The organism is Sphaerisporangium sp. NBC_01403, assembly GCF_045040145.1.
GTDB classification, from domain to species: Bacteria; Actinomycetota; Actinomycetes; order Streptosporangiales; family Streptosporangiaceae; genus Sphaerisporangium; species Sphaerisporangium viridialbum.
Genome location: NZ_CP109534.1, coordinates 8,174,676 through 8,290,018, shown reverse-complemented (window position 1 = coordinate 8,290,018; position 115,343 = coordinate 8,174,676). Strand labels below are relative to the sequence as shown.

101 protein-coding genes and 1 pseudogene (1 of these 102 only partly in view) are annotated in these 115,343 nt (G+C 70.3%); 46 read left to right on the top strand and 56 right to left on the bottom strand.

Annotated features, from left to right (window positions below):
* The 18 genes from OG589_RS37385 to OG589_RS37300 all read right to left on the bottom strand — a co-directional run.
* On the bottom strand, nt 1–553 hold the 5' portion of the coding sequence (locus OG589_RS37385; protein WP_405143120.1) for an SDR family NAD(P)-dependent oxidoreductase. Its footprint begins 200 nt before the window's first position; 553 of the gene's 753 nt are visible here — the first part of the coding sequence; the start codon lies at nt 551–553; its stop codon lies off the left edge, out of view.
* Complete coding sequence (locus OG589_RS37380; RefSeq protein ID WP_405143118.1) at nt 550–1,311, bottom strand: SDR family NAD(P)-dependent oxidoreductase; 762 nt, start codon at nt 1,309–1,311, stop codon at nt 550–552. The genes OG589_RS37385 and OG589_RS37380 overlap by 4 nt, the downstream gene beginning before the upstream one ends.
* Complete coding sequence (locus OG589_RS37375; RefSeq protein WP_405143116.1) at nt 1,308–2,195, bottom strand: SMP-30/gluconolactonase/LRE family protein; 888 nt, start codon at nt 2,193–2,195, stop codon at nt 1,308–1,310. The genes OG589_RS37380 and OG589_RS37375 overlap by 4 nt, the downstream gene beginning before the upstream one ends.
* Nucleotides 2,192–3,667: a UxaA family hydrolase gene (locus OG589_RS37370; RefSeq protein WP_405143115.1), complete on the bottom strand. Its 1,476-nt coding sequence runs from the start codon at nt 3,665–3,667 to the stop codon at nt 2,192–2,194. Before OG589_RS37370 ends, OG589_RS37375 begins: the two co-directional genes overlap by 4 nt.
* Before the next feature lie 490 nt (nt 3,668–4,157).
* Nucleotides 4,158–5,654: a ricin-type beta-trefoil lectin domain protein gene (locus tag OG589_RS37365; RefSeq protein WP_405143113.1), complete on the bottom strand. Its 1,497-nt coding sequence runs from the start codon at nt 5,652–5,654 to the stop codon at nt 4,158–4,160.
* A gap of 157 nt (nt 5,655–5,811) precedes the next feature.
* Entirely contained in the window at nt 5,812–6,813 is a 1,002-nt protein-coding gene (locus OG589_RS37360; protein ID WP_405143112.1) for an ABC transporter permease, read from the bottom strand.
* Nucleotides 6,814–6,841: 28 nt separating this feature from the next.
* Complete coding sequence (locus tag OG589_RS37355; protein WP_405143110.1) at nt 6,842–7,717, bottom strand: sugar ABC transporter substrate-binding protein; 876 nt, start codon at nt 7,715–7,717, stop codon at nt 6,842–6,844.
* Between the two features lie 158 nt (nt 7,718–7,875).
* Nucleotides 7,876–8,820: an ABC transporter permease gene (locus OG589_RS37350; protein ID WP_405143108.1), complete on the bottom strand. Its 945-nt coding sequence runs from the start codon at nt 8,818–8,820 to the stop codon at nt 7,876–7,878.
* Between the two features lie 59 nt (nt 8,821–8,879).
* Complete coding sequence (locus OG589_RS37345) at nt 8,880–10,373, bottom strand: sugar ABC transporter ATP-binding protein (protein ID WP_405143106.1); 1,494 nt, start codon at nt 10,371–10,373, stop codon at nt 8,880–8,882.
* Nucleotides 10,374–10,715: 342 nt separating this feature from the next.
* Nucleotides 10,716–12,878: a hypothetical protein gene (locus OG589_RS37340; protein WP_405143104.1), complete on the bottom strand. Its 2,163-nt coding sequence runs from the start codon at nt 12,876–12,878 to the stop codon at nt 10,716–10,718.
* Nucleotides 12,875–14,872, bottom strand: a complete 1,998-nt coding sequence (locus OG589_RS37335; protein ID WP_405143102.1) for a TIM-barrel domain-containing protein — start codon at nt 14,870–14,872, stop codon at nt 12,875–12,877. The genes OG589_RS37340 and OG589_RS37335 overlap by 4 nt, the downstream gene beginning before the upstream one ends.
* 15 nt (nt 14,873–14,887) lie before the next feature.
* A complete protein-coding gene (locus OG589_RS37330; RefSeq protein ID WP_405143100.1) occupies nt 14,888–15,703 on the bottom strand; it encodes a carbohydrate ABC transporter permease in 816 nt (271 codons plus the stop codon).
* On the bottom strand, nt 15,700–16,638 hold the full coding sequence (locus tag OG589_RS37325; RefSeq protein WP_405143099.1) for a carbohydrate ABC transporter permease: 939 nt from the start codon (nt 16,636–16,638) through the stop codon (nt 15,700–15,702). Before OG589_RS37325 ends, OG589_RS37330 begins: the two co-directional genes overlap by 4 nt.
* A 27-nt stretch (nt 16,639–16,665) precedes the next feature.
* Nucleotides 16,666–17,901: an ABC transporter substrate-binding protein gene (locus OG589_RS37320; RefSeq protein WP_405143097.1), complete on the bottom strand. Its 1,236-nt coding sequence runs from the start codon at nt 17,899–17,901 to the stop codon at nt 16,666–16,668.
* A 67-nt stretch (nt 17,902–17,968) separates the two neighbouring features.
* A complete protein-coding gene (locus OG589_RS37315; RefSeq protein ID WP_405143095.1) occupies nt 17,969–18,967 on the bottom strand; it encodes a LacI family DNA-binding transcriptional regulator in 999 nt (332 codons plus the stop codon).
* Nucleotide 18,968: 1 nt separating this feature from the next.
* Nucleotides 18,969–19,154 (bottom strand): hypothetical protein, encoded by a 186-nt coding sequence (locus OG589_RS37310; RefSeq protein WP_405143093.1) that lies wholly within the window; start codon nt 19,152–19,154, stop codon nt 18,969–18,971.
* Nucleotides 19,151–19,516: a hypothetical protein gene (locus OG589_RS37305; RefSeq protein WP_405143092.1), complete on the bottom strand. Its 366-nt coding sequence runs from the start codon at nt 19,514–19,516 to the stop codon at nt 19,151–19,153. Before OG589_RS37305 ends, OG589_RS37310 begins: the two co-directional genes overlap by 4 nt.
* Before the next feature lie 348 nt (nt 19,517–19,864).
* The gene (locus tag OG589_RS37300) at nt 19,865–20,371 is read right to left on the bottom strand and encodes a carboxymuconolactone decarboxylase family protein (RefSeq protein ID WP_405143090.1); all 507 of its coding nucleotides are present in this window, start codon (nt 20,369–20,371) and stop codon (nt 19,865–19,867) included.
* On the opposite strand from OG589_RS37300, the gene sigJ reads away from it, so the two are divergent.
* The 4 genes from sigJ (at nt 20,358) to OG589_RS37280 (ending at nt 25,413) form a co-directional block, all read left to right on the top strand.
* On the top strand, nt 20,358–21,527 hold the full coding sequence (gene sigJ, locus OG589_RS37295; RefSeq protein ID WP_405152205.1) for an RNA polymerase sigma factor SigJ: 1,170 nt from the start codon (nt 20,358–20,360) through the stop codon (nt 21,525–21,527). The two genes, OG589_RS37300 and sigJ, sit on opposite strands and share 14 nt — an antisense overlap.
* 232 nt (nt 21,528–21,759) lie before the next feature.
* Nucleotides 21,760–22,176 carry a nitroreductase family deazaflavin-dependent oxidoreductase gene (locus tag OG589_RS37290; RefSeq protein ID WP_405143089.1) on the top strand — a complete coding sequence of 139 codons (417 nt, stop codon included), beginning with the start codon at nt 21,760–21,762 and terminating at the stop codon, nt 22,174–22,176.
* Between the two features lie 499 nt (nt 22,177–22,675).
* Nucleotides 22,676–24,229, top strand: a complete 1,554-nt coding sequence (locus OG589_RS37285; RefSeq protein ID WP_405143087.1) for a glycosyl hydrolase family 18 protein — start codon at nt 22,676–22,678, stop codon at nt 24,227–24,229.
* A 374-nt stretch (nt 24,230–24,603) separates the two neighbouring features.
* Complete coding sequence (locus OG589_RS37280) at nt 24,604–25,413, top strand: IclR family transcriptional regulator C-terminal domain-containing protein (RefSeq protein WP_405143085.1); 810 nt, start codon at nt 24,604–24,606, stop codon at nt 25,411–25,413.
* A gap of 47 nt (nt 25,414–25,460) precedes the next feature.
* On the opposite strand, the gene OG589_RS37275 is transcribed toward OG589_RS37280, so the two are convergent.
* The 4 genes from OG589_RS37275 to OG589_RS37260 are packed head-to-tail and all read right to left on the bottom strand — an operon-like array spanning nt 25,461 to nt 28,709.
* Nucleotides 25,461–25,823, bottom strand: a complete 363-nt coding sequence (locus OG589_RS37275; protein WP_405143083.1) for a hypothetical protein — start codon at nt 25,821–25,823, stop codon at nt 25,461–25,463.
* On the bottom strand, nt 25,820–26,683 hold the full coding sequence (locus OG589_RS37270; RefSeq protein WP_405143081.1) for an extradiol ring-cleavage dioxygenase: 864 nt from the start codon (nt 26,681–26,683) through the stop codon (nt 25,820–25,822). The genes OG589_RS37275 and OG589_RS37270 overlap by 4 nt, the downstream gene beginning before the upstream one ends.
* Before the next feature lie 27 nt (nt 26,684–26,710).
* Nucleotides 26,711–27,532: a citryl-CoA lyase gene (locus tag OG589_RS37265; protein WP_405143079.1), complete on the bottom strand. Its 822-nt coding sequence runs from the start codon at nt 27,530–27,532 to the stop codon at nt 26,711–26,713.
* Nucleotides 27,525–28,709, bottom strand: a complete 1,185-nt coding sequence (locus tag OG589_RS37260; RefSeq protein ID WP_405143077.1) for a CaiB/BaiF CoA transferase family protein — start codon at nt 28,707–28,709, stop codon at nt 27,525–27,527. The genes OG589_RS37265 and OG589_RS37260 overlap by 8 nt, the downstream gene beginning before the upstream one ends.
* Before the next feature lie 211 nt (nt 28,710–28,920).
* On the opposite strand from OG589_RS37260, the gene OG589_RS37255 reads away from it, so the two are divergent.
* Entirely contained in the window at nt 28,921–30,381 is a 1,461-nt protein-coding gene (locus OG589_RS37255) for an amidohydrolase family protein (protein ID WP_405143075.1), read from the top strand.
* Between the two features lie 140 nt (nt 30,382–30,521).
* On the opposite strand, the gene OG589_RS37250 is transcribed toward OG589_RS37255, so the two are convergent.
* The gene (locus tag OG589_RS37250) at nt 30,522–31,082 is read right to left on the bottom strand and encodes a dihydrofolate reductase family protein (protein WP_405143074.1); all 561 of its coding nucleotides are present in this window, start codon (nt 31,080–31,082) and stop codon (nt 30,522–30,524) included.
* A 24-nt stretch (nt 31,083–31,106) separates the two neighbouring features.
* Nucleotides 31,107–31,694, bottom strand: coding sequence for an NADPH-dependent FMN reductase (locus OG589_RS37245; RefSeq protein ID WP_405143073.1), 588 nt, complete (start codon nt 31,692–31,694; stop codon nt 31,107–31,109).
* Between the two features lie 136 nt (nt 31,695–31,830).
* Here OG589_RS37245 and OG589_RS37240 point away from each other — a divergent pair, with 136 nt between their 5' ends.
* Entirely contained in the window at nt 31,831–35,274 is a 3,444-nt protein-coding gene (locus OG589_RS37240) for a BTAD domain-containing putative transcriptional regulator (RefSeq protein ID WP_405152204.1), read from the top strand.
* Between the two features lie 62 nt (nt 35,275–35,336).
* On the opposite strand, the gene OG589_RS37235 is transcribed toward OG589_RS37240, so the two are convergent.
* The 5 genes from OG589_RS37235 to OG589_RS37215 all read right to left on the bottom strand — a co-directional run bounded on the left by OG589_RS37235 (nt 35,337) and on the right by OG589_RS37215 (nt 42,608).
* A complete protein-coding gene (locus OG589_RS37235) occupies nt 35,337–36,827 on the bottom strand; it encodes a DUF4407 domain-containing protein (RefSeq protein ID WP_405143071.1) in 1,491 nt (496 codons plus the stop codon).
* Nucleotides 36,824–38,503 (bottom strand): hypothetical protein, encoded by a 1,680-nt coding sequence (locus tag OG589_RS37230; protein ID WP_405143069.1) that lies wholly within the window; start codon nt 38,501–38,503, stop codon nt 36,824–36,826. The genes OG589_RS37235 and OG589_RS37230 overlap by 4 nt, the downstream gene beginning before the upstream one ends.
* Before the next feature lie 12 nt (nt 38,504–38,515).
* Nucleotides 38,516–40,957, bottom strand: a complete 2,442-nt coding sequence (locus tag OG589_RS37225; RefSeq protein WP_405143067.1) for a hypothetical protein — start codon at nt 40,955–40,957, stop codon at nt 38,516–38,518.
* The gene (locus OG589_RS37220) at nt 40,947–41,708 is read right to left on the bottom strand and encodes a hypothetical protein (RefSeq protein WP_405143066.1); all 762 of its coding nucleotides are present in this window, start codon (nt 41,706–41,708) and stop codon (nt 40,947–40,949) included. Before OG589_RS37220 ends, OG589_RS37225 begins: the two co-directional genes overlap by 11 nt.
* A 231-nt stretch (nt 41,709–41,939) precedes the next feature.
* Entirely contained in the window at nt 41,940–42,608 is a 669-nt protein-coding gene (locus tag OG589_RS37215; RefSeq protein WP_405143064.1) for a Crp/Fnr family transcriptional regulator, read from the bottom strand.
* A gap of 376 nt (nt 42,609–42,984) precedes the next feature.
* Here OG589_RS37215 and OG589_RS37210 point away from each other — a divergent pair, with 376 nt between their 5' ends.
* The gene (locus OG589_RS37210) at nt 42,985–43,239 is read left to right on the top strand and encodes a hypothetical protein (RefSeq protein WP_358547332.1); all 255 of its coding nucleotides are present in this window, start codon (nt 42,985–42,987) and stop codon (nt 43,237–43,239) included.
* A gap of 93 nt (nt 43,240–43,332) precedes the next feature.
* On the opposite strand, the gene OG589_RS37205 is transcribed toward OG589_RS37210, so the two are convergent.
* The 7 genes from OG589_RS37205 to OG589_RS37175 form a co-directional block, all read right to left on the bottom strand.
* Entirely contained in the window at nt 43,333–45,897 is a 2,565-nt protein-coding gene (locus tag OG589_RS37205; RefSeq protein WP_405143063.1) for a DUF4118 domain-containing protein, read from the bottom strand.
* A gap of 5 nt (nt 45,898–45,902) precedes the next feature.
* A complete protein-coding gene (locus OG589_RS37200) occupies nt 45,903–46,781 on the bottom strand; it encodes a potassium-transporting ATPase subunit C (RefSeq protein ID WP_405143061.1) in 879 nt (292 codons plus the stop codon).
* Nucleotides 46,782–48,929 (bottom strand): potassium-transporting ATPase subunit KdpB, encoded by a 2,148-nt coding sequence (gene kdpB, locus OG589_RS37195; RefSeq protein WP_405143059.1) that lies wholly within the window; start codon nt 48,927–48,929, stop codon nt 46,782–46,784. It abuts the gene before it with no gap.
* A complete protein-coding gene (kdpA, locus tag OG589_RS37190) occupies nt 48,929–50,590 on the bottom strand; it encodes a potassium-transporting ATPase subunit KdpA (RefSeq protein ID WP_405143057.1) in 1,662 nt (553 codons plus the stop codon). Before kdpA ends, kdpB begins: the two co-directional genes overlap by 1 nt.
* Nucleotides 50,590–50,679, bottom strand: coding sequence for a K(+)-transporting ATPase subunit F (kdpF, locus tag OG589_RS37185; protein ID WP_114029906.1), 90 nt, complete (start codon nt 50,677–50,679; stop codon nt 50,590–50,592). The genes kdpA and kdpF overlap by 1 nt, the downstream gene beginning before the upstream one ends.
* Before the next feature lie 398 nt (nt 50,680–51,077).
* Nucleotides 51,078–51,701 (bottom strand): copper resistance protein CopC, encoded by a 624-nt coding sequence (locus OG589_RS37180; protein WP_405143056.1) that lies wholly within the window; start codon nt 51,699–51,701, stop codon nt 51,078–51,080.
* Nucleotides 51,702–51,804: 103 nt separating this feature from the next.
* Nucleotides 51,805–52,401 (bottom strand): MFS transporter, encoded by a 597-nt coding sequence (locus tag OG589_RS37175; protein WP_405143054.1) that lies wholly within the window; start codon nt 52,399–52,401, stop codon nt 51,805–51,807.
* A 287-nt stretch (nt 52,402–52,688) separates the two neighbouring features.
* On the opposite strand from OG589_RS37175, the gene tuf reads away from it, so the two are divergent.
* From tuf to OG589_RS37155, 4 genes are all read left to right on the top strand, one after another.
* Complete coding sequence (gene tuf, locus OG589_RS37170) at nt 52,689–53,861, top strand: elongation factor Tu (RefSeq protein ID WP_405143053.1); 1,173 nt, start codon at nt 52,689–52,691, stop codon at nt 53,859–53,861.
* Between the two features lie 197 nt (nt 53,862–54,058).
* Nucleotides 54,059–54,556: a GNAT family N-acetyltransferase gene (locus OG589_RS37165; RefSeq protein ID WP_405143051.1), complete on the top strand. Its 498-nt coding sequence runs from the start codon at nt 54,059–54,061 to the stop codon at nt 54,554–54,556.
* A gap of 432 nt (nt 54,557–54,988) precedes the next feature.
* Nucleotides 54,989–56,623 carry a cellulase family glycosylhydrolase gene (locus OG589_RS37160; protein ID WP_405143050.1) on the top strand — a complete coding sequence of 545 codons (1,635 nt, stop codon included), beginning with the start codon at nt 54,989–54,991 and terminating at the stop codon, nt 56,621–56,623.
* A gap of 168 nt (nt 56,624–56,791) precedes the next feature.
* Nucleotides 56,792–56,998 (top strand): hypothetical protein, encoded by a 207-nt coding sequence (locus OG589_RS37155; RefSeq protein ID WP_405143048.1) that lies wholly within the window; start codon nt 56,792–56,794, stop codon nt 56,996–56,998.
* 81 nt (nt 56,999–57,079) lie between these two features.
* Here OG589_RS37155 and OG589_RS37150 read toward each other — a convergent pair whose 3' ends face one another.
* A complete protein-coding gene (locus tag OG589_RS37150) occupies nt 57,080–57,610 on the bottom strand; it encodes a hypothetical protein (RefSeq protein ID WP_405143047.1) in 531 nt (176 codons plus the stop codon).
* Nucleotides 57,611–57,691: 81 nt separating this feature from the next.
* On the bottom strand, nt 57,692–58,297 hold the full coding sequence (locus OG589_RS37145) for a hypothetical protein (protein WP_405143045.1): 606 nt from the start codon (nt 58,295–58,297) through the stop codon (nt 57,692–57,694).
* Nucleotides 58,298–58,566: 269 nt separating this feature from the next.
* Here OG589_RS37145 and OG589_RS37140 point away from each other — a divergent pair, with 269 nt between their 5' ends.
* From OG589_RS37140 to OG589_RS37120, 5 genes are all read left to right on the top strand, one after another.
* Complete coding sequence (locus OG589_RS37140) at nt 58,567–60,120, top strand: M28 family metallopeptidase (RefSeq protein ID WP_405143043.1); 1,554 nt, start codon at nt 58,567–58,569, stop codon at nt 60,118–60,120.
* A gap of 144 nt (nt 60,121–60,264) precedes the next feature.
* Nucleotides 60,265–60,495, top strand: a complete 231-nt coding sequence (locus tag OG589_RS37135) for a DUF2277 domain-containing protein (RefSeq protein WP_405143041.1) — start codon at nt 60,265–60,267, stop codon at nt 60,493–60,495.
* Nucleotides 60,496–61,087: 592 nt separating this feature from the next.
* Nucleotides 61,088–62,146: a PP2C family protein-serine/threonine phosphatase gene (locus tag OG589_RS37130; protein ID WP_405143039.1), complete on the top strand. Its 1,059-nt coding sequence runs from the start codon at nt 61,088–61,090 to the stop codon at nt 62,144–62,146.
* Nucleotides 62,147–62,257: 111 nt separating this feature from the next.
* Nucleotides 62,258–62,470, top strand: coding sequence for an NAD-dependent epimerase/dehydratase family protein (locus OG589_RS37125; RefSeq protein ID WP_405143037.1), 213 nt, complete (start codon nt 62,258–62,260; stop codon nt 62,468–62,470).
* 41 nt (nt 62,471–62,511) lie between these two features.
* Nucleotides 62,512–62,739, top strand: a complete 228-nt coding sequence (locus tag OG589_RS37120) for a hypothetical protein (RefSeq protein ID WP_405143035.1) — start codon at nt 62,512–62,514, stop codon at nt 62,737–62,739.
* Nucleotides 62,740–62,797: 58 nt separating this feature from the next.
* Here OG589_RS37120 and OG589_RS37115 read toward each other — a convergent pair whose 3' ends face one another.
* The 3 genes from OG589_RS37115 to OG589_RS37105 form a co-directional block, all read right to left on the bottom strand.
* Nucleotides 62,798–64,090: an ArsB/NhaD family transporter gene (locus tag OG589_RS37115; RefSeq protein ID WP_405143033.1), complete on the bottom strand. Its 1,293-nt coding sequence runs from the start codon at nt 64,088–64,090 to the stop codon at nt 62,798–62,800.
* Nucleotides 64,087–64,530, bottom strand: coding sequence for a CBS domain-containing protein (locus OG589_RS37110; RefSeq protein ID WP_405143031.1), 444 nt, complete (start codon nt 64,528–64,530; stop codon nt 64,087–64,089). The genes OG589_RS37115 and OG589_RS37110 overlap by 4 nt, the downstream gene beginning before the upstream one ends.
* A 141-nt stretch (nt 64,531–64,671) precedes the next feature.
* Nucleotides 64,672–64,803, bottom strand: coding sequence for a hypothetical protein (locus OG589_RS37105; protein WP_405143030.1), 132 nt, complete (start codon nt 64,801–64,803; stop codon nt 64,672–64,674).
* Nucleotides 64,804–64,813: 10 nt separating this feature from the next.
* Between OG589_RS37105 and OG589_RS37100 the strand changes: the two genes are divergently transcribed.
* Nucleotides 64,814–65,167 carry a hypothetical protein gene (locus OG589_RS37100; protein ID WP_405143029.1) on the top strand — a complete coding sequence of 118 codons (354 nt, stop codon included), beginning with the start codon at nt 64,814–64,816 and terminating at the stop codon, nt 65,165–65,167.
* Entirely contained in the window at nt 65,164–65,574 is a 411-nt protein-coding gene (locus OG589_RS37095; RefSeq protein ID WP_405143028.1) for a hypothetical protein, read from the top strand. The genes OG589_RS37100 and OG589_RS37095 overlap by 4 nt, the downstream gene beginning before the upstream one ends.
* Nucleotides 65,575–65,605: 31 nt before the next feature.
* Here OG589_RS37095 and OG589_RS37090 read toward each other — a convergent pair whose 3' ends face one another.
* The 5 genes from OG589_RS37090 to OG589_RS37070 all read right to left on the bottom strand — a co-directional run bounded on the left by OG589_RS37090 (nt 65,606) and on the right by OG589_RS37070 (nt 70,658).
* The gene (locus tag OG589_RS37090) at nt 65,606–66,802 is read right to left on the bottom strand and encodes a site-2 protease family protein (protein ID WP_405143026.1); all 1,197 of its coding nucleotides are present in this window, start codon (nt 66,800–66,802) and stop codon (nt 65,606–65,608) included.
* Nucleotides 66,799–67,698: a universal stress protein gene (locus OG589_RS37085; RefSeq protein ID WP_405143025.1), complete on the bottom strand. Its 900-nt coding sequence runs from the start codon at nt 67,696–67,698 to the stop codon at nt 66,799–66,801. Before OG589_RS37085 ends, OG589_RS37090 begins: the two co-directional genes overlap by 4 nt.
* A 13-nt stretch (nt 67,699–67,711) precedes the next feature.
* Nucleotides 67,712–68,317, bottom strand: coding sequence for a hypothetical protein (locus OG589_RS37080; RefSeq protein WP_405143024.1), 606 nt, complete (start codon nt 68,315–68,317; stop codon nt 67,712–67,714).
* A gap of 329 nt (nt 68,318–68,646) precedes the next feature.
* Nucleotides 68,647–70,197, bottom strand: coding sequence for a phenylacetate--CoA ligase family protein (locus OG589_RS37075; protein ID WP_405143023.1), 1,551 nt, complete (start codon nt 70,195–70,197; stop codon nt 68,647–68,649).
* Nucleotides 70,198–70,274: 77 nt separating this feature from the next.
* Nucleotides 70,275–70,658, bottom strand: coding sequence for a hypothetical protein (locus OG589_RS37070; protein ID WP_405143022.1), 384 nt, complete (start codon nt 70,656–70,658; stop codon nt 70,275–70,277).
* A gap of 352 nt (nt 70,659–71,010) precedes the next feature.
* On the opposite strand from OG589_RS37070, the gene OG589_RS37065 reads away from it, so the two are divergent.
* A complete protein-coding gene (locus OG589_RS37065; protein ID WP_405143021.1) occupies nt 71,011–71,856 on the top strand; it encodes a hypothetical protein in 846 nt (281 codons plus the stop codon).
* 249 nt (nt 71,857–72,105) lie between these two features.
* Here OG589_RS37065 and OG589_RS37060 read toward each other — a convergent pair whose 3' ends face one another.
* From OG589_RS37060 to OG589_RS37050, 3 genes are all read right to left on the bottom strand, one after another.
* On the bottom strand, nt 72,106–73,353 hold the full coding sequence (locus OG589_RS37060) for an APC family permease (protein ID WP_405143020.1): 1,248 nt from the start codon (nt 73,351–73,353) through the stop codon (nt 72,106–72,108).
* Entirely contained in the window at nt 73,350–73,985 is a 636-nt protein-coding gene (locus OG589_RS37055; protein WP_405143018.1) for a DedA family protein, read from the bottom strand. Before OG589_RS37055 ends, OG589_RS37060 begins: the two co-directional genes overlap by 4 nt.
* A gap of 143 nt (nt 73,986–74,128) precedes the next feature.
* Entirely contained in the window at nt 74,129–75,994 is a 1,866-nt protein-coding gene (locus OG589_RS37050; RefSeq protein ID WP_405143016.1) for a cytochrome c oxidase assembly protein, read from the bottom strand.
* 321 nt (nt 75,995–76,315) lie between these two features.
* Here OG589_RS37050 and OG589_RS37045 point away from each other — a divergent pair, with 321 nt between their 5' ends.
* Complete coding sequence (locus OG589_RS37045) at nt 76,316–76,510, top strand: CsbD family protein (RefSeq protein ID WP_405143015.1); 195 nt, start codon at nt 76,316–76,318, stop codon at nt 76,508–76,510.
* A gap of 154 nt (nt 76,511–76,664) precedes the next feature.
* Here OG589_RS37045 and OG589_RS37040 read toward each other — a convergent pair whose 3' ends face one another.
* The 3 genes from OG589_RS37040 to OG589_RS37030 all read right to left on the bottom strand — a co-directional run bounded on the left by OG589_RS37040 (nt 76,665) and on the right by OG589_RS37030 (nt 79,772).
* Nucleotides 76,665–77,294, bottom strand: a complete 630-nt coding sequence (locus OG589_RS37040) for a hypothetical protein (protein ID WP_405143013.1) — start codon at nt 77,292–77,294, stop codon at nt 76,665–76,667.
* 530 nt (nt 77,295–77,824) lie between these two features.
* Entirely contained in the window at nt 77,825–78,277 is a 453-nt protein-coding gene (locus OG589_RS37035; RefSeq protein ID WP_405143011.1) for a VOC family protein, read from the bottom strand.
* Nucleotides 78,278–78,584: 307 nt separating this feature from the next.
* The gene (locus OG589_RS37030) at nt 78,585–79,772 is read right to left on the bottom strand and encodes a PucR family transcriptional regulator (protein WP_405143010.1); all 1,188 of its coding nucleotides are present in this window, start codon (nt 79,770–79,772) and stop codon (nt 78,585–78,587) included.
* Between the two features lie 171 nt (nt 79,773–79,943).
* On the opposite strand from OG589_RS37030, the gene OG589_RS37025 reads away from it, so the two are divergent.
* Nucleotides 79,944–80,336 (top strand): TIGR03618 family F420-dependent PPOX class oxidoreductase, encoded by a 393-nt coding sequence (locus OG589_RS37025; protein ID WP_405143009.1) that lies wholly within the window; start codon nt 79,944–79,946, stop codon nt 80,334–80,336.
* 75 nt (nt 80,337–80,411) lie between these two features.
* Here OG589_RS37025 and OG589_RS37020 read toward each other — a convergent pair whose 3' ends face one another.
* A complete protein-coding gene (locus OG589_RS37020) occupies nt 80,412–82,670 on the bottom strand; it encodes a heavy metal translocating P-type ATPase (RefSeq protein WP_405143007.1) in 2,259 nt (752 codons plus the stop codon).
* A 271-nt stretch (nt 82,671–82,941) separates the two neighbouring features.
* Here OG589_RS37020 and OG589_RS37015 point away from each other — a divergent pair, with 271 nt between their 5' ends.
* The 6 genes from OG589_RS37015 (at nt 82,942) to gndA (ending at nt 90,713) form a co-directional block, all read left to right on the top strand.
* A complete protein-coding gene (locus OG589_RS37015) occupies nt 82,942–84,276 on the top strand; it encodes a hemolysin family protein (RefSeq protein ID WP_405143005.1) in 1,335 nt (444 codons plus the stop codon).
* A 37-nt stretch (nt 84,277–84,313) separates the two neighbouring features.
* Nucleotides 84,314–85,336 (top strand): hemolysin family protein, encoded by a 1,023-nt coding sequence (locus OG589_RS37010; RefSeq protein ID WP_405143004.1) that lies wholly within the window; start codon nt 84,314–84,316, stop codon nt 85,334–85,336.
* A gap of 104 nt (nt 85,337–85,440) precedes the next feature.
* Nucleotides 85,441–86,712: an acyltransferase family protein gene (locus tag OG589_RS37005; protein WP_405143002.1), complete on the top strand. Its 1,272-nt coding sequence runs from the start codon at nt 85,441–85,443 to the stop codon at nt 86,710–86,712.
* 171 nt (nt 86,713–86,883) lie between these two features.
* Nucleotides 86,884–88,320 carry an LCP family protein gene (locus tag OG589_RS37000; RefSeq protein ID WP_405143001.1) on the top strand — a complete coding sequence of 479 codons (1,437 nt, stop codon included), beginning with the start codon at nt 86,884–86,886 and terminating at the stop codon, nt 88,318–88,320.
* A gap of 155 nt (nt 88,321–88,475) precedes the next feature.
* On the top strand, nt 88,476–89,144 hold the full coding sequence (locus tag OG589_RS36995; protein ID WP_405143000.1) for an HAD family hydrolase: 669 nt from the start codon (nt 88,476–88,478) through the stop codon (nt 89,142–89,144).
* Nucleotides 89,145–89,279: 135 nt separating this feature from the next.
* Nucleotides 89,280–90,713 (top strand): NADP-dependent phosphogluconate dehydrogenase, encoded by a 1,434-nt coding sequence (gene gndA, locus OG589_RS36990; protein ID WP_405142998.1) that lies wholly within the window; start codon nt 89,280–89,282, stop codon nt 90,711–90,713.
* A gap of 38 nt (nt 90,714–90,751) precedes the next feature.
* On the opposite strand, the gene OG589_RS36985 is transcribed toward gndA, so the two are convergent.
* Nucleotides 90,752–90,946 carry a hypothetical protein gene (locus OG589_RS36985; RefSeq protein ID WP_405142996.1) on the bottom strand — a complete coding sequence of 65 codons (195 nt, stop codon included), beginning with the start codon at nt 90,944–90,946 and terminating at the stop codon, nt 90,752–90,754.
* Nucleotides 90,947–91,218: 272 nt separating this feature from the next.
* On the opposite strand from OG589_RS36985, the pseudogene OG589_RS36980 reads away from it, so the two are divergent.
* The 16 genes and pseudogenes from OG589_RS36980 to OG589_RS36905 form a co-directional block, all read left to right on the top strand.
* Nucleotides 91,219–91,371 (top strand): annotated as a pseudogene (locus tag OG589_RS36980) (helix-turn-helix domain-containing protein); the annotation flags it as partial.
* An 84-nt stretch (nt 91,372–91,455) separates the two neighbouring features.
* Complete coding sequence (locus tag OG589_RS36975) at nt 91,456–92,454, top strand: hypothetical protein (protein ID WP_405152260.1); 999 nt, start codon at nt 91,456–91,458, stop codon at nt 92,452–92,454.
* Nucleotides 92,455–92,637: 183 nt separating this feature from the next.
* The gene (locus tag OG589_RS36970; RefSeq protein WP_405142995.1) at nt 92,638–93,474 is read left to right on the top strand and encodes an undecaprenyl-diphosphate phosphatase; all 837 of its coding nucleotides are present in this window, start codon (nt 92,638–92,640) and stop codon (nt 93,472–93,474) included.
* 160 nt (nt 93,475–93,634) lie between these two features.
* Nucleotides 93,635–94,594 carry a 3-oxoacyl-ACP synthase III family protein gene (locus OG589_RS36965; protein ID WP_405142994.1) on the top strand — a complete coding sequence of 320 codons (960 nt, stop codon included), beginning with the start codon at nt 93,635–93,637 and terminating at the stop codon, nt 94,592–94,594.
* 11 nt (nt 94,595–94,605) lie between these two features.
* Entirely contained in the window at nt 94,606–95,355 is a 750-nt protein-coding gene (locus OG589_RS36960) for a glycosyltransferase (RefSeq protein ID WP_405142993.1), read from the top strand.
* Nucleotides 95,352–96,644: a cytochrome P450 gene (locus tag OG589_RS36955; RefSeq protein ID WP_405142991.1), complete on the top strand. Its 1,293-nt coding sequence runs from the start codon at nt 95,352–95,354 to the stop codon at nt 96,642–96,644. The genes OG589_RS36960 and OG589_RS36955 overlap by 4 nt, the downstream gene beginning before the upstream one ends.
* Nucleotides 96,637–98,205, top strand: coding sequence for an AMP-binding protein (locus tag OG589_RS36950; RefSeq protein ID WP_405142990.1), 1,569 nt, complete (start codon nt 96,637–96,639; stop codon nt 98,203–98,205). Before OG589_RS36955 ends, OG589_RS36950 begins: the two co-directional genes overlap by 8 nt.
* Nucleotides 98,206–98,260: 55 nt before the next feature.
* The gene (locus OG589_RS36945) at nt 98,261–99,229 is read left to right on the top strand and encodes an NAD-dependent epimerase/dehydratase family protein (protein ID WP_405142988.1); all 969 of its coding nucleotides are present in this window, start codon (nt 98,261–98,263) and stop codon (nt 99,227–99,229) included.
* A gap of 191 nt (nt 99,230–99,420) precedes the next feature.
* Nucleotides 99,421–100,596 carry a cytochrome P450 gene (locus OG589_RS36940; protein WP_405142987.1) on the top strand — a complete coding sequence of 392 codons (1,176 nt, stop codon included), beginning with the start codon at nt 99,421–99,423 and terminating at the stop codon, nt 100,594–100,596.
* A 163-nt stretch (nt 100,597–100,759) separates the two neighbouring features.
* Nucleotides 100,760–103,072: a glycosyl hydrolase family 95 catalytic domain-containing protein gene (locus tag OG589_RS36935; protein WP_405142986.1), complete on the top strand. Its 2,313-nt coding sequence runs from the start codon at nt 100,760–100,762 to the stop codon at nt 103,070–103,072.
* A 177-nt stretch (nt 103,073–103,249) separates the two neighbouring features.
* Nucleotides 103,250–104,311, top strand: coding sequence for an ABC transporter substrate-binding protein (locus tag OG589_RS36930; protein WP_405142984.1), 1,062 nt, complete (start codon nt 103,250–103,252; stop codon nt 104,309–104,311).
* A 76-nt stretch (nt 104,312–104,387) separates the two neighbouring features.
* Entirely contained in the window at nt 104,388–105,224 is an 837-nt protein-coding gene (locus OG589_RS36925) for an ABC transporter ATP-binding protein (RefSeq protein WP_405142983.1), read from the top strand.
* Nucleotides 105,225–105,233: 9 nt separating this feature from the next.
* Entirely contained in the window at nt 105,234–106,091 is an 858-nt protein-coding gene (locus OG589_RS36920) for an ABC transporter permease (protein WP_405142982.1), read from the top strand.
* Complete coding sequence (locus OG589_RS36915; RefSeq protein WP_405142981.1) at nt 106,091–106,486, top strand: RrF2 family transcriptional regulator; 396 nt, start codon at nt 106,091–106,093, stop codon at nt 106,484–106,486. Before OG589_RS36920 ends, OG589_RS36915 begins: the two co-directional genes overlap by 1 nt.
* A gap of 122 nt (nt 106,487–106,608) precedes the next feature.
* On the top strand, nt 106,609–108,114 hold the full coding sequence (locus OG589_RS36910; protein ID WP_405142980.1) for a serine/threonine-protein kinase: 1,506 nt from the start codon (nt 106,609–106,611) through the stop codon (nt 108,112–108,114).
* Nucleotides 108,115–108,245: 131 nt separating this feature from the next.
* Nucleotides 108,246–109,055 (top strand): hypothetical protein, encoded by an 810-nt coding sequence (locus tag OG589_RS36905; protein ID WP_405142978.1) that lies wholly within the window; start codon nt 108,246–108,248, stop codon nt 109,053–109,055.
* A gap of 194 nt (nt 109,056–109,249) precedes the next feature.
* Here the strand turns inward: OG589_RS36905 and OG589_RS36900 are convergent, their stop codons facing one another.
* Nucleotides 109,250–111,184 (bottom strand): amino acid transporter, encoded by a 1,935-nt coding sequence (locus OG589_RS36900; protein ID WP_405142977.1) that lies wholly within the window; start codon nt 111,182–111,184, stop codon nt 109,250–109,252.
* A 207-nt stretch (nt 111,185–111,391) separates the two neighbouring features.
* Here OG589_RS36900 and OG589_RS36895 point away from each other — a divergent pair, with 207 nt between their 5' ends.
* Both OG589_RS36895 and OG589_RS36890 read left to right on the top strand, forming a co-directional pair.
* Nucleotides 111,392–112,348, top strand: coding sequence for an ATP-binding protein (locus OG589_RS36895; RefSeq protein ID WP_405142975.1), 957 nt, complete (start codon nt 111,392–111,394; stop codon nt 112,346–112,348).
* A gap of 100 nt (nt 112,349–112,448) precedes the next feature.
* Complete coding sequence (locus OG589_RS36890; RefSeq protein WP_405142974.1) at nt 112,449–112,835, top strand: SCO5389 family protein; 387 nt, start codon at nt 112,449–112,451, stop codon at nt 112,833–112,835.
* Nucleotides 112,836–112,901: 66 nt separating this feature from the next.
* Here OG589_RS36890 and OG589_RS36885 read toward each other — a convergent pair whose 3' ends face one another.
* Nucleotides 112,902–113,849 (bottom strand): LysR family transcriptional regulator, encoded by a 948-nt coding sequence (locus OG589_RS36885; protein WP_405142973.1) that lies wholly within the window; start codon nt 113,847–113,849, stop codon nt 112,902–112,904.
* 98 nt (nt 113,850–113,947) lie between these two features.
* Here OG589_RS36885 and OG589_RS36880 point away from each other — a divergent pair, with 98 nt between their 5' ends.
* Nucleotides 113,948–115,222, top strand: coding sequence for a pyridoxal phosphate-dependent aminotransferase (locus tag OG589_RS36880; protein ID WP_405142972.1), 1,275 nt, complete (start codon nt 113,948–113,950; stop codon nt 115,220–115,222).
* Nucleotides 115,223–115,343 lie beyond the last annotated feature (121 nt).

The window sequence follows — 115,343 nt, the reverse complement described above, 5'->3', positions numbered from 1 at the left end:
CCACGGTTCCGGGGCAGATTGCCACGCAGCGGATTCCTTCGCGTGCGTGGTCGACAGCGACCGCTCGGGTGAGGCCGACCAGCCCGGCTTTGGACGCGCAGTACGCCGCCCGGCGAGCCAGCCCGACCTGACCGCCCACGGAGGCGATGTTGATGATCACGCCGCTGCCGCGGTCGAGCATCAACGGCAGGGTCGCCCGGATGGTGAGGAACGGTCCAGTGAGGTTCACCGCCATGACGCGGTTCCAATCCGCGTCACTCGTCTCCAGGACGGTCGCGGCCAGGCCGATCCCGGCCACGTTCACCAGCACTTCCGGGGCGCCGACTGTGACAGCGATCTCCCGGGTCACCGACCCCACGGCCAGCGGGTCGCACAGGTCGACGGTGAAGGGGTGCGCCAGGCCACCGGTCTGCTGGATCAGTGTGGCCGTCTCGACGAGACCGGTGACGTCGAGATCCATCATCGCGACCTCGTAGCCCTCGCGGGCCAGGCGTCGAGCGGTGGCGCGGCCGATACCGGAAGCCGCGCCCGTCACCACGGCGACGGTGCTCATGAGTACGCCGATCCGGGCAGCGAACCGTCCATGGCGTATCCGCCGTCGACGTCCAAGCAAGCGCCTGTGGTGTAGCACGCCTCTTCGGACGCGAGGTAGGCGATGGCGGAGGCCACCCACTCGGGCGGCGCGATCTTCCCCAGCGGGATCTTCGCCGTCAGAGAGCTGACGATCTCGGGGGTGTAAATGGGCTCGCTCATGTTGGTCCGGGTGGCGCCCGGGCGTACGCAGTTCACGGTGATGCCGAAGGGAGCCAACTCCGATGCCATCGTGCGGGTCATCGCCTCGAGCCCGCCCTTGGTCGCCGTGTAGGGCGCGGCGTTCGGCTCGGATACCACGGCGTGGACTGAGGAGACGTTGACGATGCGGCCGGGCGTGCCGTGATCGACCATGATGCCGGCGACGGCCTGGCTCAGGAAGAAGACCCCTGTCAGGTTCACCGCGATGACGCGATCCCAATCGGCCCGTGAGACCTGAAGGAAGGGTGCGATATGCAGGATTCCGGCGACGTTGGCCAGCACGTCGACCTGCTGGAACTCCCCGCGCAGGTACTCCTCCAGCGACCGCGCCGCATCCAGGTCCGCGACGTCCAGGTCGAGCAGGCGAAGGTGCCCCTCTACGTGGTCCGGCCACGGCCTGGTGTGCTTCAGGTCGACCGCTACCACCGTGGCTCCCTCGCGCAGAAGCCGAACCGCCGTCGCCCGGCCGATACCGGAGTCGGCGCCGGTGACGACGGCGACCTTCTCGCTGAATCTCATGCGATGACCTCTCGTGAAAGGCGGAAGGGGGTCGACGGCCGTCCCGGGGTGTCGACGTCGCGCCGCAGTACCGCCCCTGCCAGCGGCCACGTGTCCAACTGGGAGGAGGTGAGGCCAATGGACGCCGAGGTGATGTACATCGTCTGGAGCTGAGGTCCGCCGAAAGCGATGCTCGTCGGACGGATGACCGGAACCCGCACCTGCTCGGCCACGACGCCATCGGGGGTGAAGCGGGTCACGTGGGCTCCGTCCCAGAAGGCGCACCAGACGTCACCCGCGGCGTCGACCCGAAGCCCATCGGGGATACCGGGGAGCGACGAGGTGTCCGCGAAGACCTGACGAGCCGTCGCCTCCCCTGACTCGACGTCGAAGGCGTACCGGTAGATCACGTCGTCGCGGGAGTCGACGAAGTACATCCGCCGCCCGTCCGGCGACCAGTCGATGCCGTTGGAGCAGTAGAAGCCCTCATCGACGACGGTGTAGGCGCCGTCGCCGTCCAACCGGTAGAGCCGACCCTCGGGCCGCGTCTCGCCGTCCTCCAGCGAACCGGTCCAGAACCGCCCGGCAGGGTCGACCGACCCGTCGTTGAACCGGCAGGCCGGGCGGTCCGCCTCGGGGTCGGCCAGGAACGTACGGTCGCCGGTACGGACGTCCAGGAGATGCCAGCCGGTGCGCATACCGGCGACGAGCACGTGCGGATCATCCGTGAGGCCGAGGCAACCGACCTGGGCCCGAACATCGATCCGGGCAGGACGCTCGGCGTCGGCGGTCTGGGTGAAAACGGTTCCCGCGACAATGTCCACCCAGTACAGGGTGTCGATCCGCGCGTCCCACAGCGGTCCCTCACCCAGCGTGGCCCGGCCGTCCCAGAAAACTGACGTCATACTACGGCTCCCATCCGCCACGGCACGATCTCCTCGGTGCCGAACCCGAGCGCCTCGGACTTGCTCGGCGTACCCGATGCCATGTCCACCAGGGCCTCGAACAGCAGGATTCCATAGCGGATCTGGTCTTCCCGCGACATCGCCGGGCCCGCGTCGAAGTCCATGTCGGCGCGCATGTGCTCGTACAGCCGGGTCGTCGTGCTGATCTTGAGACAGGGAGTCGGGCGCGACCCGAAGACCGACCCTCGGCCGGTCGTGAACGCCAGCAGGTTGGCCCCGCCGGCGACCATGCCGGTCGCCGAGACCGGGTCATATCCGGGGGTGTCCATGAAGGTCAGCCCCGCGGCGGTCACCGGGTCGGCGTACGCGACGACATCGTTGAGCGGGCTCGTACCGCCCTTCAGGACCGCACCCAGCGACTTCTCCCAGATCGTCGTGATGCCACCGTCCCGGTTGCCCTTGGACGGGTTGTTGTCCAGCTCCGCGTCATTGCTCGCCGTATAGGCCTGCCACCAGGCGATCAGTTCGTCGATCCGGTGGGCGACCGCCGGCGCGGCGGCCCGCTTGCGCAGCATGTGCTCCGCACCGTAGATCTCGGGAGTCTCGCCGAGGATGACCCGACCACCAGCGGCTACCAGCAGATCAGCCGCCACGCCCAGTGTCGGATTGGCCGTCAGACCCGAGTAGGCGTCGCTGCCGCCGCACTGCAACCCCAGTACCAGCTCGTCGACCGGAATGGGCTCACGCCGCAGGCCGGCGAGCTGCGACGCCATCGCCGCGATGGAGTCCAGGGCGGCGTTGACGGTGGCGGCCGTACCGCCCAGCTCCTGGATGGTGAGGGTCTCGACGGCCAGGCTGTCGCCGAAGATGTTCTCCGGCTGGTTGATCTCGCAGCCCAGACTGACCATCACCACTCCGGCGATGTTCGCGTGCCCGGCGTACCCGCGCAGGGTGCGGCGCAGGATGTCATCGCCGGGGGTGCCCTCGGCCATACCGCAGCCCAGTTCGTGGGTGAGAGCGATGACCCCGTCCAGACCAGGCACCCTGACCTGGGCGTTCGCGGCCTGTGCGACCATCCGGGCCACCGTCGAGGAGCAGTTCACCGTCGGAAGCACGGCAAGGTAGTTACGGGTCGCGGCCCGGCCGTCGGGTCTGCGGTAGCCGAGGAAATGGCCGCGCGTCGGGACGGCCGGCGGAGACCACAGCGATGGCTTGGAGGAGACCGTCGCGAGGCCGAGGCTCTGCGGCCCGACCCCGAGGTTGTGCATGTGAACGTGGGCGCCGGGCAGGATGTCCCGCAGCGCGATGCCGATGACCTCGCCGTACTTGCGAACGGCCGCACCCTTGGCGACGGCGCGCACGGCAACCTTGTGGCCCGCCGGGATGTCATCGATCGCGGCGACGACACCATCGACCACCTGCACGAGCGTCCCGCGGCTGAGGTGCTCACGGACAAGCCCTACGTCATCCACGCCCTCCAGCGGAACCAAAGGGACGGCGATATCGGCCGACATCGGTGCGGTCATCCAAGATCCAGCCAATGCGCGAACATGCCAAACCAGTAATCCTGAAATCGTTCAAGTCCAGATTCAGAGGCTGTCACGCAAGTCACCCTAGATCCCGGGGCAACGCCAGATGAAGCGCGAGTAACAGAACGACGCCATCCGTCCCACGAATAGCCGCAGGCCAGAGCCGGAATCCGAATGACGCCATTCGGATAACGGTCTCCGTGATCCGAATACCTGCGGTTAGCGTGTCGAAACAATCCAAGCATTCAAGGCCCCCGACGCCCGCGGGTGTCGCCCTCGGCAGCCCGGGCCGGCCCTACCTACGCGCCGGCGACGTGGTCGAGCTGGAGATCGACCACCTGGGACGCCAACGCCAGAATCTCCGGGCCACACCTTGAACCTGAGGGGGCCGGTCGCGGGTCTTCATTCCGAGACCGGCCTTCGTGCGTCCCCGTCAGAGGGTCTGCCATTTCTGGTTGTTGCCGTTCCCGCATGACCACAGTTGGACGTTCTGGGCGCTGTACAGGTCGGCGTCCAGGCAGAGCTTGGAGTCGACTCCGCGGATCGTCCCATCGGAGAAGAAGAGCCACTTCTGGTTGGCGTTGCCCAAGCAATCATGGATGACGACACGGGTGCCGTTGGTCTTGCCGAAACCGAAGGAATCCAGGCATTTCGTGCCGTTGTAGACGGTGATCGTTCCGTTGGACTGCCTGGTCCATCGCTGGTTGTCGCCGTTCCAGCAGTCCCAGACCTGGAGCTGGACATCGTTGTTGTGTGAGATGCCGGGTATGTCGAGGCACTTGTTGTAGAAGACGTTTCGCAGCTGGCTCGTGCCCGAGCCGGACCCGCCCCAGGCGTACTGGAGGCGGTCGACGGCCGTGGGGTTCGGCGTCCACAGCGGCAGGTTGTTGGTGCCGCCGTAGAACCCGCTGTAGAGCCTCAGGATGTTCAGCGAGTCGTGGTCCGGGCTCGTGGTCCTGCCGCCGATGCCGTGGCACCAGATCCCACCCAGGTGGTAGTCGTGGATGACGTCGGTGATGGCGCGCAGGAACGCGACCTCCTTGGGGGTCGTGCCGCTGGGCGTGGCGTTGTAGTTGATGCCGTTGTCGGCGTCCGCGCCGAACTCCTCTATGACGGTGCGTGCGGAGCAGTTGCCCATATAGGTCTTGATGTCGTTGACCCACTGGTCATAGGTCCTCGAGCCATAAGGAAAGGCATAGCGGTGCATCCCGAGGTAGGTGCCGGTGAAGCGGGAGTCGTTGCACAGCGGCCTCAGGTCGGTGCCCCAGCCGCCGCCGTCGGCTTGGGCGCCCTCGATGAACATCCGGTTCCTGGGAAAGCCGGCCGAACTCACGCGGGCTATCCATTTGGCGGCGAAGTCCAGCCACTGGGGGGTGGTGAATCCGATGGGCTCGTTTATCGGGTCGAAATAGACCAGGGTGTTGTTCAGGTACCTGGCGGTGAGGGTGTCCCACATCTGGTTCCAGGTGGGCAGGTAGCTGTCGACGACCTTGTTGCTACCGTCTTCCACCCAGTAGCACAGGATGACCTTGAAGCCCCTGGCCGTCGCGGCGTCGATGACGCCGTTGTAGGTGTTCCAGGCTGTGGTGGCGGGGTTGATCGGCAGCCGGACGGTGTTGGCGCCCAGGTCGCTCTGGAACGCGGCGAACATGGCGTCGGCCTTGCTCCTGGCGGCGTTGTAGTCGTCGTTCGCGGACAGCCCCTGCAGGACGAGCCGGTCAAAGGTGAAGTTGTCGCCAAGGCGGGACCAGTGCACGCCGTGGAACTGGCTGGGGTCGAGGCCGGGGTCCGCGGCGGCCGGTGATACGCCGGACACGGCCGTGAGCGGTGCCATGACCAGTGTGATCAGTGCGGCCAGCACCCAGGCCAGCGTGCGGCGGCTGAGGCGGGTTCGGGCAGGTGCGGGCGGGATGGGATGGGGGCGCGGCATGGATTTCCTTTCCGCTTGGCGCGCCGATAATGGCGGACGGAGTTCGATTGCCAGGAGCGCGCCGTAACCAGTTGGAAATGAACGTATCGACGCTTCCCAGAGGCGTCGATAGCGTCTTTCGGAACTCGCCGATCTGTGCCGCGAATGCTATTGGGCTTCAGGGTCCGCGCCTCAGCCAGCGTTGGAGTCCATCGGCGGACGCGGCGATGAAGATGATGACGCCGGTGACGATTTGCTGGTCGAAAGAGGCCAGACCGAGCAGGCTCATACCGTTGGAGAGAAATCCGAGGAAGAGCACGCCGATGCCGGTACGCAGCAGGCTGCCCCGTCCGCCGGTCAAGCTGGTGCCGCCCAGGACGACGGCGCCCACGATGTTCAGCAGCAGCGGGCTACCCATGCTCGCGCCTGCTCCGGCGAGCCCGGAAGTCAAAACGATGCCGGCGATCGCCGAGAACAGACCCGCGACGGCGTAGACGCTCGCCTTGGTACGGGTGACGCTGACGCCGCTGACGCGAGCGACCTCGACATTTGCTCCGACGTGCAGGACACGCCTTCCCCACGCGGTGCGAGTCAGGACGAGTTGCGCGATGGCGTACAGCACGACAGCCAGCCACACAGAATACGGAACCCCACCAGGCCCATCGATACTCAAGCTGATGAACCCGGAGGGGACCGGGGCGATCGTCTTGCCATGGCTGAGGAGCGTGGTGCCGCCGCTCACGACATAGAGCGCGGCAAGGGTCACAGCGAACGGGACGACAGGCATCCTCGCGACGACGGCTCCGACCACAAGACCGATCGCGGTTCCGGTGAGCAGTCCTGCCGCGACACCTGCGGGGACGTTACCGGTGCTGGTGATGATCCAGGCGCCCGCGACCCCGCCGGCGCCGATCACGCTTCCGGTGGACAGGTCGATGCCGCCGGTCAGGATGACGAAGGTCGCGCCGATCGCCGCGATCGCGACCACGGCGGACTGGCTGAACACGTTGGTGATGTTCGAAGGCGTCAGCAACCCATCGGTGAGCAGGCTCAGCACCGCGATGAGGACGACCAGCGCGGGCAGCATCGAAAGATCGGCGAACCACCCAGGACGCCGGGCCGGATCGCGCAGCCACGACGTCCGCTTCGTGGAGTAAGTCGTATGCACGGTGGAGGACACCTCGGCGGTGCCCTCCCCGCGGACGGATTCAGGCGACACAGCCCCACACCTGCGGGCTGGTCGTGGCGAAGCCGGCCTGGTTGAGGGTCAGACCCTTCGTCTGGACGGTGCTGGGGTCGACGGCCTTCCCGCCCAGTGCGGTGGTGATCGCCGAGATGGCCTGCTGCCCGAAGTCGTCGACGGGGGTGGCGATGTCGGCGTCGAGGGTCTTGGCCCGCATAGCCTTGCATCCGTTCTGGTCACCGTCGATGGTCACCAGGAACACGTGCTTGGGATCTCCGATCGGGGCCAACCGGTTGGCCGAAGTCAGCGCGGACTGCACCGACGGCAGCAGGAAGTCCGAGGGAACGAAGATCGCGTTGATGTCGGGGTTCTTCTGGAGCGCGTTGGACGTCCCGTCCAGGGCCTGGGCCGGATCCCAGTTGGTGGGGACCTGGCTGACGACGGTGACGTCCGGGTTGCCCTTGAGAGCGGCGTTGAATCCGTCCCTGCGGCCGATCGCGTTCTGGTCGGTGAGCGCGCCCACCAGCTCCAGCACCTTCAACGGTTTGGTCTTGGCCGCATTGGCGAACTCGGTCGCCGAAAGCCGGCCGTCGGCCGAGGGGTCGCCGGTGATCTGGAACGTGACGTTCTGCTGGTCGGCGACCTCCCGGTCGATGGCGATGAACGGAACGTTCCTGGCCCTGGCCAGGCTGATGGAGGAGGCGATCTGCTGACCGTCCTGGGCGATCACGATCACCGCGCTGACCTTGCGCGTCTGGATCAGGTCCTGGATCTGCGAGGACTGCTTCTGCGGGTCCTTGTCGGCGACGTCGAAGATGACGTCGTATCCGGCCGTCTTGGCCGCCTTCTCGATCGCCGTCTTCTCTGCCTGGCGAATCGCGTTGAGCAGATCGAAGCTCACACCGATCGTAACCTTCTTGCCGGACGTGCCCGATCCGGACTGCTTCGAGTTCGAACCGCAAGCGGCGAGTACGAGACACGACGCCGTGAGCGCTGCCATGGATCGAATGATCGGGGAGGCTTTCATGGGGGGTTACCTTTCATTTCATGACGCACGATTCATGCGGTCGTCATCGTCTGGCCCCCGCCGGACGATGAACGGCCGGGCAGCCGCTGGGTCCGAGCCAGGTTCCGCCACCGCGTTCCGGCGGCGATGACCGCGGTGAGAAGGACGCCGCCACGGACGATGTCGAAGACATAGGGCGAGGCTCCGGAGAAGACCAGCCCCGTCTGCGCGGTGGTGAGGACGAGAGCACCGAGGACGGTGCCGGTGATGCTTCCCCGCCCCCCGAACAGGCTGGTGCCGCCGAGGACCACTGCCGTGATCACCGTCAGCTCGTAGCCGTCACCGATGGAAGGCTGGACGGCGCCCAGACGTGCGGTCTGAGTGAGTGAAGCGACAGCGGCCAGCAGGCCCGCGAGCGCGTACGCACCGACCGTCACCGCCCTGACGGGGAGCCCCGCGTTGAGGGCGGCAGCGCGGTTGGACCCCACCGCCTGGGTGTATCTGCCGAACACGGTCCGGCTGAACACCATGCCCCCGACGAGGGCCGTCGCCGCGGCGAGCAGAACCGGAGCGGGGACGCCGAGGAGGCTCCCTGTGCCGATACCCCGCAGGTGCGCGGGAAGATCGATGTTCTGCTGGCCGGTGATATGACCGCCGGCCCCTCGAAAGACCTGCATCGAGGCGAGGGTCACGATCAGGGCGGGGACCCGGGTCATCGCGACCGCGACCCCGTTGAGCAGGCCCATGAGCAGTCCCGCCGTAGCGATGGCGAGGAACACCGCACCGGTCGGCGCTGAGATGAGCGCCTGGCTGGACTCGATCGCGGCTGCCAGGAACAGCATCGAGCCGACGGACAGGTCGATTCCCGCAGTCATGATCACGAATGTCGCGCCGACCGCGGCGATGATCAGCGGGCTTGCCTGGATGGCGATATTGCGAAGGTTCGCCGTCGTGCCGAATCCGCTATAAAGACCGGCAAGAGTGAGGAGCAGCACCATCCACACCGGCAGAAGTGGCTGCCGTCGCAGAGCAAGAACAGACCATTTGCCAGCAGATTTCATCGGGCACCCCCAGTGGCGAGCCGGATGACGGCCTCCTGGGTCGCCTGCGACCGGTCGAGAATGCCGGCCAACCGGCCATCGTGCATGACACCGACGCGATGACTCAGCCCGAGAACTTCCTCCATCTCGGAGCTGATGAGCAGGATCGCCGAGCCGGCGTGCGCGAATTCGACCAGAAGCCGGTAGATCTCAGCCTTGGCCCCCACGTCGATACCGCGTGTCGGCTCGTCCAGAATGATCAGTTGGGGTTGTCTGCTCAGCCACTTGGCGAGGACCACCTTCTGCTGATTGCCGCCGCTCAGCGAGCCGCCGCCCGCGTCCAATCCGCCGCGCGCCGTCAGGCCCACGGTCGTCGCGAGTTCTCGGGTGAGCTGGCGTTCAGCCGTATTGTCGAGCCATCCGAACGGCCGCAAACGGCAGACCGAGTCGAGGTCGACGATGGAGAGGCTTTCGCGGATCGGCCGCTCGAGAAACAGTCCCTCGTGCCGCCGGTCCTCGGTGACGAATGCGATTCCGGCACCGACGGACGCGCGAACGTCTCCGCGCCGCAGCGGCCGTCCGGCCACCTCGATCTGCCCGGCTCCGCCTGCGAGTCCGAAGATCGCCCGGGCGACCTCGGTACGGCCCGAGCCCATCAGCCCGGCCAGGCCGAAGATCTCGCCCTGGGCGATGTCGAACGAGATCCCTTCGACCCGGGAGTCGTCGCTCAGGTCACGTACGGACAACGCGATCGCCGACCGCGGTTCCGGAAGCTCCGGGTATCCCTGGGCGAGTTCGCGTCCCACCATGAGCGACTCGAGGGTGGCGCGGTCGAGCTCGCGGGTCGGCCGGTCGGCCACGAGCCGCCCATCGCGCATGACCACGACTCGCTGACTGAGTCTGAAGATCTCCTCGAGATAATGGGTGATGTAGAGGACCGCCACTCCGTCGCTGCTCAGTTGCTCGACGATCCGCATGATCAGCTCACGTTCGGCGAGATTGAGCGAGGCGGTCGGCTCGTCGAACACGATGGCGCGGGGTTCGGCCGCCAGGGCCTTGGCGATCTCTACCAGCTGACGCTGCCCGGCGGAGAGTTCACGCACGACAGCGTCCGGACCGAAACCGGCACCGACTCGCTGAAGGATGGGGGCGGCGGCGCGCCGCAGGGCCGCGGGCCGGACCGTCATCGCTCGGGAGGACCTGAGATGGCCGATGAAAATGTTCTCGGCGACCGTCAGGTCGGGAAACAGGCTGGTCTCCTGGTGCACCGTGGCCACGCCCGAGTGCCTCGCGCCGCCCGCTCCCGCATGGGCGATCTCGCCGCCGAAACTGACGTGCCCGGAGTCGGGCCGCAGAGTTCCGCCGATGATGTTCTTGATGGTGGACTTGCCGGCACCGTTCTCCCCGGCCAAAGCCACGACCTCGCCACTCGAGACCGCGAACGAGACGTCATTCACCGCGACGACACCGCCGAACGACTTCGACAGCCTGCTCACCGTGATCGCGGCCACCGGACTCACCACGCTTGGTTCACAGCCGTGGGCATGAGGTCCTCCCATAAGTCCGGAACGCCATTCACATGGCAATGAGGCGTGCAACGTCCCCGAGCGATGTATCCGCCTGCGGGAATGCTGTAGAACGCTAAGGCCCGAGGTCCAAGCTGTGAAGCGCATGTTTCGGCAGGCAACGATCCGGTAATCGAATCAGCCGATCCCCCCGGCCCGCGCCGCCCGCGACGGCCGCGTTGGGATCGACCAGACGCCCGCCGAGCCGGCCGACCCCCGCCGAGCCGGCCGACCCAGGCCGTACGGCGCCTCTCCGGGTCCGGATGCCCGGAGAGGCGCCGCCGCACGTCAGCCCGTCGTGATGTCCACGCTGTCGAGCGCGGCGTTGAACCCGCTGCTGCTCGGGTTGCGGTTCCCGGTCACCCGTACACGCATGGTGTGGGCGCCGTTCGCGAGGACGGGGCTCGTCCACACGACGCCCGAGGCGTTGCGCGTGGAGCTGTAGTCGTCGACGAGCGTCTCCTGGCCGCCGTCCACGGAGACCGCGATGATCTGCTGGTCCACGTCCCGTACGGCATGCAGGGCGACGCGGGTGCCAGTGAAGGCCAGGGTGGCCGTCGAGCCCGCGGTGTAGCTCCAGTTGGCCGTCCCCGCGTACATGTCGGGCACGCCCGTGGCCAGCCCCCAGCCGCTGCTGTAGGAGAACTGGTTGGTGCCCGTGCCGGTCACGTTGGCGTCCACCGTCACGGTGGTGGGCCCCGGCGAGGAGGTGACGTCGGCCCGGTCGATCGCGATGTTGACGCCCGTGCCGGCGGGGTTGCGCTGGCCGGTGTTGACGATCGTGAGGGTGTGGGGTCCGGCCGGCAGGGTGGCGCTGGTCCAGACGACTCCCGAGGCGTTGCGGGCGGGGGCGTAATTGTCCACGGTCTGGGGCGAGCCCCCGTCCACGGACACCGTCATCCTGCCCTGGTCCACGTCGCGCACGGCGCGCAGCGCCACCTGCGTCCCGGTGAAGCGGAAGGTCGCGGTGGCCCCGGCGACGTGGCTCCAGTTGGCCGTCCCGGCGTACATGTCGGCGAGGCCGGTGGTGAGCCCCCAGTTCGCGTCGTACTGGAACTGGTTGGCGCCGGTGCCCGTGGTGTTTCCGTCCACGACGACGGTTCCGCCGCCGGAGCCGCCCGGCGTGAGCGTGATGGTGTAGGCGTCGGTGCCGGACAGGTAGGAGACGGGGACGGTGAGTGAGCCGCCCGAGACGGTGACGTCCTGGTCGGAGACCACGAGCGGCCCCGACAGCGGGCTCTGGTGCGGGATGCGCTCGACGTGGACGTGCACGGCGCCGTTGTTCACCAGCCACGGCGTGGAGGACAGGCCGGTTACGCTGACCGTCGTCGTGCCGGTCTGGCCGGAGTTGTTGCCCAGCAGGGCGACAGCCCTGTTCTGGCTCTGGTCCACGGCCGCGGCCACGGCGACGCCGTCGCCGTTCGTGGTCGAGACGAGGGAGCCGGTCAGCTGGGCGTAGGCGCGGTAGACCCACCACTGCCCGGTGGGCTGCTGGTCGCTCGTCAGGGCGCCGGACAGTATGCCGGCGACGCAGCAGTCGGACCAGATGGCGTGGGCCGCCGCGGACACCGAGGAGGCGGCCAGCCGGTCGAGGTACCAGGCCAGGTAGCCCGGGTTCTGCTGCTGCGGGAACAGGTACTCGTCGATCGTGAACGGCATCGCCGGGATCGAGCGCGCGGATAGCAGCCCGGTCGCGTCGTTCGCGTCTGCCACGGGGTCGCCGCTGAAGTGCCAGTTCAGGACGTTCGGCAGGGTTCCGTCCGCCTTGGTGCGGGTGAGCCAGTCGCCGATCCAGGTGCGGTTGTACCCGCCGAAGGACGGGCCGACGATCACGGCGGACGGGTCGAGGCGGCGGATCTCGTTCACCGCCGTGTTCCACATCTGGAAGTACTGCGGGCTGTTCACGCCGCGCGGCCAGAAGCCGGTGCCCTCCGGCTCGTTCCAGATGTCGTAGCGCACGCGGACGCCGGAGGCGCGGACGTCGGTCACGAGCCGGTTGACGAACGTCCGCCAGTTCGAGCAGTCGCCGTTGTCGCAGGGGTAGACGGTGGTCGAGGGCTGCTCGGTGTCAGCGCCCCACACGTCCGAGACGAGCAGGTGGTACGTCGCGCCGTACGCGGCGGCGGTGACCCTGCGGGCCTGGTCGAGCGCGGAGTTGAGCCGCACCCGGTACCCGTTGCCCGCCGTGTAGCCGTCGCCGATCCAGCCGTGCCCCGCGATCCGGGCGCCTCCCCCGCGGAACAGCGTCGGGCGCAGGGGCTGCAGCAGGCTGTCGGCGGGACCCGACCCGTTCTGGTTGAGGCCGTAGAGGAACCCCGCGCCGGCGCGGGTGGGCGCCTTGCCGCGCTCGGCCAGGTTGATCGTGACTGAGGCCGCCTGGGCGGGGACGGCCGTCAGCAGCGCGGCGGCCAGGGCGAGGGCCATGAGTAAGGCGAGTCGTAAGCGGTTCATCGCAGATCCTCCAGAGACAGGGGGGTGTCGGCGTCGTCTCGGACGAACAGGGGGATGCGGTCGAGCGGGGCCTCGACCGTGATCCGGGCGCCGCCCTTGTGGCGGGTCCCGGTGTCGGTGTGGGTCCAGGTGGCGCCGTCGGGCAGGTACACCTCGCGCACCCGCTCGCCGCGCCCGAGGACCGGCGCGACCAGCAGGTCGCCGCCGAACATGAACTGGTCGTCGACGTCCCAGGCCGCTTCGTCGCCGGGGAACTCCAGCAGCAGCGGGCGCATCAGCGGGAGCCCGGTCCGCTCGCCGTCCCGCAACTGGGCGTGCAGGTACGGCCGCAGGAGCTCGCGGCGTCGCATGGCGAAGGTCATCGCCTGGTAGGCCTCGTCGCCGAAGGACCAGACCTCGTTCGGCCCGCCCGAGACGCCGACGAAGCTGCGCGTCTCGCGCGGATCCCGGTGGCCGTGCAGGCGGAACAGCGGGCAGAACGCGCCGTACTGGAACCACCGGACGACCAGCTCCCGGTACGCCGGGTCGTCCGGGTCGCCGCCCTGGAACCCGCCGATGTCGGCGGTCCACCAGGGGATGCCGCTCATCGCGACGTTCAGGCCCGCCCTGACCGTGCCCGCGAGCGCCTCGAACGTGGCGGGGATGTCGCCCGACCACAGGGCCGCGCCGAAGCGCTGCGAACCCGCCCAGGCGGACCTCACCAGCGAGAGGACCTGGGTCTCGCCCTGGGCGCGCATGTGCTCGTAGATGCCGCGGGTGTGCTCGCGCGGGTAAAGGTTGGCGACCTCGGCGCCCGGCCCGGCGGCGTAGGAGTGCCGCTCTGGATGGCGCATCTCCGGCTCGCAGGCGTCCAGCCACCATGCCCGCACGCCGATGTCGTAGTAGTTCTCGCGCAGCCGTTCCCACAGCCAGGCGCGGGCCCGCTCGCTGGTCGCGTCGTAGAAGGCGACGGCGACATCCGAGCCCGAGCCGGCGTCCGGCCACTCCCCGTGGACGGCCGGCCCGTCGCCGGCGTCAACGAGCAGCCCGGCGTCGCGCATCGGGCCGTAATTTGCCGACAGCGGGCTGACCGACGGCCACACGGACACCGCCGTCTCGACGCCCATTCCGCGGAGTTCCTCGACCATCGCGCGCGGGTCGGGCCAGTGCTCCCGGTCGAAGTCCCAGTCGCCGAGGTGCCGCCAGTGCAGGTAGTCGACCACGATGACGGACAGGGGCAGCCCGCGCCGGGCGTACTCCCGGGCCACACCGAGCAGCTCGTCCTGGGTGGCGTAGCGCAGCTTGCTCTGCCAGAAGCCGGAGGCCCAGGACGGGAGGCGCGGGGCGTGCCCCGTGGCGTCCGCGTAGTTCGACAGGATCCGCGCCGGGGTCTCGCCGGTGGTCAGCCAGTAGTCCAGCTGCCTGGCCCGGTCGGCGACCCAGCGGGTGCCGTTGGCTGCCAGCTCGACCCGGCCGACCGCCGGGTTGTTCCACAGCAGGCCGTACCCGCGGCTGGAGACGGCGAAGGGGATGCTCACCTCGCCGTTGCGCTGGTGGAGTTCGAGCACCATGCCCTTCTGGTCGAACCGGCCGTGGCCGTGCTGGCCCAGGCCGTAGACCCGCTCGCCGTCGTAGGCCGCGAAGCGCTGCTCGACGCGGTACTGCCCGCCGCCGAGTGCCTCGTAGTGCCGCGCCCCCGGCCACCAGAAGTGCGCGGGCTCCTCGCGGATCAGCTCCTGCCCCGTGTCGGTGCGGCTCGCCGTGAGGAGTCCGTCCCGGCTCGTGACGGTGACCCGCAGCAGGCCGTTGGTGAGCGTGGCGGAGTCCGCGCCGATGTGGATCTCGGCCTCCCGCGGGGCGGGCTCGGGTTCCAGCGCCCCCGGCAGGTCGTCCAGCAGGCGGTGGACGCCGGCGCGCACGCGCACGCTGTCGGGCCCCCACGGCTGGACCGTCAGCAGGTGATGCTCATGCCTCCATGTCAGCCGGTCGCCGGAACGGGTGAAGGGAAGGGACAACGATTTCTCCAGTCTTCATTCTTTGACGGCGCTGTCGGCGACGCCCGCGGCGACGTAGCGCTGCGCCACCACCATCAGCACCGCCGCCGGGACGGACGCGATGACCCCCGTGGCCATCACGCTGTTCCAGTCCGTCATGTGGGCGCCGATGAACCGGTAGATCCCGACGGTCACGGGCGCGGAGTCGTCGCGGGTGGTCAGGGTGACCGCGAACAGGAAGTCGGCCCAGGCGAACAGGAACGAGAACAGGCCCGCGGCGATCATCGCGTTCCTGCTGACCGGCAGGATCACCGCGACGAGCGTGCGCAGCCGGGACGCGCCGTCGATCGCGGCGGCCTCGCAGATCTGGCTGGGGATGGACCGCATGAACGCCTGCAGGATGAGGATCGCGAACGGCACGCAGAGCGTGGAGTCGGCGAGGACCAGCGCGACCGGCGAGTTGATCAGGCCGAGCGCGTCGGCCGCGATGTAGAGCGCGTTGGCCATGACGATGCCCGGGATCATCTGCGCGACGAGCAGCGCGAACTGCAGCGCCCGCCCGCCGGGCGCGCGCAGCTGCGCCAGCCCGTACGCCGCCGGGACGGCGAGCACGAGCGTGAGGGCCACCGTGCCCAGCGAGACGGCGAGGCTGGTGACGAGGTGCCCGCCCTGACTGGCCAGGGCGTTCCGGTAGCCGTCGAGCGTGCCGTGCAGGGGCAGCCAGGTCGGCTCGTCGCCGATCAGCTCGGTGGACGGCAGGAGCGACGCGTTGACCATCCAGTACAGCGGGAACAGCATCACCGCGAGGATCAGCAGCGCCGCCGCGGTGGTCGCCAGACTCCGGGCCCTCACCGCGCTCCCCGCCCTTCGGGGTCGCGGGTGGCCCTCAGGTAGACGAACGCGAAGACGACGGCGAGGAGGATGAGTACGTTCCCCACGGCCGCCCCCCGCCCGAACGTCAGCCGCTGGAACGACAGGTCGTAGGAGAAGGTCGTCAGCGTCTGCGAGGAGTCGGCGGGCCCGCCCTGCGTGAGCACCATGATCAGGTCGAAGACCTTCAGCGTGTAGATCAGGCCGAGCGTCAGCACCACCACGCTGACCGGGCGCAGCAGTGGCAGCGTGATGCGGGTGAAGCGCTGCCACGCGCCCGCCCCGTCGAGCCCGGCCGCCTCGTACAGCTGCGCCGGGATCGCCTGCAGGCCGCCGTACAGGATCACCATGTTGAACGGGATGCCGACCCAGATGTTGACGAGGGTGACGGACAACAGGGCCAGGTCGGTGCTGGCCAGCCAGGGGATCGGGTGGCCGAGGGTCTGGTTGAGCACGCCGGAGTCGGTCTCCAGGATCCACCTCCAGGCCGTGCCCGACACCACGAGCGGGAGCAGCCACGGCACGAGCAGCAGCGACCGCAGCACCCCGTTCAGCGGGAAGCGCCGGTGGAAGAAGACCGCCAGGGCCAGGCCGAGGGAGAACTGCAGGGCCAGCGAGCCCGCCGTGAACAGCACCGTGTTCAGCACGGTCCTGCCGAAGGCGGGGTCGTGCCAGACCGCGCGGTAGTTGTCCCACCCGACGAAGGGGGCGACCCCGGTGTAGAACGACTTGACGGTGTAGTCCTGGAACCCCATCCGCAGATTGCTGACCAGCGGATACACGTAGAACAGGAGCGCGTACAGGCAGGTCGGGGCGATGAACGCGAACGCCGCCCACCGCCGCGCGCCTGTCCTGGGGCGCCGGCGCGACCGCGCCCCGGCGGAGGCGGCGGGAGCTGCCGCGCTAGCGGAGACCATGGCAGGCATAGGAGGAGTCCCCGTTCCCTACTTGACCGCGGCCTGCGCCGCGCTCAGCGCCTCCTGCGGCGACTTGCCTCCGGCCAGGCACTGCTGGATCGCGTTGAACAGCGCCTCGCTGACCCGCGGGTAGTCCGTCCCCAGCTCGGCGGTGCGGGCCAGCGCGGTGGCCACCTCCTCGGCGAACGGCGCGAGCTGCGGGTCGCGCGCGGCGAGCTGGCCGGCCGCGGCGCGGTTGCTCGGGATGTAGCCGGCGGCGGTCGACCACTCCAGGCTCTTGTCCTGGCTGAGCAGGCACTTCAGCACCGCGACGGCCTTCTTCTCCCGCTCGGGGGTGCTGCGGCCGACCGTCCACACCTCGCCGCCCAGCGGCGTCACCGGCTTGGCGGACGGCGAGGGGATGGGGATCGGGACGATGCCGAACTCGAGGTCCTTCTTCTGGTTCAGCGTCGGCAGCTGCCACGGGCCGTTCACCATCATCGCCGCGTTCCCGGCCATGAACTGGTCGTTGATGTCGGCCTGGGTCCAGGTGACCACCGACTTGGAGGCCGACCCGGAGTCGACCAGGTCCTTCCACAGCGTCAGCGCCTGGACCGCCTGCGGGGAGTCGAGCTGCTTGAGGCTAGCCCCCGCCGTCCAGAAAAAGGGCTCGAACTGGAAGCTGCCCTCCTCGGTGCCGACCGCCGAAAACGCGATGCCGTACCGCTTGCCCTTGGTCAGCTTCCCGGCGGCCTCCGTCAGCCCGTCCCAGGTCTTCGGTGGTTGCAGGCCCGCCTCGCCGAACAGCTTCTTGTTGTAGTAGAGGGCCAGGCCGTTCACTCCGGGGGCGATGCCGTACGTCTGGCCCTGGTACTGCCCCGCGTTCACGATCGAGGGGAACAGCCCCTCGGTGCTCAGCCCGGCCTCCGACAGGCGCACCAGGCCGCCGGTCGCGGCGAGCTGGGCCAGGTCCGGGTTGTCGATCAGGGCCAGGTCGGGGAGCGACCGCGAGGACGCCTGCTGGAGCAGCTTGGGGATGAACTGGGTCCGCGGCACCTGCTGGTGCTCAATCTTCACCCCGGTCTCCCGGCCGCACGCCGCGAGGATCTCCGGCAGCTTGGTGTTCTGCGGCGCGGCCTCGTAGTAGTCGATCTCCGTCAATGTGCCGGTGTCCGCGGCGGGCGCGGCGCCGCCGCCACAGCCGCCGATCGCGAGGGCGGCGGCGACGGTGGCGCCGGCGGCCAGCGCCCTGCGTCCGGTACGGGGGAGTGCTGTGTATGGCATGGTCAGGGCCTTTCGAACTGATTCGATTATGGCTGCGGGCAGCCCAGGAGAGGGGCGGCGCGCAGGGTCAGGCTCGCGTGCGCCTATAGGTGCGGGTGCTTTCGCGTACGTTCAGCTCTGGTGCGAGCATGGTGACCGGCGGCTGTGGTTCGCCGCGGATCAGACCGGCCAGGCGTTGCACGGCCGTGTGGGCCAGGTCCTCGACGGGCAGCGCCAGCGAGGTCACGGGGTGGGCCAGGCGCCCCACCTCGTCGTCGGAGCAGATCGCGACGAGGGAGACGTCCCGCGGCACCCGCCGGCCCATCCGGGCGAGCCGGTCGACCACCAGCGGCAGCCCCCACTCGTTGTAGACGATCAGGCCGCTCGTGTCCGGGTTCGCGGCGAAGAGCGCGGTGAGCGCGGCGTCCACCCCATCAGGCGAGGGCTCGCACGGCTGCCAGACGGCGGTCGCGCCCCGGCTCTCGATCGCCTCCACCGCCCCGTCGCGGGCGTGCGCCGCGTAGGCGCCCCCGCGGGCGTACGTCTCGGGCGGCTGCCCGAGGAAGCCCAGGTTCGTGTGCCCGAGGTCGAGCAGGTGCTCGGCACAGAGCCGGCCGGACAGCGTGAAGTCGAAGTCCACGAGGGGCAGCCCCGCCGCGTCGTCGGGCGTGCCCACCAGGACGGCCGGGCACTTCAGCGAGCCCAGCAACTCCACCCGCGGGTCGCGCTGCTGGACCTCCATCAGCATCACCCCGTCCACCAGCGCGCTGGCGACCGCGTCGCGGATCGCCTTCTCGCCGTTGTCGTCGGTGATCATCAGCAGCTTCAGCCCGGCGTCCTGCGCGGCGGACAGAACGGCCCACACGTACGGCATCTGCACCTGGTTGTGCGGTCCGTGGACCAGCGGCAGCGCCATCGCGATCACGCCCGACCTGCGGGTCCTGATCGACTGGGCGCCCGCGTGCGGCCGGAAGTTGAGCTCTCGGATGCTGCGCTCGACACGTTTGGTCGTCTCGGGGGAGATCGACCGGTTGCCGCTGAGCACGTAGGAGACGGTGCTGCGCGAGACCCCCGCGTGCTTCGCCACGTCAGCGATCGTTGCCGCCATGATCGGCCTCTCGGATCGAACTGATTCGATTGCGGCAACGTAACACCAGGATGACATCGCCACAAGACCCGAATGAGGGCCGGCCGGAACGGCCGGCGGCCGGGTCGGCATCGCCGCCCACCCGGATGCCGAACAGGCCCAGAGCCTGACGTCGGGTCACCGTCATGCAGCGGCGGCCACGTGAGTGCGGCGGCCGGCCCAGACCCGGCTAAGTTGAAGGACGCTCATGCCGAACATCAACGCGCCCAATGGGACGTGCACGGTCTTCACGTGCGCGATGCCGAGCGCTATCTGCGCCAGGGTGAGCCCGAAGAATCCGGCCGCGTACAGGATGGCCCTGGGCGAGCCGCCGCCCGGCCGCCACACCAAGATCGCGGTGACCAGGTGCAACAGCGCCGCGGCGAACACCCCGTACGCCGAAACGCTGTGCAATGCCCGTCCGTCGGGCGAGGACAACAACAGTCCGGCGGTGATCGGCGCGGCGAAGAGGGCCAAGGTTTGCAGGGCGATCGCGACACGCAAGAACATGGGTGCCTCCTTGACTGCTGCGGGACGGGTGAAGACGGCGACGATCTGGTGCCTCAGTAGTCCGACGACACAACCGCCGGGAATGTGAGGCGACGCGCCAACCTCACGGTTCGGTGGCCACGGCCACCGCCTCTCCTCGCTCCGTGCCGATACCGAGTGAAGATGAGACGGTGGCCGCCACATGCCATAGCGACACACCGTAGCTTTCGGGACATAATCCGCTACGCGCGGATACGTCACCATCGGCATGGCATACGCCCAAGATTTTGGTTAAAGAGCAAGCTCAGGAGCTGGCCGTGCTCAGCGCGTGAGACGCGGTTGCCGTCCTCATCCTGAGCCTGTTGGGCGTTACTTGCTGTAATTCTTCCCGGGGGCCTTACCGGGGATCGGCTTGCCGATGAGAGCGACGGGGATGAAGAAGCAGATCTGGCTGATCGCCAGGGTGAGCGTCCAGAGCGCCTTGTCGTCGTAGTGGGCGGATGCCTTGGCATACAGCTCGTCGGGGACGCGCTCCCCGGACGGGTTCGGGGTGAGGACGGCCTCCACGAGCTCCAGTGCGACCCGTTCGGCGTCGGTGAAGTAGGGGGCGTCCTGCCATGACGCCACGGCGGTGATGCGCTCCTCTGTTTCCCCGGCCTTGCGGAGGTCGCCGGTTTGTCGGACGGTGTGGTACGTGCTGCCGACGATCTGCCCGGCGCGGAGCTGCACCATGCTGATAGTGGTCTGCGGAATCGAACCGTTCCGGGTGGCCTTGAACATGGCTCCGGAGATTGCTGCCATCTCGGGGAAGAACTGGGTGGGGTCGGGCAGACGCGACTGGAGGTCGTCCTGCTTGGTCATCGTGGGGATGGACATTGCGAGGTCTTCCCTTCTGAATCTCAGCGCTGTTTCGACGGCGATCCGCATGCCGGCCGGGGTCGCCGAGCTTTCCTGCGTGCTGGATGGTGTCTCAGTAGTCCGACGACACAACGGCTGGGAATGTGAGGCGACGCGCCAACCTCACAGTTCGGTGCGATGTCTCGTCGAACTGGTGAGGGCAGCTGCGACCAAGGGAGTCGTCGACACCATGACCACCCGATCCGAGCCAGAACACGGCCGGCCCGATCCGGGCCTGAGCGCGATCATGAGCGAGCGGCGTCAGCTGATCAATCTGGCGTACCGGCTCCTCGGCTCGCTGGCCGACGCCGAGGATGTCGTACAAGAGACCTACGCCCGCTGGTACGCCATGTCCCGGCAACAGCAGGAAGCCATCGAATCCCCCGGCGCCTGGCTGACGAAGGTCGCCAGTCGCGTCTGCCTCGACCTGCTCGGCTCGGCACGGGCCCGGCGGGAGCGCTACGTGGGCGAATGGATCCCCGAGCCGCTGCCCGATCATGCCGAGTGGATCAGCGGGCGGCCGGGCGGCACCACGGTCGACCCGGCCGACCGGGTCACCCTCGACGAGTCGGTCAGCATGGCCTTCCTCGTCGTGCTCGAATCGATGACCCCGGCCGAGCGCGTCGCGTTCATCCTGCACGATGTCTTCTGCCACTCCTTCGCCGAAGTGGCCGAGATCGTCGGCCGTACCCCGGCGGCATGCCGCCAGCTGGCCTCCTCGGCCCGCCGTCGCATCCGCGCGTCGCGGGCTCCCACGGCTCCGGCAGCCCAGCAGGCCGGCATCGTCAGGGACTTCAAGCAGGCATGGGAAGCCAAGGACATCGACGCCCTCATCGGCCTCCTCGACCCCGACGCCACGGGGATCGCCGACGGCGGCGGCCTCGTCAGCGCCGTGCTCCGCCCCATCGAAGGTGGCGAGCAGGTCGCGCGCTACGCCCTCGATATCGTCGGCAGGGTACCCAACCTGACGATCCTGGAGCGTAGGGTCAACGGTCAGCCCGGTCTGGTGGCTCAGCAAGATGGCGTCACCGTGGTGGTGATGGCGTTCGACGTCGCAGGCGACCGGATCAAGCACATCTGGGCGGTACGCAACCCCGAGAAGCTCCGGCCGTGGACGGTGGGGCCACAGCACTAACGTGACAAGCTCGCGGGGCAGGGCGTGGGGATCGGAGGAGTTATCCACAGTATCCACAGAGTCGTACACAGGTTCGAATGATCTCCACATGTTGGCCTTGTGGGCCACGGTCGCGATCGACGGCCGGCGCTCTGGACTTGACCGTGGCGACCTGATCGCCGATAGCGTGAGCGAGAGTGCGCATGATCAAGTGCCGGGAGGATCGTTGACAACACCAGAGCCCGATGAAGTCGTGGACAGCCCCACAGGCTGGGTGGCCAAGCACATCAAGCGCTACGTCGAGTCCGACGGCCAGGACGGGCACAGCTACAACGGGTACGACTCGCTCCTGCTCACGACGAGGGGAAGGAAGTCGGGAAAGCTGCGCCGTACAGCGTTGATCTATGGGCGCGACGGCGACGACTACCTGATCGTGGCCTCGAACGGTGGCGCCGACGACCACCCCGCCTGGTACCTCAACCTGCTCGAGTGCCCTGAAGTCAGCGTGCAGGTCGGCTCGGAGAAGTTCGCCGCACAAGTCCGCACCGCCAACGACGAGGAGAAGCCTCGGCTGTGGGAGTTGATGGTGTCGGTCTTTCCCATGTACGCCGGCTACCAGAAGAAGACCGCCAGGGTGATCCCCGTCATCATCATCCAGCGAGAGAAATAACCGGAGGTCGTGCGCTTCGTCGCCCGGGTCGACCACCGGAGCCGTAATGGCCGGTGCGGGTTGATCCTTTCGTCACCGCAACGTGCGGCCGAGTTGCCGCCCGCGAGCGTTCGCCGACCTGGCGGGTAGAAGCGGGTAGAAGGGGAGGGACGCGGATCCGCGCCCCTCCCCTTCGCTTCTGGGACCGATGCTCCGCGCGCCGGGTGGATGTCCTGTTTGGGCCTTGTACGGCATTGAAGTCGGGGCTACGATCACGTCAACTCTTAGGAAACTTTCCTATAAGAACTGTGAGGTTCCACAGACGCGACTCATCCGCCCCTAACGAACCCAGTCGCCCACTCCTAACGTCCTGCCCGCCGAGGCCGCCAGGACGGCATTCCGACCGCGACCCTCGTCAAGGCTCCGGGTGGAGTCGGCGTTCCGGGGCAGCCGCACCCTCCGCCCGCCGTCGATGCCCGGTGACCCCCCACACCCGGGCGATAGAAGGGTTGTACCCCCCATGAAACGAACCCCCCGCCTGTTGGTGCTGGCAGTCTCGTTATTGCTGGCGGTCATAGGCGTCCTTGTCACGCAGACGTCGGCTCAGGCCGCCAACCTCCTCGCGAATCCGGGCTTCGAGACCGGATCCCTCTCGCCCTGGACCTGCACCGGTGGGCTGGGTTCGGTGGTCGGCTCCCCGGTCCACTCCGGCACGAAGGCACTCGCCGGCGCGGCGAGTGCCTCCGACAACGCCCAGTGCACCCAGTCGATGACCGTCAAGCCGAGCACCGCCTACACCTTGACCGCGTGGGTGCGCGGCAACTACGTCTACCTCGGCGTGAACGGCGGCGGGTCCACCTGGACCTCATCAGCGACGTACACGCAGCTCTCTGTCTCCTTCACCACCGCGGCCGGCCAGACCACCGCCGTGGTCTACCTGCACGGGTGGTACGGGCAGGGCACCTATTACGCCGATGACGTCAGCTTCGACGGGCCCGGAGCCCCCCCGTCGAGCACTCCCACACCCACGCCCACTGTCACCCCGACTCCCACGCCCACCCCCACTCCCACTCCGACTGTGACGCCTACACCGACGCCCACTCCTACGCCCACGGGTGGCACGTGCGCGGTGAAGTCGAGGCCGACGGGCAAGGTCCTTCAGGGCTACTGGGAGAACTGGGACGGCGCGTCGAACGGTGTGCACCCGCCGCTCGGCTGGATTCCGATCACCGACTCCCGCATCAAGGCCCACGGCTACAACGTGATCAACGCGGCGTTCCCGGTCATCCGCTCTGACGGAACCGTCCTGTGGGAAGACGGCATGGACTCCACCGTCAAGGTCGCCACCCCGGCCGAGATGTGCCAGGCCAAGGCCGCCGGCATGACGATCCTGATGTCCATCGGCGGAGCGACCGCCGGAATCGACCTGAGCTCCAGCACCGTCGCCGACCGCTTCGTCGCCACCGTCGTGCCGATCCTCAAGCGGTACAACTTCGATGGCATCGACATCGACATCGAGACCGGCCTCAGCGGCAGCGGCAACATCAACCAGCTCTCCGCCTCCCAGGCCAATCTCATCCGCATCATCGACGGCGTGCTCGCCCAGATGCCGTCCAACTTCGGCCTGACCATGGCACCCGAGACGGCGTACGTCACCGGGGGCAGCGTCACCTACGGCTCGATCTGGGGGGCGTACCTGCCGATCATCAAGAAGTACGCCGACAACGGCCGCCTCTGGTGGCTGAACATGCAGTACTACAACGGAAGCATGTACGGCTGCTCCGGTGACTCCTACTCCGCGGGCACTGTTCAGGGGTTCACCGCCCAGACCACCTGCTTGAACAACGGCCTGGTCATCCAGGGCACGACGATCAAGGTCCCCTATGACAAGCAGGTCCCCGGTCTGCCCGCCCAGAGCGGAGCCGGAGGCGGCTACATGGCGCCCTCCCTGGTGTCCCAGAGCTGGAACAGCTTCAGCGGGAGCCTCAAGGGTCTGATGACCTGGTCCATCAACTGGGATGGATCGAAGAACTGGACCTTCGGCGACAACGTCAAGGCACTGCAAGGCCGCTAGTGGCCGACCCGAATGCCGCTCCCGGACGGTCGGGAGCGGCATTCGACGCCTTCGCTCGCATGCTCGGGTGAACTCGGCGGAGGAGTTATCCACAGTATCCACAGACTCGTACACAGGTTCGAATCCGATCTCCACAGGTGTGGACACAGCCGGTGGAGGGCCCCGCAGGCCCGGAGTGCCGTTCAACGGCCGACTGTCCGCTTGGCGATCGAAGAAGGGCCGCCACCAGTGTTTTACAGCCACCACTCGGCTTGGAAACCTCTGCGTCATGCCATGCCACGTGGACAGATGGACTGGTTGACAAATATGTCATACACTCAAGCGGTCTGTCCGGATGCCGGACGTTTCTAGAGCAGACTGCGAGGAGTCGGCGAATGCCGCGGGACGGCGTCGGGCCGGATTTCATCGAAGCGCTGGCCCGAGGGCTGGAGGTCATCACCGCCTTCCAACCACATCGGCCGGTGATGTCGCTGACCCAGGTGGCCACGGAGACCGGGCTGGCACGGCCGACCGCCCGGCGTATCCTGCTCACCCTTCAGGAGCTGGGCTACGTGCGCTCGCGCGAGGGCGGGTTCGCGCTGACCCCCCGGGTGCTCGACCTGGGCGTGGCGTACGTGCGCTCGATGGGGCTGTGGGACATCGCCCGCCCGCACCTGGAAAGGCTCGTGTCCCGTACCGGCGAGTCGTGCTCGATCGCCCAGCTCGACGGCTCCGACATCGTGTACGTGGCCCGGGTGGCGCTGCCCAAGATCGTGGGCCTGGCCGTGCAGATCGGTACGCGGTTCCCCGCGCAGGCGACCTCGCTGGGCAAGGTCTGCCTGGCCGCGCTGTCCCCCGAGGAGCTGGACCGCGTGCTGGCCGAGCCGTCCCGCTCCGGCATCGAACCTCGGCGGCGGCTCGGCCGCGAGGAGCGCGACGCCGAGCTCCGCGAGGTCCGCGCTCGCGGCTGGGCGCTGACCGACGAGCAGCTCGCGCCCGGCATCCGCTCGGTCGCCGCGCCGCTGCGCGACGGATCCGGCCAGGTCATCGCCGGGATCAACGTCAACAGCCATGCCGCGGAGACCTCACTGGAACGGTTGCTGGAGGAGCATCTTCCGCCGCTGCTGCAGACCGCCGGCGAGATCAGCGCCGACTTCGCCCGGCTGGAGACGGTGCCCCACGTGACCCGGACGGCCGCGTCCTGACCGTCCGTCCGGGCTGATTCGCCGGCCGGGAGCTTCCGCGCACGGGCTCAGGTGGCGATGTCGGGGTACGGAAGCGCGAAGTGCCCGAGCCGCTGGGCGTACTCGCGCTGGAAACCGAGGGGCTCGTCGTAGTCGCGTTCGAACATCGCGATGAACAGGGTCAGGGTGAGGAACGGATGCGCCCCGAGCTCGAACAGCCCGGGGTAGTCGTGCTCGGCGAGGGCGGCGCGTTCGGTGTCGTCGAAGCGCAGCCAGGTGCTCGACTCGCCGCCGACGCAGTTGAGGATGCGGTTGGCCTGCTCGGCCTCCCACCACGCCACGGTGCCCCGAGGGTCGTCTCGGTACCGCTCGACCAGCTCGGGGTCGCGGTCCACGGTGAACAGAAACTTGTTCAGCAGGTACTTGCTCACTGGCCGGCTCCGTTCGGATACCAGGTGAAATATGCCTCCATCGTGTGGAAGAGGTCGTAGGTGTCGACGTAGTCGGCCTTCATCCCCTCCCCCGCGACGCCCATCATCAGCATGAAGTCCATGAACCCGTGGGTGGCGTTGCCGGGAGCGTGCAGGCTGTCCAGCGTCACCTCCGACAGGCAGCCCTCGATGTCGCCGGTTGAGATCCACTCCACGGCGCGCCTGTCGAACTCCGGGTCCGGTCCGTGCGGGCCGAACTGCCGGGGCCCGCCCAGCTCCAGCGACAGGTGACCGGTGCCGATGACGGCGACCCTCTTGTCCGACGGCCAGGACTCCACCAGTTCCCTGATCGTCTTCCCAAGTTGGACGAAGCGCTTGGGCCGCGGCAGCGGCGGGGCGAAGATGTTGGTGTAGACGGGCACGATGGGCAGGTCGTTCTGCGGGCGCAGGGTGATGATCGGGCACGTGATCGAGTGGTCGATCCGCAGCTCGTTGGAGAACGCCAGGTCGAACCCCGCGTCCAGCCCCTCGCGCAGCACGTGGGCCGACAGGTCCTCCTGGCCGGTGAGCAGCATGCGCGGCAACCCGAACTCGCGTTCCTCGTTGTAGAAGTTCGCGTCGTAGAACGGGGCCTTGCCGACGAGGAACTGCGGCATGTTGTCCAGCCACAGCTGGTGGAAGTGGTCCGAGCCGACCATCACCAGCACATCGGGACGTGCCCTGGTCAGCGTCTCGCGGAACGCCTCGACCTTGCGCACCCACTCGTCGGCGAACTCCGGGCGGTCGGCACCGGTCGAGGTGCTCGCACGGTAGTAGAAGGGGTGGTGGGTGGAAGCGATCACCGCGACCAGTTCGGCCATCGGGTCTCCTTGTCTGGACAGGCGAGGTCAGGGACGGTCTTCGGGTGTGTACGGCTCGGGCTCGACGGACCGGTTGTTCAGGTCCACCGAGAGGAAGATGTCGTTGCCTACCGGGTTGCGCAGTTCCTCGGCGAGCTGCCCGATCAGCCCGGCGGTCCGGGCGAGCAGGGCGAATCCGCGCAGCAGTTCCAGCGGCAGGCCGAGGTCGGCCAGCGCCGCGCCGCACACCCCGGCCCCGTTGAGCGGGAGCGTCCGGCCGAGCACCTGGGGATGCACCCTGCCGATGGCGGCGAACAGCGACAGGTGCGGCCCGAACAGCCCCTCCTCGGTGGCGATCTCCATCAACCGGGGGGTTCGCGGGTCGCCCTGCTTGTGCACATGGTGGCCGAGCCCGGGGACGAACCGCTTCGCCGCACGCCGCGCCCGTACGGTCTCCAGGGCGAGTGCGTCCCAGCCGTCCTCGTCGGCAGGCAGGCCGTCCACCGAGGTCAGCACGTCGTGCAGGAAGCGGCCGGTGTCCTCTGTGACGCCGAGGAACCTGGATCCGCCGCCCAGCAGGCCCGCCGCGAGCGCGCCCTGTACCGAGTCGGGGGCCGACAGGTAGGTGAGGCGGGTGACGATCGCGGTCGGGGTGAAGCCGTGATCGGCCAGCGCCGCGAGCACGGCCTCGAACACCCGCACCTCGCCGCGTCCGGGTCGCCGCTGGGTCGCCAGCCAGAACGCCAGCTCGCCGAACCCGACCTCACCCATGACGTCCTTGGCCAGGTCGTGGCCGAGCAGGGTGATCTTTTCGAGGCTGGACGCGCCGAGCGCCGTCGGGTACTCGGGCCGGTCGACGCGCTCAGCCACGGTCGTCCTCCTCCGCGAGCCACTCGCGCAGCGCGGAGCCGTGCTCGTCCAGTTCGGGCGGCGGCAGCCGGTAGCCGGCCGGGGTCCGCGAGAACCTGATCGGGTGCCGTGTCGTCGGCACCGTACGGTCGCCCTCGCCGACCTGCACGATCGGGTCCAGGCCGAAGCGCTCGGCCATGGCGAACCCGCCGTCGACGGTGTTGATCGGGCCGCTGGGCACACCGGCCTCCACCAGCAGCTCGAACCACTCGACCGCGCCGCGCTTCGCGAGTTGTTCCACCAGGATGGGACGCAGCTCCTCGCGGTGCTCGGTGCGGCCGGCGTTGCGGGCGAACCGCGGGTCGTCGGCGACCTCGGGGATGCCCAGCACCTCGCACAGCCTGCGGAACTGGCCGTCGTTGGCGGCGGTGACGATCAGGTCGTTGTCCGCGGTCGGCAGCGGCTCGTAGGGGAACACGCTGGGATGCGCGTTGCCCATCCGGAAGGGCACCACCCCACCTGCGACGTAGGCGGAGCTGTGGTTGGCCAGCCCGGTCAGCGCCGACGACAGCAGGTTCACCTCGACGTGCTGCCCCTGACCGGTCGCGTCCCGATGGCGCAGCGCGGCCAGGATGCCGATCACGGCGTGGTTGCCGGCCATCACGTCGAACACCGAGATCCCTGCCCGGTACGGCGGCCCCTCCGGGTCCCCGGTCAGGCTCATCAGGCCTGAGATGGCCTGCACCATCAGGTCGTATCCGGGTACGTTCCTGCCCTCCTCCGACCCGAAGCCACTGATCGAGCCGTAGACCACGCCCGGGTTGGACGCGCTGACGCTGTCGTAGTCGAGGCCGTACTTGGCGAGCCCGCCGGGCCTGAAGTTCTCCACCACCACGTCCGCCCGGCGCGCCAGCTCCCGAGCCAGCCCGGCGTCGGTCTCGTCCCGGAGGTTCAGCGCGATCGAGCGCTTGCCGCGGTTGACGCCCAGGTAGTAGGTCGACACCTCGCCGCGCACCGGGGGCGTCCACGACCGGGTGTCATCGCCCTGCGGGCCCTCGACCTTCACGACCTCCGCGCCCAGGTCGGCCATCAGCATCGTGGCGTACGGCCCGGCCAGCACGCGGGAGAAGTCCGCTACCAGCACCCCCGACAGCGGCCCGCCGGTGCCCTCGCGCGGCGGTGCGACGCTCACTGACATCCAACTCCCTCGATCGTCCGCCTAATGGACAGATGTCCGTCACTACGGATTCTGGCAGATCGACGATGCGCGTCAAGTGAGAGGCAGTGCGGAAAGGATCGGTTGACAGCGGAAGCGGCGGCAGCGACAGTACGGAGAACGTGTTGCCCGAAAAGCGGACATACGTCCGGACAGGTGGTCCGGGGTCCGCGCGTGGTGAGGAGTCCTGGTGATGAGCGAACGGTCCCGGTTCGAGCCCGGCCGGCCAGTGGTGCTGCGCGGCGGCACGGTGCTGCCGATGGACGACTTGCGCACGGTGCTCACCGGCACCGACGTCCTGGTCGTCGGCGACCGGATCGCGGCCGTCGGGCCCGGCCTCCCCGTGCCGGAGGGCACCGCCGAGATCGACGCGACCGACGGCATCGTGATGCCCGGGATGATCGACACCCACCGGCACATGTGGCAGACGGCCATGCGCGGCTACGGTGCCGACTGGACCCTGACGCAGTACTTCGTCTGGTACTACCTGGAGCACGGCAAGCTCTTCCGCCCCGAGGACGTCCACGCCGGCAACATGCTGGCCGCCATCGAGGCCATCGACGCGGGCGTCACGACCGTCGTCGACTGGTCGCACGGCCTGCAGACGGTCGACCACGCCGACGCCGCCGTCGACGCGCTGCGGTCGGTGCCCGGCCGGTTCGTGCTGGCGTACGGCAACATCCAGCAGGCGCCCGCCGAATGGACCGCCGCGCCCGAGTTCCGGGACTTCGTCCGGCGGCGGATCACCGGGGACGACATGCTCGGCTTCCAGATCGCCTTCGACGTCACCGGCGACCCGGCCTTCCCGGAGAAGCCCGCCTTCGAGGTCGCCCGTGAGCTCGGCGTCCCGGTCACCACGCACGCCGGGGTGTGGGGTGCCACCGGTGACGACGGCATCCGGCTGATGTACGACCACGGCTTCATGACGCCCGAGACGGTGTACGTGCACGCCGCCTCGCTGTCGGCGGACTCCTACCACCGCATCGCCGCCACCGGCGGCTCCGTCTCGGTCTCCACGGAAAGCGAGCAGAGCGCCGGTCAGGGCTACCCGCCCACCTGGGCCATCCGCGCGCACGGCATCCCGGTGTCGCTGTCGATGGACACCAGCGTCTGGTGGAGCGGCGACCTGTTCTCGGCCATGCGCACCACGCTCGGCGCCGACCGCTCCCGCGAGCACCTGGAGGCCCACGGCAAGGGCGAGACCGTCACGCACTGCCGTCTGCGCGCCGACCAGGTCGTCGACTGGGCCACCCGCGGCGGCGCGCGCGCCATCGGCCGCGACGGCGACCTCGGCACCCTGGAAGCGGGCCGGAAGGCCGACGTCGTCCTCGTCAAGAACGAGCACTCACCCGTGTCGTTCCCGCTGCTCAACCCCTACGGCCACATCGCCTTCCAGGCGCAGCGGGGCGACGTGCACACCGTGCTGGTCAACGGCCGCGTCGTCAAGCACGAGCACCGCCTGCTCGGCATCGACCTCGCCGCCGCCCGCCGCGAGGTCGAGCAGACCGTCGAACACCTGCGGACGACGATGGGAGAAGAGGCATGGCGCCAGGGAATGAACCCTGACGTCCCCGAGACCACCATCCTCGACAACCCCTACACCTACACCGACTACCACAGCGACTCCACCCACGCCTGCCGGGAATCCGTGTAGCGGATCGACCTGGAGGTCGCCGATCGCCGGGTTGGCGGTCGGGCGGCGGCGGTCAGGGGTGAGAGGTCTTCGGGCCGGTGTGAAGGGCTTCCGACCGCCCGCTCACGACCGGCTCCTCGCGACGGATACATCTTGACGATTCACATCGCCCCGATGACGTTGGCCGGCCGGTAGGTGAGCAGGACGACGCCCGGGCTGAAGATCGTGCTGTCCGTGAGCTCCAGGGTCGCCGCGACGCCCTCGCGGAACAGGCGCTGCCCCTCGCCCTTGATGACCGGGTAGATCCAGATCCGGTACTCGTCGAGGAGACCGTGCTCCATGAGGGTGTCGGTGAGCCGCCCGCAGCCCCAGATCAGGATGTTCTTTCCGGGCTGCCGCTTGAGCCTGCCGACCTCGGTGACCAGGTCGTCGCCGTGGATGATGGTCGAGTTGTTCCACTCGTCGGCCTTCTCCAGCGTCGAGGAGACCACGTACTTGGCGATGCTGTTCACGTGGTCGGCGTAGGGGTTGCCCGCCATGGCCGGCCAGGCCTGCGCCATGCCCTCGTAGGTGACGCGTCCCAGCAGGATCGCGTCACCGCTGAGGGCGAGGTTCAGGGCGTACGACTGGGCCTCCGCGTCGGAATAGCTCATGGACCACAGGTGGGGGTTGTCCTGGAAGCCGTCGAGCGTGGCGTAGGTCGACGCGATGATCTTTCTCATTGTTCTCTCCATGTCGGTGAGGGCTCAGATGGTGTGGGGGCACTTGGCCCGGGCGTCGCGCAGCGCGAGGGCCCACCAGGAAAGCTGGTCCAGGGTGGTCCTGACCGCCGTGTTGCAGTCGGCGGTCGCCTTGGGCCAGGTGCCGTCCGCGGCGAACAGGTCCCAGTAGCGCGGGAGGCTGATGGCGTCGCGGATGGTCACGGCGTTCAGTTCGGTGAAGACCTGGCGCAGCTGTTCGATGGCGTGCAGGCCGCCGGACTCCCTGCCGTAGGCCACGAAGGCGACGGGCTTGGCCCGCCACTCCTCGTAGTACCAGTCGATGGCGGTCTTGAGCGGGGCGGGAAAGCTCCGGTTGTACTCGGGGGTGACCACGGCGAAGGCGTCGGCGGCGTCCAGCCTCGGCGCCAGGGCCCGCACCTTCGCGGGGACGGGCTCGTCCTGGTCGGTGAGGGTCTGCGGCAGGTCGGCCTCGGCGAGGTCGATCAGGTCGACGTCCAGCTCCGGGCGCCTGCGGGCCTTGGCGGCGAACCAGCCGGCCACGGTGGGTCCGAACCGGCCGTTACGGGTGCTCCCGATGATGACCGCCAGACGCAGCGGGTCATTCTCCGACATTTCCTACCTCCTCGGCGCTCGTCCCCGGCTCGATGTGACCACTCTGCCGAAGGGCCTTTACGACTTGTTTCTCGTCGCCTTACGGCCCCGCGCAGGGCCTCGGTAAATGTCGGAGGACCCGGTTATCGTGGCCGTCATGCGTTTCGGGGTGCTGGGGCCGCTGGCCGTGTGGACGAGCGACGGCGTGCCGGTCGCGGTCCCCGGGCTGAAGGTCCGCGCCCTGCTGGCCGACCTCCTGGTCCACGAGGGGCGCCCGGTGCCCGCCGACCGCCTCGTCGACGACCTCTGGGGGGACCACCCGCCGGGCAACCCCTCGGGCGCGCTGTCGGCCAAGGTGTCGCAGCTGCGCCGGGTGCTGGAGGACGCCGAGCCGGGCGGCCGCGAGCTGCTCGTGCACCAGCCCGCGGGTTACCTGCTGAGAGCCGACACCGACGCCGACAGGTTCAGTTCCCTGATCGCGCGGGCGAGCCGGGCCGGCGACCCCCGGGCCACGGCGGCGCTGCTGTCCGAGGCGCTGGCCGCCTGGCGGGGGCCCGCGTTCGCCGACTTCGCCGACGAGCCGTTCACCCGGGCGGCCGTCGCCCGCCTTGAGCAGCAGCGGCTGACCGCGCACGAAGACCGGGCAGAGGCGCTGCTGGCACTGGGTGAGCACGTCCCGCTGGCCGGTGAGCTCGGTGACCTGCTGGCCGAGCACCCGCTCCGGGAGCGGCTTCGCGCCACCCACATGCGCGCGCTCTACCGGGCCGGACGGCAGAGCGAGGCGCTCGAGAGTTACGAGGAGCTGCGCACGCTGCTGGCCGACGAGCTGGGGCTGGATCCGAGCGCCGGCCTCGTCGCCCTGCACCGCGCCATCCTGACCCATGATCCCTCGCTGGCCGCGCCGGACGCACCGGACTTATCGGCGGCCCGGCCCGCCACGAACCTGCCCGCGCCGCTCACCGGCCTGATCGGCCGGGACGACGCGGTGGCCGAGATCGGCGCCCGGCTGGAGACCGAGCGCCTGGTGACGCTCACCGGCCCCGGCGGGGTCGGCAAGACACGCCTGGCCGTCGAGACGGCGAGGCGGCTGACCGGCCCGTTCCCCGACGGGGTGTGGCTGGTCGAGCTGGCCGCGCTCGACCGGCCCGCCGACCATGACGCGATGTCCCGGCTGGCGGAAGCCGTCATGGCGGTGCTGGACATCCGCGACGCCACCGGTCCCGCTGAGCCGGCCGGGCCGATGTCCGCCGTGCACCGCCTCACCGAGGCGCTGCGCCCCCGGCGGCTGCTGCTGGTGCTGGACAACTGCGAGCACGTGGTCGAGCCGGTGGCCGAGCTGGCGGAGGCGCTGCTGCGCACCGCGCCTGGGCTGCGCATCCTTGCGACCAGCCAGGAACCGCTGGCCCTGGCCGGCGAGGTCGTCTGGAGCGTCCCGCCACTGGAGGTGCCCGACCGGGCCGCCGACCTCACCGACCTCACCGTCCTCGAACGGACCGGCTCGGTACGGCTGTTCGTCACGCGCGCGTCCGCGGCGGCCAGGGGCTTCGCCCTCGACGCGGACACCGCTCCGGCGGTCGCCGTGCTGTGCCGGCGGCTGGACGGCATCCCGCTGGCCCTGGAGCTGGCGGCGACCCGGGTACGGGCGCTGGGCGTGCACGGCCTCGTCGATCGCCTGGACGACCGGTTCCGGCTGCTCGCCACCGGGCACCGGGGCGCGCCGCCGCGCCAGCGCACCCTGATGGCGATGATCGACTGGAGCTGGGAGCTGCTGAGCGACTCCGAACGCGTCGTGCTGCGAAGGCTCGCCGTGCACGTCGACGGCTGCACCCTTCCGGCCGCCGAGGTCGTCTGCGCGGAGGACGGCCTGGACGTGGTCGACCTGCTTACCCGCCTGGTGGACCGATCCCTGGTCGTCATGGTGGACGGCGGCGGGGCGCCGCGCTACCGGCTGCTGGAGTCGGTCGCGGCCTACTGCGCCGGGCAGCTCCAGCAGGCGGGCGAGCTTGAGGAGGTGCGGCGGCGGCACCGCGGGTACTACATCGGTCTCGCCGAGCAGGCCGAGCCGCACCTGTACGGGTCAGGCCAGCGGGGGTGGCTGCGGCGGCTCGATGCCGAGGCCGCCAACCTGCGCGCCGCGCTCAACGCCGCGGTCCGGGATGAGGACGCTGATGGCGCACTGCGCCTGGTCAACGCGATGGCCTGGTACTGGTTCCTGCGCGGCAGGCTGACCGAGGCCCGCCGCTCGCTCGCCACGGCCCTGTCCGTCCCCGACGCCACCCCCGACGGCGCTGAAGCCGCAGCGCCGACCGTCCCTGGCGAGGTGTCCTTCAGCGCTGGGGCCGCGGCAGCGGCCATCCCCGGCGAGGTGTCCTTCAGCGCTGAAGCCCCGGCAGCGGCCGTCCCCGGCGAGGTGTTCGTCGGCGCCCAGGTCACGGGCGGCGCCGAAGGCGTGCGGCCGTCCGCGCTTCGTGGCAAGGCTCTGGCCTGGGACGTCGGCATCGGGCTTCTCCACGGTCACGTCGCCGGCAGGGACGAGCGCCGCCGGGCGGCCCTGCGGATGTTCGAGGGCACCGACGACCCCGGCGGGCGCGCGAGAGCCGAGTGGTTCCTGGCCTACGCCGGCATCGGCATCGGCGACCTCGCCGTCGCCGAGCATCTGGTGAGCCGGGCCCTGCCGACGTTCCAGGAGCTGGGCGACCGGTGGGGGACGGCGGCGGTCCTCGCCACCCGGGGCAAGCTCGCGCACGTACGCGGTGACCTGGCCGCGCTCGGACGCGACAGCGAGCGCAGCGCCGAGCTGTTCGGCGAGCTCGGCGACCGCTGGGGCCAGCTGGAGGCCACCGGCTGGCTCGGCGCGCTGGCCGAGATGACCGGCGATCTCGAACGGGCCCACCGGCTGCATCTGGACGGGCAGCACATGGCCGAGGAGCTCGGGCTGTGGACGGAGGTCGCCGGGCGGCTCTCCTGGCTCGGCTGGATCGCGCTGCAGCGCGGCGACTACACCGGCGCGAGAGAGCTCTGCGAGCGGGCGCTGCGGCTGACCGTCGAGCAGGGCCACCAGGACGGGCAGATCTTCGCCATGATGGGGCTGTCCTTCGCTGCCCGCAGGGACGGCGACCTCGACCTCGCCGAGACCCACCTGCGCGACGTGCTCGGCCGGACGTCCGGGAAGCACGCGGAGGAGGCGCCGCCGCCGCACCTGCCCAGCATCCTGACGGAGCTGGGCTTCGTCGCCGAGCAGCGCGGCGACGCGGCGGAGGCGCTCGCCCTGCATCTGGAGTCCCTCGGCCACGTGGCGAAGTTCGGCACCGACTGGGGCATGCCGATCGCGCTGGACGGCCTCGCCGGAGCCCTCTCCCTCGCCGGGGACCACGACCGCGCCGCCCGGCTCCTGGGCGCGGCGGCCTCGGCCCGCGCGTCCAGTTCCGTGTCCGCGGCTCCCGCCGAGCGCGGCGACATCGAACGCGTCACCGCCCGGGTCCGTCTCGCGCTGGGCGACGACCGCTTCGCCGCCGAGTTCGACCGAGGCGGCGCGCTCACACCCACCGAGGTGAAGGCACTGACGCACGCGGCCGCGACCCGCGCTGCCGGGGTCTCCTGACTTTGTCCATGTGAAGGACGAGGCCGGCGATGGGCGGCACTCGCCGCCTGCCGGCGCCGCGGTCATGCGGTCGACTTGCGGCGCAGCTCGGCGGCCAGGGCGTCGATCCTCTCGTTGAGCTCGGCCTCCTGCCGGGAGCGGTCGGCCTCATCCTGCGCCTCGACCTTCTCTATGCCCTGGCGCTCGAACCGCTCCGACTGCTTGAGCCCGATGCGCTTGACGGCCATGTCGCGTTGCTTGTTGAGCTCGTCCTCGGCCTCGTACAGGTCCTCGTTGGTGCTCATCTGGCGGTCGACCATCGTGTCGTACGTGCTGCTACCCGCGAGCTTCTTGGTCAGGATGGGAAGGCAGTCGACGATGACGAGCAGCAGCCGGACCAGCCACTGGGCGACGAGCACGAACGCGCTCTCGGCGGAGAGGCGGCCGAGCGCCTTGTCCTCCTCGAGAATGCCGATCTTCCCCTCGGTGGGCGGGAGCTTCGCCTTGATCGCCTCGTCGACCTGGGTGTCGTAGGCCTGCTCGGCGTCCTTCTGCTGGCTCGTCAGCGTGTCGATCTTCGTCTGGAGGCGTGCGAAGTCGGCCTGGTACTGGTCGGTCTTGCTGTCCGCGCGGATCTGCCGGGCGACCTTCCGATCGTGCTTGCAGTTGAGTCCTACGCCGACGCGACCGCTAAGGCCGGCCCCGGTCTTCCCGGCGCACTCGCGGGCTGCCAGGTCCTCGGCGGCGGCGAGCTTCTTGGCGGCCGCGTCGAGCTGCTTTCTTATCTTCGCCTGCTGGTCCTCGGTCTGCTTCAGCGCTACGGCCTGAGCGGCGGGGGAGCTCGCCACGGTGAGCAGGAGGTTGCCCGCGGCGCATCGGGACGCGGTGGCGTCGTCGAGCCGCCGGTAGGGGACGGGGTTGCACGCCCGCAGGGCGGACTCCTTGCCGAGCCGCTCCTGGACGCGGTCGGCGGCCACCTGCCGGTGGATCGCCGGTTCGAAGACCTTCAGCAGCAGCGGCTCGGCGATGACCAGCCCGATGACCACCGACAGCATCAGCCGCACGACGAAGATCCAGGCGGAGGCGCCGTGGCGCGTACCGTGCGTGCTGGATATGAGCCAGGTGTCGATGGAGACGATGACCCAGCCCCAGAGGGCGGCGATCATGATCAGGACCCCCAGCGGGGCGTCCACGAACTTCTCCAGCGCCACCAGCATGGACAGCGCGGCCAGGAGTCCGGCGTTGAGGAGGATCGCGCCCAGCCGCGTGTAGCGGGGGCGCTCCTCCGGGGCCCAGTCGAGGATGGTCTCGGAGACGCCCGTCAGCGAGCGCAGCCACCGTCCAGGTCCACGGGCCGGTCGGGCGGGACGATGCGGCCTGCTAGCAGCGCCGGAGCGGCCGTAAGCGGACTGCCCACGATCGGCCTGCCGAGCGCCACCTCGTGGATCCTCGCCGGCCTGCATGTGGCCTTCGGGCGGCTGTCCCGGTGGGAACCCGTTGGCGGCGGCGGGTTCCCTGCCCGGGGGATCGGACGTATGGAAGGCAGGCGGCGGCTGCCCCGTTCCTACGGTCATCCTGGCAGCCCTTCTTCCCTGAAGGCGGACTCATCGGTCGCCTGCGGGATGTCGTCAACGGCGCCCTCGCTCGTGTCGTCGGCCTCTTCGGCCTGGGTCAGGGCGGGTGGGACCTCCCCGCCGCCCACCACCGCCCCCACGGCGCCGGTGTCGACGGCGATGCTGCCGATGAGCTCTCTGGGGTTGAGGGAGATCTCGTCCAGGTGGCCGTGCTTGGCGATCTCCTTGAGCATGTCGAGGCGAACGCCCAGCAGGTGCAGCCGGTCCTCCCTGTCGCGGAGCTCGCGGCCGACGGCGTGCTCGTAGTCCCGGTCCTGCCGCGCGTGCTCCCTTTCCCGGTCCGCGGCGGCGAGCTCGTACTGGTGCTTCAGCCCCGCCTGCAAGGTGTCGTACTCGCGCTGGAGGCGTTCCCGCTCCATCTCGCGTTCCCCGTCCTCCAGGTCCCAGAGCCGCCGCAGCTGGGCCTTCTCGGCGTCGGAGCGCTCACGGAGGATCTCGCGCTGAAAGTCCCGGTCGCCGTCCTCGATCCTGTGCATCCGCTCCACCTCCATCCGCTCCACCGCGCGCTGGGCGTCCTCCAGCGCGTACCTCCGGTTCCTCTCCTCTTGCTCGACCAGGTATCTGCGCTCACGGTCCGACAGACCCGTCTCGTACTCCCGCTCCTGGCTGGCGTGGTTCCACTGCCGGTCCTGGTCCTGGAGCGCCCAGCTCCGATCGCGTAGCTCCCTTTCCTCGGCCGCCTTGCGATCGCGCTGTTCCTGGACACGAGCGGCAATGTCGGTGCTGGTCAGTTCCCCCTTCTGGCCCGCGATCATCGCCGCCTTGATCGGATCGTCACCGATCGCCTGATAGATCTTGGCCATCTGCGTGGTGGCGAAGTCGTCGGAGGCGGCGGTCATGTCGTTCCGGATGACCTGCTGCTGGCGCTGGAAGAACAGCCGCATCTCGTCCATCTTCAGCTCGTGCTTCTTACGCTCCACGTCCAGGCGGCGCTCGGTCTCCTCCATCTCTATGGCGTGCCGCGCCTTGAGAGCGGCCAGCTCGTGGGTGAGATCCGCGAGGCCCGACTCGACGACGTGGTCGGCCTCCTGGACGGTCAGCCGCTTCTGGAGGGCGACCAGTTCCTCTGGGGTCAGCACCTCGACGCTGGCGAGCGCCGCGGATATGCCCGGGATGAGCGGCGGCTTGAGCTGGACGTAGGCCTCGATCTGGGTCTGGACGTTGAGGCGGACCGTGTTGATCTCCGCGACCCGATGGTTCAGGCCGAGCTGGAAGAGCCGATGGTGGCTGCGCACGTAGCCCAGCAGTGCGCGCCCGGCGTCCCCCTGGCCGTCCCGCACCACCACGACGGGGTCGGTGACCGTGCACAAGAAGGTGACCCGGACGGTGAACTCTTTGGCGTCGGCCGACGGTATGGCGAGCTCGATCCAGACCTCGTGGTTGCGCGACATGTCCACCACGGCGACGTACGTCGCGCGTACCACCAGGTCGTCGTCGTCCTGGCGGCGGCCGTGGTCGACGGTGTACTTGCCGTCGGCCAGGAAGACCCGCACCTGGTCGCCCTTGACCCTCGGCACCTCTCCCTCGGCCCGGCGGGGCCTGCGCAGGCTCCACTTCCCGCTCCGGTCCGTGCGGCCGAGAGACTTCTCCTCTGTGATCGGGTAGGGCATCGTCATCGCGATCCTCCGTTACAACGCCCTGGCCGCGCGGTCGAGAGCGGCCAGGAGCACCTTCGTCAGGGCTGCGGAGCGCGCCGGTCGCTTGCGCGAGTGCTCCATGAGAGTGATGAAGTCGGCCTTCAGCGGCCCGTACTCGTGCTCGGGCAGTGCGGCGCCCAGCGCGTCGCCGAGCATCCGCGCGTCGTGCTCGGCGTTCACCCCGCTGAGCCGGCCGAGCGTGTTGAGAGCGTCCAGGAGCGCCTTCAGCGCCGCGCGCCGGCACGGACGGTGTCGCAGTACGGCCGCCCACAGCTCGGCGACCGCGGAGAGCCGCTCGGGGTGCTCCCTGACGAACTCGATGATCGCCAGGTTTCCAGTGCGGGCGCTCCGGGTCCGCAGGGTCCCCAGGATCGCGATCAGCGTCAACTGGTAGTGGCGCCTGGTGCGCCCGATGGCACTGACGTTCTTGAGCTGGGTGCGCAGGTGCTGGACGACGTGGCTGGCGTCGGCGTCGTTGGCGACCAGGGTGGCGAACAGGCTGCCGAACGCGGCCGCGGCCTCCTCGCTCAGCGCATTGTCCTGGACGACGAGCTGCCAGAGCCGCCGGGCCGCGGGGGTCGGGAAGCGGACCCCGAGCTCGCCCGCGAAGGCGGTGATCGCGGTCAGCCGCTGGGCGGCGGTCCCCTGGCCCGCCCACCACTCGGCGGTGCGCAGCGCGACGGGCACCAGTGCTTCGTCCAGGCACATGAACCAGAGCACGTAGACGGCGGTGCACTGTCCCTCCCAGTCGCACTCCCCCCGCGACCACGGTTCCAGGTAGGAGAACTCGATCTCCTCGTACGTCGTGTACGACAGCAGCGCCAGGCCAGCCGCGATGTTGAGCTGAAATTCCTCGTGCTTGATGAGCTTGCTCAGCCAGTCCTGCACGGCGTCCCAGAGTGCGCTGCGGAACCTCTCCGACAGCTCCTCCAGGACGTAGCGACGGTAGGCGTCCTCCTTGAAGGCCAGCACGCGCCTCGACGTCGCGCCGTCGCTGACGCGCACGAAACGGATCAGTCCATCGGGGCGGTGTCGTTCGGCGCGCTCCTGTGGCATGGCCGCCCCCGCGTCCGCCACGCCCTTCGGCGGCACGGCTGTGGAGACCGTCGCGGACGCCGCCTCCTGGGGCGCCGGCGGGGCGGGTTCCGGCTCGGGCCAGGTCATCTCCAGCGACTCCGACAGCATGTCCATGCAGGTCTCGAAGCCGCGCTCGACGACGCCCGCCACGAAGGCCAGCGCGGTGACCTCGAGCACCTGCCGCCGTGAGGGCCCCCGGTCGAACCACTCGCGCACCTGCCTGCGCCCTGCCTGGTCCAGGACCTCGTTGACCGCCTCCTCGGCCGATCTGCCGTCGATGATGCGTTCGGCCATCAGGACGAGGTCGGCCATGACGAACTCCTCCGGCATGGCGGCCACGACGGCGGCGACCGTCTCCTCGGGCGTCTCGTCGCCGAGGTGCGCGCGTAGGACCTCGGCGACGGGGGGACGCACCCATGCCACGTGGCGCACCGAGTCCGGCGGTCGGCTCGGCGTGTTGGGGGTGGTGACGACCAGGTAGGCGCCGGCCTCGCGTACCTTCTCGCTGACGGCCAGCCAGGTGTGGTCGGCGTCGGGCCAACCCTGGTCGGTGTCCCATCCCGGCGTCTCACGCCCCCGCCGCGTTCCCGCCCTCCGTTCGCTGGTGCGGTCGAACACCGCATATCCGTAACCGCTCTCGTAGCCGCGCTCCGCGAGCTCCTTGAGGGTGGCTGAAGGAGGCAGCGACACGATCACGCCCTCACCGTCGCCGAGGACGGTGCGCAGCAGCACGATTGCGCCGGTCCGTTTGCCGATGCCCGTTTCACCGGTCACCACCACGATGCGGTCCGACCGCAGGCTCTCCAGAGCCTCGTCGTACGGCCTCACGGGCGGGGCGTAGCGATCGACGGCTCCGCTGACCACCGCACCGCCGAGCCGGCCGGTCGTGGGCGCCGGCTCGCCTCCGGCGAGCGCGTCTCCGAAGCCGAAGACGCTCCTGGCCGCGTCCACCGAGCCGAGGAACATGTTGTAGACGGCCTTCTTGTACTCCGGCGTGGAAGGCTGCTCGGGTTTCGCCTCGGACTTCCTGGCCTCCTGGTTGATGGCTTCGTCGGCGTCGCCCGCCCGGCCGTCCGCGCGCGCTCCTCCGGACGCCCGCTCATCCGCGGCCGGCTTGGCCGCGGGAGGCTTGGCCGCGGGAGGCGAGGGCTCCTCTGAGGACCGCCTGGGGGAGGCGGACCCGGCCGAGCGTTCCGGTCCGGCCTGATCAGTAGAAAGGCCCGTACTTTCCGCGGGGCCACGCGTCTCCGCCCGTGCCGGCTCCAGGAGTGGGGTTTCGGCCGCCCGCTGGTCGCTTTGGGGCGGCCCGGGAACATCCGGAGTGGATTGGGGGGATATGCCAGCTTCAGCAGTCATCGTTCGGCCCGTGCTCAGAGAACCCAAAGACGGAACCCGGCATATGGATCGTGTCAGCAGAAACAATGTTCAAAACGGACTTACCCGCTGCGGATGGCCGTCGCGATCGCTCCTCGGGTTTCGGAGGCGACGCCGGGATATACGATGATTTTTCGGGCTTGACCTCATGTCCGGGTATGTAGATGTATGCCATCTCATCGAAGCGCTTGGCTGGAAGGTCAACCCGCACCTCGCGGAACTGCCCGGGTCGCAACCCTCCCAATTCCGAAAGCACGGCCTTGCGGTAGACGGACTCGGAAACGATCAGAGCGAGGTTCGCGTCGGCGGCACCGGCCAGCGCCTCGCGCACCGGGCCCGAGCCCAGCAGCCGGCTGAGCGTTATCAGGGCTTGGCCGGCGCGGCCGAGCGCGCCCCGGGCCACGGTGTCGACATGCATCGCCAGCCGTAGCCGCATCCTCATCTCGGGTGAGTGGTCCGCGTTGTGGTCGGCGAGGAGCAGCTCCACCTGGTCGACGAACCGCCGCACAATGGCGATCAGGTCGACGCCGTCGGGCAGCACGGCCAGCTCGCCGTCCCCGCCTGGCTCACATTCCCAGAGCCCCCGGTCCAGTCCGGCCGCTTCGGCCGCCTGGCTCAGGAGCCGGTCGAGCGCGCGCTGGATGCTGAGTTGCCGCCGGACATTGCGGTCGCTGTACTTCTCGACGTCGACGCCGAGCACGAATCGCTCGCACAAGGGAGGGGGCTCGAGCATGACAGCTCCATTGCCAGACTTTCGGACAGGGTTCGCAAGGGTATCCGGGCTTTTGGGGGGAAATCTCAAAGAACGCAAAACCAATCAGACCAAGCCATAGTGATCACGTTCAGAAATGACACGTAGGCAGCCCGCCCGGGGCGGCCTGCCATCGTTTAGCGATCTCAGTCTCTAGCCGAACCGATGAGCCTTGTGTTGAAAAGTGCGCATTGGCCAGAGGTAACCAGATTGTTATTCAGAAGCCAGCTTGCGAAGCCGGGTGAGGTCATTGATCACAATGCGCCCCCGATACGTACTGATTACCCCTTCTGCCCGGAGTTCGGCCAATTTGCCGGATATCGAGGCCCGCGACAGGCCGATGGCCTGGCCGAGCTCGGTCTGGTCGAGGCCGATGTCGAGAGCCCGGTCGGCCGCCCCCTCTGCGGCGTCGGGTGGCGCCGACGGCACGGCCAGCCTCATCAGCGCCCGTATCACACGCTCGCCGGCCGACAGCGTGGCCAGCTCTAGACGGACCTCTTCACTCTCCCTGACGCGGCGCACTGCGAATCTGATCAGATCGGCTTCCAGGCCCAGTGATCGGATATGCCTGACAAATGGGTCGATGGCCACCGACCGTGCCTCGCAGGTGTCGATCGCGGTCACCGTCGCCGACCGGCTGGCTCCGTCCAGGAGTGCGATCTCGCCCAGGACCTGACCGGGGCCCCTTATCGCCAGGAGGATGGCGTTGCCCGCGGAGTCGACCAGCGACACCTTCACACGCCCGCCGGTCAGCAGGAGAACGCGGTCGGCCGTCTCCCCCTGCCGCAGCAGGGTCTCGCCGGGATGGTAGACCTCGGCGGTCCCCAGGCGCGCGAGCCGGGTCCAGACATCGGGCCCGACGACCGCGGCGAAACCCTCCATAGCCCAATCTTGTGGGGCCGGGGTACTGCCCGCAACGCGTTCCGCCGGACCCGGAACACGATCGAGACCGGTGCCGGCCGGGTGTATCCGAGCCCGCGCTCCTCTCGATCTCCGTGCGCTTCCCAACAGCCGACGGTGAGGGTGGGACACGCAGCGCTCGACGAATCGAACGCGGTTCCGCCGACGTGCGTGGCGTGTATGACACCAGGTCGGAGGCCCTCGGGAGAGGGTGGCAGGGCGACTCGCCGCGGCCGGCGGCGGCGGGGGGCTTGTACCAACCTGGAGTCACACGCTGCAAAATCAGGGTGGAAGGGCCCGCGCCAGACGTACCCGACGCCTGGCCGGCCTCGCTGCCGGGCCGGACAGGAGATGGGTGATGAGCGGCATGCCGCACTGGAGGCTGGACCCGCTGGTCGACCGCGATGCCCACCAGTTGCAGGAGTACGACGACCTGACCGCCATCGAGCGGCTGGCGCCCTTCTCGTTCGGGGCGTGCTCGTGCGGCGAGTGGACCACGCCCAACATGACCATCGACGACGTCCTGGCGGCCTTCGACGCGCACATGCGGCAGGTGCAGGTGGCCGCACGCGCGAGCCGGCCCTGGCGCGACCGTGACGACCCGGCCCGGTGACGAGACGGCACCTCGCATCGTGTCGACACGCGACTGATGGGGACCGCCGGCCCGGCCCGGTCTCCCTCAGCCCGTGCCCCTCGGTGGCGCCCGTCACGGCAGGATGAGGGCGGGGTCCTCGGCAGGCACCGGCGACGCGATCGGCAGGGTGATGATCATGGTGAGGCCTCCGCCGGGGGTCTCCTCGGGGACGAGCGTGCCGCCCATCGCCTCGGCCAGCCCTCGGGAGAGCGCGAGGCCGAGGCCGACGCCGGTGTGGTTGTCCCGGTCGCCCAGACGCTGGAAGGGCATGAAGACGCGGTCGTGCGCCTCGGGCGGTATGCCGGGGCCACGGTCGATGACGCGGATCTCGACCTGGCCGCCGTGCGAGCTGGCGGTGACGAGCACCTTTGCCCCGGCCGGGCTGTGGCGGACGGCGTTGGTCATCACGTTGACCAGGATGCGCTCCAGCAGCGCCGGGTCGGCGACGATATCCGGGAGGCCGGCCGACAGCTCGCCCTCCACGCGGTCCGCGAGCGGCCCGAGGTCGTCGATCGAGCGAGGGACGACCTCCTCGACCGCGACCGGCTGCGAGGCCAGACCCAGCACGCCCGCCTGGAGGCGGCTCATGTCGAGGAGGTTGGCCACCAGCCGGTCCAGCTTGGCCAGCGACTCGTCGGCGGTGGCGAGCAGCTCGTGCCGGTCCTCCTCGCTCCACCGCACCTCGGTGCTCCGCAGGCTCTCGACGGCGGCCTTGGCCGAGGCCAGCGGGGTCCGCAGGTCATGGCTGACCGCGGCGAGCAGCGCCGTGCGCATCCTGTCGGCCTCGGCCAGCGGTCTGGCCTGCTCGGCCTCCTCCCGCAACCGCTGCTGGCGCAGCGCGATGGCGGCCTCGGCGGCGAACGCCTCCAGCACCCGGCGGTCGGAGGCGTCCAGCAGGCGTCCCCGCACCGCCAGCACCAGGTCGTCGTCGATGGACACGTCGGAGTCGGCGGCGCCCGGAGCCGTGCAGGGCGCGCCGCCGGAGGTGGCCACGATGCGCCACGCCTCGGGCTCGGAGTGGTCGTCGGGGCTCGGCTCCGCGGCCCGTTCGAGCAGCGTCACCGAGGACAGGCCGAAGATCTCCCGCAGCCGCGCCAGCAGCGAGGGCAGCGCCGCGTCCCCGCGCAGCACGTGCCCCGCCAGGGTGGACAGCACCTCCGCGTCCGCCCCGGCGCGGGACGCTTCGCGGGTCCTGCGGGCGGCGAGGTCCACCACGGCGCTCACCATGACGGCCACCAGCACGTAGACGCCGAGGGCGAGCAGGTTCTCCGGATCGGAGATGGTGAACCGGCCCACGGGCGGGGTGAAGAAGTAGTTGAGCAGCAGCGATCCCGCCACGGCGGCTGTGACGGCGGGCCACATGCCGCCCACGAGGGCCACGCCCACCACCATCAGCAGGAAGAGCAGGATCTCGCTGGGCAGCGACAGCGCGTCCCCGAAGGGCACCAGCGCGGCGGTGATGATGGGAAGCAGCAGCAGCGCCATCGCCCAGCCCGCGAACCGCCGCCTGCGGGTGAGCGCGGCGCGCGACCTGACGCGCCGGGCGCGCCCGCTCACCTCGGCATGGGTGATCATGTGGACGTCGATGGACCCGGAGAGCATGGTGGTGGTGACGCCCACACCCCGGGAGAACAGCTGCGCGATCCTGCCGCGACGTGAGGCGCCGAGTACGAGCTGCGTCGCGTTCACTCCCCGCGCGAAGTCCAGCAGAGCGTTCGGCACGTCGTCGCCGACGACCTGGTGGTAGGTGCCGCCGAGGCTCTCGACCAGCGTGCGCTGGCGCGTCAGGTTCGCCGGGTCGGTCCCGGTGAGGCCGTCCGAGCGGGTCACGTGGACGGCGAGCAGGTCGGCGCCCTTGGTCCTGGCGGCGATCCTGGCCGCGCGCCGCACCAGCGTGTCTCCCTCTGAGCCGCCGGTCAGCGCCACCACCACGCGCTCGCGGGCCTCCCACGTGCCGGCGATGCCGTGGTCGGCCCGGTAGCGGTCGAGTTGCTCGTCCACCTTTCCCGCGACCCAGAGCAGGGCCAGCTCGCGCAGGGCCGTCAGGTTGCCGACACGGAAGTAGTTCGAGAGGGCGGCGTCGATCCTCTCCGGCGGATAGATGTTCCCGTGGGCCATCCGGCGGCGCAGCGCCTCCGGGGCCATGTCGACGACCTCCACCTGGTCGGCCCTGCGCACGACCTCGTCGGGTACGGTCTCGCGCTGCGGGACCCCGGTGATCTGGTGGACGACGTCGTTGAGCGACTCCAGGTGCTGGATGTTGACGGTGGAGACGACGTCGATCCCGGCGTCCAGGATCTCCTCGATGTCCTGCCAGCGCTTGGCGTTCTTCGAGCCGGGCACGTTGGTGTGCGCGAGCTCGTCGATCAGCGCGAGCCTGGGCCTTCGCGCGATGACGGCGCCCGCGTCGAGCTCGGTGAAGGCCGTCCCCCGGTAGACCATGGTCTTCCGGGGGACGAGTTCCAGGTCGTCGACCTGCGCGGCCGTACGGGGCCTGCCGTGGGTCTCGACGAACCCGACCACCACGTCGGTCCCCCGGGCCACGCGCCTGTGCCCCTCGCAGAGCATCGCGAAGGTCTTGCCGACCCCGGGCGCCGCCCCCAGGTAGATCCTCAGCCGGCCGCGCGCTCCGCCCATCGCCGCTATCCCTTGAGCCGGTCGAGTGCCAGGTTCAGCCGCAGGACGTTCACCCCGGGTTCGCCCATGAATCCGAGGCTGCGACCCGTGGTGTACTCGTCGATCAGCTTCCCGACCTGGGCCGGCGTGAGCCCGCGTTCCCTGGCGACCCGGTTGGCCTGCAGGTGGGCGTAGGCGACCGAGATGTCCGGGTCGAGGCCGGAGCCGCTGGCGGTGACCGCGTCAGGAGGCACGACGGCCTTCGCCGAGCCCCGCACCGCGACCGTACGGCCGCTCGCGTAGTCCTCGCCGGGCCTGCCGCACTCGACCTTCACACCCCTGTACTCGGCGACGAAGGGTGCCGAGGGGCAGGCCTGGTTGACGCTGACGGCGCGGGTGGGCGTGCCGACGGCCGGGAAGACCTTCAGCACCGCGCCCACCCCGTCGGGCGTGCAGTACGGCCGCGCGCCGCTGACGCCCTCGAGCTCGCCGATGGCCTTGCTCCTGGCGCAGACCTGGGTGAGCAGGCTCTGCCTGCCGGTGTCGGGAGCGCCCTCCGCGTCCTTGGCCCCGGGCACCGCGAGGGTGTCCACGATGTCCTCGGGGCCGAGGTTGCTGGCGGCGGTGGACGTCATGTCGTACCCGTCACCGGCCGCCGAGGGACGGCTCTGGAAGTACTTCCTCACCGGGTTGCCTGAGCCGTCGGTGAAGCTCTGGCCGACGAGGGAGCTGCCCGTGTCCCTGCCGTCCTTTCGCACGAGCGAGCCGTTGGCGCTGTCGTTGAACACGGCCTGGGCGATGCCGGTGACCAGGAGGGGATAGATCGCCCCGGTCACCAGGGTGAGCACGAGCAGCGCGCGCAGCGCGGCCACGTGCTGGCGGATCCAGCTTGGCAGGCGTTCCATTTATGACATCCCCGGAAGGAACTGGACGACGAGGTCGATGATCTTGATTCCGACGAACGGGACGACGATGCCGCCGAGGCCGTAGACGTAGAGGTTGCGGTTGAGCAGCTTGGAGGCGCTCGAAGGGCGGTACCTGACGCCGCGCAGCGCCAGCGGGATCAGCGCGACGATGATGATGGCGTTGAAGATGACCGCCGACAGGATCGCGGACTGCGGGCTGGCCAGGCGCATGACGTTGAGCGCGCCGAGGCCGGGATACACGGCCGCGAAGATCGCCGGGATGATCGCGAAGTACTTGGCGATGTCGTTCGCGATCGAGAAGGTCGTCAGCGCCCCCCGCGTGATCAGGAGCTGCTTGCCGATCTCGACGATCTCGATCAGCTTGGTGGGGTTGGAGTCGAGATCGACCATGTTCCCGGCCTCCTTGGCGGCCGAGGTGCCGGTGTTCATCGCCACTCCGACGTCGGCCTGGGCGAGCGCGGGAGCGTCGTTGGTGCCGTCGCCGGTCATGGCGACCAGGCGCCCGCCCTGCTGCTCCCTGCGGATCAGGGCCAGCTTGTCCTCGGGGGTCGCCTCGGCGAGGAAGTCGTCGACCCCCGCCTCCGCGGCGATGGCCTTGGCCGTCAGCGGGTTGTCTCCGGTGATCATCACGGTACGGATGCCCATCTTGCGCATCTCGTCGAACCGCTCCCGCATGCCCTGCTTGACGACGTCCTTGAGGTGGATGACCCCCAGCACGCGCGCCCTGCCCCGGAGCACCTCGCCGACCACCAGCGGCGTCCCGCCCGAGGCGGAGATGCCGTCCACCAGGTCGCCGACCTCGGCGGTCGGGTGGCCGCCTTGGTCGCGCACCCACTTCATGACCGCCGTGGCGGCCCCCTTGCGCACCTGGCGGCCGTCCACGTTGACGCCCGACATGCGGGTCTGGGCGGTGAACGGGATCCACTCGGCGTGGGCCAGCTCCCCCGGCTTGCGCTCCCGCAGGCCGTACGCCTGCTTCGCGTAGACCACGATGGAACGGCCTTCGGGGGTCTCGTCTGCGAGGCTCGCCAGCTGGGCGGCGGCGGCCAGGTCGTCCGGGGCGACCCCGGGCGCCGGCGCGAACTCCGACGCCTGCCGGTTGCCGAGCGTGATGGTGCCGGTCTTGTCCAACAGCAGGGTGCTCACGTCGCCCGCGGCCTCGACCGCGCGTCCGCTCATCGCGAGGACGTTGCGCTGGACGAGCCGGTCCATGCCCGCGATGCCGATCGCCGACAGCAGCGCGCCGATCGTCGTCGGGATGAGGCAGACCAGGAGCGAGACCAGCACGATGCCGGTGACGCCGTTCGCGGTCAGGGCGAGCGAGTCGGGGATGCCGGGGTTGACCGCCTTGGAGTAGATGGCCAGCGGCTGCATGGTGGCCGTGGCGACGAGAAAGATGATCGTCAGCGCGGCGAGCAGGATGTTGAGCGCGATCTCGTTGGGGGTCTTCTGCCGGTTGGCCCCCTCGACCAGCGCGATCATCCGGTCGATGAAGCTCTCGCCCGGCCGCTGCGTGATCTGTACGACGATCCGGTCCGACAGCACCTTGGTGCCGCCCGTGACCGCCGAACGGTCGCCGCCCGACTCGCGGATGACCGGTGCGGACTCGCCCGTGATGGCGGACTCGTCCACGCTGGCGATGCCCTCGACCACGTCGCCGTCGCCCGGGATGATCTCTCCGGCCTCGACGACCACGAAGTCGCCCTGCCTGAGCTCGGGTGCGCCCACGGTTTCCCACGAGACGGCGCTCTGGCCGGCCCGCCAGCCCGTGAGGCGGCGCGCCATAGTGTCGCGCTTGGCGGCGCGCAGCGTGGCCGCCTGCGCCTTGCCCCGGCCCTCGGCCACGGCCTCGGCGAGGTTGGCGAACACGACGGTCAGCCAGAGCCAGACCACGATCGCCCAGGCGAAGATCGAGGGGCTGGTGACCGCGAGAACGGTGGTGAAGACCGCGCCGATCTCGACGATGAACATCACCGGGTTGCGCCACAGCGTGGCGGGGTTCAGCTTGCGCAGGGCGTCCGGCAGGGAGGTGAGGAGCTGCTTGGGGTCGAGCAGACCGCCCCCGACCTTGCCGTTCCTGTCCGGCGCGGGTGTACGGCCCGGCGCGCGGAGCACTGGGGTTGCCATTACGAGATTCCTTCTGCGAGCGGCCCGAGCGCCAGGGCGGGGAGGAAGGTCAGCGCGACCAGGATGATCGTCACACCGACGACCATGCCGACGAACTGCGGCCGGTGCGTGGGCAGCGTGCCCGCCGACGCGGGCACGGGTGCCTGCCTGGCCAGCGAGCCCGCGAGGCCGAGCACGAAGACCATCGGCAGGAAGCGTCCGAACGCCATGCACAGGCCGAGCACGGTGTCGTACCACGGGGTGTTCACGGTGAGACCCGCGAAGGCCGACCCGTTGTTGTTGGAGGCGCTGGTGAAGGCGTAGAGCACCTCCGACAGGCCGTGCGGCCCGCCGTTCAGCATGCTGGCCCGCTCCGCGGGCGAGCCCATGGCCAGGGCCGTGCCGATGAGCACGAGCACCGGTGTGGTCAGGAAGTACAGCGACGCGAGCTTGATCTCGCGGGCACCGATCTTCTTGCCGAGGTACTCGGGCGTGCGGCCGACCATGAGGCCCGCGACGAAGACGGTGATCACCGCGAGCACGAGCATGCCATACAGGCCCGATCCCACACCGCCGGGCGCGACCTCCCCCAGCATCATGTTGGCCATCGGCACCATGCCGCCGAGCGCGGTGAACGAGTCGTGGAAGGAGTTGACCGCGCCGGTCGAGGTCAGCGTCGTGGCCGCGGCGAAGGTGCCGGAGTTGGCGACGCCGAACCTGACCTCCTTGCCTTCCATCGCGGCGCCGACGGCCTGCGGCACCGTGCCGTTGTGCGCGAGTTCGAGCCCGGTGAGCACGGCGACGCTGGTGAAGGCCAGGATGCCCATGATCGCGACGATCGCGTAGCCCTGCCGCCTGTCGCCCACCATGCGGCCGAACGTGCGGGGCAGCGCGAACGGCAGCACCAGGATCGCGAAGACCTCGACCCAGTTCGTCCAGCTACTGGCGTTCTCGAAGGGATGAGCGGAGTTGGTGTTGTAGAAGCCGCCTCCGTTGTTGCCCAGCTCCTTGATGATCTCCTGGCTGGCGACCGGGCCGCCGGTGATCCCCTGCGTGCCCCCGGCGAGCCTCGCGACCTCGTGGACTCCCGAGAAGTTCTGGATCAGGCCGCCCGCCACCAGGACGATCGCGCCGACGAAGGCGATCGGCAGCAGGATGCGCACCGTGCCACGCACCAGGTCGACCCAGAAGTTGCCGAGGTTCTCGGTCCGCTTGCGGGCGAACCCGCGGACCAGCGCCATCGCGACGGACATGCCCACCGCGGCCGACACGAAGTTCTGCACGGCCAGGCCCGACATCTGCACCAGGTGGCCCATCGTGGACTCGCCTGAGTACGCCTGCCAGTTGGTGTTGGTGACGAAGCTGACGGCGGTGTTCCACGCGATGTGGTCAGGGACGGGAGCGAAGCCGAGGTTCAGGAAGAGCCTGTCCTGCAGGCGCTGGAACGCGTACAGGAACAGGATGGAGACGGCCGAGAAGGCCAGCACGCTCCGGGCGTACGCGCTCCACCGCTGCTCGGCGTCCGGCCGGACGCCGACGAGCCGGTAGATCACCCGCTCCGGCGCCAGATGTCGCGCGCTGGTGTAGACCCGGTACATGTAGTCGCCCAGCGGCCGGTGCGTCAGCACCAGGGCGAGGACGAGGGATCCGATGAACAGGATCCCCGCGGCGGCGGTCGACATCAGAAGCGCTCCGGGAACAGCAGGGCCGCGACCATGAAGATCACCAGACCGGCTGTGACCACCAGTCCGGCGGCGTTGACAGCGCTCACAGGCGCTCCACCGCCTTGACGACGAACCCGATGATCACGAATATCGCGATCGTCAGGGCGACGAAGATGACGTCAGCCATCCCCACTCCTCAAATCCGGACGAACATGCTTCCGACCGCCCAGGTCGGACGGTCTTCACAGTCAGCAAATCGCGGGATTTGAGGGACTTGGCGGGTCTTGACGGCTTCCATACGCCCCGAGGCCGATTATTGACGCGATCCCTACGCCGGACCGCTCGCACGCTTCAGGACAGGCTCTCCGGCACCCCAAGCCCATCCCATCGATCGGCCCTTTTCGGAGATATCCGCCCAAGCGGGGCTAAAGAGAGAATGGCGCTACTTGAGCGGATCGTCGCCCAGTTCATCGGCGAGTACCGCCAACAGGTCAGCAGGACGTCGTCACGAGTCTCCCTCGCGGTCCGGCTCGGGGGTGGGGTCCGGGTCGGGCTGCTTCGCCGGTGTCTCCTCATCCGTTCGGGGCGTCCTGCGGCCGGTGAGGAGGAGCGCCGCCCCGATGACCACGAGCAGCCCGAGGCCCGCCCAGACCCATACGGGCACACCGGACTGCGACGCCGTGCCGTCGGGCGCCGTTGCCGGTGCGGTGCCCGCCGCCCCGGTCGGCCGCGCCGTTGCCGAAGGCGCGGCCGCTCCCGCCTGCGAGCCCTCCACGGTGAACGGGATCTCTCCCTCCACGGGGTGGCCGTCGGAGGAGACGATGCGCCAGGCGATGACGTAGCCGCCGGGCGGCAGCGGGCCGGCGACGCTCTCGTACACCTTCGGGCCGTCGGTACGCGGAGGCCCGGACTCGAAGCGCCGTCCGGCGGCGTCGTGCAGGACCACCACAGGGAAGCTGACGCGCGCGCTGAACTCCAGCTCGATCTGGTCGAGCCGCGAGACGGTCGAGTCCTTCGCCGGTGAACTGCTCTTCAGGCTGTCGTGCGCCAGGGCGGGCGGGGCGGCCAGTCCGAGGAACACACCGGACAGGCAGAGCGCCAGCAGCGCTCGGATGACAGGGAATCTCACTGGGAACTCCAAGGTGACACGCGGAAGGCGCGGCCCGCGGGATGCGCCTGTCCGTACGCGGGAAGCGCGCGGGCCCACCAGGTGGCCGCATGCGCGCGCGGACTCAGGGAACCGCGAGAGCCGGGGGCCCGCGCCTGACGACCGCGTGTCGCAGCACCCGCTCGCGACCGGGCGGCGAGACGGCGGCCTCCGCCCGTCTCCGCGGCACGCCGGGGGCCGGGGTCGCGTCCCGCCACATGAGCACGGCCAGGCGCCGCACCGCGTACGCGCCGACGCCGCGCAGGACCGACCACAGGGCCGCCTCACCACGGGACAGCCACCATCCGGTGAGCAGCGTGGCGGTGAGGTGGGCGAGGAGCATGCCGGCGTTCACGCCCAGGCCGTGCCCCTGCGGCAGTACGGCCGTCCCGTGATCGTGATGCGGGCCCGGCACGGAGGGCAGGCCCTGGGGGCTCCTCGGGCCGAGGAACTGGTGCATGAAGACCTGAGCGGCGAGAAGGAGCCCGGTCACGGTGGCGGGCGAGCGTTCGCGCCCTGCCAGCGCCGTCGTGATCGTCATGACCGCCAGCCCGCCGGACAGCAGCACCTGCGGCGCGGGCCCGGCCCCGCCCGCGAACCAGTGCGCCGCGGCGGCGAGCGTTACGCACACGACCGCGAAGACCGCCGACCGCGCGAGCCGTAAGGGCACATTGGCGTGCATGACGCTATGAATCGTCTCATACGCCGTGAAAAGTCGAAGGATCTCAGCGCTGGGAAAACCCGTTGCGAGCGGGCGGAGCCGTACCCGAGCATGGGGGACATGTTCCGGCACGCCTTGTTCTCGACGCCCGCCAGCGCGGGCGTGCGGGCGCGTGCCCTGACGCCTGCCGCACAGCGGCTCGACGGCGCGGAGCGCTGACCCTTTCCCGGACGTCCTGAGTGACCCCGCGGGGAAGGGTCGGCTGAGCTCGCGGGTCACTGCCCGTCAAGGCGTCAAAGGAAAGGAACATGGCCAAGCAGGCTTACGTGCGCAGCAAGCCGCACCTCAACATCGGCACGATGGGGCACGTCGACCACGGCAAGACCACGCTCACCGCGGCGATCACCAAGGTGCTCAGCGACCGGGGCGGCGCGACGTACGTGCCGTTCAGCCGCATCGACCGCACCCCGGAGGAGGCCGCCAGGTGGATCACCATCAACATCTCCCACGTCGAGTACGAGACGGCCTCGCGCCACTACGCCCACGTGGACATGCCCGGGCACGCCGACTACGTGAAGAACATGATCACGGGGGCGGCGCAGCTCGACGGGGCGATCCTGGTGGTGTCCGCGGTCGACGGCATCATGCCGCAGACGCGCGAGCACGCCCTGCTCGCGCGCCGGGTCGGGGTGGAGCACCTCGTCGTCGCCCTCAACAAGGCCGACGGCGCCGACCCCGAGCTGGCCGACCTGGTCGAGCTGGAGCTGCGGGAGCTCCTGGCCGAGCACGGCTACGACGACGTGCCCGTGGTCAGGGTCTCCGGGCTCCGGGCCCTCGAAGGCGACCCCGAATGGGTGGCGTCGGTCGAGTCCCTGCTCCAGGCGGTCGACGACCACATCCCGGTGCCGGTGCGCTACGTCGACGCGCCGTTCCTGATGCCGGTCGAGAACGTCCTCACCGTCACCGGGCGCGGCACCGTGGTCACCGGGGCGATCGAGCGCGGCTCGGTCGCGGTCGGCGACACCGTGCAGGTCGTGGGCCTGGGCGAGGGGTTCACCGCGGTGGTCACCGGGGTCGAGACCTTCGGCAAGACGATGGAGCGGGGCGAGGCGGGCGACAACGCCGCGCTGCTGCTGCGTGGCGTCCGCCGCGAGCAGGTGCGGCGGGGCCAGGTGCTGGCGGCCCCCGGCCGCCAGACGGCGCACCGGCGGTTCACCGCCCGCGTCTACCTGCTCACCGAGGAGGAGGGCGGCAGGAGCACGGCCGTCGCGACCGGCTACCGGCCGCAGTTCTACCTTCGGACCACCGACGTCCCTGGACGGGTGGACCTGCGTGCGGAGGAGATGGCGCTGCCGGGCGAGACGGTCGAGGTGACGGTCGAGCTGGGCAAGCCGGTCGCCCTGGAGACGGGGCTCGGCTTCGCGATCCGCGAGGGCGGGCTGACCGTGGGCGCCGGCAAGGTCACGGCCCTGCTCGACTGAGCTCCGTCCTGGGCTCGGCCGTTCGAGAAGGCGGGGCTTCTATGACATGGAGCTTCCCGTGTCATAGAAGCCCCGCGGAGTCCCACCCGCCGGGACAGGGCGGAGTCCGCATGCCGGGGGCGGGCGGAGTCCCGCATGCCGCGGGCGGAGTGCCGTATGCGTCCCCCGCTGGGCGGGCTGCCCTTAGGATCCGTGGCGTGAGGATCCGTATCGGTCGCGCCGAAGATGTCCCCGCGGTTCTGGCGATGTACGACAGCGCGGTGGCGTGGCTGGCCGCGGCGGGCCGCACCGGGCAGTGGGGTGCGAGCCCCTTCTCGGCCGATCCCGCCCGCGTCGAGCTGGTCACCTCCCATGCCGCCGCCGGTGGCATGCGCGTCGCCGAGGTCGACGGCCGGGCCGCCGGGTGCATGGTGCTCGGGACGCCGATGTCCTACATCGCCCCGGCCCCCGAGCCCGAGCTGTACGTGCAGGCGCTCGTGATCGACCGGGCGTTCGCCGGGCGCGCGGTGGGCACCGCCCTGCTGCGGCGTGCCCGGCAGGAGGCCGTCGAGCTCGGCGTGTCGCTGCTGCGGGTCGACTGCTACGCGGGCGGTGACGGCCGCCTGGTCAAGTACTACGAGAGCCAGGGTTTCACCAGGTCCGAGACGTTCACGGTCGGCGACTGGCCGGGGCAGTTGCTGGAGATGCGCCTCTGAACGCCCCGAAGGCGTCCTAAGGCATCCGCGAGGCGCCGCGCCGCCGACCCCCCCACGCGAGCACCTCGGCCGCCGACCCCCACGCCAGCACCACCGCCGGTGACCCCACGCGGGCACCTCGGCCGGTGATCCCCCCGCCAGCACCACCGCTGGTGAGCCCCACGCGGGCACCTGAAAGTTTCAGCGGATTCACCACGCCCGACCGGCCCTGTGATGCTCCGCCCGCGCCGGGACGGCCGCGTCTTCCGATGTCGTGAGCGCCGGCCGGCCCCGCGTCGTGCCGCCCCCGCTCGTACGGCCCGCCCGCGCCCAAGGCACGCGCTGTACATGTCCGTGGAATGCGCGGACGATGGGCGCGCTCCCGCAAACCGACGGTTCCCCGGCGCTCGCCACATTACTTAACCGGTTAATGCCCCCTGAGAAAGGTGACCCATGAGAAAGCGACTACGGATGGCCGAGGCGGCGGTGCTCTCACTGCTCGCGCTCCTGATCTCGATGCTCGTCGCCGTGCAGCCCGCGCAGGCGGCGGTGGGACTCCGCGTGAGCGGTACGAAGATCGTCGAGTCCGGCGGCAGCGCCTTCGTCATGCGGGGAGTGAGCCACCCGCACGCCTGGTACCCGAGCCAGACCACGTCCTCCCTGGCCGGCATCAAGTCCCTCGGCGCCAACACGGTGCGCGTGGTGCTGAGCGGCGGGCGGTGGACGGCCAACAGCGCCGCCGACGTGGCCAACGTGGTCGCGCAGTGCAAGGCGAACCGGTTGATCTGCGTGCTGGAGAACCACGACACCACCGGCTACGGCGAGCAGAGCGGCGCCGTCACCCTGGACGCGGCGGTCAACTACTGGATCAGCGTCCAGAGCGCGCTGACGGGCCAGGAGAACTACGTCGTCATCAACATCGGCAACGAGCCGTTCGGCAACAACAGCGTCACCCCCAACTGGACCCAGGCCACCACCAGCGCGATCACCCGGATGCGCAACGCCGGGTTCCAGCACCTGCTCATGGTCGACGCGCCCAACTGGGGACAGGACTGGTCCTTCACCATGCGGAACACCGCGGCGAGCGTGTTCAACGCCGACCCGCAGCACAACACCGTGTTCTCGATCCACATGTACGGCGTCTTCGACACGGCGGCGGAGATCAACAGCTACCTGGACACCTTCCAGACGGCCGGGCTCCCGCTGGTCATCGGCGAGTTCGGGTTCAACCACTCCGACGGCAACCCGGACGAGGACACGATCATGGCGCAGGCGCAGACGCGCGGCGTCGGCTACATCGGCTGGTCGTGGAGCGGCAACAGCAGCGACGTGGCCTATCTCGACATGGTGAACAACTTCAGCGCGAGCAGCCTCACGTCGTGGGGCACGCGGATCTTCAACGGCGCCAACGGCATCGCGCAGACCTCCAGGCAGGCGGCCGTCTACACCGGCGGCGGCACCCCCGACACCACACCGCCCACCACCCCCGGCACCCCGGTGGCGTCAGGAATCACCTCCACCGGGGCCACCCTGTCGTGGACGGCCTCCACCGACTCCGGCGGATCCGGCCTGGCCGGGTACAACGTCTACCGCGAGCAGGGCGCCACCGACCCGCAACTCGGCCAGCCGGCCACCAACTCGATCACGCTGACCGGCCTCTCCCCCAGCACGCAGTACCAGGTGTACGTACGCGCCCGCGACGGCGCGGGCAACCTCTCCGGCAACTCCGGCCTGGTCACGTTCACCACGACGAGCGGCGGAGGCGGCGGGGGCACCACCGGGTGCGGGGTCGTCGCGACCACCCAGACCCAGTGGGGCAACGGCTACGTCATCCAGCCGGTAACCGTCACCAACACCGGCCCCGCCGCCATCAACGGCTGGACGGTGACCTTCACCCTCCCGGCCGGGCACACGATCACCGGATCCTGGAACGCGACGTTCACCACCAGCGGGCAGACGGTGACCGCGCGGAACGCCGCACACAACGGGTCGCTGGCGCCCAGCGCCTCCACCAGTTTCGGCTTCCAGGCGAGCCGCCCGGACGGCAACACCCAACTGCCGTCCGCCTACACCTGCACCGCTCCCTGACGCACGCCCACCTGCTGGGGTACGGCCGCGCGGCCGTACCCCAGCGGTCTTTACCCGCTCTTGTCGGCAGATGTCCGTGTGATGCATTTCGGCAGGGAAGGTCTCCAGTGCCCGGCACTCCAGCCGGGCGGCACAATCACTGGGGGATATATGGCAATTATTGCGGATTTGTCCAAACTGCTCGATAAAGAGTACGAGAACAAGAGCCTCGCGGACCTTGTCAAGGCCCCCGTGTCCGCGCTGGCCGGGGTCAGCGAAGGCGACGCGAAGCTCCTCAAGGAGGCCTTCAGAATCAACACGGTTGGCGATATGGGGCGCAACAAGTACTTCCGTACCGCCACCGCGCTGGTCGACCTGGCCGACGGCACCAAGTAACCGCCGTCGTCGCGGACGGCGTCGTGCGCGGCCCCCTTCCTCGGGGGCCGCGCACGAGATCTGCCGAGCGGCGCGGTGCGGTCAGGCCGTTCCGCTCTTCCGGGGCTCACCCGGACCGGCCATCATCTCGAAGGCGTACACGGTGACCAGGCCGTAGATCAGGTGGGGGATCAGGTCGGAAAGCCAGCCTGCCGTACCCCACGTACGCGGGTCGGTCAGGCCGAGTGCCGTCATCGGCGCGTTGGCCACCACGGTCGCCGCGAGCGCGACGCTGACGCCCGCCACCGGCACGGACACCTCGCGAACCGGAACGCGGAGCACACCGTAGGCCGCGCCCAGCCCCACACCCGTCGCGAGCCCGAGCAGCGCGCCGATCCCCTCCTTGCGGCTCTCGGCCTGCTCTCCCTCCCCGACGTCGAGCCCGGCCATCCCCGCGAGCTTCCCGGCGGTCTGGGCGGGCAGGCCGCTGGACGGCCGGCCGCGTACCGCCTGGTCGAGGTAGGTCACCACGTAGAGGGCCGTGGTCCCCGCCGCTCCGGCGAGAGCACCGGCCACGATGTACCGGCAGATGGCCGATCTCCCCATGCGCCGCCCTCCGGTCGCTGCGATCACGTTTCCAACCCCTACCCACCGGCGAACGGCGCAGTGGGAGCACCCGGCAAACGGAGTTCCAGGATCCCCTTCACGCAGTGGCTACACCGCCTCCGCGGCCTGCCCGACTCCCTGGAGCGCGCGGGAGACGTGCTGTTCGGCCAGGAAGTGGCCGACCCCGATGACCAGCGCGATGGGCCACTCGATGATCTCCAGGGCCGTGAGCACGCCCAGCGCCGCGTAGAAGGCGAGCCGGTTCGGCGGCGGCAGCGTCACCCTGCCGACCACCGGCAGGGTGACCGACGGCTTCCGCGCCTCGGCCCGCGCGATCGCGGCACGCGCCGACGGGGTGGACCGCCGCGCCTTCTCGCCCTCGGCCGCGGAGGTCTGCCGCGCCTTCTCGGCCCTGGCGGCGGAGGGCTTGCGCGCCTTCTCGGGCTTGCCCTCGGCCGGCTGCTTCTCGCTCCTGCTCCGCGTGGTGGCCTCCGAGGCCTTGCTCCGCGCGGTGGACACCGAGGCGGTGGCCGCGCTCCCGGTGGCGGCGGCCCTGGCCTTCGCCGCCTGACCACGTGGCGAGCCGTTCGAGGCGGACCGCTGCGTCTTGCCGGCCTTGGTGGCCCCTGTGCCGTCCGACGCGGCGGTACGCCGGGCCTTACCCGTCTGACCTGGTGATTTACCATCCGGGACAACGGTAGTCTTCTGTGCCATAGCGGCCTCCGTGGAGTCAGGAACGTATGGCCCATCCCCTCCCCCACATGCCCGGTAACGCCGCTTGGCTGGGACTTTGCCCGGTGTGGGCACGGCATGACGAGGCTGTGGCCCGGCGGCATTCCGCACGGCCGAACGATCATTTGGCGGTTTTTCACGAAATATCGTCGTAAGACGCCTCACCCCTTCACGAATTGGTCAAGTCCGACTACGTTCAGCGGTCAGCAGCAATTCGGGGACTCATCCATTGGATCCGAAGGAGAAGCTGAATGCGCTTCACCCTCCGTACGAGGGCGGGCATCGCCACCGCGACCACCGCCCTGATACTCCCCCTGGTCGCGGCCACACCGGCCGGCGCCGATCCCGACCCCGCCCAGCTGGCCCGTACGATCACGGCGCCAGGGGTGAAGCAGCACCTGCAGAAGTTGCAGCAGATCGCGGACGCCAACGGCGGCACGCGGGCGGCCGGGACGCCCGGCTTCGCCGCCTCCCGTGACTACGTGGCCGACCGGCTCAAGAAGGCCGGCTACAAGGTGACCATCCAGCCCTTCGAGTTCCCGTACTTCCAGCAGAACGCCACCGCCCTGCTGCAGCAGATCTCCCCAGACCCGAAGGTCTACGCCCCGACCCCGGCCGACGGAAGCGCGGTGGGCGAGTTCGCCACCATGACCTACTCCGGCTCGGGCGACGTCACCGCGCCCCTGCAGAACGTCGACCTGACCCTGCCGCCGGCCCCGGCGCCGAGCTCGACCTCCGGCTGCGAGGCGAGCGACTTCGCCGGGTTCACGCCGGGGAACATCGCCCTTCTGCAGCGCGGCACCTGCAACTTCCAGGTGAAGGCGGAGAACGCGCAGGCCGCGGGCGCGGCCGGGGCGATCATCTTCAACGAGGGCCAGGCAGGCCGCACCGATACGCTGCAGGGCACCCTTGGCGCCCCCACCGTCAAGATCCCGGTGGTCGGCGCCAGCTTCGCCGTAGGGGAGGAGCTGTCCAGCCCGGCCGGCACGGTCGTACGGCTGAGGACCGACACCACCAGCGAGGTCCGCACCACCCAGAACGTCGTCGCCGACTCCAAGTGGGGCGACGCGAGCAAGGTGGTCCAGCTGGGCGCCCACCTCGACAGCGTCCCGGCCGGGCCCGGCATCAACGACAACGGCTCGGGCACCGCCGCGATCCTCGAGGTCGCGACCAAGCTCGCGAAGATCCCGACGAGGAACAAGCTGCGCTTCTCCTTCTGGAGCGGCGAGGAGCTCGGCCTGCTCGGCTCCGAGCACTACGTGGCCACCCTGTCGGCCGAGGAGCAGGCCAGGACGAAGCTCTACCTCAACTTCGACATGGTCGCCTCGCCGAACTACGCGCTGAAGATCTACGACGGTGACGACTCCGACGCCACGGGCGCGCCCGCCGGCCCGGCCGGATCCGACGAGATCGAGAAGCTCTTCGAGAAGTACTTCGACACCCTGCGCCAGGGCCACGTGGGCACCGACTTCGACGGCCGCTCCGACTACGGCCCGTTCATCGCCGCGGGGATTCCCGCAGGTGGCCTGTTCACCGGCGCCGAGGGCATCAAGACCCCCGCGGAGCAGGCGCTCTTCGGCGGCACCGCGGGGAAGGCCTACGACTCCTGCTACCACCAGGCCTGCGACACGCTCGCCAACATCAACGACAAGGCGCTGGCGCTGAACACCGGGGCCATCGCGACGGCGGCCGTGGTCTACGCGTTCAGCCGTGACCTGCCCGGTCCCGACGCCCGGGCGCCGCTCGCCTCGCGCGTCGCGGCCCGGCCCACCGGCGCCGACGTCCACGGACGTCCTGCCGCCTGACCTGGCCGAGGGTGGTCACGCGCCCGCCCCGCGCGGGCGCGCGGCCACCCGTCCATCGCTCGATCAACCCGTGCCGGCTGGGGTCACCCCTGGCTCCGCCGCCACGGGCGCACGCGTCCCGGCGGCATGACGTACCGTCCTGTCATGTGCCGGAGTATCAAGACCCTTCGTGAGCCCTACACCAGCGACGTCACCGACGACGACGTACGGGCCGCCGCGCTCCAGTATGTGCGCAAGATCTCGGGGTTTCGGTCCCCGTCCGCGCGCAACGCGGAGGCCTTCGAACGGGCCGTGGACGTCATCGCCGCGGCGACCCAGAACCTTCTCGACGAGCTCCAGCTCAAGCAGGTCGCCCGTCAGCGGTCCGAGATGTGATCCGACCCTACGCCGCCTTAATCACCCGCCTAATCACAATATTTCGCCTTTTTGGATAATTATGGGTTTTACCGGCGAGGCCACGAGCGGGAAAGTCGAAGACCTATATCGAATCCGTCCCAGTTGGCCCATCCCAGAGTAAGGTTCGATTCATGAGGCCTTCAGAGACCTCCCGGCTCGAATCGTGCTCGGGCAGGCTCGGTCCGGCTTTCAGGCGCTGAGAGCGTCCAGTTCGTTCGTGCTGTGAGGTCGTCGAGGTGCTTACTCGCGTAGGTGGGGACTGGTCGAAATTATCCCCTTTCGCGGTCGTCGGTGGTTTTTGTGATGAACGGGTCGCGCATGCGTGCCGTCCTCGGCGAGATCCCCCGAGTCGACGACACGTTCCGACCGCCGATCCCCGTGGTCGTCCCGCTCATAGCTGTGACCGGCGCGTAAGGTCGCGGCGCTGTTCGTGGATTCTCCGCCTTGTTACAGTGGCCGCGGAGCACCGGGAAGTCTGGTCGGCATACCACCGAAATAGACCCATTCCGCGGAGGCATCCTGTGGCGAGCGAGCCAGGTGGCGCACCCACCGTCACTGCTGCGGAGTGCCTATGACCCCGGTCAGTCGCAGAACGCAGTGGCTCATCGCGTCGCTGCCCGTCGCTTCGCTGGGCGTCGTGACCGCCGTGGACGTCGTGACCGGCCCCGACCTTGGCTACCTCCCCCTGCTGGCCGTCGGCCCGGCGTTCGCCAGCCTGGTGGGCGGCGTGCGCCGCACTGTGCTGATCGGCGTCATCGCGCTGGTCCTGTCACTGCTGCTGGCCCTGTACAACGACGTCCTCGGCGACCGGCAGAGCAACATGAGCCTGGTCTCGATCACCGGGGTCACGGCGGCGAGCATCCTCGCCACCGCCGGGCGGCAGCGGCGCGAGCGTGAGCTGGCCAGCGTGCGGTCCGTGGCCGAGGTGGCGCAGCGGGTGCTGCTCCGGCCGGTCCCCCGGCGGGCCGGCCATCTCCGGGCGGCCGTCTCGTACACCTCGGCGAACGCCGAGGCGCGCATCGGCGGCGACCTGTACGAGGTCGTCACGGGTCCGAACGGGGTCCGCGCGATCGTCGGCGACGTCCAGGGCAAGGGGCTGGAGGCGGTCGAGACGGCGGCACTGGTCCTCGGCGCGTTCCGCGAGGCGGCCCACGACGAGCCCGACCTGCGCGCCGTCAGCGGGCGGCTGGAGAAGGCCCTCAACCGGCGGCTGTCCGGCGAGGAGTTCGTCACGGCGATCCTGGTCGACGCCGACCCCGGCGGCAAGCTCACCTTGCTCAACTACGGCCATCCGCCGCCGCTGATCCTCCACGCCGACGGCAAGATCACGATGGCGGAGCCAGCGGACACCGCGCCGCCGCTCGGCCTCGCCGTCCTCCAGGTGGAGGGCCCCAACCCGCACCAGGTCGCGTTCGGCCCCGGCGACCAGATCCTGCTGTACACCGACGGGGTGATCGAGGCGCGTGACCGCGCGGGCCGTTTCTACCCGCTCACCGACCGCGCCTTCCTGCTGAAGGACGACGATCCCGAGGCGGCCCTCGAAGCACTCCGGCTCGACCTGGTCGCCCATGTCGACGCGCCGCTGCACGACGACGCGGCGATGCTGCTGCTCCGGTGCCGTGAGGACTGACGCCTGGGGCCTTCCCCAGCGCCGGCCGGAGAGGCCACGAGTTCTTACGTCCCGCGAACATCTCGCGGCGCCGTGGGCCACAGCGGAGCGGCCCTGGCTAGCCTCGGCAGCGTGAAGGCACTGGTCACCGGCGCCGCCGGTTTCGTCGGAAGTCATGTGGTCAAGGCACTGCACGCCGCCGGGCACGAGGTGACCGGTCTCGACCTGCGCGAGCAGGCCCCCGACGCCGCCGTGCGGGAGGTCACCGGCGACCTGCGTGGCCCCCTCTTCATCGAGAGGGCGCTCGGCGGCGTGGACGTGGTCGCCACCAGGCGGCCAAGGTAGGGCTCGGGGTCGACGGAACGCGCGTTCCCGCGGGAGAGCTGGTGGCCTGCAATGTGGCCAGCGGTCAGCCGCACACGATCGGGGAGATGGCCGCCGCGCTCGCCTCCGAGCACGGCGGTCCCGGCCCGGTCACCACCGGGGAGTATCGCTTGGGCGATGTGCGGCACATCGTCGCGTCTCCTCACCGCGCCGCGCGGGTGCTGGGGTTCCAGGCCGCGATCGGATTCGCCGAGGGGATGCGGGAGTTCGCCCTGGCGCCACTGGGATGACTCACCACGGCGACCTCACGAAGCAAGCTCGACCGCACGGCCGATTTCGCGGTGATGGCTACATCAGGTAGCGCAGCCACAGATATGGCGCGACCAGCGCGACGTTCACGACGGTGACGATGAGGCCGTACTTGGTGAACTCCCAGAAGCTGATCGGCGTGCGGTTGCGCGCGGCGATGCCGATGACCACCACGTTGGCCGCGGCGCCTACCGCGGTGGCGTTGCCGCCCAGATCGGCACCGAAGGCCAGCGCCCACCACAGCACCTGTCCCGGGCCGTTGCCGCCGTTGGCCTGCACGAGGTCGGCCACGATGGGGCTCATGGTCGCCACGTAGGGGATGTTGTCCACGATGCCCGACAGCGCTGCGGAGGCCCCCAGCAGCACCATGGTGGTCAGCCCGAGCTGTCCCGAGGTCGCGTTCACCGCGAACTGGGAGATCTGGCCGATGACACCGGTCTCCACCAGGGCTCCGACCATGACGAACAGCCCTGCGAAGAAGACGAGGGTCGGCCATTCGACCTCGGCGATCGCCTGCTCGGTGGTGACCTTGGTGGCGGCCACCAGGATCCCCGCGCCCAGGATGGCCACCACCGACGGCTCGTAGTGCAGCACCGGGTGGAGCACGAAGGCGGCCATCACCAGGGCCAGCACGGCCAGACTCTGCCACAGCAGCAGCCGGTCGGCGATCGCCTCGCGCTCGTTGAGCTGCATGACCTCAGCAGCGCGCGCGGGATCGTAGACGAAGGACCTGCGGAACATCACCCGGCACAGCCCGATGAACACGACCGTCAGCACCAGCACCATGGGCGCCATGTGGACCAGGAAGTCGTTGAAGCTCAGGCCGCCGCGGCTGGCGATGATGATGTTCGGCGGGTCGCCGACCAGGGTTGCGGTGCCGCCAATGTTGGAGGCCATCGCCTCGGCGATGAGAAAGGGCACGACCGGCAGCGCCAGCCGTTCGCACACCAGGAACGTCACCGGCGCGATCAGCAGCACGGTGGTGACGTTGTCCAGCAGCGCCGACGCGCAGGCGGTGATGACGACCAGCAGCACCATCAGCCGGTACGGCCTGCCTCTGGCGCGTTTGGCCGCCCAGATGGCCAGGAACTCGAACACACCGGTCTGCTTGAGGACACCGACGATCACCATCATGCCGAGCAGCAGGAAGATGACGTTCCAGTCGATCCCGGTGTGCTCGGAGAAGAACGCGGCCCCCGAACCGGTGGCGTGGATCAGCAACATGATCCCCGCCCCGCCGAGCGCCGCCGCTACCCGATGGATACGCTCGGTGGCGATCAGCGCGTACGCGCCGAGGAACACCGCCACCGACAGCCAGGCGAGAACGGTCACGAGTTCAGTGCCCGCTCCATCAGCCTCTTCAGCGTGATCGCGCCCGCTAACCCGTGCTCGCCGACCACCGCCACCAACGGGCTGTGGGTGCGTGCCATCAGCGCGGCGATCTCCAGTAACGTGGCGTCCGGGTCGATGATCGGCAGTTCGCGCACCTCACGGGGCAGCGCCTCGCGTACGGTGCGCCCGGCCATCGAGCGCAGGAAGGTGTCGGCGTGCGCCTCGTCCACGACACGTGCCAGCGCCGGATCGTCCTGGCAGTAGCCGGGCACGGCCAGCCTCAGCACCTGTGTGCCCGCCAGGATGGTCGAAGGCAGGCCGTCGCCGTCGACCACGATCAGGCCGGGCAGATCCTGGTCTGCGAGCAGGCGTGCCGCCTCGACCACAGGGGTGTCGAGCGTCACGGTGGGGAAATCGGTGAGCAGATCGCGAGCGCGCATAGCGGCCTTCCAGGGTCGGCAATGGAACCGCCGACCAGACTTCCCGGCTCACCTGCGGCCAGCCTATCAATGATCGTGTACCCGAGAAAGGTGAGTATCGCCTCGTCGCCGGCCCCGAGCGGGCGGCCGGCGAGCCGGGGTTCACCATGGGGACAGCACCAGTGACTGGAGCAGCAGCCCTGTGATCGCCTGGACGGCTAACCAGCGCCGCCCGGGGGCCATGCTCGCGGCCAGGCCGATCCACAGGGCGTAGGGCACCCAGATACGCTCCACCTCGCCTCGGGTGACCCCGCTGACGTCCAGCGCCAGCACCGGGCCGATGCGGGCGGCCGGGCGCGAGAGCCTGCTGGCGCTCGGCATGACGGACCGGCGGTTCGGCTATCCGCTGGAGATGGTGCTGCGCGCGTCCGCCGCGGGATGGCGCATCGGCGAGGCCGAGGTCGACTACCTTCCGCGCGCGGGCCGCTCCAGGGTGACGGGCACGGTGCGTGGAACGCTGCGCGCGATAATAGGTGCGCCGCGTCATGGCCGAACAGGACGGAGCGGCATGAGGGCCGGCCGGATGGGTGGGGTCACCGGCGCGCACCGGATGGGCTCCATATGCCGGATCCCGGCTCAACGAGGTGGTACGGCATGAGCTGGCGAGGAGCAACGGCCGGGCAGGTGCTGGTGATCGCGAAGGAGCCCGTGCCGGGGAAGGTGAAGACCAGGCTGACCCCTCCGTTCACTCCGGAGGAGTCCGCGGGGCTGGCCGCCGCGGCGCTCGCCGACGGCAACATCGGGATCGGCGGCGACCCGGAGGCCCTGCTGCGGCGGGCACGCGAGCTGGTGAGATCCGGTGGCACGGTGATCACCGAAGTGCTCCCGCCGCAGACGGCGAGCCGCGTGGACCGGGTACGGCTCCGCCGGGGAGGGGCCGCCGGGGAGTGGTTCACGTGGGCCACGGTCTCCGCGGCCGATATGCCGGATCTCGCCAGGGACGCCGGGTTCACCCGCACCGGATGCTGGAGCAGGTCCGGCCGCTGGTTCGCCCACCTGTGCTGAATCCCAACCGAGGGGCGCGAGGTCGTGACGGTCAGGCGCCCGGGTCATGCAGGGGCTGGCCAGGATGGTCCTGCTCGGTGTCGCCGGGCTGTCCGGCGTTCTGGCGGGAGGAGGTCGTGCGCAGCACCGCCTGCTGGAGGGCCCGGGTCAGGTCGGCCGTGGTGACCATGCCCACGACGTGCCCGGCCTCGGCGACCACGGCCATCAGCTCGCCGGTGCCCGCCGACGGCTCCAGGATGCGGGCGGCGTCGTCATCGGGAGAGAGCAGGTGGTCGGGCGGCAGCGGTCGCGCCACCGTCGCGATGCGCCTGTCCTGGCGCTGCTCGGGAGGGATCGCCGTGAGCGCCTCCAGGGAGAGGGTGCCCGCCGAGTGCCCGCCGAAGTCCACGACGGGGAAGACGGTCTGGTGCGAGTGCAGCGCCACGACCGTGATGAAGTCGTCGATGTCCTGCCAGGCCGGGGCCACGTCCGGCGACGTCGTCATCACGTCGCGCACCCGCCAGCCCTTGAGTCCCTCGTGGGCGGCCCTGACCAGGCCCTCGCTCCGGGCGGCGCTGGCCAGGAACCAGCCGATCAGCATCATCCACAGCCCGCCGGTCCAGCCGAGCAGGATGAGCTCCATGCCGCCCACCGCGATCAGCGACATGCCGAGCACCTGCCCGGCCTTGGCCGCGGAACGGTCGGCGCGCACCCGGTCGCCGTGCATGCGCCACAGGGCCGCGTGCAACACCCGTCCCCCGTCCAGAGGGGATCCGGGAAGCATGTTGAAGACGGCCAGCACGCCGTTCATCAGGGCGAGCCACCGTACGGCCGCGACGATCAGGGCGGGACCGTTGAGGAGCACGACCGCCAGGTAGAAGACGCCCGACAGGGCGAGGCTCACCAGCGGGCCCACGACCGACACCTGGAACTCGTCCTTCGGGGACTTGGTCTCCCCCGCGAACTCCGTCACCCCGCCGAGCAGCCACAGCGTTATCGACTTGACCGGCACCCCTCTGCGGAGGGCGACGATCGCGTGGGCGAGCTCGTGTGCCAGGAGCGAGCCGAGGAACAGGACCGACGCCCCGGCGGCGACCATCCAGTACCGGGCGGGAGGCTGGCCCGCGACCGCCTGCGGGAGCACCGTGGTCGCCAGCACTCCCCCGATCAGGACGACGATCATCACCGTGGACCAGTGGGCTCCCACGGGGATGCCCGCCACGTGGCCGAGACGCACGCTCTGCTTCACGCGCCCTCGCTCCTCTCACCGTCGGGTGCCGAAGGGGAGTGACCTGATCGCACGACGGCGACCGGGCAGTACGCGTGGTGGAGCACGCCGTGGCTGACCGAGCCGAGGACGGCGGAGCCGATGGCGCCCCTTCCTCTGGAGCCGACCACCACCAGGTCGGCCTGCGACGACGCCTCGGACAGTGCCTCGACCGGGTGGGTGCGTACCATCGCGTCGCGCACCTCCACCTGCGGATACTTCTCATGCCACGGGGCGAGCTGCTCCTTCGCCGCGCGCTTGCCCATGTCGTAGACCCTTTCGAGGTCAGGGGTGTAGCTGGCGAACATCGGGAGGTAGACGGACATCTGCCACGCGTAGACGGCGCGCAGCCGGGCTCCCCGCAGGTGGGCCTCCTCGAAGGCGTACTCCAGCGCGGCCTCGGACTCCGGCGACCCGTCGTGGCCCACGGCGACCTCTCCGTGGACGGTGTCCTGCGGGTGGCCGGCCACGACGACCGGGCATTCGGCGTGCCCCGCGACGCCCATCGACACCGAGCCGAGCACCAGCCCCATGAATCCGCCCAGGCCCCGGGTGCCGACCACCAGCTCGACGGCGTCTCGGGCCTCGTTCAGCAGCTCGGCGCGCACCCTGCCCGTGAGCGACGCCGTCTCGACCGCCAGCCCCGGGACCCGCTCGCGGGCCGCCTTGGCGGCTTCGGCGAGCACGCCCCTCGACTGCTCCGACAGGGACTCCTGGAACCCGGGCGGCGTGCCGAGTGACTGGTCGAACATCCAGGGCTCGGTGACGTGCACGACGCGCAGGCCCCGGTCGCGCCGTACGGCGTCGTCGGCGGCCCACCGTACGGCGGTCAGCGCGGCGGGCGAGCCGTCCACACCTACGAGGACGTGTCCGTTCATGGCCTTCTCCTCGTCACGGCTGCCTCGGGCGCCGCCAACGGTCGTGGGCGGAGATCCATGCCCTGTCCCAGTCCACGTAGCGGCGGCGGTCCAGCAGCCACCGGACCATCGCGAGGTTCAGGAACAGCAGGCCCGCGACCCCGGTCTCGACGCCGAACCCCGCCACCACCGTGTCGGCCACGGTCTGCGAGTGCGTACGCGGCGGAGCCGTCGGACGGCCTGAGGAGTCGATCCACATCTCCAGCGAGGACCCCGCCTTGGCGTGCGCGGGCACGGTCACCACGGCGGTGCGCAGCCGGCCGTCGGGCATGTACCACCGCGCCTTCGCCTTGATGCCGAGGACGGCCCCCTGCGAGGACACCGCGCTCGTGCTGGCCGCGTCCTCCAGCAGGACGGCCGTGACCGCGCTGCGCTGGCCGGGCTCGACGTGCTCGGCCACGACCCCCCGGTGGTAGACGGCGCGGGCGGCCAGGACGGCGGGCCACACCCCGGCCAGCAGGGCCAGCAAGGTGAGGAGCACGACCACGGTCTCGATCCGGTCAGAGCGCCGACGCAGGGGGTTGCGGTCGAACCGGTACCGGCGAACACACCTTGTCGTCCACCTGGCCAAGGATCGCATGGTGAACCTCCCTGTCAGGGAATCTCCATCCAGAGTCGGGTACGGCCGATCCCGCCCGACAGGGTCTTACGACGCCTCCCCGCGGGACGTTCGGCCCTGCCCGCCACCTGCGCCTTCACACGCAACGTGACCACACATCACTAACGTACGACGATGTCGGTCGCGACGGTATACCGGCCCGTCGACGCCACCGTCCGCACGCCTTCTGGGAGTGCCGCTTGTAAACCCCGAGTCAAGGTTCGACGCCGTCGCACGGGCGGGCGTCAAGCACGCGGAAACCGCAAAGCATTCTTTGCGCGCCCAGCAGGCCGCGTGGATGATCGGCAGGGCTATTCGGGGCGGGTGTAACGGTGCTTGACCCCGGGCGGGAAGAACTCCGGGTCCCCCGCCCGCCGTAGCTCGACCGCCGGCGTCTGGTAGGCGTCCGGCACGTAGTGGGCGAACTCGCTGTTCAGGCGCAGAAGCTCGGTCCTGATCGAACCGGCCAGCAGGGATGCGAGGGCCGGGTCGGGCGGCACACCGGGAGCCAGCTCCACGACGACGGAGAGGTGCCGGTCGCGGTCCTCGTCCTCCTCGACCCGGAGGACGAACTTCCCCGTCACCTGGTCGCTGATACCGGGACGTTCAAGGCCGACGGTGACGTTCTCGGGGTAGATGTTGGCACCGAAGAACGAGACGGTGAAGAGGGACCGCCCGAAGACGTACACGAAGGGCAGCACGGGCGCCCCACGAGGCCCGGCCGTTACCGGCTCGTCGTCGCCCCCGCCGGCCGTTCCCGGCTCGTCGTCGCGGGGCTCGGCGAGCGGGTCGAAGTCGTACTTGCGGCAGAACGCCAGCATCCGGTCGTACGACACGATGCCGCCCTCGTCGGCGATGTGGTACCTGACCAGCGGCACGCCGTTGTCCCCGGTGAACAGCAGCGTGCCCTCGTGGGTCTCGAAGTACCGGGTCACGGGGTCGTACTGCACCAGGGTGGGCAGCCGCGAATCGCCGAACAGCTCCCGCGCCGCGTCGGGGTTCCCGGCCAGGAAGCGGCGGACGCGGATGCTGAGCGGCGTCTCGTTGCCCAGCACCCCCGCGTCGGCGGTGCCGTACAGCGAGGCGGAGTCGTGGCACGGCTCGGTCATCCCGGCCCTCCGCCCCACCAGATCACGCCACTGCTCGCTGAACACCTCGCCCGCGAGCACGAGCCGGATGCCGTACCGTGCCCAGTCGACGCCGCGGCCGAGCCCGGCGTCGATGACGTTCTTCACGAACGGCGGGTATCCCAGCAGCACCACCTGGTCGAAGTGCGGCCCGAGCTCGCCCACCACCCGCAGGATCTCGTCGACGTCGTTGCCCGGCGTCGCGACGGTGATCGGATACCCCTTGGCGGCCAGATGGCGGCAGCACGCGGCCGTGTACATGCCGCCCACCCAGCTCCCCAGCGCGAAGCAGATCACCGCCAGGGTCCGCCGCTCGTCGGCGCGGAAGCTCCCGTGGAAGACCTGCTCGAAGCGGGCCGCGACCAGCCGCTCGTCCAGCACGGACCGCGGCCACACGGTCGGCGTGCCGGACGATCCCGACGACACGGCCACCATGTCGCACGCGTCCAGCCGCCCGCCCCTGCACAGCTCAGGCAGGGCGTACCGCCGCTGGTAGGCCTCCTTGACCAGCAACGGCACCCGCTCGAAGTCAGCGGTCGTACGGACCGACGCGGGGTCGAGGCCGTGCTCGGCGAGGAAGCTCCCGTACGCGGGCACCGTCGAGGCCACGTCGTGGAACAGGGCCAGCGCCGCCTCCGCGCCCTGGTCCTCCGGCGCGGTGGACGCGGGTTCGGCCTGGTAGAACTCCCGCAGCCCGGCGAGCACGCGCCCTGGCCTTTCCTCGTCGATCACCATGGCCTCCATCGCGAGCCGATCTCATCAGGCTTCGGCACGGGTCTGATCGCCCGGGCCTCGCCGGCGTGCCGTCCGCGTCAGGATCCGTCGCGGGCCGACGGGGCGGCCAGGGCCGCCAGGCCGTCGAGCACGACCGCCTGAGCGGGCGGGACCTCGACATCCAGCACCAGTCCTTCGCCGTCGCGGGTGAAGGTGAAGCCGAAGAACGAGCAGCACGTGGACTCCCTGGCCGCCAGGTCTCTGGCGATGCGCTCCACCTCGGCCGCTCCGTCGAGGTGAAGGCGCAGGCACGTCGGGGACGGCCGCTCGACCCGGCGTAGCGCGGAGGCGAACAGCCCGTCGAACTCGGCGATCCGGAGCGGCTGCTCGGCGGTCGGCAGCGTGCACGCGCTGGGCACGACGAACAGGTCGGGACGTGAGGATGCCGTCGGTGCCACGGGACGGGCTGGCGGGCGTTCCATCGGTCCTCCAAAGGCCGGCGCTCTCTCAGTGACCAAGAACGTTCCGTTCGACGGTATTCCTCTACCCCGGTGCGGGATCGGACCGGACGGGAGCGCCCGGAAATCTTCCGGCAAGCGGCTCAATAGGCACCGCATAATGATCGTTGCGGCTTCGCGCCCCGGCATGGTCTGGGACGGATGTGACTCATGGGAAGATTGCCAATCTTCGGGAAAACAGTGAAGTTTCCGGACAAGCCGCTGTCGGAACTGCTAAGAAGTTGCGCGGCCAGGATTTTGAGCAGAGAGGTTCGGTATGGACCGCGACGGCACCCCGAGATCCTTCGAAGAGGATCCTCTGAAGCAGACCGGTCCTTTGGGCATCGAGTTGAACGGCGAACCGGAGCGCGCGGACGGCGACGTCCTGTCCGACGGATGGACGCCCGGGCACGAACCCTCTCCCCCCAAGAGCGACGACTCCCCGGAGTTCGAGCGGCCGGACCACACGCAGATCCAGGACCACACGCAGATCCAGGACTACGAGCGGGCCGAGGGGTACGACGGATCCGACGACTACGAGCGGCCCGAGGGCTACGCGCGGCCGGACGACGACGGCTGGGACCGCGACGGGGAGCACGACCCGGACATGGATGAGCGCCGGGGCTTCCTCGGCTCCGGGTGGACCGGCGAGGAAGAGGAGGAGAAGGGCAGCCAGAACAAGCGGCTCATCCTCGCCATGGTCGCGATCATCGTGCTCGCGGTCGCGGGCGGCTGGATCGTGTCGTCCTCGGTGGGCTCGAAGCCCGAGGCGGCGTGCTCGACCGCCGCCGACTGCGCTCCGGCCGGGCAGCAGGGCCCCGAGCTGACCGACGAGCCGGTGGCCGACCCCAGCGCCGATCCGTCGACCGACCCGGCCCTCACCCCCGAAGAGACGGAGACGCCCAGCGAGACGCCCACCCCGACGCCGACGACCTCCCAGTCACGGGTCACCCAGGAGCCCACGACCCGGCCCTCCCCGACGCGCACCCGGGTCCACTCGCCGCAGCCGACGCCGAGGTCCAGCACCCGTACACAGCAGCCGGACGACCCGCGTATCGAGGACGACGAGCCGACCACCGCGCCGACTCCGTCGCCGACGCCCCCGCCGACCACGGAGGCGCCCCCGCCCGCCCCGAGCCCGACGCCGACCAAGAACGGCGGCCTCCTCGACTGGCTCTTCTAAGCAACCCCCGGTCCGCGCAACCCCGGCCCGAGCAAACCCCGGCCCGAGCAAACCCCGGCCCGAGCAAACGCCGGGTCTGAGCAAACCCCGGGTCTGAGCAAACCCCGGGTCTGAGCAAACCCCGGGTCTGAGCAAACTCCTGGCCCGGCCAAACCCGAACCCCGGGTCCGAGTGAACCCCCGGCGGCTCCCCATCGAGCCGTCGGCACGGATCGGCCCCTGTCGGCGCGGGACGGAGACCGCCGGCAGGTCAGCGACGCCGAGCCGCCCTGCGTAAGACCCAGGCGAGCGCACCGGCGGCCAGCACGGCGCTGCCCGCGACCGTCGAGGACAGCGGAAGGCTGAAGGCCAGCAGCAGGCAGCCCGCCAGCCCCGCGAGAGGGACGGCGCGGAGCGGGCGGCCCTCCTCGGCGGACAGGGTCAGGGCCGAGGCGTTGGCGATCGCGTAGTAGACCAGCACGCCGAACGACGAGAAGCCGATCGCGCCCCGCACGTCGGCCGTGGCGGCGACCAGGGCGACCACCGCGCCGACGGCCGGCTCGGCGCGGTGGGGAACGCGGAAGCGCGGATGCACGGCGTCCAGCACGCGCGGGAGGTGCCCGTCCCTGGCCATCGCCAGCACCGTGCGGGAGACGCCGAGGACCAGCGCCAGCAGCGACCCGAGGGCGGCCGTGGCGGCTCCGGCCCGCACGAGCGACGCCAGGGGCGCCGCGCCCGCGGCACGCACGGCGTCCGCGATCGGCGCGGCGGAGTGGGCGAGCCGGTCAGGGCCCAGCACGGCCAGCACGGCGACGGCCACGGCGGCGTACACCACCAGCGTGATGCCGAGGGCGAGGGGGATGGCCCTCGGGATGGTGCGCGCGGGGTGCCGCACTTCCTCGCCCAGCGTGGCGATGCGGGCGTACCCCGCGAAGGCGAAGAACAGCAGCCCGGCCGCCTGTAAGACTCCGCCCACCGTGATCGCCCCGGACGGCACCACTCGCGAGAGGTCGGCCCGGCCGCTCGCCAGGCATGCCACGACCGCCACCGCCAGCACCGCGAGGACGACGGCGACGATCGCCCGGGTCAGCCAGGCGGCCTTGTGCACTCCCACGTAGTTCACCGCCGTGAGCGCCGCCACGGCCGCCACCGCCACCAGGTGCTCGCGCCCCGGCCAGACGTACGCCCCGACGGTCAGCGCCATGGCGGCGCAGCTCGCGGTCTTGCCGACCACGAAACCCCAGCCGGCGAGGTATCCCCAGAAGTCACCCAGCCGCTCGCGGCCGTACACGTAGGTGCCGCCGGAGGCGGGGTAGCGGGCGGCGAGCCGCGCGGAGGAGGTGGCGTTGCAGTAGGCGACCAGCGCCGCCACCGCCAGCCCGGGTAACAGCCCCGAACCGGCCGCCGCGGCCGCCGGGCCGAACGCGACGAACACCCCGGCGCCGATCATCGAGCCCAGGCCGATCACCACGGCGTCGCCGGTGCCGAGGCGCCGCGCGAGCTCATGCGGACCGGTCATCGCACCGGCCGGTCGCCACGGCGGCGACGGATCACGTGGCGGGCGATGACGAGGACGACGAGGGCGAGCACGGCGAAGAACAGGTAGGTCTGGTAGCGGACCAGCTCTTCGTAGATCTTGTTGATGTTGGTGCCCGCGAGGTAACCCGCGGTCGTCCAGGTGCCGACCCACAGGAGCGCGCCGAGGACATTGAAGGTGAGGAAGCGGCGCCACTCGACGCCCGCGGTGCCGGCGACGAGGCCGTTGACCTGGCGCAGGCCGTCGATGAAGCGGGCCACGGTGATGATCGGGGCGCCGTGTCGGTGGAAGAACGCCTCGGCCGCCTCGAACCGCTTCTCGGGAAGGAAGATGTAGCGGCCGTAGCGGTGGACCAGCGCGCGGCCACCGCTGCGCCCGATGAGGTAGCCGATGTTGTCGCCGATGACGGCGGCGGCCAGGGCGATCGTGGCGACGGCCACGACGTTGAGCTGCCCCGCCCCGGCGTACACGGACGCGGCGATCAGGATGGTCTCCCCTGGGACGGGGACCCCGAAGTCCTCAAGGAAGACCAGCGCGCCGACGACCAGGTAACCGTACTGGTCGAGCAGCGGGGCCAGGTGGGCCAGAGGACCCGGCAACGGTGGCGGCGCCATGTGATCACTCTACGTGCCGACACGGTCGCTCAGTCGGCGCCTGTGGACAGCCACGCCCACAGTGCGGCAGCCTGCACGGTTTGTCAGGTTCGCGCGGCGGCGCCTGTGGATACTCACGGCCGCGCGGCGGCGCCTGTGGATACTCACGGCCGCGCGGCGGATTCCTGGGCCGACACCCGGCGTCGGGCGCCGCGCCGCCAGACCACCATGACCACCAGCAGCGCCACGATGGTGAGGGCCGACAGGCCGACCCCGAGGGCGGCGCCAGCCCGCTGGTCGGCGGCGCGCTCGGGAGCCCACGGGAAGGCCAGGATGTCGTACCAGCCCTGCCCCTGGATCGGCCCCGCCAGGAACACCAGGGCCATCCACGCCTGCAGGGCGAGCGCGCCCATGAGCATGCGGGTGCGCACCACCGGGCTGATCGCCCTGGGCAGCGGATCGAGGCCCAGCGCGACGCCGAAGAACCACATGCCCGTCACCACCACGACGATCTCGGCGACCAGGCGCACCGCGAGACTCGACTGGGCAGGCTCGAACAGGCCGGTGACGTAGAGGAGCAGGTACGGCACGGCGTAGGCGGCGAGCGCGACCAGCGGCTGGGTCAGCCGGACCGCCACGGGGCCGTCGCCCGCCTGCCTGAGGAGCGGCACGGCCTCCTGGAAGGGCGTCAGAGGAGCACCGAGGGCCAGCAGGGCCGGGCCCACGGTGCCCAGGAGCGCGTACTGCAGCGCGTGCATGGAGAAGATCGCGGGTCCGTACGCCGACACGCCTCCGGCGGCGGCGTACAGCAGGACGAGGAGGCCCGCCATCGCGGCGACCGTGCGGCCGGGCGGCCAGGCCTCGCCGCGCCGGGTGAGCCGCCGCACGCCGACGAGGTAGGCGACCGCGAGGCCCACCACGGCGAGGATCAGCAGGGGATCGGGCCGCGTCTCTGTGAGGAGCCGCCAGGGGCTGAACCGCGGCAGGGAGTAGCCGAGCAGCTCGTGCTGGCTGTGGGCCCCGCTCTCGCGCGGCGGCGGGGTGCGCGACAGGGCCACCGCCAGCGCGATCGTGCAGGCCATCACCCCGACCTCACCGGCGGCGAGCCGCAGGAAGGGCCGCGAACCCGACCGGGTGCCCTCGGCGGCGGGGGCCTCCAGTGCCGCGATCGTGGTGCGGCGGTGCCGCAGGCCGAACCATCCCAGCGCCACGAGCGCGACGAGCTTGCCCAGCACCAGCAGCCCGTAGCGCGACTGCCAGAGCTGAGCGGGCGAGCCGAGCCGGATCCAGGCGTTGACCAGCCCAGAGGCGCCGACGGCGACGAAACAGCAGAGCGCCAGGGCGCTGAACCTCCGTACGGCCGCGACGAGCGTGTCCGACCGGCGCAGGTGGATGACGATCCCGAACAGGCCTCCCACCCAGACCGTCACTCCGGCGATGTGCAGCATCAGGCTGGAGACGGCGATGTTGTGATCCGCGGCCGAGGCGGAGTGGCCGACGTACGCGGGCGGCAGGACCGCGAAGATGGCGATGGCGAGCAGCGCGCCCCGGCCCCAGAAGCCGACCGGCAGTGTCGTGGCGCCGGCGATCACCAGGGCGAGCAGCGTCACGAGCATGAACGCCTGACCCTGGGGGACCTCCGTGCTGAAGGTGAACAGGAAGCCCGACTGCAGCGCCTCTCCGACGGGGAGCCCCAGAAGGTCCGAGAGGGTGAGGATCTGCGTGACCTCCGCGCTGGCCGCCCACGCGAGGGCCCAGTGCCCGGCCGCGCGGGTGATCTCCCGCCGGGAGGCCGCGTCACCCGCCAGCGCAACGGCCGAGAGCAGGGTTCCCACCGTCGCGACCGCGCAGACGTCGTGGACGACCCTGACGACGGGAAGGCCCAAGGTCGTGAGCACGCCCGGAGAGGGCAGGCCCGGGATCTCCTCCCTCGGCCAGCCTCCGCCGAACCACATCGCCAGAACGAGCACGGCGAACGCCGCGACGCCGACGAGCAGGAACACGGCCGAGCGCCGCCGGGGAGAGGTCATTCGCCTGCTTCCTCGTTTCAGGACCGCACTGTGCGCGGTTGATCGCCTGTGATCGAGTATCTCCGTATTCTCCGGCCGGGGCGAGAGCCTTTCGCAAGGGGAACCATCTTTCCCACGCGAACCCCCCTGACCCTCCTGAAACAGGTCACGACCGTGGCGTAGGCGATGGCCGCCCCGCGAGCACACAACCCCGTCCCCACCTGGCCTTTTGTTCGACCATGGCAGATCTTGATGCACCGGTGAGGCCCGGATCGCGTTTACCGCCCTGCTCACCGGACAGGGGCAATATCGGACAGACCAACTGCCGAAGGGGGACAGATCATGGGCGCCGACGACAAGATCTCGAACAAGGCCGAGCAGCTCAAGGGCAAGGTCAAGAAGGGTGTGGGCGACGCCACCGGCGACGACGAGCTCCGCGCCGAGGGCGAGGCCGACGAGGCCAAGGGCCACGTCAAGCAGGCCGGCGAGCGCGTGAAGGACGCCGCCAAGAACGTCAAGGACGCCTTCAAGAGCTGACGCCCGCCGAGCGCCTGCGCCGCTCCGGGTTCCGCCCGCCGGACACCGGCGAGGCTGAGCCGGCGCCGGACCGGCCAGAGGACGACCGCGACAGCGGCGGAGCCCCGGATGCCACGGGGCCTCCGCCGCTGTCGCGCCGCGACCCGGCCCGCGTTTACAGGGATCGGCGGAGCTTCGCCACCATGTCTTCCTTGTAGCGGTTCGCCTCGGCCAGCGTGGCCCCCTCGCGCAGCGCCGTGACGACGTCCTCCTCGGCGTCCGCGTACATGTAGGAGTCGGCGAAGACGTCCGTGGAAGGAAGTGCGACCACCCCTGCGCCGTCCATGACGATGGAGGTGCTCTCGTCCACCATCACACCGGCGATCTCCACCGGGCGTCCGACCGACGCCACGTGCACCTCGGGTCCCGGCCCTGCGGTGGCCTCGTACAGCGCCCACACGGGCAGGCCGAGGTCGCGGAACGCGTTGACGTCGCGAACCCCGCCCTCCACCAGCAGGCCGGCCGCTCCGCGGGCGAGGGCCGCGCGGGTGAGGATCTCGCCCCACACCGCTCCCGCCGCCGCCCGAGCGCCCGCGACGACGACCACCCGGCCCTCCAGATCCTCGTCCATGACGCAGTGCAGGGCCGCGAGACCGTCGTCTCCCGGCCCGGGCGCGAGCCGTACGGTGCGGGCCCTGCCGAGCAGGCCCAGCGATCGGTGGATGGGGCGCAGCGGCGGGCTGAGCCAGCCGGTTTGCCCGCGCAGTTGCAGGACGTCCGCGATCGCGGTGGTAGGCGGAACCACGGTATCGATCACCTCTTATGGAGAAATTTCCGGATCTTGCCGACTGGGGTACAGGGGAGGCCGGCCCCCGGTGACGAGTCACAGGCACGGAGCGATCGGCCCATCGTCCGGCCCCCTGACCGGTGACTTATCCGGGCCCCGGACCGGTGACGGGGCTCGGATCTGTGAATACGGACGGCGAATCCCCGCACGGGCTCCCCGCGGGTGGATCTCCGGCGCGAAGGTGTGGAACCCCGTGGACGGAACGCGAACCCGCCCGCCTCCTCCGCACCCGTGTGAGCGTGCCACGCTCCCACGGTGGAGGTGTGCTGCACGGTGCTTCCTCTCCCATGCCTCGGAACGGCCGTCCCGGTGCTGCCTGTGGAACGTGACGTTCACTCTGATGCTTGACGCTGCGTGAAAGATCCGTGAAATACAAATCCGGGATGATTTGTGGGCCAGTGAAGCGGTTCACCCGAGGCGCGTGCGCCGTTCGTGGTATCCGGCGCCCGAGCCCGGCGGTCCACTCGACGGCGACCACCTATGGGAGGTCACTGACCCCAAAGGGTGCGGACCTCCTCGAACACCTTCTGGTTGTGGGAGATCTCGACGACGTTCCCGTCGGGATCCTTGAGGGCGCAGATGTAGCCGACCGGCGGCGGCAGCTCCATCGGGTCCCAGTGCAGGCAGCCCAGCTCCCGGGCACGCCGGGCGATCTCGTCCACGTCCTCGCGGTGGGGCACCTCCATGCCGAGATGGGCGAACGGCGAGAGCTGGGGCTGCGGCGTGCCTCTGTCCTTGGCGAACTCCACGAGGACGAGCACGAACGGCGTCTCCGCCTGCTTGTCGTTGGACAGCCAGGCGTTGCGCCCGTCCTTGTCCTCGTGGGTCGAGACCACCACGAGAGGGGTCATGGTCGTGTAGAACTCGATGGCCTTGTCGAGGTCGCAGCTTGGCAGCGCGATGTGCGTCCAGCGTGCCTCGGTGAGCTTCTTGCCGAGCACCAGTGCCTCCTTGAGCCGTTCAGTGCCTGGTCGCCAGGCCCGTCGGGTCTTCAGGTCCTCTTTGGTTCTTCCCCCAATCCTGGTCGGCGGGCCCCCCGCCGGCGCGAGCGGCGTGGCCATATCCTCGCCGGTTCGGCCGCATCCTGTGCCGGGCCTTCCCTCCCAGGCGCTTGGCGTTCGAGGGCGACGTCTCGGACGCTACGTCCGGCGTCCGCGTGCCCTCCATGTGCTCACAGCCCAAAGATCGGCCGCCCCGTGCCCGATCTGGCTGGGAATGTTGCACGTGAAACCTTTCGTGCGCAATGTTTCACGTGACACCATCGTTCTCGGAGAACACCTGGAGCAACTCGCGCGCGATGAGCGCGGTCTGCAGGTGGTGCGCCATGGTCGGGTCCAGGGGGTCGGCGCCGAGGAGCTGCCTGATCTGCCCGATCCGGTAGCCCACCGAGTTGCGGTGCAGGTGCAGCAGGTCCGCGACCGCCGCCCGGCTGCCCCTGGTCGAGAGCCACGCGTCGAGCGTCAGGACCAGCTCGGGACGGTCCAGGATCGGCCCCAGCTGCTGGTCGACGAACGCCTGGAGCCGGTCGGGCGGCACGGCGAGCAGCAACTGTGCCAGCCCGAGCGACGAGTGCAGCAGCTCGGTCTCACCGGGACGCCTTCTGAGCAGGCCGAGCACGGTCTCCGCGTCCCTGAAGGAGCGGGGCGTCTGCGCGGGACCCGACACCACAGGCCCCGTGGCCGCGAGCACGGTGCCCTCTCCCACCATGCCCTGCAGGCGGTCGCGGATCCGGCTCACTTCGCGGGGGATGTCGCCGGTGAGCACCGTCCAGCCCTCGGCGCCGTTCTGCCGGACCGGCATCTCCAGCCAGGACAGGGCCGTGGACCAGGTGTGCCGGTTGGAGCCGTCGTAGGCGAAGACGGCGGCCGCGTGGGGCTGGTCGAGGTGGACCCCGAACCTGGCCGCCGTCCGCGTCACCTCCTCGGTGCCCCGCAGCGCTCCGAAGCGCAGCTCGTCGATGAGCCTGCTCGCGGTCTCGGACTTCGCCACGGACGAGGCGTCCCGGCGTACGGCCTCGATCGCCACGGCGGTGGAGGCGGCCCGCAGGTACGGGACCAGGTGGTCGGGCAGCGGCTCGGCCAGCAGCAGCAGCCCGACGCGGCGCTGGCCCGCCCACACGGCGAGGGCACGGGCCTCCCACCCGTCCGGGCAGACGACCCGCACCGGGTCCGGTTCCGCGAACGCGCGCCTCACCTCGGCGGGACTCATGGTGGCGTCGCCGCCGTCGGTGGCATGGAAGACGCCGCCGTGCACCCCGACCAGCCGGGCCGCCCTGCCGGTCTCGTCCGCGATCCTGCGCAGGATCGAGCGCCAGCCGTCGCCGCCCAGGGCCAGGTCGTTCAGGGCCGAGGCGAACTCCTCGACGCTCGCCGAAGTGCTCCTGTTCCGGAGGCGGCCGGAGCTGTCCTGCGCTTCGGAGCCGCCCAGACGATCCACCAGACCTCCACGATTTGGTCCTACCGAGCAAAGTAGGACACATCCCGATGTTTGCCATCGTCTTTCGGCACCCTCGCCGCGTCCGACGCCGATCTCATGCGGTGGAATGGTCCGATGTCCCGGTGTGTTCGCCAGTTTCGAGGCGAACCGCCGAAACCTGAGGAGACGTAGATGAGCAAGCTGAACGACGATGCCAAGGCGCTGATCGCCCGGCCCGTGCACGCCTGGGTGACGGCGCACCGTCCCGACGGGTCGCTGCACAACACGGTGGTGTGGGTCGACGTCGACGGAGACGACGTCATCTTCAACACCGCCGTCGGACGGGCCAAGGAGCGCTACCTGCGCGAGGACCCCCGGGTGTCGGTCAGCGTGCTCGACCCCGACAACGCCTTCCACCTGGTCAGCGTCTCGGGCAAGGCGCGGTTCGAGCTCGAGGGCGCCGACGACGTCATCGACGGGCTGGCCAAGAAGTACCTCGACGCGGACTCGTACCCCTTCAGGACGGCGGACGAGCAGCGCATCACCGTACGCGTCACCCCCGAGCAGGTGATCCACAACGCCTGACCCCGTCCGGCGAGCGCCCGCCCGCGCGTCCGCGACCCGGCCATCGGTACGGGCGGACGCGCGGGCGGGTGAGGCTCAGGCGAGCGGGGTGAAGCGGCGCAGCCGGAGGCTGTTGCTGACCACGAAGACCGAAGAGAACGCCATCGCGGCACCCGCGATCATCGGTGACAGCAGCCCGGACGCCGCCAGCGGGATGGCCGCCACGTTGTAGGCGAAGGCCCAGAACAGGTTGCCCTTGATCGTGCGGAGCGTGCGGCGGGAGAGCCTGATCGCGTCGGCCGCCACCCGCAGGTCCCCGCGTACCAGGGTCAGGTCGGAGGCCTCGATGGCCACGTCGGTGCCGGTGCCCATCGCCATGCCGAGGTCGGCCTGGGCGAGCGCCGCCGCGTCGTTGACGCCGTCTCCCACCATGGCGACGACCCGGCCCTCGGCCTGAAGGCGCTTGACCACGTCGACCTTCCCGGCGGGCAGCACGTCGGCGATCACGTCCTCGGCCGGCACGCCGACCGAGGCGGCGACGGTCTCCGCCACGGCCTGGTTGTCCCCGGTGAGCAGCACGGGGCGCAGCCCGAGCTCCTTCAGCCGCGAGATCGCCTCGGCGGAGGTCGGCTTGACCACGTCGGCGACGGTCAGCACGGCCCGCGCCTCCCCGTCCCAGCCGACGGCGACGGCGGTCTCGCCACGCGCCCGCGCCTCGGCGACGGCACGCTCTAGATCGGCGGGAAGGCCCTGCGACCGCTCGGCCAGCAGCTTCGGCCTGCCCACCAGCACGGCATGGCCGTCGACGACCCCCCGCACGCCGAGCCCCTCGATGTTGGCGAACCCCTCCACCGAGGCGAGGCCAGCGCCGTCCCCTTCCCGGCCGGCGAGCGCCGCCCTGGCCACGGCCTGGGCGATCGGGTGCTCGGAGGCGGCCTCCAGCGCTCCCGCGAGCCGCAGCACCTCGTCGCGGCCGGCCCCAGGCGCGGTGACGACGTCCACCAGGGTCATCTGACCGGCGGTCACGGTGCCCGTCTTGTCGAGCACGATCGTGTCCACCCGCCGGGTCGACTCCAGCACCTCGGGCCCCTTGATCAGGATGCCGAGCTGCGCCCCGCGCCCGGTGCCGACCATCAGCGCCGTGGGCGTGGCCAGGCCGAGCGCGCACGGGCAGGCGATGATCAGCACGGCCACCGCCGCCGTGAAGGCCGCCGCGGCGCCGTTGCCCGTGCCGAGCCAGAACCCGAGGGTGCCGAGCGAGAGCGCGATCACGATGGGCACGAAGAAGGCGGAGATGCGGTCGGCCAGCCGCTGGACCTCGGCCTTGCCGTTCTGCGCGTCCTCGACGAGCCTGGCCATCTGGGCGAGCCGCGTGTCGCCGCCGACGCGGGTGGCGCGTACGACCAGGCGGCCCCCCGCGTTGACGGTCGCGCCGGTCACGGTGTCGCCGGGCCGTACCTCGACGGGGACGGACTCCCCGGTGAGCATGGAGGCGTCGACCGCCGAGGCGCCCTCCTCCACGACCCCGTCTGTGGCGATCTTCTCGCCGGGCCGTACGACGAAGGTGTCGCCCACGGCCAGCAGCTCGACCGGGATGCGCCGCTCGCGGCCGTCACGCAGGACGGCGACCTCCTTGGCGCCCATCTCCAGCAGTGCCCGTAGCGCGCTCCCCGCCCTGCGCTTGGACCTGGCCTCGAAGTAGCGGCCTGCCAGGATGAAGGTGACCACCCCCGCGGCGGCCTCGAAGTAGATGTCGCCCGCGCCGTTCCCCCGGGCGAGCGTGAACTCGAACCCGTGCCGCATGCCCGGCATGCCGGCCGTGCCGAAGAAGAGCGCCCACAGCGACCAGCCGAAGGCCGCGAGCGTACCCATCGAGACCAGCGTGTCCATGGTGGCCGTGCCGTGCCGCAGATTGGTCAGCGCCGCCCGGTGGAACGGCAGGCCGCCGTACACCACGACCGGGGCCGCGAGGGTGAGCGACAGCCACTGCCAGTTGTCGAACTGCAGCGCTGGGATCATCGCCATCGCGATCACGGGAACCGACAGCAGGATCGACACGATCAGCCGCTGCCGCAGCGGGGCCAGTTCGTCGCGGTCTTCGGCCGGAGGCTCGACGCTCGGCAGCTCCGCGGAGTACCCCGCCTTCTGGACCTCGGCGACCAGATCTTCCGGCCGCACCTCGCCGTCGTAGACGACCTTGGCCTTCTCGGTGGCGTAGTTCACCGTGGCGGTCACGCCGTCGAGCTTGTTGAGCCTGCGTTCGATGCGGGAGGCGCACGAGGCGCACGTCATGCCGCCGATGGCCAGCTCGATCTGGCCGCCCCCGGCGGACGGCCTCGTGGTGACGGACGTCATGGCGTCTCCTCCCGCTCGCCTCCAATAGTGCGCGACCCCGGGTCGCGGGCGCCAATCGCGGCCTGCCCTTTTGCCCGGGAACCATACCCCCCTACAGTACGTGGCGCGTCAAGTGGTCCTGGACACCGGCGGGGGGTTCGACGGTCGTCTCAGGGGTATCTGGAGCGGCATTCCCCCAGGAAGGGCCAGGCCGATACGGTTCCGGCGGAGAACCGAACAAGTCGCACGATCTGATCTACTGAGATAGCGGGCTTCGCGGAAGGACGACACCGTGATCGTCGATCTGGTCTTTCTGCTGGGCGCGCTGGCCCTGGTCATCGCGAACGGCGTCTTCGTCGCGGCCGAGTTCTCCCTGGTCACGGTCGAGCGAAGCGAGGTACAGCGGCTGGCCTCCGCCGGCGACCGCGGGGCCCAGGGCATCCAGGCGGCGATCCGGCGGCTGTCGTTCCAGCTCTCCGGGGCACAGCTCGGCATCACGATCACCTCGCTCCTGCTCGGCGTCATGGCCGAGCCCGCCATCGCCGGCCTGCTCCGCCCTGCCGTCGAGCGGATCCCGGCCCTGCCGGACGGGGCCACAGAGAGTGTGTCCGCGATGCTGGGCCTCCTCATCGCCACGGTGAGCCAGATGGTGCTCGGCGAGCTGGTCCCCAAGAACGCCGCCCTGTCGCGCCCGATGGCCGTCGCCCGGCTCTCCACGCCCCCTCAGCGGATCTTCTCCGCGGTGTTCTCACCGCTGATCAAGGCCTCCAACGCGACCGCGAACGCCATCGTCCGGGCGCTCGGGGCCGAGCCGCAGGACGAGCTGGCCTCCGCCAGGTCCCCCGACGAGCTGAGCCTGCTGATGAGCCTGTCGGCCGAGGCCGGCACCCTTCCGACCGGCACCGCGGCCATGCTGCGCCGCGCGCTGCGGTTCGGCGACATGACCGCGGCCGAGGCGATGACCCCCCGCATGGACTGCGTCACCGTGACCGACGGGAACACCGTCGCCGAGTTCCTCACCCTGGCCAGGCGGGAGCGCCACCTGCGGCTCCCCGTCTCGGGCGGCGAGCTGGACGACATCGTGGGCGTCGCCTCCGTGGTGGACGCCTTCGCGGTGCCCGAGGCCGAGCGCGGGGAGACCCGGGTGGAGAAGATCCGGCGTCCGCCCGTCCTGGTCCCCGAGTCGCTCGACCTCGCGACCCTGCAGGAGCGCCTGTTCGCCGCCAGGGAGGAGATGGCGGTCGTCGTTGACGAGTACGGGGGCTTCGCCGGCATCATCACCGTGGAGGACCTGGCCGAGGAGCTGATCGGCGACATCGCCGACGAGTACGACCTGCCCGAGGAGGGCTCGGCCGAGCCGGAGCCGGCGCTCCTCGCCGCCGGCGCGTCCGTGGTCGTGCCCGCGCTCCTGCGCGCCCACGAGGCCGAGGAGCGCACCGGCTTCCAGATGCCCGAGGGGCCGTACGAGACCCTCGCCGGGTTGCTGATCAGCCGTCTCGGTCGCATACCCGACGCCGGGGACAGCGTGGTCGTGGACGGCTGGACCCTCAGGGTCGACGCCATGCGCCGCCACCGGATCGAGCTCATCACGCTCACCGCACCGAACGGCGAGGAGCAGACGCCTTGACCTCCACCGATGATCCGTCCGCGCCCCGGAGGAGCAGATGAGCCTGCTGGACTTCCTCGCCATCGTGCTCCTGCTCGCGGTGAACGGGTTCTTCGTCGGCGCGGAGTTCGCGCTGATCTCCGCCCGCCGCACGCAGATCGAGCCGCTGGCCAAGGAGGGCTCCCGTAAGGCCAGGGCGGTGCTCGCGGCCATGGACGCCGTCCCCCTGATGCTCGCCGCGGCGCAGCTCGGCGTGACCCTCGCCTCGCTCGCGCTCGGAGCCGTCGGCGAGCCGGTCATCGCCCACGCCCTGGAGCCGCTGTTCTCGGCCCTCGGCCTCCCCGAGGGCCTGGTCCATCCGACCGCCTTCGCCCTCGCCCTGTTCCTCGTCGTGTCCGCGCACGTGATCATCGGCGAGATGGTGCCGAAGAACCTGGCCCTCTCCAGCCCCGACCAGGCCGCGCTGTGGCTCGTACCGCCCCTGCGCTTCGCCGCCCGCGCCACCCGCCCGCTGCTCGTCGGGATCAACGCGATCGCCGCGGCCGTCCTGTGGGTGCTGCGGATCCCGCCGGCCGAGGAGATCCGCTCGGTCTACACCTCGGACGAGATGCCCGCCCTCATCCAGGAGTCGCGCAGGCACCGGCTGCTGGAACAGGACGAGCACGACCGCATGATCGCGACCCTCGCCCTGCACGCCCGTCCCGTGGAGTCGGTCATGGTGCCGATCGGCGAGGTCGTCAGCCTGCCCGCCACGACCCGCGCGGCCGAGCTGCAGGAGAACGCCGGGCGCTACGGCCACTCGCGCTTCCCCGTACGCGGTGACGGCCCGGGCGAGCTGTCCGGTTACCTCCACGTCCTCGACGCCCTCAACGGGCACGCGGCGCACGAGCCCTTACCCGCCCGCGCCCTGCCGCACGTCCACCGCAGGGCCACCCTGGCCGACGTGCTCGCGACCATGCGCAAGCGGCGCGCCCAGCTCGCCGCGATCGTGGACGACGGCGGCGCGGTGGCTGGGGTCGTCACCCTGGACGACGTCCTCACTGGCCTCCTCCACCACGCCAGCCAGGAGTCCACGAGCTAGGCTCCTTCAGGGTCCAGTGCGGCAATTGTCATCTTTCATCCAGATTCGACTAATACCGTGACTCGGTGGTTAAGGGCACGGACATCCGGGGCAGCACTGGACAAATGCATGTTGCGACCCGCTCGTCACCCTCACCGGCCTCGTCACCGTCGTCGCAAGGCGGCCGACAATCGTGGCTGGACGCTCTGCGTGGGGTCGCGGCGCTGATCGTCGTCTTCGAGCACTCGCTGGACCCCCTGCTACCGGAGATCCGCGGCTCGATCAGCCCGTGGTTCGACTTCGGGCAGTACGGCGTTCTGGTGTTCTTCCTGGTCAGCGGCTATGTCATCCCGGTCTCGCTGGAACGGCGCGGCAGCGTGCGCGGTTTCTGGATCACCCGGTTCTTCCGCCTCTATCCGCTGTGGGCGCTGGCGGCGGTGATCGGCACCGTCTTCGGCCTCGCCGGCGTCTACTCCACCCTCCCGGCGCAGACCTCCGGGCAGCCGTGGAGCGCCACGCTGGCGCACGTGACGATGCTGCAGGACCTGCTCCAGGTGCCCAGCGTCGTCAACGTCTTCTGGACCCTCTCCTACGAGATGGCGTTCTACCTCCTGGTCACCGCGATGTTCGTGTTCGGCGTGCACCGGGCGAGCACGGGGACCTCGCTGACGTTCGCCGTGTGCGCGCTGGTCGCCGGCGCGCTCGTACCGGCCGGGTGGCTGACCCACGCCGTGGGGGGAAGCGTGGTGGGGATCGCGGCCGTCGTGCTCCTCGGCGGGATCGCCGCCGTCCTCAGCGCGAAGCGCGACGTACGGCTCCACGGGGCCGCGGTCATCGCGGTCCTCGCCCTGGTGCTCCTCACCCTCAACAGCAGGGTGGGCGCGTGGCAGAGCCTCATCATCCTGGCGACGATGTTCGGCGGGACCGCCATCTACCGCATCGAGCGCTCGCCCGCCGTGTGGGCGCATTCGCGCTGGCTGCTCGGTCTCGTGCCCGTCCTGTCGGTCGCGGCGGCGGTGTGGCTCGGGCCGGGGTGGGGCATGTCGGAGGCCGGGCAGCAGGCGTTCAAGTGGAGCTGGTCGGCCGCCGTCGTCGCGGCCTGGCTGACCTTCGCCGCCGGGCTCGCCCTTCGCCACCGCGCCGTCTCGCCCGTGCTGGTGTGGCTCGGCCTGGCGAGCTACTCCATCTACCTGCTGCACCCCCTGGTCCTGCAGGTCATCAGGAGGGTGACCAACGACCCCTCGGGGATCCCGCTCGCGACGCGGCTGGCCTGGGAAGCCGTCTTCTTCGCGACCGTGATCGCCTGCGCCGCGCTGAGCCACCGCTACGTCGAGAAACCGGCCCAGCGGGTGGGGCGCCGCCTCGCCCGCGCGGCCGGCGAGCCGACTTACCGCTGATACGCGCGATGCAATAGGAAAAATGATGACTTCCTGCGAATACCGCGACAGGGGGCCACAAATATCACCGGCATCGCTAGACTGGCTCGCGGTTCGCCGGGCGCGTGGATCCGGCGCCTGGAAGTCGGCGTGTGGCCTAGGGCCACCAGCCCTGGCCATTCCGTGGGGACAATGAACGGCGGGCTTGTCGATGTGCGCCCTGACCAGCCCGTGGACGAGTCCGCGGGCAGACCGCCCGTCAGGGCGAAGCGGCCCTGGATCGCGTGGCTGTGGTGCCTGGTCGCGGCGGTCACGGGCGTTTCCGTGGCGGGTGGCGCAACGCTGGTCGGCGCATACACCAAGCTGAGCGGCAACATCAAGCACGTCGACCTCGACACCAAGGACCTGGGCACGCGCCCGGCCAAGCTGAGCAAGGCCCTGAACGTCCTGATCGTGGGCTCCGACACGCGCGCGGGCGCCAACGTGAAGTACGGCCACAGGGAGGTCGGCGAGCGCACCGACACGATCATCCTGGCCCACGTGTCCCCCAACCACGACAACGCCCTGCTCATCAGCTTCCCGCGTGACTCGCTGGTCCAGCTGCCCAGCTGCGCGCCCAAGAACGGCCTGCCGGGGCAGCGCGCCCACGTCGGCATGATCAACGAGTCGTTCAACTTCGGCGGCATCAGCTGCACCTACAAGACGATCGAGTCGCTCACCGGCATCCACATCGACCACTACGCCAAGGTGGACTTCACCGGCTTCAAGAGCATGGTGAACGCCCTCGGCGGAGTCGACATCTGCGTGCCGAAGGCGATCGACGACAAGAAGGCGATGCTGCGACTGCCCGCCGGCAAGCAGACCGTCAAGGGCGAGCAGGCGCTCGGGTACGTCCGCGCCCGCTACAGCCTCGGCGACGGCTCCGACATCGGCCGCATCCAGCGTCAGCAGATGTTCATCGCCTCGATGATCAAGAAGGCGATGAGCGGGGCCACACTGAGAGACCCCGCCAAGCTGTTCAGCTTCCTCGACGCGGCCACCAAGTCCATCACGACCGACCCCGGGCTCACCGTGGGCGTCATGACGGACCTGGCGACGAGCGCGCAGAGCCTGGCCGCCGGGGACATCCGCTTCGTCACCACGCCGTGGCGCTACTCCCTCACCCAGCCCGGACGGGTCGAGTGGGTGCAGCCGCAGGCCAAGAGGCTCTTCCAGCTCGTGGCGACCGACACGAAGATCCAGGGCTCGCACATCAAGACGGGCCGCCAGGGCAAGGTGGCGAAGTCCAAGATCGAGATCTCGGTGCAGAACGGCACCACCCGCGGCGGCCTCGGCACCCAGGTCGCCGCCGCCCTGGAGCAGCGCGGCTACACCGTCGTGAAGGTCGGCGACACGAAGCGCAAGCCGTACCCCAAGACGACGATCGGGTACGCCCCTGACGGGCAGAGCCGGGTGCCGACGCTGGCCGGCGACCTCGTGGTCTCGCGCAACGCCCCGGTCAAGAACGTCACGACGACCAGGCTGCTGCTCGTGATCGGCGACGACTGGAAGGGCCTGAAGGCCGCCCCCGTCTCCGAGGAGGAGCTCAAGGGCATCGACGCGACGCAGGACTCCTGCTCCGCCGAGTGACACCGCTCGCCATCGCTTTTCCACCGGTTGGGGATGCTTGTTGCATCTGTCCCTGCCGGGGTACGGATCCGGACATGTGTCACTTGCTCTCTGTTGGGGGGTGATCCCGCCGGCGGATCGGGGCGAGTGTCCGGGCATCACAGGGACGGTGAACTATGCGACGCGGAGTGATCTTCGATATAGACGGCACCCTGGTCGACACGAACTACCTGCACGTGACCGCGTGGTGGGAGGGCTTCAGGCGGCAGGGCCGCGACGTCCTCATGGTGGACATCCATGGAGCCATCGGCCGGGCCGATCGGGACCTGATCGACTACCTGCTCCCCGACGTGTCGGACGAGGAGGCCCAGGCGATCTCCGACACGCACGCGGAGCTGTACAAGCCGCGCATCGACGAGGTGCGGCCGGTGCCGGGGGCGGGCGAACTGCTGCAGGCACTCTCCGATCGCGGCCTGCTCGTGGTGGTCGCGACCAGCGCCCCGAAGGACGAGGCCGAGCGCCTGATAGGCATCACCGGAGGGCAGGACGCCGTCTCGGCCCTCGTGCACTCGGGCGACGTCGACAAGTCCAAGCCCCACCCCGAGCCGGTACGCCAGGCGCTCGACAAGTCGGGCCTGCCCCCCAATAATGCGATCATGGTGGGTGACAGCGTGTGGGACGCGCTGGCCGCCCGCGCGGCGAAGGTCGGATGCGTCGCCCTCCGGTCGGGCGGCATCGACACCGGATCCCTTCTGGAGGCGGGAGCCGAGGCCGTGTACAAGGACTGCCGGGACCTTCTGTACCACGTGGACGAGACACCGATCGGCCGGCTCCTCCAGGACTGACGCGGCCGGATGGCCGCGAGAGCCGGCGAGGCCACGAGAGCGACGTTGCCACACCGCAGCGTGCTCGTCCCGCCGTCCATCGAACCCGGCGGCCATCCACGGCGTATTGCTAGATCAGAAGGAGAGTGATCGGACATGGCACAGCAGGCGGTCATCGGCGTAACGGGGCTCGGGGTCATGGGCCGCAATCTCGCGCGCAACTTCGCCAGGCACGGATACCCGGTCGCCGTGCACAACCGGACGGAAGCGAAGACCAAGGCGCTGATCGAGGAGTTCGGCCACGAGGGCGACTTCATCCCGGCGGTGACGCCCGAGGCCTTCGTGGCCTCGCTGGCACGGCCGCGCAAGATGGTGATCATGGTGAAGGCGGGCCAGTCGACCGACGCGGTGATCGAGGAGTTCGCGCCCCTGCTCGAACCCGGCGACATCATGGTCGACGGCGGCAACGCCCACTTCGCCGACACCCGGCGCCGCGAGAAGGCGCTCAAGGAGCTCGGCATCCACTTCGTCGGGGTCGGCATCTCGGGTGGCGAGCAGGGCGCGCTCGAAGGCCCGAGCATCATGCCCGGCGGCTCGCGCGAGGCGTACAAGTCGCTGGGCCCGATCCTGGAGGACATCGCGGCCAAGGTGGACGGCGTGCCGTGCTGCACGTACGTCGGCCCCGACGGCGCCGGACATTTCGTGAAAATGGTGCACAACGGCATCGAGTACGCCGACATGCAGCTCATCGCCGAGGCCTACGACCTGCTCCGCAAGGGCGTGCGCATGTCGCCCGCCGAGATCGCGGAGGCGTTCCGCACCTGGAACAGGGGACGGCTGGAGTCGTACCTCATCGAGATCACCGCCGAAGTGCTCTCGCACATGGACCCCACCACGGGCAAGCCGTTCGTCGACGTGGTGCTCGACCAGGCGGAGCAGAAGGGCACCGGCCGGTGGACCGTGCAGGCGGCCCTCGACCTCGGAGTACCGGTCACCGGCATCGCCGAGGCGGTCTTCGCCCGTTCCCTCTCCGGCCACGTCGAAATGCGGAAGGCGGCGCGCATCCTGCCCGGTCCCACCGGCGGCGGCCTGGCGTCCTCCTTCGCCGACGACGTGGAGCAGGCCCTGTACGCCTCGAAGGTCGTCGCCTACGCGCAGGGCTTCAACGAGATCCAGGCCGGCAGCGAGGAGTACGGCTGGAACATCGACCTCGGCGCGATGGCGACCATCTGGCGCGGCGGCTGCATCATCCGGGCGCGCTTCCTCGACCGCATCCGCGCGGCCTACGAAGCGGACCCGAACGCTCCCACGCTGCTGTCCGACGTCCACTTCGCGGCCGAGACGAGCCAGGCGCAGGGCGGATGGCGCGACGTGGTCGTCGCCGCGACCAGGCGGGGCATCCCCGCCCCCGGCTTCTCCAGCTCGCTCGCGTACTACGACGCGCTGCGCGCCGAGCGGCTCCCCGCGGCCCTGATCCAGGCGCAACGCGACTACTTCGGCGCCCACACCTACCGCAGGGTCGACCGCGAGGGCGTCTACCACACCCACTGGGAGCTCACCGGCCACCCCGAGACCCGCGTCGACGTCTGACTCCGCTCGAAGCCGTCGGCGTCCGCGGGGAAGGATCCTCAGGACGCCGACCGGGCGCGCTGCTCCTGCTCGGCGATCAACTCGGCGAGGGTGGTCTCGTCGTCGGCGTCCACCGTCCGCCACACTCCCGCGGCCTCGACCTCGTCGTCGAACCGCAGCCGGGTGGCCCAGAAGCGGCCGGTGTCCGACTGGAAGACCATCCACCCGGACGCGTCCAGCTGAGCGGGGTTCATCGTGCCTCCTGCTGACGGTGCCCGGATAACGACGGAAGTGGGCCGGCGTACCGGCTGACGGGAAAGGCTGTGGGCTCGCGCACTGACCGGACCTCGGTTTCCGAATCTCAAAGACCCACAAGGCACGCCAAACGCCCTTTTGGGTCAGCCAGTTATGGCGTCATCGGTCTGCGCGAGTTACTTCCGCGCTACGGTCAGTGTGAGGGGCCGATGACTCGGTGTCACCGTTGCCATGGTGCCGCACCGTCATTGCCGCAACACGTGGAGTGACCATGACCATCGGCGAGGATCTGCGCGCCGCCCGCCAGCGTGCGGGCCTCAGCTTGGGGCAGCTCGCGCTGATATCGGGGGTTTCCGCAGGTCACCTCAGCCGGGTCGAGCGGGGTGACCGCGAGGTCACCCCCACGTTAATACGGCATTACGAGATCGCCTTAGGCACGGTCACTGTTCCTTTTGCCGCAACGGGAATGCCCGATGCCCGCCCCCCCGAAGTGGGTACCGTCGATGACATGAAGCGGCGAGGCCTACTCTCAGTCATCGCGGCGGCGTCCGTGGGGGTCGCCACGGGTGAGCCCTTGACCCGTCTGCTCGAAGGCCTTGGCACCGAGGCTCCGGCCCAGGTGGGGTTACCCGAGGTGCAGGCCGTCGAGGCCGCCGCCGACCTCTACATGCGCATGGACCTCGCCCGCGGGGGCACCGCGGCGATCGCGATGGCCCGCGGATCCCTCGAGTGGGCGGTGAAGTTACAAGACCGCCCCATGTCCGAGCCCACGCGCGAGCGGCTCTGTTCGGCCATCGGGCTGCTCGCCGACCGCGTGGGATGGGCGACGTACGACCAGGGCCAGATGGAGCGGGCGGCGAGGCTCCTCACCTTCGCGCTCGACTCGGCGGCGCGCGGCGCCGACCGCGACCTGCGGGCGCACACCATGCTCGATCTGTCCGTCGCCTTCGCCGACATGGGCAGGCCGCGCGACGGCGTCGAGATCCTCCGCCTCGCGCTCGGGGACGAGCGCATCTCCAGCGCCGAGCGCGCCAACGTCCACGCCGTGGCCGCCCGCCACTGCGCCGCGGCGGGCGACCGGCCGGGCGGGCTGCGGCACATCGGCCTGGCCGAGGAGGCACTGGCCCGCGAGGAGCCGGCGGTGGCACCCGACTGGGCACGCCACATCACGGTCTCCCCCGGCCACCACGACAGCGCGCTGGGGCTGGCGCTGTTCCAGCTCGGCGACGACGAGCGCGCGCGCGAGCGGCTGGCCTCAGCCCTCGACAGGCTCGGCGAGAGCCGCACGCGCACCGGGCTGCGCTGCCTCACCCGCCTCGCGGTGCTCCGCATCCGCGAAGGCGACCGCGACACCGGCACCGAGCAGGCGCGGCGCGCGGTCATGCTGGCCGAGGGCGTGCACTCCACCCGGGTCACCAGAGACCTCCGCATGATGATCGACGGCGTCCGCCAGTGCGGCATGCACGAGCTGGCCCGTGAGCTGACCGGCTCCCTGACCCCCGCCTGAGCCCTCCGCCGCGGGCATCAGCCCTTCCCGTCCGATGCGGGGATCGCCCCCATGTGCCTCTGATGACGGATCGGCCGTTCGGCCGAGTACCGTGATGCCCGATTTCGGCTAGCCTCGCCTGGTCCCCGCCAACGCGGCCGCGCGGCCTGGTCGCACCGCGCCCACGCGGCTCTCCCCCGGAAGGTGCGTTCATTGATCGGCTGGTTCGAGGCGTTCGTGCTCGGTCTGGTGCAAGGGCTGACGGAGTTCCTGCCCATCTCCTCCAGCGCGCACATCAGAGTGGTCTCCGCCTTCTTCGGCTGGAGGGACCCGGGCGCCGCCTTCACCGCCGTCATCCAGCTAGGCACCGAGACCGCCGTCCTGATCTACTTCCGCAAGCGCATCTGGGACATCGTCTCCACCTGGACGCGCTCGCTGTGGACCCCCGGCCTGCGGCAGGAGCCGGCCGCGCGCATGGGGTGGTACGTCATCGCGGGCAGCATCCCCATCGGCGTGCTCGGCCTCGCGTTCAAGGACCAGATCGAGACGACCGTGCGCGACCTGCGCCTGATCGGCGCCTGCCTGATCGTCTTCGGCCTGCTGCTCGCCCTCGCCGACCGCATGGCCCGCAACGAGCTGACCCTGGACAAGAACCTCAACCTGCCGCACGCCCTGACGTACGGCCTGGCCCAGGCGCTGGCCCTCATCCCCGGCGTCTCCCGGTCCGGCGGTACGACCGGCGCCGGCCTCCTGCTCGGCTACCGGCGCGAGGAGGCCGCGGAGTACTCCTTCCTGCTGGCCATCCCGGCCGTGCTGATGTCGGGCGTGCTGGAGCTGTTCAAGATCGGCGACGGCCAGGCGCCCGACTGGGGGCCGACGATCCTCGCCACGATCGTGTCGTTCGCCGTCGGGTACGCGGCCATCGCCTGGTTCCTGCGGTACATCAGCACGCACCGCTTCACACCGTTCATCGTCTACCGGGTGATCCTCGGCGCCTTCGTGATCCTCGCCGTGAGCCTCGACCTCATCCCGGCGAGCTAGCATCCTCCGCCGCGCCCGGCGCCCCGGCAAAGTCGAGAACTGAAGCATGCGCCCACGGCGGCGGCAAGCGGCCCCGCCTGGAATTCGAGGAGTGGCTAAAACAAATTTCGCTATATTGCCGACTGCGGGGGAGATTCTTATACATAAACGGAGGGGCGCGATGAAGGCCCGTATCTCGGGCGTCGCGACGTACCTGCCCGAACGCACTCTGACCAGTGGCGAGGTGGAGGCGCGGATCGAGGGCTACGTCCCCTACCACGGCGTCATCGAGCGCATGACGGGCATCGCGCGACGACACGTCGCGGCGGACGACCAGCAGGCCTCCGACCTCGCGGTGGCGGCCGCGCGGAAACTGGACCACGGCGACGCCGACCTGCTCATCTTCGCGTCCGCGTCGCAGGACATGGTCGAGCCCGCGACCGCGCACATCGTCGCCGCGAAGCTGGGCGTGTCGTGCCCGGTGTTCGACGTCAAGAACGCCTGCAACAGCCTGCTCAACGGCATCCAGGTCGCCGAGGCGCTCGTGCGCACCGGCGGCCACCGAAAGGTGCTGGTCTGCACGGGCGAGGTGCCGTCCCGCGCCGTCCGCTGGCGGGTGGCCGACCGCGCGCAGTTCGTGGACGCCTTCGCGGGCTACACGCTCTCGGACGCGGGGGCCGCGGTGCTGGTCACCGCCGACCTGGAACGTGGCATCTTCTATCGCGACTTCTCGGCGGATTCCACGGCATGGGCGATCGGCACCCTCCCCGGCGGCGGCTCCGCCCACCCGCGCGACCCCGAGTACTCCTACTTCCGCGGCGACGGGCGGCGGCTGAGGGAGGCCTTCGAGCTGATCGGTCCAGACATCTTCCTGGACGCCCTCAAGCGCACCCGCCTGACCTGGGACGACTTCGCGCTCGTGGCCGTGCACCAGGTGGCCCTGCCCTACCTTGAGGCGCTGACGCGGATCCTCGGCATCCCCGAGGACCGCCTGGTCGTGACGCTGCCCGAGCACGGGAACTGCGCCTCGGCGACCCTTCCCCTCCAACTGGTCGCCGGAGGCGCCGGGCCCGGCGACCGGGTCGCCCTGCTCGGCCTGGGCGGCGGCATCAGCCTCGGCGTGCTGTTCGCGGACCTGTGACGGGCGCCGGCATGGACCTGTGGGTGATCGTCCCCGCCTACAACGAGGCCAGGGGCATCGAGGCGACGCTGCGCGCCCTGGACGCGCAGGACGACCCCGGCTTCACGCTGGTGGTCGTCGACAACATGAGCACGGACGGCACCGCCGACGTCGTGCGGGCCTACGCGACGTCGTCGCCCATGAAGATCGAGGTCGTCCAGGAGGCGCGCAAGGGCACGGGCGCCGCCTCCGACACCGGGATGCGGCATGCCATCGCCCGCGGGGCCACCCACCTCGCCAGGACGGACGCCGACTGCGTGCCGCGCCGCGACTGGGTGCGGGGAATGAAGCGGGGCTTCGGCGACGGCCTTGAGATGGTCGGCGGCCGGCTCCGCCCGCGTACGGACGAGTTCCGGCTCAAGATGTGGGAGCGCCGGCTCATCCCGTTCGTCGTCGGCGTCGCGGCGGCGTTCGGGCGCTTCAGGCCGGGCAACCGCGACCCCGCCTACCTCGGGCCGTACGTCATGATGCCCGGCGCCACCGTCGGGATCACCTCCGCGCTGTACGAGCGGGCGGGCGGGTTCCCGCGCACGGCGATCGAGGAGGTCCACGAGGACCGCGCCCTGGTCAACCGGGTGCGCAAGCTGACCCCGGCGTACGGCTCGCGCCGGGACGTGGTCGTCTACGGCTCGGTGCGGCGGCTGCGCGCGTACGGGCTGGCGGGCACGCTGGCCTGGTACGCCGACCATCACTACCGTCCCGACGTCGTCGACGTCCGATGACCGCGCACCACGAGACCCGGCTCTACCTGGCCGCCCATCCGGTCGTGTACCCGCTGATGCGGCTGCTCGCCCGGCTCGGCCCGGTCGTACGGGTGCCCGGCGTCGGAGTGGTGGTCAACGACGCCGCCACCGCCCGCGAGGTGCTCATGGACGAGCGCTTCCGCAAGGACGGCCCCGGCTCGCCCGGCGACCTCTGGACCCCCGTGCTCGGGCCGTCCGTGCTGCTCAACATGGAAGGCGAGGCCCACGCAGCGCTGCGGCGCAAGCTGGCGCCCCTGTTCACCCCGGCACAGGTCGCCTCGCTGGTGTCCGGCGTGCTGGAGGCCCCGCTGGCCGGCCTCTCGGCACGGCTGGCGCGCGGCGAGACGGTCGACCTCGTGGACGAGATGCGGCTGATGGCGGGCGCGGTGATCTGCCGGTTGATCGGCATGGGCGAGGTGGCCCCCGAAGACGCCAGGTCCCTGTTCGCCGACGGCGAGCGCATCGTGTCCATGGTGTCGCTGCGCTCCCGCCGGCTCTCCGAGCGGCAGATCGCGGCCGCCCGCCAGGTCCTCGACCGGATCGGCGACATCGCCGTGGCGGCGTACGAGAGAGGTGACGAGTCCACGGTCATGGGCCGCATGCGGGCGCTCGGGCTGTCCGCCGCCGAGGCGCGCGGGGCCGCGGGGGCGTTCTTCCTGACCGGCACCGAGACGGTGGCCACGTTCGTCCCGAGGCTGGTCGCGCTGCTGCACGACACCGGGTCGCGGGTCGAGGGCCCCGGCGTCGCGCTGCTGCACGACACCGGGTCGCGGGTCGAGGGCCCCGGCGTCGCGCTGCTGCACGACACCGGGTCGCGGGTCGAGGGCCCCGGCGAGCTGGACCGGGCGATCGAGGAGGCCATGCGGGTCACCACCCCTACCCCGGTGATGCTGCGCTCAGTGGCCGCCCCGGCGCGCGTCGGCGGGGTGGCCGTGCGTCCGGGCGACCGCATCGTGATCGCGACGCACAACTGCGCCCGTGCGTACGGCCCCTTCGACCTTTCCGCGAAGCACCCTCCCGAGCTGCGGCGGCTGTGGTTCGGCGCCGGGCCGCACTTCTGCATCGGGTACCCGTTGGCGCTGGCCGAGATCCGCGCCGTGGCCGGGGTCGTGCTGTCCCATGACGTCCGCGTCGTACGGCGCAGCGCGGCCCGAGGAGTTCTCATCCCCACTTATGCACACCTGTGGATAACTTCCGGAGCACGGCGCGATCCGACCCGGGCCGGAGAGGGATCAAAGGCGCGGAAGGGTTCGGAAGCGGATGAGTGACGTCGTCACCGGGGTCCTGGACGCCGCCGAGCGCGAGCCGCAACGCGTCGCGGTCATCGACGGGCGCGGCCGGGAGCTGACGTACGGGGAGCTGCGCCGCCGCGTCGAGGCCGTCGCGGGAGCCATGACGGGCCTGCGGCCGGGCGGCGGAGTGCTCTTCGCGGTACGGCCCGGCCCCGACGCCGTCACGCTGGCCCTCGGGGCCGTCGCCGCCGGAGGGATGCTCGTCCTCGCCGATCCCGGCCTCGCGCCCGACGTCGCCGCCGCCCGGATCGCTGCGACGGAGCCCGCCTGGGTGGTCGCCGACTCGCTGGTCTACGCCCTGAGCGGGCCGCTGCGCGCGGTGGCCCGGCGTCGCGGCCTGGTCCTCCCGCACCTGCGCGATCCCCTGCCCGGCCGTCCGGTGCGCCACCTGTACGCGGGTCCCTGGCTGCCGGGCGTCCCCCGAGGAGCCGTACGGCTGCGCACCCTGCGACCTGGGCGGACCCCGGCGCCGCCGGACCAGGGGACGCCTCTCGCCGGACCCGCCGGGAAGGCCCGCGGGCGTCCGCCGGTCACAGGGAAGGCCGGGGAAGGCGCGACGACGGCCCAGCCGGCCGTGGTCGCGTTCACCTCGGGAACGACCGGACGGCCGCGCGGGGTCGTCCACACCCGTGGATCGCTGGCCGAAGGCTCGGCCCTGCTCCGCGGGGCGATCCCGTTGTCTCCAGGCGACGTCGTCCACACCGACCAGCTCATGCTGGGCCTCCCGGCCCTGATGGCGGGCGCCACCTGGTCACTGCCCGGATCCCGCCCGTTCGCCGAGGAGCTGGCCGCGCGCGAGGCCACCCACGCCTTCTGCTTGCCCGTAAGACTGGACACGATCCTCCGTGAGACGCCCACGCTCCCGGACACGCTGCGATGTCTCCTCCTGGGTACGGCCCCCTCCCCACCCGCCGTCCTGCGACGGGCACGCGCCGCCGCGCCCCGGGCCGAGATCTGGTCCGTGTACGCGATGACCGAGGCCCTGCCGATCGCCCTCGCCTCGGCGGAGGAGAAGCTGGCCGTCCAGGAAGGGGACCTGCTGGGCGCACCGCTGCCCGGCGTGACCGTCCGCATCGGCGACGACGGCGAGCTGTTCGTCTCGGGGCCCCAGCTCGCCCGGGGGTACCTCGGCGAGCCGCCGCTGGCGGAGGTCGCCACGGGAGACCTCGCCCGCCTGGACGAGCACGGCCGCCTGGTCCTGCTGGGCCGCAAGAAGGACATGATCCTTCGGGACGGGGTCAACATCTACCCCGGGCTGTACGAGCCTGCGGTGGCGGCGCTGCCCGGCGTGGCCGAGGCCGCCGTCATCGGCATCCCCGACGCGGAGACCGGCGACGAGGAGGTCGTGCTGGCCGTGCTCGCCGACCAGGGCTTCGATCTGGCACGGCTGCGCAGAAGCCTTCCGCGGATCGTGGACGTGGGCGCGCTTCCCGACCGGATCGAGGTCGTCGAGACGTTCCCGCGCGGCGGCCGTACGGACAAGCTCGACCGCGCGCGGCTCCGCGCCACCCTCGCCGCGATGGGGACGTCGCGATGAGTGTCTTCGTGACGCGTGTCTTCGCCATCAGGGCTTCGCGATTGAGGGCTTCGCGATGAGGGTGGCGGTGACGGGCGCGTCCGGGTTCGTCGGGGGCGTGGTGTGCCGGGCCGCGGCGGCGCGGGGCTGGCAGGTGCACGCCTTCGGCCGCCGCCCGGGAACCGGCCTCTTCACCCCTGTCGCGCCTGACGGCACTGACGGCCTCGTGGGTACTGACGGCCGGCGTGCCGTGTCCTACCGTTCGTGGGACATCACCGGGCCGGTGCCCGGCGACCTGCCCGAGGTGGACGCGGTGATCCACTGCGCGGGCAGCGTGACCGACTGGGGACCCAAGCGCAAGATCATCGAGGTCAACCTGGGCGGTACGACGCAGGTCCGGCGGGCCTTCCCCGGTGCCCGGTTCGTGCACGTCAGCACCGCGAGCGTGTACGACCCGTTCCGGCCGACCGTGATGGCACGCGAGGACCAGTGCCCGGCCAGGCGGTACGTCAACGCCTACGGGACGTCCAAGGCGCTGGCCGAGCACGTGGTGCGCGACACGGCGGTGATACTCAGGCCGCACGCCGTGTACGGCAGGGGTGACACGACGCTGCTTCCCCGGGTGCTCGGCGCGGTGCGCGGACGGCGCCTGTGGGCGGTCGGCGACGGTCGTCAGCGAATCAGCCTGACCTCCGTGAGCAATCTCGCGCAGGCCTGCCTGCTGGCCGCCGAGGGCCCGGTCGCCACGGGTGTCTTCAACGTCGCCGACGCCGAGCCGCTCGTCCTCGACGACGCGCTCCGCTGGATCCTCAGGGAGAGGGGGGTCGACGCACGGCCGGCCTATCTCCCCGCCGCCCTGGTGACGCCCCCTGCGGCCGTCGTGGAGACCGCGTTCCGCCTGCTGAGACGCCGCGAACCGCCCCGTCTGACCCGGTACGCGGTGGGCCATCTGGCCGTGGAGCGCACGCTGGACATCACGGCCGCGCGGGAGCGGCTCGGCTACCGTCCGTCCCCGACGTCCTTCGCGGGCGCGGCGGACTGGTGACCTCCGGTGACCAGCATAAATACCCTTAAATCACATAAAAGCGGGTAAAGCTCTTCACTTCGCCTCACTGCGCGTCATGACAATTCTTGACAATCGGCATTGCGAGAACGACCCTCTAGTGCGACGGTCGAGATGACCCCATTCGCAAAGGGGGCGAGTGGGGATGCGAACCGACGAGAGGGGCGCCCATCGTGTCCGATCTCCCCCAGCTGCCGTTCCCGCGACGCGACCAGCTGGACGTGCCAACGACATACCGCGAGCTGCGCGAACAGTCGCCGATCAGCCGGGTGCGCACCCAGGCGGGCGACGAGGCCTGGCTCGTCACGGGTTACGAAGACGTACGCCGGATGCTCGCCGACGACCGGCTCGGCCGCTCCCACCCCGATCCCGACTCGGCGCCGCAGATCTCCAGCTCGGTGATCCTCGGCGGTCCGAGAGGTGACTACGCGACCGAGAAGCAGGAGCACGAGAGGATGCGCAAGCTCCTCGCCCCCGCGTTCTCCGCCCGGCGGATGAAGGCCCTGTCCGACCACGTGCAGGACCTGGTGGACGACCTCCTCGACCGCATGGCCGCCAAGGCGCCGCCGGTCGACCTGCACGAGCACTTCTCCTTCCCGCTTCCCGTGCTCGTCATCTGCGAGCTGCTCGGCGTGCCGTACGAGGACCGCGACCGGTTCCGCGCGCTGGCGGACGGCATGACCAACATGACCGACCGGGCGGCGGCCACCATGGCGATGGACGAGCTCAGCGACTACATCCACGGGCTGGTGATGGAGAAGCGCAGGCACCCGGCCGAGGACGTCCTGTCCGACCTGGCGAACATGGACGCCGACGACAAGGAGATCTCGGACCTCGGAGCCGGCCTGCTGTTCGCCGGGCACGAGACCACGGTCAACCGCATCGACTACGGCGTCGTGTTCCTGCTCAGCGACCTGGCCCAGCGCGACGCGCTGGCCGCCGACCCCTCCCTCGCGCCCGCCGTGGTGGAGGAGGTCCTGCGCATGGCCGCGCCGTCCGACCACGGGCTCGTGCGGTACGCCAAGGCGGACATCGAGGCCGGAGACGTGACGATCCGCGCCGGCGAGGCGGTGCTGATCCTGACCTCGGCGGCGAACCGCGACGAGAGCGTCTTCGCCGAGCCGGACGTGTTCGACATCGGCCGCGAGGCCGGCGATCCTCATGTCGCGTTCGGGTACGCCCAGCATCACTGCATCGGGGCGAACCTCGCGCGGGTCGAGCTCCGGGTGGTGTTCGGCAGGCTGCTCCAGAGGTTCCCGACGCTGGAGCTGGCCGAGCCCCTCCACCGGCTGCGCACCCGCACCGGCCGTCTGACCGGCGGCTTCGTCGAGCTTCCCGTCACCTGGTGACCTGACCGGCCCGCACGACCGCGGAACCGCGAGACACTCCCCGTGTCGCGGTTCCGCCGTCCTGCCCGCCCAAAGTTGGACAATCCACACTTAACGCGTCTTGTAACTAATTCTGATTCGCCCCGTTAAGATTTAGTTTGATCATCATGCTGATCGGGGAGAAATGCTGACCCTGTGGTACGACCGTCCCGCGGACGAGTCGGATGAGCACGACGCGTGGGAACGGCTGGCACTGCCGATCGGCAACGGCAGGCTCGGCGCGATGGTCTTCGGACGCCTCGGAACCGAGCGCGTCGCCCTCAATGAGAGCACGCTGTGGACCGGCGGGCCCGGCTCCAAGGACGCCGAGCACGGGTACGGCTTCGGCGACTGGCCCTCCCCCCGCCCGGGCGCTCTGGACGAGGTCAGGCGGCGGATCGCCGAGGACGGCCGGATGGACCCCCGCGAGGCGGCCCAGGTGCTCGGGAACCTCGCCGGCATGGACGGCCGCATCCCCGGTTTCGGTGCCTACCAGCCCTTCGGCGACCTCCTCCTCGACATTGGGACGGTGGCCGACGTCTCCGGCTACCGCCGTGAGCTCGACCTCTCGACGGCCATCGCGTCGGTGCGCTACACGGCGGGCGGGGTCCGCTTCACGCGCGAGTACTTCGCGAGCCACCCGGCCCAGGTGGTCGTCATACGGCTCACCGCCGACCGTCCCGGCCAGGTGTCCCTCACGGTGCGGCCGGCCGCCGCCGCCCCGGTCTGCCCGCCGGTGCGCGCGCAGGAAGGCCGCCTGACGCTCAGGGGGGCGCTCGAAGACAACGGGCTCCGTTTCGAGGGCCAGGTCCGGGTGCTGGCCGAGGGCGGCGACCGCACGGACGAGGGCGGGGCGGTCGCGGTGCGCGGCGCCGACTCCGTGACCGTGGTGTTCTCCGCGGGCACCGACTACGCCGCCGCCCACCCGGGCTATCGCGGAGACGATCCGCACATGATGGTCACCTCGCGCGTCGACCTCGCGTGCGCCCGGAGCTACGCCGAGCTGCGTGCCGAGCATGTCGCCGACCACCGGGACCTCTTCGACCGCGTCCAACTCGACATAGGCGGATATTTCACGACCGCGACGCAGGAGACCGTGCCGACGGACCAGGCGATCGCGGCGTACGGCGACGGCGGCCCCCGTGACCGGGCGCTCGAAACGCTGCTGTTCGCCTACGGCCGCTACCTGCTGATCGCCTCGTCACGGTCGGATTCGCCGCTGCCGGCCAACCTCCAGGGTCTGTGGAACGACAGCACCACGCCCCCGTGGGACGGCGACTGGCACACCAACATCAACCTCCAGATGAACTACTGGCCGGCCGAGGTCACCGCGCTGGGCGAGTGCGTACCGCCGCTACTGCGCTTCGTCGACGGGCTGCGCGCTCCAGGCGGGATCACCGCCAGGACCATGTTCGGCGCGTCCGGCTGGGTGGTCCACCAGAACACCAACCCGTTCGGGTTCACCGGGGTGCACGACTGGCCGACGTCCTTCTGGTTCCCCGAAGCGAGCGCCTGGCTCGCCCAGCACGTCTACGAGCGCTACCTGTTCAGCGGTGACGTCCGCTACCTGCGCGACCACGCGTATCCCCTGCTCAGTGAGACGGCCGGCTTCTGGGTCGACTACCTGACCGAGGAGCGCGGGCTCGTCGTCTCCCCCAGCCACTCGCCCGAGCACGGGCCGTTCTCGGCCGGCGCCGCGGTGTCGCAGCAGATCGTGTGGGACCTGCTGGCGAACACCGTCGAGGCCGCGGACTACCTCGGCGTCGACCCGGGCTACCGGGTGCTCAAGGCGCTCGGCGAGCTGGACGAGGGCCTGCGGATCGGATCGTTCGGGCAGCTCCAGGAGTGGCGGGAGGACTGGGACGACCCGGACGACACGCACCGGCACGTCTCCCATCTCTTCGCGCTCCACCCCGGCCGCCGCATCCGTCCGTGCACCGAGTACGGCGAGGCCGCGCGGGTCACGCTCGACCATCGCGGCGACGGCGGGCCCGGCTGGAGCAGGGCCTGGAAGATCAATCTCTGGGCCCGCCTGCTCGACGGCGACCGGGCGCACCACCTGCTCGGCGAGCAGCTCAGGCACGGCACCCTGCCCAACCTGTGGAGCACGCATCCCCCGTTCCAGATCGACGGCAACCTCGGGACCACGGCGGGGATCGCCGAGATGCTCCTGCAGAGCCACGCGGGCGTGATCGACGTGCTCCCCGCGCTGCCGTCCGCGTGGCCGTACGGCTCCTTCGACGGCCTGCGCGCCCGGGGCGGCCACACGGTCGGCGCCACCTGGCAGGAGGGCGAGGTCGTCGAGGTGCGCGTCGTCTCCGGCACCGACGGCGAGGTACGGCTGCGCAACCCCGCGTTCCTGAGCGGCTGCCGCACCCACGTGCCCTGCGCCGTGGACGGCGACACGGCCATGTTCCAGGCGAGCACCGGCCACGCGTACCGGATCACGGTCGGCTGACGCTGCCAAAACAGACATAACGCCATATATCCGCATAAGGAATGGCGGGGGCGTCGTACCACGGGACACGAACCGGTAACAACGCGTGCCCACATCGTCACCACGGCTTGACAGGGAGAGCGCCATATCGTCTTATACACCTAACCGACTTATTAAGTAGGAATTAAGGAGTAGTCCATGAGGGTTCGCAGGCTCCGGGGGATGGCGGCAGCACTGGCCGCGGTCGCCGTGACCGCCCTCGCGGCGGCCTGCGGCGGAGGCGGCACATCCGCCTCCGGCGGCGGCGACGCGGCCAAGACCGAGGTCCGCCTCGGCTTCTTCCCCAACATCACGCACTCCACGGCGCTGGTCGGGGTCAAGAAGGGGTTCTTCGCGAAGGCGCTCGGCAGCAACGTGACGCTGAAGACCGCCACCTTCAACGCGGGCCCCGCCGCGACCGAGGCGATCTTCTCCGACGCGATCGACGCGACGTACATCGGGCCGAACCCGGCGATCAACGCCTGGTCGAAGTCCAAGGGCCAGGCGATCAAGATCGTCGCCGGGTCGGCGTCGGGCGGCGTCTACCTCATCGTCAAGCCGACCATCAACAGCGCCGCCGACCTCAAGGGCAAGAAGATCGCGACGCCGCAGCTCGGCAACACGCAGGACGTCGCGCTGCGCTTCTGGCTCAAGGACAAGGGCCTCAAGACCGACACCAAGGGCGGCGGGGACGTCTCGATCGTCCCCCAGGACAACTCGCAGACCCTGCAGACCTTCGCCACCGGCGACATCGACGGCGCGTGGGTGCCCGAGCCCTTCGCGAGCCGCCTGATCCAGGAGAGCGGCGGCAAGATCCTCGTCACCGAGGCCGACCTCTGGCCGAACAAGCAGTTCGTGATCACGCACCTCATCGTCAGGCAGCAGTTCCTCAAGGAACACCCCGACCTGGTGAAGAAGCTGATCGAGGCGCACGTCGAGTCCAACGCCTACATCCAGTCCGACCCGGCCGGCGCCAAGGAAGCGATCAACGCGGAGCTGAAGGACCTGTCCGGCAAGCCCCTCAAGACCGAGGTGCTGGACAGCGCGTTCAAGAACATCACCTTCACCAACGACCCGATCGCCTCCTCCCTGGTGACCAGCGCCGAGCACGCCCAGCAGGTCGGCCTGCTCGACCCGGTGGACCTGAACGGCATCTACGACCTCACGATCCTCAACGAGGTGCTGGCCGCCAAGGGCCAGCAGGCGGTGTCCGACAAGTGAGCAAGCACCACACCCCAGAAGAGTCGACGCGGCGCTCCCGGTCACGGGCCGGCGAGCCGCTGGGTGAGGAGTCGAAGTGACAGCTCCGATTCAGGAGCTGCGCCCCAGCCGGGCCGACGGGCATGAGCCCGCGGTCCGGCTGGACGCGGTTTCCAAGGTGTACGGCCGGGAGCTCCTCGCCCTCGACCGGGTGACGCTGTCGGTGGACAAGGGCGAGTTCGTCTGCCTGCTCGGAGCCTCGGGCTGCGGCAAGAGCACGATGCTCAACCTGGTCGCCGGGCTCGACCGGCCCACAGCGGGCGAGATCGACACCAGGGGCGGGCGCATCGCGATGATGTTCCAGGAGCCCGCCCTGTTCCCCTGGCTCACGGTCTCGGCCAACATCGAGCTGGCCCTCCGGGTGAAGAGCTCGGCCAGGAGCACGACGAAGAAGGAACGCCGCGCCCGGGCGGAGGAGCTGCTGGAGATCGTCCACCTGGGCGGCTTCGGCGCCAAGCGCCCGCACGAGCTGTCCGGCGGCATGCGCCAGCGCGTAGCGCTCGCCAGGGCTCTGGCCCAGGACGCCGACGTGCTGCTCATGGACGAGCCGTTCGGCGCGCTGGACGCGATGACCCGCGACCTGCTCCATGACGAGCTGGAGCGCATTTGGCGGGAGCGCGAGCTGTCCGTCCTGTTCGTGACCCACAACGTGCGCGAGGCCGTACGCCTGGGCGACCGGGTGGTGCTGCTGAGCAGCAGGCCCGGCACGGTGATCGAGGAGTTCCCCGTCACGCTGCCGCGCCCCCGCCGCACCGACTCCAGCGAGGTGGCCGAGCTGGCCGCGAGCATCACCGACAGGCTCCGCCAGGAGGTGCTGCGTCACGCCCGTCCGGCGCAGCAGCAGCAGCCCGTCGGCGCCGGCGCTGAGAAGTGATGGTTGACAATGAGCGTTGATATTTCACAGCAGATCGCTGGTCTGGACGCGCTGGAGCTGTCCCACCGCGAGCAGCGCGGCGTCGCCGCGAGGATCTGGTCGCGCGCCTGGCCGATGATCTCGGCCATCGTGCTGGTCCTGGTGATCTGGGAGCTGGTGGTGCTCAGCGGGTGGCGCCCCGAGTACGTCTTCCCCGGTCCCGTCGCCGTCTTCGGAGACCTCTGGACCCGCCTCGGCGACGCCGAGTTCTACCAGGCCGTGGCCGTGACGATGCGCCGCGCCGTCACGGGGTTCGCGGTCGCGGTGCTGGTCGGGCTGGTCGTCGGCGCGGCCGTGTCACGGGTGCGTCCCCTGCGGGCGGCGTTCGGCTCCCTGATCACCGGGCTGCAGACCATGCCGTCCATCGCGTGGTTCCCGCTGGCGATCCTGCTGTTCAAGCTGAGCGAGAGCGCGATCCTCTTCGTGGTCGTCCTCGGCGCCGCGCCGTCCATCGCCAACGGGCTGATCGCGGGCGTGGACTACACCCCGCCGATCCTGCTGAGGGCGGGGCACATCCTCGGCCTGCGGCGGCTGGCGCTCTACCGGCACGTCATCCTGCCCGCCTCGCTGCCCTCGTTCCTGTCGGGGCTCAAGCAGGGGTGGGCGTTCGCGTGGCGGTCGCTGATGGCGGGCGAGCTCCTCGTGATCATCGCCCACCAGACGTCGATCGGCGAGCAGCTCGACAACGCGAGGGAGCTCTCCGACGCCCCCGGCCTGCTGGCCACGATGATCGTGATCCTCGTCATCGGCATCGTCGTGGACATGTGCTTCGGCGCGGCCGACAACGCTCTCCGGCGCCGCTGGGGGCTCGACCAGCGCGTGGGCTGATGCGGATCTCCGCCAGGACACAGTACGCCCTGCGCGCCGCCGCGGAACTGGCCGCCGCTCCTCCGGGCCCCGTGCCCGCGGAGCGGATCGCCAGCTCCCAGGACATCCCCCGCAGATTCCTGGACAACATCCTGCTCCAGCTGCGGCGCGCGGGGCTGATCGAGAGCCAGCGGGGCCCCGAGGGGGGCTACTGGCTCGCGAGGCCGGCCACCGAGATCACCCTGGCCGACATCATCCTCGTGATCGAGGGCGTGCCCTCGCACAGTGAGCGGTTCCCCGGGGTCGCCGGGCCGCTGGCCGACGTCTGGTCGGCGCTGCGGTCGTTCGAGAACACGACGCTGACCGAGATCACCCTGGCCCACATCGCCAGCGGTTCCCTTCCCCCTCTCGCCTGACGCGGGCCGGCCGCATACCTCTTGCGCGCCCCCTCCGGTTGGAGCGCGGCAAAGCCGGCGTTTGTGGAAGACTGCCGATCTGCTGACATCTCTATCTATCGCCCGCGAAGGGGCATTTTCGGATGGGAACTCCTGGGCAGCTGGTGGTGAAGCGATACCGGCTGGTGAGAGCGCTCGGTCAGGGCGGCATGGGCATGGTCTGGGAGGGTCACGACACGCTCCTCGACCGGCCGGTGGCGGTCAAGGAAGTGCTGGTCCCGCACAGGCTCGACTCCCGTCAGCGACTCCAGATGGTCCAGCGGACCTCCCGCGAGGCCCGTACGGCCGCGAAGCTCAACCACCGCACCATCGTCGGCGTCTTCGACGTGGCCGAGGAGGACGGGCGGCCGTGGATCATCATGGAACTCGTGCCGTCGCGCTCGCTCGACCGGGTGATCGCCAGCGAGGGGCCGCTCTCGGTCACCCGCGCCGCGACGATCGGGCGCGAGGTCCTCACCGCGCTGTCCGTCGCGCACGCCGCCGGAGTGGTGCACCGCGACGTGAAACCGGCCAACATCCTCATCGGCTACGACGGCCGCGTGGTGCTCAGCGACTTCGGCATCGCCACCTCCCTCGGCGACCCCCTGGCCCAGCGGAGCGGCACGATCGGATCGCCCGGCTTCCTCGCTCCAGAACGCGCGGCCGGGGCGCCCGCCGCGCCGTCCGCCGACCTCTGGTCGCTCGGCGCGACGCTCTTCGCCACGGTCGTCGGCCGGCCGCCCTTCGACAGCACCATGGGCCCGGTCGCCTCGCTTCTCACGCAGGACGCCGAGCTGAGCAAGGCCCCCGCCGAGCTGCGCCCGGTGCTGGCCGGCCTGCTCACCAAGGATCCCGCCAGGCGGATGAGCGCCGACGAGGCCCGGCACCTGCTCGACGCGATCGTGTCGCCCGGCGACCCCACGCCCTCGCCCGCGCTCACCCGGAGCGCGAGCCGTACGAAGCTCCTTGCCGGGGTGGTGGCGGCCGTGGTCGTCGCGGGCGCGATCGGCGGGTGGGCCATCCTGCGGCCCACCGGCACCGCGAGCGCGGGCCGCGCCGGCGCGTCTCCGCTCGACGCCCCCGCGTCGAGCGTGGCCCCGCCCGCGACGCCGGTCGCGGCGCCCTCGCCCACCCCGAGCCGGTTGCGGCTGAAGTGGCACGACGCGGGCCAGGGCTGGAAGGCGGCGGTGCCGCGCGGCTGGCGGCTCGGCATCCAGGAGAACTACTTCACCTGGTCGGACCGCACGGGCACGGCCTACCTGGGCCTGGAGGTCATCGACTCTCGCGGGAGGGACCCGCTCGACCTGCTGCGCGAGGTCGAGACCTCCCTTTCCCAGTCGGTAAGGAAGTACCGGAAGATCCGCCTTCAGAAGGTGCCCGCGAAGCGCGACGTCGTGGCCGAGTGGGAGAGCACCTGGACCGGGCCCGGTTACCACTCATGGGCGGTCAAGGGGGTGCCCTACCACGAGATCCAGCGGATGATCGTCACCGGCGACCGCATCAGCGTCATCGACTGGGTCACCACCACGGCCGAGTGGGAACGCCTCGGCCCCACCAAGGACGCCGTGTTCAAGTACTACCGTCCTCCGGGACTTACCACGCCCAGATGACCTTCGCGATAGGTTCGCTGCCTGTCGGCGGTGACCTTCGCGAAATGGGCCCCCACGGACGGGCCACAAGGCATCGCCGCTCGACGAATTCCTACTAAGGTCGGTCGTATCTCGATCACGAGGAGATGTGCATGAGCTGGCTCTCGAAGCGTCTTCTTCTCGGCCATCTGCGCACGGGACCCACCGTTCTGCTGGCCGCCAAGACGAGCACGACGGAACTGCTGGCGGTCCTGCGGCTGGCCGATCCCGGAGCGCACGCCGACGGCGACGACATCGTGCTCACGGGGATCCAGGTCAAGGCCGGCGTCGAGCTGGTGGAGCCGGAGCTCCGCAAGCTTATGATCACGGACGAGGACCAGCTCTGGGCTCATCGGGTCGTCGCCGACGGCCCGCTGCCCGTGAACGGTCTCGACAAGCGGCTGGCGGAGGGCATCGCCTACCGCCTCGGCGGCTGGGCCATGACGCGGGGTGAGATGAGCGACCCCGCCGACGACGGTTACCTGGGTCCGATCGCGTACCTCGGGGAGATGCCGTCGCACGAGGAGATGATCTCGCTGCTGCGAGACCACCTGCGCCCGGCCGAGTCGCTGAAGCAGGCCTGGGAGGACGCGGGTTCGTCCGAGCTCCTCGACGGCGTCGTCCATCGGTACGAGGAGAACTTCCGCATGTACGGCGGAGCGGACATCCTGGTGTCCGTCGCCTACACGAGCGAGATCCCTTCGGCCGTGCGCGCCGTCATGCCGTACGCCACCGAGGTGGTCCAGGTGGACGTGCGTCCCTTCGAGGACTCCGACGGCACGGTCGTCCTGACGGGGAACGACGCCCTGCTCGACACCGGGGCGGCGGCCCTGGCCGTCGCGGACGCCTTCAACGGGCTCGTGACCGATGTCTGGGGCTTCCAGATCTCCACCCCAGAAGACCTCCTCCCCCCGACCACCTGACGCGGACGCGCCGGCACCACCTGACCTGGACACGCCCGACACCACCTGACCCGGGACCCCACGCGCCCGGCACCACCTGACCCGGGACCCCGGGACCCGGACGCGCCCGGCACCACCTGACCCACCTGACCCGGGACTTGACGCGCCCGGCACCGCCTTACCCCGCGTGAGACGGGTCAGCCCGGTGAGATCGGTCAGCCGACGTGGACCGGGGGGCGGCGGGTGTCGTCGGGCTCGGCCTGGCGGAGCACCTCCCGGGTGAGAGGCGCGACGTCGCCCCCGCCGAAGACCAGGTAGCGCAGGAGCGCGGCGATCGGGTTGCCCTCGGACCAGTGGAAGTAGACGTGCGGGAGCTTGCCCGTCTCGTCGCGGATGTGCAGCAGGACGGCCGCGATCGCGTTGGGCACGGTGGCGCCTTGCACCCGCAGGATCTTGTAGCCGTGCCGCTCCTCACCGACCACGCAGAGCTCGGAGTGGAACTCTGAGGCGTCCCCCACCGTGATCTCAAGGAAGAGCAGGGGCTCGTCGTCGGGCAGGTGGTGGTTGCGCCGCGTCTCGTGGTCCTTGTCGGCGTACTCCCGCTCGTCGCGCGCGTCGGGCTCGTTGGCGATGATGCGGATCTTGCCGGGGACCTCGATGAGGCTCTTGGCCTTCTCGTCCAGCTCGATGGCGCTGACGCGCAACTCGGTCGAGCGCGTAGCCCGGGAGATGATCGAGGTGACGACGATGGCGATGACGAAGAGGAAGGCGATCTTCAAGCCGTCGGGACGCTCGATGATGTTGGCGATCGCCGTGTAGGCGAGGATCAGCGCCACCACGCCGAAACCGGCCGCCCGGCCGCGCCTGCCGTGCTGCCAGGAGGACAGGGTGACCGCGACCGCCGCCGAAAGGATCAGCGCGAGCACGCCCGTGGCGTACGCCCCGCCCTGCTCCTCGACGCCCGCGTGGAAGAAGATCGTGATGGCGAACGCGATGCCGGTGAACACCAGCACCAGGGGACGCACGGCCCGGGTCCAGTCGGGGGCCATGCCGTAGCGGGGAAGGTAGCGCGGCACGATGTTGAGCAGGCCCGCCATGGCCGACGCGCCGGCGAACCACAGGATGGCGATCGTGCTGATGTCGTACGCCGTGCCGAACAGGTCGCCGAGGTAGTGGTGGGCGAGGTAGGCGAGGGCGCGCCCGCTGGCCTTGCCCCCCTCCTTGAACTCCTCGGCGGGGATGAGCACGCTGGTGGCGAAGCTGCTGGCGACGAGGAAGACGCTCATGATCAGGGCGGCGACGGTCAGCAGCAGCCTGGCGCCCTTGATGCGCTGCTCCAGATCACCCTTCACCAGAGGCATCACCGCGACGCCGGTCTCGAACCCCGACAGGCCGAGCGCGAGCTTCGGCATCACGAACAACGACAGGCCGATCATCGCGAGCGGCCCCGAATGCTCGGTGGTGAGGGCGTGCTGCCAGTCGCCCACCATGGCCGGGTGGGCGACGGCCTGCACGACGGCGGTGACCACGACCACGACGTTGAACAGCAGATAGACGGCCACGAGGATCACGGCCAGGCCGATGGCCTCGCTGAAGCCGCCCAGGAACACCACACCGAGCAGCGCGATGAGCAGCAGCGTGATCGGGACCTTCCACCCCTGGAGGAAGTCGGGGACGAAGGGGTTCTGCAGGACGTGGGCCGTGGCGTCGGCCGCGGACAAGGTGATGGTGACGACGAACGCCGTGGCGACGAACCCGAGCAGGAACAGCACGAGGAGCTTGCCCCGCCACCCAGGCAGTAAGCCTTCGAGCATGGAGAGCGAACCCAGGCCGTTCGGGCTTTCGGCGGCCACGGCGCGGTAGGTCGGCAGAGCGCCGAAGAGGGTGAGCGCGACGAGCAGCAGCGTGGCGATGGGCGAGAGCGACCCGGCGGCCAGCGCGGCGATGCCCGGCTGGTAGCCGAGCGTCGAGAAGTAGTCGACACCGGTGAGGCACATGACCTGCCACCACCGGTGCTGCTCGTGGGACGCCGGCTCGGCGTGGTGGCCGACGGACTTGCGGTCGGACTGGAGCAGGCCGTGCAGCAGCCAGGCGCGCAGTTTCTCGTCGGCGCGCTCTTCGGCCGCCGGTGGAGTCGAAGTGGCCGCCACCCTTGTCACCCCTCAGTAAGTGCCGCAGGACGACAGGAACCCTACTCAACCTCAGGGGTCCACGTTGGCCAACGACCGCCTCCTGTGGACAACGGTGACAAGGACCAGGTCGGCGAGGTCATGAACCGCTGAAGAAAGGCCTGGCGCGTGGCATGATGAGGCGCTCGGTACTTGCAATGGTTTTCATAATCAGATTGGATCCGACATATGAGAGTTGCCTTCGTCGGCAAGGGCGGGAGCGGCAAGACAACGCTTTCGTCCCTGTTCGCCAGGTATGCAGCGCGGCAGGGCGGCCACGTGGTCGCCATCGACGCGGACATCAACCAGCATCTGGGGCTGGTGCTCGGGCTCGGCCCGTCGGCACTGCCCCGGCCGCTGGGCGCCCATATAAGCGAGATCAAGGAGTACCTGCGGGGCGACAACCCCCGGGTCACCTCGGCCGCGTCCATGGTCAAGACCACCCCGCCCGGCCGGGGCTCGCGGCTGGTGAGCGTCACCGATCCCTTCTTCATGGAGCGGTTCGCCACGAGCGTGCAGGGATTCCAGCTGATGGTCACCGGCCCCTTCAGCGAGGACGACCTCGGTGTGGCGTGCTACCACTCCAAGGTCGGCGCGGTGGAGCTGTTCCTCAACCACCTCGTCGACGGGCCCGAAGATCACGTCATCGTCGACATGACCGCCGGCGGCGACTCCTTCGCCTCCGGGCTGTTCACCCGGTTCGACATGACCTTCCTGGTCGCCGAGCCGACCCGGCAGGGCGTGAGCGTCTACCGCCAGTACCGCGACCACGCCCGCGACTTCGACGTGCCGATCGCGGTGGTCGGCAACAAGGTCCACTCCGAGACCGACGTCGCCTTCCTCCGCGAGCAGGTCGGCGACGACCTGCTGGTGTGCCTGGACCACTCGCCGGCCGTCCGCTCCATGGAGCAGGGCCGCGCGTTCACCCTCGACGACCTCGAACCGGCCAACCGGGAGGCCCTCACGGTGCTCATGAGCCACCTGCGCGCCCAGAAGAAGGACTGGGAGAGGTTCGGCCGCCAGGCGATCGAGTTCCACACCCGCAACGCGCGGGCGTGGGCCAACCGCGCCACCGGCGAGGACCTCCTCCAGCAGATCGACCACGACTTCGTCTTCGGCGAGCGGCCGACCGTCGCGGCCGGATGACGCGCCGAGCGCCTACGCGACTGTCCCCATCACGCCACCTGGAGTCGTGCCTACACGACGCCTAACGTCGAAATCGTCCCTCTCGAGAGGAGAACCAAGCATGTCGCTGACCGTTCCGAACGAGCTCATCGACCAAGCCCGCGCGGGTGAGGTCGACGACGAGGCGTTCCTCGCCTGCGTCCGCGACTCACTCCCGTACGCCTGGGCCCTGATCACCGGGCTGGTCCGGCAACGCCAGGAGAGCGGCGCCGAGTTCGCTGACAACCACACGCCACCGCCGGATGAGGCCGCGCGCGGCCAGCTCCTGCGGTGCCTGGCCAGTGACGCCATGCGCGGTGCGCTGGAGCGTCACTTCGGCGTGCGGCTCGCCTTCCAGAACTGCCACCGCGTCGCCGTGTTCGACCCGACGGCCGAGAAGGCGCACGCGGAGTTCGTCACCGCACGCGCCCAGATCCTCAACCAGCAGCCCGAGCTGGTCGACTGCTAGCGCGGGCCGCGGCACAGCACTCCGTACGGCTCCCGCCGGCCACCGCGGCGGGAGCCGTACGCCGTTTCACACCGGATCGGCGGAGAAGCGCACCGGGGCCAGATCGGCGGCCAGGTAGCGCGCCGCCACGTGCAGCGCCCGCAGGGTCGCGGCCACCGACGGGCGGTTCACGCTCGACGCCCTGACCACGGCCTGCACTTCGCGGGTGACCGGGTTGCCGGGGAACTCCCGCACCGCGACGCCCCGCACTCCGGCGGCCAGCGCGAGGGCGGGCACGGCGGCGATGCCGATGCCCTTGGCCACGAGGCTCAGGATGGTCCCGAGGCCCTCGAACTCCCACGGCACCGGGTGGGCGCCTCCCACTTCGGAGAGCAGCCTGTCCACCGCCATGCGGGAGGGCTCGCCGTCCGGCGTCGCCATCCACGGCTCGTCGCGCAGCGCCCACAGGTCCACCGGCACCGAAGGGTCGGCCATGCGGTGCCGCCGGGGCACGACCAGCACGAGCGGGTCCACGAGCAGCGGCATCACGCGCAACGCCTCGGTGCCCCGCGCGCGGATGCTCCCGTACCAGTCGTCCACGAGCGCGATGTCGACCTCGCCCGCCCGCACCTCTCGCATGCCACGCCCGGAGCGACTCTGCCGTAGCCGCAGGGACAGGGACGTGTGGCGGCGCAGTGACCTGGCGAGCACCGGCGCGAACGCGACCGCCGCCGTCGGGAAGGCGGTCACCACGACGCGGCCGGAAGGGGTGGCCGCGTGGGCGGACAGGTCGGACTCGGCCGTCTCCACCATGGCGAGGATCCGCTCGGCGTGCTCGACGAGACGGTGCCCCGCGTCCGTGAGCTCGGCGCTCCGGGACGTACGGTCCAGCAGAACCGAGCCCGTCTCGCGTTCCAGGGCCGCGAGCTGCTGGGACACGGCCGACGCGCTGTACCCGAGTGAGGCGGCGGTCGCGGCGATACTCCCTTGGCGCGCGAACTCACACAGCAACGCCAGGCGCCGGAGATCGAGCATCGGTTCTCCTTATGGTCACCCACGAAAAGCCTCGCTTGTACTGATGGGTGTACCCGCTCAAGCTTGGGGACGTTCCCCGGTACTAGGAGGTTATGACCGTGAACATCACGCTTTCGGCCACTCTGGCGGCTAATGAGGACATTGCCCGAAGACGCCGCGCCGGGCAGCGGGTTCTGAACCTGGCCTTCGGCGAGGCCGGCCTTCCCGTCCACCCGGCACTGCGCGAGCGCCTGGCCGGGGCCTCGCAGGAGAACGGCTACGGACCGGTCGCGGGCGCCCTCGGCCTCCGTGAGGCGGCGGCGGGCTACTGGGCCAGGCGCGGCCTGCCCACCGACCCCGAACTGGTCGTCTGCGGCCCGGGAAGCAAGCCGCTCCTCTACGCGCTCCTGCTCGCGATCGGCGGCGACATCGTGCTGCCGATGCCGAGCTGGGTGAGCTACGCGGCCCAGGCCGATCTCGCGGGCGTCCGCCCGATCCTGGTACCTGCGCCTCCCGGCGAGGGGGGGACGCCGGACCCGGACCAGGTGGCGGGCGCCGTCCTGCACGCGCGCGCCCAGGGCCGCACGGTCAACTCGGTCCTGCTGACGCTGCCCGACAACCCGACGGGGAGGCTGGCGACCCCGGAGACCGTCGCCCGTCTCGCGCGGACCGCCCGGGACCTGGACCTGATGATCATCTCGGACGAGATCTACCGTGACCTCGTCCACGACCAGAGCGAGGCCTTCCTCAGCCCGGCCGACATCGCGCCCGAGCGCACCATCATCACCAGCGGGCTGAGCAAGAGCCTCGCGATCGGCGGGTGGCGCATCGGGGTGGCACGGCTCACGTCGGTTCCCCTGCGTGACACGCTGCTCGCCATCGCCTCCGAGATCTGGTCGAGCCCGGCCGCCCCGGTGCAGCACGCGGCGGCGTACGCGTACACCGAGCCGCCCGAGCTGGTCGAGCGCGTCACCGCGAGCAGGCGGCTCCACGGTGTCGTGGCGCGGGCGGTGGCCGACCGTTTCGCGAGGGCGGGCGCCCACCTGGCGCATCCGCAGGGCGGGTTCTACCTCTACCCCGACCTCGCGCCCCTGCGGCGGTTCACCACCTCGGCCGAGCTCGCCCGGGCCCTGCTCGACGAGCACGGGGTGGGCGTGCTGCCGGGGTCGGCGTTCGGCGACGCGCCAGGGAACCACCGCGTGCGGGTCGCCACCAGCCTCCTGTACGGCGAGGGCGAGGAGCAGCGGCTCGCCACGCTGGACGCCGAGCGGCCGCTCGATCTGCCATGGGTGGCGGCCTCTCTCGGGCACCTGGAAGAGGCCCTCGCGAGGTTCACGGAAAGGAGGCGGTTCGCCGCCTGGATGCCCGGCTCGCTCGCCCCTGTTACCCCGTGATCTGCATTACCGAAGCTTTACCGTTCGGCCCACGCGGGCGAGGGTCGATATCACCCGTCTGACCTGCGGTTTCTCGCTTCGGATCACTGCTCTCTCGGACACCCCCCAAGATGTTCCATCG

What these genes read in the sequence shown, in the direction of transcription:
- OG589_RS37205 (WP_405143063.1), bottom strand. Translation starts at nt 45,897, where the DNA reads ATGGGCGGAGCGCGCGGCCGGCTGAGGATCTACCTGGGGGCGGCGCCC.
- OG589_RS36930 (WP_405142984.1), top strand. Translation starts at nt 103,250, where the DNA reads ATGAGGGTTCGCAGGCTCCGGGGGATGGCGGCAGCACTGGCCGCGGTC.
- OG589_RS37375 (WP_405143116.1), bottom strand. Translation starts at nt 2,195, where the DNA reads ATGACGTCAGTTTTCTGGGACGGCCGGGCCACGCTGGGTGAGGGACCG.
- OG589_RS36965 (WP_405142994.1), top strand. Translation starts at nt 93,635, where the DNA reads ATGAAGGCCCGTATCTCGGGCGTCGCGACGTACCTGCCCGAACGCACT.
- OG589_RS37320 (WP_405143097.1), bottom strand. Translation starts at nt 17,901, where the DNA reads ATGCCATACACAGCACTCCCCCGTACCGGACGCAGGGCGCTGGCCGCC.
- OG589_RS37060 (WP_405143020.1), bottom strand. Translation starts at nt 73,353, where the DNA reads ATGACCGGTCCGCATGAGCTCGCGCGGCGCCTCGGCACCGGCGACGCC.
- OG589_RS37145 (WP_405143045.1), bottom strand. Translation starts at nt 58,297, where the DNA reads ATGGCACAGAAGACTACCGTTGTCCCGGATGGTAAATCACCAGGTCAG.
- OG589_RS37025 (WP_405143009.1), top strand. Translation starts at nt 79,944, where the DNA reads ATGAGCAAGCTGAACGACGATGCCAAGGCGCTGATCGCCCGGCCCGTG.
- OG589_RS36985 (WP_405142996.1), bottom strand. Translation starts at nt 90,946, where the DNA reads ATGAACCCCGCTCAGCTGGACGCGTCCGGGTGGATGGTCTTCCAGTCG.
- OG589_RS37235 (WP_405143071.1), bottom strand. Translation starts at nt 36,827, where the DNA reads ATGACCGTAGGAACGGGGCAGCCGCCGCCTGCCTTCCATACGTCCGAT.
- OG589_RS37325 (WP_405143099.1), bottom strand. Translation starts at nt 16,638, where the DNA reads ATGGTCTCCGCTAGCGCGGCAGCTCCCGCCGCCTCCGCCGGGGCGCGG.
- OG589_RS37260 (WP_405143077.1), bottom strand. Translation starts at nt 28,709, where the DNA reads ATGTCAGTGAGCGTCGCACCGCCGCGCGAGGGCACCGGCGGGCCGCTG.
- OG589_RS36995 (WP_405143000.1), top strand. Translation starts at nt 88,476, where the DNA reads ATGCGACGCGGAGTGATCTTCGATATAGACGGCACCCTGGTCGACACG.
- OG589_RS37110 (WP_405143031.1), bottom strand. Translation starts at nt 64,530, where the DNA reads ATGCGCGCTCGCGATCTGCTCACCGATTTCCCCACCGTGACGCTCGAC.
- OG589_RS37310 (WP_405143093.1), bottom strand. Translation starts at nt 19,154, where the DNA reads ATGACGGTGACCCGACGTCAGGCTCTGGGCCTGTTCGGCATCCGGGTG.
- OG589_RS37300 (WP_405143090.1), bottom strand. Translation starts at nt 20,371, where the DNA reads ATGTCCATCCCCACGATGACCAAGCAGGACGACCTCCAGTCGCGTCTG.
- OG589_RS36890 (WP_405142974.1), top strand. Translation starts at nt 112,449, where the DNA reads ATGTCGCTGACCGTTCCGAACGAGCTCATCGACCAAGCCCGCGCGGGT.
- OG589_RS37215 (WP_405143064.1), bottom strand. Translation starts at nt 42,608, where the DNA reads ATGGAGGGTTTCGCCGCGGTCGTCGGGCCCGATGTCTGGACCCGGCTC.
- OG589_RS37230 (WP_405143069.1), bottom strand. Translation starts at nt 38,503, where the DNA reads ATGACGATGCCCTACCCGATCACAGAGGAGAAGTCTCTCGGCCGCACG.
- OG589_RS37365 (WP_405143113.1), bottom strand. Translation starts at nt 5,654, where the DNA reads ATGCCGCGCCCCCATCCCATCCCGCCCGCACCTGCCCGAACCCGCCTC.
- OG589_RS37350 (WP_405143108.1), bottom strand. Translation starts at nt 8,820, where the DNA reads ATGGTGCTGCTCCTCACTCTTGCCGGTCTTTATAGCGGATTCGGCACG.
- OG589_RS37140 (WP_405143043.1), top strand. Translation starts at nt 58,567, where the DNA reads ATGCGCTTCACCCTCCGTACGAGGGCGGGCATCGCCACCGCGACCACC.
- OG589_RS37075 (WP_405143023.1), bottom strand. Translation starts at nt 70,197, where the DNA reads ATGGTGATCGACGAGGAAAGGCCAGGGCGCGTGCTCGCCGGGCTGCGG.
- OG589_RS36960 (WP_405142993.1), top strand. Translation starts at nt 94,606, where the DNA reads ATGGACCTGTGGGTGATCGTCCCCGCCTACAACGAGGCCAGGGGCATC.
- tuf (WP_405143053.1), top strand. Translation starts at nt 52,689, where the DNA reads ATGGCCAAGCAGGCTTACGTGCGCAGCAAGCCGCACCTCAACATCGGC.
- OG589_RS37050 (WP_405143016.1), bottom strand. Translation starts at nt 75,994, where the DNA reads ATGACCTCTCCCCGGCGGCGCTCGGCCGTGTTCCTGCTCGTCGGCGTC.
- OG589_RS37220 (WP_405143066.1), bottom strand. Translation starts at nt 41,708, where the DNA reads ATGCTCGAGCCCCCTCCCTTGTGCGAGCGATTCGTGCTCGGCGTCGAC.
- OG589_RS37340 (WP_405143104.1), bottom strand. Translation starts at nt 12,878, where the DNA reads ATGAACCGCTTACGACTCGCCTTACTCATGGCCCTCGCCCTGGCCGCC.
- gndA (WP_405142998.1), top strand. Translation starts at nt 89,280, where the DNA reads ATGGCACAGCAGGCGGTCATCGGCGTAACGGGGCTCGGGGTCATGGGC.
- OG589_RS36950 (WP_405142990.1), top strand. Translation starts at nt 96,637, where the DNA reads ATGAGTGACGTCGTCACCGGGGTCCTGGACGCCGCCGAGCGCGAGCCG.
- OG589_RS37175 (WP_405143054.1), bottom strand. Translation starts at nt 52,401, where the DNA reads ATGCACGCCAATGTGCCCTTACGGCTCGCGCGGTCGGCGGTCTTCGCG.
- OG589_RS36975 (WP_405152260.1), top strand. Translation starts at nt 91,456, where the DNA reads ATGAAGCGGCGAGGCCTACTCTCAGTCATCGCGGCGGCGTCCGTGGGG.
- OG589_RS37010 (WP_405143004.1), top strand. Translation starts at nt 84,314, where the DNA reads ATGAGCCTGCTGGACTTCCTCGCCATCGTGCTCCTGCTCGCGGTGAAC.
- OG589_RS37045 (WP_405143015.1), top strand. Translation starts at nt 76,316, where the DNA reads ATGGGCGCCGACGACAAGATCTCGAACAAGGCCGAGCAGCTCAAGGGC.
- OG589_RS37005 (WP_405143002.1), top strand. Translation starts at nt 85,441, where the DNA reads ATGCATGTTGCGACCCGCTCGTCACCCTCACCGGCCTCGTCACCGTCG.
- OG589_RS37000 (WP_405143001.1), top strand. Translation starts at nt 86,884, where the DNA reads ATGAACGGCGGGCTTGTCGATGTGCGCCCTGACCAGCCCGTGGACGAG.
- OG589_RS36915 (WP_405142981.1), top strand. Translation starts at nt 106,091, where the DNA reads ATGCGGATCTCCGCCAGGACACAGTACGCCCTGCGCGCCGCCGCGGAA.
- OG589_RS37255 (WP_405143075.1), top strand. Translation starts at nt 28,921, where the DNA reads ATGAGCGAACGGTCCCGGTTCGAGCCCGGCCGGCCAGTGGTGCTGCGC.
- OG589_RS37210 (WP_358547332.1), top strand. Translation starts at nt 42,985, where the DNA reads ATGAGCGGCATGCCGCACTGGAGGCTGGACCCGCTGGTCGACCGCGAT.
- OG589_RS37240 (WP_405152204.1), top strand. Translation starts at nt 31,831, where the DNA reads ATGCGTTTCGGGGTGCTGGGGCCGCTGGCCGTGTGGACGAGCGACGGC.
- OG589_RS37135 (WP_405143041.1), top strand. Translation starts at nt 60,265, where the DNA reads ATGTGCCGGAGTATCAAGACCCTTCGTGAGCCCTACACCAGCGACGTC.
- OG589_RS37225 (WP_405143067.1), bottom strand. Translation starts at nt 40,957, where the DNA reads ATGACTGCTGAAGCTGGCATATCCCCCCAATCCACTCCGGATGTTCCC.
- OG589_RS36885 (WP_405142973.1), bottom strand. Translation starts at nt 113,849, where the DNA reads ATGCTCGATCTCCGGCGCCTGGCGTTGCTGTGTGAGTTCGCGCGCCAA.
- OG589_RS37020 (WP_405143007.1), bottom strand. Translation starts at nt 82,670, where the DNA reads ATGACGTCCGTCACCACGAGGCCGTCCGCCGGGGGCGGCCAGATCGAG.
- OG589_RS37080 (WP_405143024.1), bottom strand. Translation starts at nt 68,317, where the DNA reads ATGCGATCCTTGGCCAGGTGGACGACAAGGTGTGTTCGCCGGTACCGG.
- OG589_RS37160 (WP_405143050.1), top strand. Translation starts at nt 54,989, where the DNA reads ATGAGAAAGCGACTACGGATGGCCGAGGCGGCGGTGCTCTCACTGCTC.
- OG589_RS37250 (WP_405143074.1), bottom strand. Translation starts at nt 31,082, where the DNA reads ATGAGAAAGATCATCGCGTCGACCTACGCCACGCTCGACGGCTTCCAG.
- OG589_RS37085 (WP_405143025.1), bottom strand. Translation starts at nt 67,698, where the DNA reads ATGAACGGACACGTCCTCGTAGGTGTGGACGGCTCGCCCGCCGCGCTG.
- OG589_RS37200 (WP_405143061.1), bottom strand. Translation starts at nt 46,781, where the DNA reads ATGGAACGCCTGCCAAGCTGGATCCGCCAGCACGTGGCCGCGCTGCGC.
- OG589_RS37130 (WP_405143039.1), top strand. Translation starts at nt 61,088, where the DNA reads ATGACCCCGGTCAGTCGCAGAACGCAGTGGCTCATCGCGTCGCTGCCC.
- OG589_RS36955 (WP_405142991.1), top strand. Translation starts at nt 95,352, where the DNA reads ATGACCGCGCACCACGAGACCCGGCTCTACCTGGCCGCCCATCCGGTC.
- kdpA (WP_405143057.1), bottom strand. Translation starts at nt 50,590, where the DNA reads ATGTCGACCGCCGCCGCGGGGATCCTGTTCATCGGATCCCTCGTCCTC.
- OG589_RS37285 (WP_405143087.1), top strand. Translation starts at nt 22,676, where the DNA reads ATGAAACGAACCCCCCGCCTGTTGGTGCTGGCAGTCTCGTTATTGCTG.
- kdpB (WP_405143059.1), bottom strand. Translation starts at nt 48,929, where the DNA reads ATGGCAACCCCAGTGCTCCGCGCGCCGGGCCGTACACCCGCGCCGGAC.
- OG589_RS36895 (WP_405142975.1), top strand. Translation starts at nt 111,392, where the DNA reads ATGAGAGTTGCCTTCGTCGGCAAGGGCGGGAGCGGCAAGACAACGCTT.
- OG589_RS36935 (WP_405142986.1), top strand. Translation starts at nt 100,760, where the DNA reads ATGCTGACCCTGTGGTACGACCGTCCCGCGGACGAGTCGGATGAGCAC.
- OG589_RS37280 (WP_405143085.1), top strand. Translation starts at nt 24,604, where the DNA reads ATGCCGCGGGACGGCGTCGGGCCGGATTTCATCGAAGCGCTGGCCCGA.
- OG589_RS37245 (WP_405143073.1), bottom strand. Translation starts at nt 31,694, where the DNA reads ATGTCGGAGAATGACCCGCTGCGTCTGGCGGTCATCATCGGGAGCACC.
- OG589_RS37305 (WP_405143092.1), bottom strand. Translation starts at nt 19,516, where the DNA reads ATGTTCTTGCGTGTCGCGATCGCCCTGCAAACCTTGGCCCTCTTCGCC.
- OG589_RS37270 (WP_405143081.1), bottom strand. Translation starts at nt 26,683, where the DNA reads ATGGCCGAACTGGTCGCGGTGATCGCTTCCACCCACCACCCCTTCTAC.
- OG589_RS37380 (WP_405143118.1), bottom strand. Translation starts at nt 1,311, where the DNA reads ATGAGATTCAGCGAGAAGGTCGCCGTCGTCACCGGCGCCGACTCCGGT.
- OG589_RS36945 (WP_405142988.1), top strand. Translation starts at nt 98,261, where the DNA reads ATGAGGGTGGCGGTGACGGGCGCGTCCGGGTTCGTCGGGGGCGTGGTG.
- OG589_RS36920 (WP_405142982.1), top strand. Translation starts at nt 105,234, where the DNA reads ATGAGCGTTGATATTTCACAGCAGATCGCTGGTCTGGACGCGCTGGAG.
- OG589_RS37070 (WP_405143022.1), bottom strand. Translation starts at nt 70,658, where the DNA reads ATGGAACGCCCGCCAGCCCGTCCCGTGGCACCGACGGCATCCTCACGT.
- OG589_RS37095 (WP_405143028.1), top strand. Translation starts at nt 65,164, where the DNA reads ATGAGCTGGCGAGGAGCAACGGCCGGGCAGGTGCTGGTGATCGCGAAG.
- OG589_RS36910 (WP_405142980.1), top strand. Translation starts at nt 106,609, where the DNA reads ATGGGAACTCCTGGGCAGCTGGTGGTGAAGCGATACCGGCTGGTGAGA.
- OG589_RS36905 (WP_405142978.1), top strand. Translation starts at nt 108,246, where the DNA reads ATGAGCTGGCTCTCGAAGCGTCTTCTTCTCGGCCATCTGCGCACGGGA.
- OG589_RS37055 (WP_405143018.1), bottom strand. Translation starts at nt 73,985, where the DNA reads ATGGCGCCGCCACCGTTGCCGGGTCCTCTGGCCCACCTGGCCCCGCTG.